Origin of the sequence: Streptomyces sp. NPDC096324 (assembly GCF_044763015.1) — a bacterium.
Taxonomy (GTDB): Bacteria; Actinomycetota; Actinomycetes; order Streptomycetales; family Streptomycetaceae; genus Streptomyces.
This window is the reverse complement of the sequence record NZ_JBIWFK010000006.1, coordinates 113,644-228,986: the sequence shown is the minus strand read 5'-3', so window position 1 is coordinate 228,986 and position 115,343 is coordinate 113,644. Positions and strand designations below refer to the sequence as shown.

Annotated in this window: 87 protein-coding genes, 1 pseudogene and 2 riboswitches (2 of these 90 only partly in view); of the genes and pseudogenes, 54 read left to right on the top strand and 34 right to left on the bottom strand. The window is 71.9% G+C overall.

All coding sequences use genetic code 11. The features are described from left to right. The 3 genes from ACIQ7M_RS18040 to ACIQ7M_RS18030 all read left to right on the top strand — a co-directional run. A protein-coding gene (locus ACIQ7M_RS18040; RefSeq protein WP_403645897.1) for a molybdopterin-dependent oxidoreductase crosses the window boundary here: on the top strand, nucleotides 1-3,149 show its 3' portion. 961 nt of this gene lie to the left of the window's left edge; the window shows 3,149 of its 4,110 coding nt (coding positions 962-4,110); the start codon falls outside the window, past its left edge; it ends in the stop codon at nucleotides 3,147-3,149. Nucleotides 3,150-3,242: 93 nt separating this feature from the next. Beyond that, a complete protein-coding gene (locus ACIQ7M_RS18035) occupies nucleotides 3,243-3,824 on the top strand; it encodes a dihydrofolate reductase family protein (RefSeq protein ID WP_355774206.1) in 582 nt (193 codons plus the stop codon). Between the two features lie 61 nt (nucleotides 3,825-3,885). Further along, complete coding sequence (locus ACIQ7M_RS18030; protein ID WP_403645017.1) at nucleotides 3,886-4,293, top strand: hypothetical protein; 408 nt, start codon at nucleotides 3,886-3,888, stop codon at nucleotides 4,291-4,293. 115 nt (nucleotides 4,294-4,408) lie between these two features. Here the strand turns inward: ACIQ7M_RS18030 and ACIQ7M_RS18025 are convergent, their stop codons facing one another. The 4 genes from ACIQ7M_RS18025 to ACIQ7M_RS18010 all read right to left on the bottom strand — a co-directional run bounded on the left by ACIQ7M_RS18025 (nucleotide 4,409) and on the right by ACIQ7M_RS18010 (nucleotide 28,933). Further along, nucleotides 4,409-4,639 carry a hypothetical protein gene (locus ACIQ7M_RS18025; RefSeq protein ID WP_403645014.1) on the bottom strand — a complete coding sequence of 77 codons (231 nt, stop codon included), beginning with the start codon at nucleotides 4,637-4,639 and terminating at the stop codon, nucleotides 4,409-4,411. Further along, the gene (locus ACIQ7M_RS18020; RefSeq protein ID WP_403645011.1) at nucleotides 4,636-6,210 is read right to left on the bottom strand and encodes an amidohydrolase; all 1,575 of its coding nucleotides are present in this window, start codon (nucleotides 6,208-6,210) and stop codon (nucleotides 4,636-4,638) included. The genes ACIQ7M_RS18025 and ACIQ7M_RS18020 overlap by 4 nt, the downstream gene beginning before the upstream one ends. Nucleotides 6,211-6,218: 8 nt before the next feature. Further along, nucleotides 6,219-6,434 carry an MbtH family protein gene (locus tag ACIQ7M_RS18015; protein ID WP_355776278.1) on the bottom strand — a complete coding sequence of 72 codons (216 nt, stop codon included), beginning with the start codon at nucleotides 6,432-6,434 and terminating at the stop codon, nucleotides 6,219-6,221. Between the two features lie 92 nt (nucleotides 6,435-6,526). Next, nucleotides 6,527-28,933, bottom strand: coding sequence for a non-ribosomal peptide synthase/polyketide synthase (locus ACIQ7M_RS18010; protein WP_403645008.1), 22,407 nt, complete (start codon nucleotides 28,931-28,933; stop codon nucleotides 6,527-6,529). 221 nt (nucleotides 28,934-29,154) lie between these two features. On the opposite strand from ACIQ7M_RS18010, the gene ACIQ7M_RS18005 reads away from it, so the two are divergent. The 3 genes from ACIQ7M_RS18005 (at nucleotide 29,155) to ACIQ7M_RS17995 (ending at nucleotide 32,162) form a co-directional block, all read left to right on the top strand. Further along, nucleotides 29,155-30,147, top strand: a complete 993-nt coding sequence (locus ACIQ7M_RS18005) for a FecCD family ABC transporter permease (protein ID WP_403645894.1) — start codon at nucleotides 29,155-29,157, stop codon at nucleotides 30,145-30,147. A gap of 85 nt (nucleotides 30,148-30,232) precedes the next feature. Next, nucleotides 30,233-31,279, top strand: coding sequence for a FecCD family ABC transporter permease (locus ACIQ7M_RS18000; RefSeq protein WP_403645891.1), 1,047 nt, complete (start codon nucleotides 30,233-30,235; stop codon nucleotides 31,277-31,279). 4 nt (nucleotides 31,280-31,283) lie between these two features. Next, the gene (locus tag ACIQ7M_RS17995; RefSeq protein WP_403645005.1) at nucleotides 31,284-32,162 is read left to right on the top strand and encodes an ABC transporter ATP-binding protein; all 879 of its coding nucleotides are present in this window, start codon (nucleotides 31,284-31,286) and stop codon (nucleotides 32,160-32,162) included. Nucleotides 32,163-32,276: 114 nt separating this feature from the next. Here ACIQ7M_RS17995 and argB read toward each other — a convergent pair whose 3' ends face one another. Then, entirely contained in the window at nucleotides 32,277-33,137 is an 861-nt protein-coding gene (argB, locus tag ACIQ7M_RS17990; RefSeq protein ID WP_403645002.1) for an acetylglutamate kinase, read from the bottom strand. Further along, nucleotides 33,134-34,081 carry a methionyl-tRNA formyltransferase gene (locus ACIQ7M_RS17985; RefSeq protein ID WP_355771136.1) on the bottom strand — a complete coding sequence of 316 codons (948 nt, stop codon included), beginning with the start codon at nucleotides 34,079-34,081 and terminating at the stop codon, nucleotides 33,134-33,136. The genes argB and ACIQ7M_RS17985 overlap by 4 nt, the downstream gene beginning before the upstream one ends. An 85-nt stretch (nucleotides 34,082-34,166) precedes the next feature. On the opposite strand from ACIQ7M_RS17985, the gene ACIQ7M_RS17980 reads away from it, so the two are divergent. The 7 genes from ACIQ7M_RS17980 to meaB all read left to right on the top strand — a co-directional run bounded on the left by ACIQ7M_RS17980 (nucleotide 34,167) and on the right by meaB (nucleotide 45,438). Continuing rightward, complete coding sequence (locus tag ACIQ7M_RS17980) at nucleotides 34,167-35,513, top strand: lysine N(6)-hydroxylase/L-ornithine N(5)-oxygenase family protein (RefSeq protein ID WP_403644999.1); 1,347 nt, start codon at nucleotides 34,167-34,169, stop codon at nucleotides 35,511-35,513. A gap of 168 nt (nucleotides 35,514-35,681) precedes the next feature. After that, a complete protein-coding gene (locus ACIQ7M_RS17975; protein ID WP_403644996.1) occupies nucleotides 35,682-37,376 on the top strand; it encodes an ABC transporter ATP-binding protein in 1,695 nt (564 codons plus the stop codon). Then, entirely contained in the window at nucleotides 37,373-39,274 is a 1,902-nt protein-coding gene (locus ACIQ7M_RS17970) for an ABC transporter ATP-binding protein (protein ID WP_403644993.1), read from the top strand. Before ACIQ7M_RS17975 ends, ACIQ7M_RS17970 begins: the two co-directional genes overlap by 4 nt. After that, nucleotides 39,274-40,347: an ABC transporter substrate-binding protein gene (locus ACIQ7M_RS17965; protein ID WP_403644990.1), complete on the top strand. Its 1,074-nt coding sequence runs from the start codon at nucleotides 39,274-39,276 to the stop codon at nucleotides 40,345-40,347. The genes ACIQ7M_RS17970 and ACIQ7M_RS17965 overlap by 1 nt, the downstream gene beginning before the upstream one ends. A 125-nt stretch (nucleotides 40,348-40,472) precedes the next feature. Then, a complete protein-coding gene (locus tag ACIQ7M_RS17960) occupies nucleotides 40,473-42,284 on the top strand; it encodes a methylmalonyl-CoA mutase family protein (protein WP_403644987.1) in 1,812 nt (603 codons plus the stop codon). Continuing rightward, entirely contained in the window at nucleotides 42,284-44,458 is a 2,175-nt protein-coding gene (gene scpA / locus ACIQ7M_RS17955) for a methylmalonyl-CoA mutase (RefSeq protein WP_403644984.1), read from the top strand. Before ACIQ7M_RS17960 ends, scpA begins: the two co-directional genes overlap by 1 nt. Beyond that, nucleotides 44,455-45,438, top strand: a complete 984-nt coding sequence (gene meaB, locus ACIQ7M_RS17950; protein ID WP_403644981.1) for a methylmalonyl Co-A mutase-associated GTPase MeaB — start codon at nucleotides 44,455-44,457, stop codon at nucleotides 45,436-45,438. The genes scpA and meaB overlap by 4 nt, the downstream gene beginning before the upstream one ends. Nucleotides 45,439-45,544: 106 nt before the next feature. Here the strand turns inward: meaB and ACIQ7M_RS17945 are convergent, their stop codons facing one another. From ACIQ7M_RS17945 to ACIQ7M_RS17935, 3 genes are all read right to left on the bottom strand, one after another. Next, the gene (locus ACIQ7M_RS17945) at nucleotides 45,545-46,303 is read right to left on the bottom strand and encodes a CbtA family protein (RefSeq protein WP_389842783.1); all 759 of its coding nucleotides are present in this window, start codon (nucleotides 46,301-46,303) and stop codon (nucleotides 45,545-45,547) included. Nucleotides 46,304-46,323: 20 nt separating this feature from the next. Then, nucleotides 46,324-46,545, bottom strand: coding sequence for a CbtB-domain containing protein (locus ACIQ7M_RS17940; RefSeq protein WP_355775546.1), 222 nt, complete (start codon nucleotides 46,543-46,545; stop codon nucleotides 46,324-46,326). Between the two features lie 40 nt (nucleotides 46,546-46,585). Beyond that, nucleotides 46,586-46,730, bottom strand: a riboswitch (cobalamin riboswitch). Between the two features lie 81 nt (nucleotides 46,731-46,811). After that, a complete protein-coding gene (locus ACIQ7M_RS17935; protein WP_403645888.1) occupies nucleotides 46,812-47,876 on the bottom strand; it encodes an enoyl-CoA hydratase/isomerase family protein in 1,065 nt (354 codons plus the stop codon). 234 nt (nucleotides 47,877-48,110) lie between these two features. On the opposite strand from ACIQ7M_RS17935, the gene ACIQ7M_RS17930 reads away from it, so the two are divergent. After that, on the top strand, nucleotides 48,111-48,584 hold the full coding sequence (locus tag ACIQ7M_RS17930; RefSeq protein WP_403644976.1) for a DUF6210 family protein: 474 nt from the start codon (nucleotides 48,111-48,113) through the stop codon (nucleotides 48,582-48,584). 92 nt (nucleotides 48,585-48,676) lie between these two features. Here the strand turns inward: ACIQ7M_RS17930 and ACIQ7M_RS17925 are convergent, their stop codons facing one another. Then, entirely contained in the window at nucleotides 48,677-49,300 is a 624-nt protein-coding gene (locus ACIQ7M_RS17925; protein ID WP_403644973.1) for a LysE family translocator, read from the bottom strand. A 27-nt stretch (nucleotides 49,301-49,327) separates the two neighbouring features. Beyond that, nucleotides 49,328-49,486 (bottom strand): annotated as a pseudogene (locus tag ACIQ7M_RS17920) (phosphodiesterase); the annotation flags it as partial. Between ACIQ7M_RS17920 and ACIQ7M_RS17915 the strand changes: the two are divergent. Next, nucleotides 49,437-50,075 carry an ABATE domain-containing protein gene (locus ACIQ7M_RS17915; RefSeq protein ID WP_403644970.1) on the top strand — a complete coding sequence of 213 codons (639 nt, stop codon included), beginning with the start codon at nucleotides 49,437-49,439 and terminating at the stop codon, nucleotides 50,073-50,075. The pseudogene ACIQ7M_RS17920 and the gene ACIQ7M_RS17915 sit on opposite strands and share 50 nt — an antisense overlap. Nucleotides 50,076-50,378: 303 nt before the next feature. On the opposite strand, the gene ACIQ7M_RS17910 is transcribed toward ACIQ7M_RS17915, so the two are convergent. Together ACIQ7M_RS17910 and ACIQ7M_RS17905 are read right to left on the bottom strand one after the other, a co-directional pair. Then, entirely contained in the window at nucleotides 50,379-50,729 is a 351-nt protein-coding gene (locus tag ACIQ7M_RS17910) for a beta/gamma crystallin domain-containing protein (RefSeq protein WP_403644966.1), read from the bottom strand. Between the two features lie 363 nt (nucleotides 50,730-51,092). Further along, nucleotides 51,093-51,602: a cupin domain-containing protein gene (locus ACIQ7M_RS17905; protein ID WP_355773993.1), complete on the bottom strand. Its 510-nt coding sequence runs from the start codon at nucleotides 51,600-51,602 to the stop codon at nucleotides 51,093-51,095. A gap of 139 nt (nucleotides 51,603-51,741) precedes the next feature. Here ACIQ7M_RS17905 and ACIQ7M_RS17900 point away from each other — a divergent pair, with 139 nt between their 5' ends. From ACIQ7M_RS17900 to ACIQ7M_RS17845, 12 genes are all read left to right on the top strand, one after another. Beyond that, nucleotides 51,742-52,176 (top strand): Rrf2 family transcriptional regulator, encoded by a 435-nt coding sequence (locus ACIQ7M_RS17900; protein WP_355773996.1) that lies wholly within the window; start codon nucleotides 51,742-51,744, stop codon nucleotides 52,174-52,176. Between the two features lie 50 nt (nucleotides 52,177-52,226). Continuing rightward, complete coding sequence (locus ACIQ7M_RS17895) at nucleotides 52,227-53,159, top strand: DsbA family protein (protein WP_403645885.1); 933 nt, start codon at nucleotides 52,227-52,229, stop codon at nucleotides 53,157-53,159. A gap of 594 nt (nucleotides 53,160-53,753) precedes the next feature. Next, nucleotides 53,754-55,328 (top strand): ABC transporter substrate-binding protein, encoded by a 1,575-nt coding sequence (locus tag ACIQ7M_RS17890; RefSeq protein WP_403644962.1) that lies wholly within the window; start codon nucleotides 53,754-53,756, stop codon nucleotides 55,326-55,328. 31 nt (nucleotides 55,329-55,359) lie between these two features. Then, nucleotides 55,360-56,388 carry an ABC transporter permease gene (locus ACIQ7M_RS17885; RefSeq protein ID WP_403644959.1) on the top strand — a complete coding sequence of 343 codons (1,029 nt, stop codon included), beginning with the start codon at nucleotides 55,360-55,362 and terminating at the stop codon, nucleotides 56,386-56,388. Nucleotides 56,389-56,390: 2 nt separating this feature from the next. Beyond that, complete coding sequence (locus ACIQ7M_RS17880; RefSeq protein ID WP_403644956.1) at nucleotides 56,391-57,281, top strand: ABC transporter permease; 891 nt, start codon at nucleotides 56,391-56,393, stop codon at nucleotides 57,279-57,281. Further along, entirely contained in the window at nucleotides 57,278-58,249 is a 972-nt protein-coding gene (locus ACIQ7M_RS17875) for an ABC transporter ATP-binding protein (protein WP_403644953.1), read from the top strand. The genes ACIQ7M_RS17880 and ACIQ7M_RS17875 overlap by 4 nt, the downstream gene beginning before the upstream one ends. Beyond that, complete coding sequence (locus ACIQ7M_RS17870) at nucleotides 58,246-59,073, top strand: ABC transporter ATP-binding protein (protein WP_403644950.1); 828 nt, start codon at nucleotides 58,246-58,248, stop codon at nucleotides 59,071-59,073. Before ACIQ7M_RS17875 ends, ACIQ7M_RS17870 begins: the two co-directional genes overlap by 4 nt. Before the next feature lie 29 nt (nucleotides 59,074-59,102). Further along, nucleotides 59,103-60,443 (top strand): LLM class flavin-dependent oxidoreductase, encoded by a 1,341-nt coding sequence (locus tag ACIQ7M_RS17865; protein WP_403644947.1) that lies wholly within the window; start codon nucleotides 59,103-59,105, stop codon nucleotides 60,441-60,443. Nucleotides 60,444-60,570: 127 nt separating this feature from the next. Continuing rightward, nucleotides 60,571-61,620, top strand: coding sequence for an LLM class flavin-dependent oxidoreductase (locus ACIQ7M_RS17860; protein ID WP_403644944.1), 1,050 nt, complete (start codon nucleotides 60,571-60,573; stop codon nucleotides 61,618-61,620). A gap of 1 nt (nucleotide 61,621) precedes the next feature. Next, entirely contained in the window at nucleotides 61,622-62,398 is a 777-nt protein-coding gene (locus ACIQ7M_RS17855; RefSeq protein WP_403644941.1) for an alpha/beta hydrolase, read from the top strand. Nucleotides 62,399-62,537: 139 nt separating this feature from the next. Then, the gene (ssuE, locus tag ACIQ7M_RS17850; RefSeq protein WP_403644938.1) at nucleotides 62,538-63,095 is read left to right on the top strand and encodes an NADPH-dependent FMN reductase; all 558 of its coding nucleotides are present in this window, start codon (nucleotides 62,538-62,540) and stop codon (nucleotides 63,093-63,095) included. A 62-nt stretch (nucleotides 63,096-63,157) separates the two neighbouring features. After that, nucleotides 63,158-63,523, top strand: coding sequence for a YciI family protein (locus tag ACIQ7M_RS17845; RefSeq protein ID WP_386986852.1), 366 nt, complete (start codon nucleotides 63,158-63,160; stop codon nucleotides 63,521-63,523). Between the two features lie 12 nt (nucleotides 63,524-63,535). On the opposite strand, the gene ACIQ7M_RS17840 is transcribed toward ACIQ7M_RS17845, so the two are convergent. The 9 genes from ACIQ7M_RS17840 to ACIQ7M_RS17800 form a co-directional block, all read right to left on the bottom strand. After that, complete coding sequence (locus ACIQ7M_RS17840) at nucleotides 63,536-63,673, bottom strand: hypothetical protein (protein ID WP_403644934.1); 138 nt, start codon at nucleotides 63,671-63,673, stop codon at nucleotides 63,536-63,538. A gap of 370 nt (nucleotides 63,674-64,043) precedes the next feature. Further along, a complete protein-coding gene (locus ACIQ7M_RS17835; protein ID WP_355773376.1) occupies nucleotides 64,044-65,171 on the bottom strand; it encodes an LLM class flavin-dependent oxidoreductase in 1,128 nt (375 codons plus the stop codon). Nucleotides 65,172-65,238: 67 nt separating this feature from the next. Continuing rightward, complete coding sequence (locus ACIQ7M_RS17830; protein ID WP_403644931.1) at nucleotides 65,239-66,615, bottom strand: NtaA/DmoA family FMN-dependent monooxygenase; 1,377 nt, start codon at nucleotides 66,613-66,615, stop codon at nucleotides 65,239-65,241. Nucleotides 66,616-66,634: 19 nt separating this feature from the next. Further along, entirely contained in the window at nucleotides 66,635-67,846 is a 1,212-nt protein-coding gene (locus tag ACIQ7M_RS17825) for an LLM class flavin-dependent oxidoreductase (RefSeq protein ID WP_403644928.1), read from the bottom strand. A gap of 73 nt (nucleotides 67,847-67,919) precedes the next feature. Beyond that, nucleotides 67,920-68,033: a putative leader peptide gene (locus ACIQ7M_RS17820; RefSeq protein WP_403644925.1), complete on the bottom strand. Its 114-nt coding sequence runs from the start codon at nucleotides 68,031-68,033 to the stop codon at nucleotides 67,920-67,922. Nucleotides 68,034-68,137: 104 nt separating this feature from the next. After that, complete coding sequence (locus tag ACIQ7M_RS17815; protein ID WP_403644922.1) at nucleotides 68,138-68,923, bottom strand: GNAT family N-acetyltransferase; 786 nt, start codon at nucleotides 68,921-68,923, stop codon at nucleotides 68,138-68,140. Between the two features lie 91 nt (nucleotides 68,924-69,014). Then, nucleotides 69,015-70,037 (bottom strand): ABC transporter substrate-binding protein, encoded by a 1,023-nt coding sequence (locus ACIQ7M_RS17810; RefSeq protein ID WP_403644919.1) that lies wholly within the window; start codon nucleotides 70,035-70,037, stop codon nucleotides 69,015-69,017. A 146-nt stretch (nucleotides 70,038-70,183) separates the two neighbouring features. Then, nucleotides 70,184-70,948, bottom strand: a complete 765-nt coding sequence (locus tag ACIQ7M_RS17805; RefSeq protein WP_355773385.1) for an amino acid ABC transporter ATP-binding protein — start codon at nucleotides 70,946-70,948, stop codon at nucleotides 70,184-70,186. Nucleotides 70,949-71,046: 98 nt separating this feature from the next. Continuing rightward, nucleotides 71,047-72,051 (bottom strand): amino acid ABC transporter permease, encoded by a 1,005-nt coding sequence (locus ACIQ7M_RS17800; protein ID WP_403644916.1) that lies wholly within the window; start codon nucleotides 72,049-72,051, stop codon nucleotides 71,047-71,049. Nucleotides 72,052-72,690: 639 nt separating this feature from the next. After that, nucleotides 72,691-72,835, top strand: a riboswitch (SAM riboswitch). Nucleotides 72,836-72,871: 36 nt separating this feature from the next. Here ACIQ7M_RS17800 and ACIQ7M_RS17795 point away from each other — a divergent pair. Both ACIQ7M_RS17795 and ACIQ7M_RS17790 read left to right on the top strand, forming a co-directional pair. Then, nucleotides 72,872-72,937, top strand: a complete 66-nt coding sequence (locus ACIQ7M_RS17795; RefSeq protein WP_355773383.1) for a putative leader peptide — start codon at nucleotides 72,872-72,874, stop codon at nucleotides 72,935-72,937. 112 nt (nucleotides 72,938-73,049) lie between these two features. Next, nucleotides 73,050-73,841: a cell envelope biogenesis protein OmpA gene (locus ACIQ7M_RS17790; protein ID WP_403644913.1), complete on the top strand. Its 792-nt coding sequence runs from the start codon at nucleotides 73,050-73,052 to the stop codon at nucleotides 73,839-73,841. A 180-nt stretch (nucleotides 73,842-74,021) separates the two neighbouring features. Here the strand turns inward: ACIQ7M_RS17790 and ACIQ7M_RS17785 are convergent, their stop codons facing one another. After that, nucleotides 74,022-74,312, bottom strand: a complete 291-nt coding sequence (locus ACIQ7M_RS17785; RefSeq protein WP_403644910.1) for a hypothetical protein — start codon at nucleotides 74,310-74,312, stop codon at nucleotides 74,022-74,024. A gap of 334 nt (nucleotides 74,313-74,646) precedes the next feature. Here ACIQ7M_RS17785 and ACIQ7M_RS17780 point away from each other — a divergent pair, with 334 nt between their 5' ends. Further along, nucleotides 74,647-75,903 (top strand): acyltransferase family protein, encoded by a 1,257-nt coding sequence (locus tag ACIQ7M_RS17780; protein ID WP_403644907.1) that lies wholly within the window; start codon nucleotides 74,647-74,649, stop codon nucleotides 75,901-75,903. A 32-nt stretch (nucleotides 75,904-75,935) separates the two neighbouring features. Beyond that, nucleotides 75,936-76,901, top strand: a complete 966-nt coding sequence (locus ACIQ7M_RS17775) for an expansin EXLX1 family cellulose-binding protein (RefSeq protein WP_403644904.1) — start codon at nucleotides 75,936-75,938, stop codon at nucleotides 76,899-76,901. A 171-nt stretch (nucleotides 76,902-77,072) separates the two neighbouring features. On the opposite strand, the gene ACIQ7M_RS17770 is transcribed toward ACIQ7M_RS17775, so the two are convergent. The 5 genes from ACIQ7M_RS17770 to ACIQ7M_RS17750 all read right to left on the bottom strand — a co-directional run bounded on the left by ACIQ7M_RS17770 (nucleotide 77,073) and on the right by ACIQ7M_RS17750 (nucleotide 81,077). Beyond that, complete coding sequence (locus tag ACIQ7M_RS17770) at nucleotides 77,073-78,311, bottom strand: PP2C family protein-serine/threonine phosphatase (RefSeq protein ID WP_403644901.1); 1,239 nt, start codon at nucleotides 78,309-78,311, stop codon at nucleotides 77,073-77,075. An 87-nt stretch (nucleotides 78,312-78,398) separates the two neighbouring features. Next, nucleotides 78,399-79,157: an IclR family transcriptional regulator gene (locus ACIQ7M_RS17765; RefSeq protein WP_386986819.1), complete on the bottom strand. Its 759-nt coding sequence runs from the start codon at nucleotides 79,155-79,157 to the stop codon at nucleotides 78,399-78,401. Between the two features lie 532 nt (nucleotides 79,158-79,689). After that, a complete protein-coding gene (locus tag ACIQ7M_RS17760) occupies nucleotides 79,690-80,148 on the bottom strand; it encodes a MarR family winged helix-turn-helix transcriptional regulator (RefSeq protein ID WP_403644897.1) in 459 nt (152 codons plus the stop codon). Nucleotides 80,149-80,231: 83 nt separating this feature from the next. Continuing rightward, nucleotides 80,232-80,591 (bottom strand): DUF6204 family protein, encoded by a 360-nt coding sequence (locus ACIQ7M_RS17755; RefSeq protein WP_355773431.1) that lies wholly within the window; start codon nucleotides 80,589-80,591, stop codon nucleotides 80,232-80,234. Nucleotides 80,592-80,720: 129 nt separating this feature from the next. Then, complete coding sequence (locus ACIQ7M_RS17750; RefSeq protein WP_355773434.1) at nucleotides 80,721-81,077, bottom strand: hypothetical protein; 357 nt, start codon at nucleotides 81,075-81,077, stop codon at nucleotides 80,721-80,723. Nucleotides 81,078-81,440: 363 nt separating this feature from the next. Between ACIQ7M_RS17750 and sigK the strand changes: the two genes are divergently transcribed. The 8 genes from sigK to ACIQ7M_RS17710 all read left to right on the top strand — a co-directional run bounded on the left by sigK (nucleotide 81,441) and on the right by ACIQ7M_RS17710 (nucleotide 89,451). Beyond that, nucleotides 81,441-82,043, top strand: a complete 603-nt coding sequence (gene sigK / locus ACIQ7M_RS17745; protein ID WP_355773436.1) for an ECF RNA polymerase sigma factor SigK — start codon at nucleotides 81,441-81,443, stop codon at nucleotides 82,041-82,043. Further along, nucleotides 82,040-82,774, top strand: a complete 735-nt coding sequence (locus ACIQ7M_RS17740; protein ID WP_403644892.1) for an anti-sigma factor domain-containing protein — start codon at nucleotides 82,040-82,042, stop codon at nucleotides 82,772-82,774. Before sigK ends, ACIQ7M_RS17740 begins: the two co-directional genes overlap by 4 nt. 212 nt (nucleotides 82,775-82,986) lie before the next feature. Beyond that, on the top strand, nucleotides 82,987-83,832 hold the full coding sequence (locus ACIQ7M_RS17735; RefSeq protein WP_355773441.1) for an MIP/aquaporin family protein: 846 nt from the start codon (nucleotides 82,987-82,989) through the stop codon (nucleotides 83,830-83,832). Nucleotides 83,833-83,856: 24 nt separating this feature from the next. Further along, on the top strand, nucleotides 83,857-85,374 hold the full coding sequence (gene glpK / locus ACIQ7M_RS17730) for a glycerol kinase GlpK (protein ID WP_403644889.1): 1,518 nt from the start codon (nucleotides 83,857-83,859) through the stop codon (nucleotides 85,372-85,374). A 290-nt stretch (nucleotides 85,375-85,664) separates the two neighbouring features. Beyond that, a complete protein-coding gene (locus tag ACIQ7M_RS17725) occupies nucleotides 85,665-86,156 on the top strand; it encodes a peptidylprolyl isomerase (protein ID WP_355773445.1) in 492 nt (163 codons plus the stop codon). 296 nt (nucleotides 86,157-86,452) lie between these two features. Continuing rightward, nucleotides 86,453-87,118 carry a hypothetical protein gene (locus ACIQ7M_RS17720; RefSeq protein ID WP_386987226.1) on the top strand — a complete coding sequence of 222 codons (666 nt, stop codon included), beginning with the start codon at nucleotides 86,453-86,455 and terminating at the stop codon, nucleotides 87,116-87,118. Between the two features lie 288 nt (nucleotides 87,119-87,406). Beyond that, nucleotides 87,407-87,844 (top strand): DUF485 domain-containing protein, encoded by a 438-nt coding sequence (locus ACIQ7M_RS17715; RefSeq protein ID WP_355773449.1) that lies wholly within the window; start codon nucleotides 87,407-87,409, stop codon nucleotides 87,842-87,844. Continuing rightward, complete coding sequence (locus ACIQ7M_RS17710; RefSeq protein WP_403644884.1) at nucleotides 87,841-89,451, top strand: cation acetate symporter; 1,611 nt, start codon at nucleotides 87,841-87,843, stop codon at nucleotides 89,449-89,451. Before ACIQ7M_RS17715 ends, ACIQ7M_RS17710 begins: the two co-directional genes overlap by 4 nt. Nucleotides 89,452-89,559: 108 nt before the next feature. Here ACIQ7M_RS17710 and ACIQ7M_RS17705 read toward each other — a convergent pair whose 3' ends face one another. Further along, the gene (locus ACIQ7M_RS17705; RefSeq protein ID WP_403644881.1) at nucleotides 89,560-91,053 is read right to left on the bottom strand and encodes a long-chain fatty acid--CoA ligase; all 1,494 of its coding nucleotides are present in this window, start codon (nucleotides 91,051-91,053) and stop codon (nucleotides 89,560-89,562) included. A gap of 364 nt (nucleotides 91,054-91,417) precedes the next feature. Between ACIQ7M_RS17705 and ACIQ7M_RS17700 the strand changes: the two genes are divergently transcribed. The 9 genes from ACIQ7M_RS17700 to ACIQ7M_RS17660 all read left to right on the top strand — a co-directional run bounded on the left by ACIQ7M_RS17700 (nucleotide 91,418) and on the right by ACIQ7M_RS17660 (nucleotide 101,198). Beyond that, entirely contained in the window at nucleotides 91,418-92,419 is a 1,002-nt protein-coding gene (locus ACIQ7M_RS17700; RefSeq protein ID WP_403645880.1) for an AraC family transcriptional regulator, read from the top strand. 379 nt (nucleotides 92,420-92,798) lie between these two features. Further along, the gene (locus ACIQ7M_RS17695; protein WP_355775651.1) at nucleotides 92,799-93,851 is read left to right on the top strand and encodes a 3-keto-5-aminohexanoate cleavage protein; all 1,053 of its coding nucleotides are present in this window, start codon (nucleotides 92,799-92,801) and stop codon (nucleotides 93,849-93,851) included. A gap of 248 nt (nucleotides 93,852-94,099) precedes the next feature. Next, nucleotides 94,100-95,074: a quinone oxidoreductase family protein gene (locus tag ACIQ7M_RS17690; RefSeq protein WP_403644877.1), complete on the top strand. Its 975-nt coding sequence runs from the start codon at nucleotides 94,100-94,102 to the stop codon at nucleotides 95,072-95,074. A gap of 50 nt (nucleotides 95,075-95,124) precedes the next feature. After that, nucleotides 95,125-96,033, top strand: a complete 909-nt coding sequence (locus tag ACIQ7M_RS17685) for a TauD/TfdA dioxygenase family protein (RefSeq protein ID WP_403644874.1) — start codon at nucleotides 95,125-95,127, stop codon at nucleotides 96,031-96,033. A gap of 100 nt (nucleotides 96,034-96,133) precedes the next feature. Beyond that, a complete protein-coding gene (locus ACIQ7M_RS17680; protein ID WP_403644871.1) occupies nucleotides 96,134-97,420 on the top strand; it encodes an MFS transporter in 1,287 nt (428 codons plus the stop codon). Further along, the gene (locus tag ACIQ7M_RS17675) at nucleotides 97,417-97,995 is read left to right on the top strand and encodes an RBBP9/YdeN family alpha/beta hydrolase (protein WP_403644868.1); all 579 of its coding nucleotides are present in this window, start codon (nucleotides 97,417-97,419) and stop codon (nucleotides 97,993-97,995) included. Before ACIQ7M_RS17680 ends, ACIQ7M_RS17675 begins: the two co-directional genes overlap by 4 nt. 30 nt (nucleotides 97,996-98,025) lie before the next feature. Then, nucleotides 98,026-100,026 (top strand): acetoacetate--CoA ligase, encoded by a 2,001-nt coding sequence (locus ACIQ7M_RS17670; protein WP_403644864.1) that lies wholly within the window; start codon nucleotides 98,026-98,028, stop codon nucleotides 100,024-100,026. A gap of 171 nt (nucleotides 100,027-100,197) precedes the next feature. Further along, the gene (locus tag ACIQ7M_RS17665) at nucleotides 100,198-100,572 is read left to right on the top strand and encodes a hypothetical protein (RefSeq protein ID WP_355775584.1); all 375 of its coding nucleotides are present in this window, start codon (nucleotides 100,198-100,200) and stop codon (nucleotides 100,570-100,572) included. 251 nt (nucleotides 100,573-100,823) lie between these two features. After that, nucleotides 100,824-101,198, top strand: a complete 375-nt coding sequence (locus ACIQ7M_RS17660) for an ArsR/SmtB family transcription factor (protein ID WP_386987263.1) — start codon at nucleotides 100,824-100,826, stop codon at nucleotides 101,196-101,198. Nucleotides 101,199-101,264: 66 nt separating this feature from the next. Here ACIQ7M_RS17660 and ACIQ7M_RS17655 read toward each other — a convergent pair whose 3' ends face one another. Beyond that, nucleotides 101,265-102,239: a helix-turn-helix domain-containing protein gene (locus tag ACIQ7M_RS17655; RefSeq protein ID WP_403644861.1), complete on the bottom strand. Its 975-nt coding sequence runs from the start codon at nucleotides 102,237-102,239 to the stop codon at nucleotides 101,265-101,267. A 201-nt stretch (nucleotides 102,240-102,440) separates the two neighbouring features. Here ACIQ7M_RS17655 and ligA point away from each other — a divergent pair, with 201 nt between their 5' ends. Next, the gene (ligA, locus tag ACIQ7M_RS17650; protein WP_403644858.1) at nucleotides 102,441-104,534 is read left to right on the top strand and encodes an NAD-dependent DNA ligase LigA; all 2,094 of its coding nucleotides are present in this window, start codon (nucleotides 102,441-102,443) and stop codon (nucleotides 104,532-104,534) included. On the opposite strand, the gene ACIQ7M_RS17645 is transcribed toward ligA, so the two are convergent. Further along, nucleotides 104,522-105,094: a GNAT family N-acetyltransferase gene (locus ACIQ7M_RS17645; RefSeq protein ID WP_403644855.1), complete on the bottom strand. Its 573-nt coding sequence runs from the start codon at nucleotides 105,092-105,094 to the stop codon at nucleotides 104,522-104,524. The two genes, ligA and ACIQ7M_RS17645, sit on opposite strands and share 13 nt — an antisense overlap. Before the next feature lie 61 nt (nucleotides 105,095-105,155). Beyond that, complete coding sequence (locus ACIQ7M_RS17640; RefSeq protein ID WP_403644852.1) at nucleotides 105,156-105,566, bottom strand: Fur family transcriptional regulator; 411 nt, start codon at nucleotides 105,564-105,566, stop codon at nucleotides 105,156-105,158. A 592-nt stretch (nucleotides 105,567-106,158) separates the two neighbouring features. Here ACIQ7M_RS17640 and katG point away from each other — a divergent pair. Further along, the gene (gene katG, locus ACIQ7M_RS17635; RefSeq protein ID WP_403644848.1) at nucleotides 106,159-108,381 is read left to right on the top strand and encodes a catalase/peroxidase HPI; all 2,223 of its coding nucleotides are present in this window, start codon (nucleotides 106,159-106,161) and stop codon (nucleotides 108,379-108,381) included. Between the two features lie 157 nt (nucleotides 108,382-108,538). Continuing rightward, nucleotides 108,539-109,939: a dihydrolipoyl dehydrogenase gene (gene lpdA, locus ACIQ7M_RS17630; RefSeq protein WP_403644845.1), complete on the top strand. Its 1,401-nt coding sequence runs from the start codon at nucleotides 108,539-108,541 to the stop codon at nucleotides 109,937-109,939. A 116-nt stretch (nucleotides 109,940-110,055) separates the two neighbouring features. On the opposite strand, the gene ACIQ7M_RS17625 is transcribed toward lpdA, so the two are convergent. Beyond that, nucleotides 110,056-110,817, bottom strand: coding sequence for a maleylpyruvate isomerase family mycothiol-dependent enzyme (locus tag ACIQ7M_RS17625; protein ID WP_403644842.1), 762 nt, complete (start codon nucleotides 110,815-110,817; stop codon nucleotides 110,056-110,058). 155 nt (nucleotides 110,818-110,972) lie between these two features. On the opposite strand from ACIQ7M_RS17625, the gene ACIQ7M_RS17620 reads away from it, so the two are divergent. Next, the gene (locus ACIQ7M_RS17620) at nucleotides 110,973-112,067 is read left to right on the top strand and encodes a barstar family protein (RefSeq protein ID WP_403644839.1); all 1,095 of its coding nucleotides are present in this window, start codon (nucleotides 110,973-110,975) and stop codon (nucleotides 112,065-112,067) included. 192 nt (nucleotides 112,068-112,259) lie between these two features. Here the strand turns inward: ACIQ7M_RS17620 and ACIQ7M_RS17615 are convergent, their stop codons facing one another. Then, nucleotides 112,260-113,000 carry an alpha/beta hydrolase gene (locus ACIQ7M_RS17615; RefSeq protein WP_403644836.1) on the bottom strand — a complete coding sequence of 247 codons (741 nt, stop codon included), beginning with the start codon at nucleotides 112,998-113,000 and terminating at the stop codon, nucleotides 112,260-112,262. Nucleotides 113,001-113,793: 793 nt separating this feature from the next. On the opposite strand from ACIQ7M_RS17615, the gene ACIQ7M_RS17610 reads away from it, so the two are divergent. Both ACIQ7M_RS17610 and ACIQ7M_RS17605 read left to right on the top strand, forming a co-directional pair. Beyond that, nucleotides 113,794-114,528: a hypothetical protein gene (locus tag ACIQ7M_RS17610; RefSeq protein WP_403644833.1), complete on the top strand. Its 735-nt coding sequence runs from the start codon at nucleotides 113,794-113,796 to the stop codon at nucleotides 114,526-114,528. Between the two features lie 142 nt (nucleotides 114,529-114,670). Further along, nucleotides 114,671-115,343 carry the 5' portion of an ABC transporter ATP-binding protein gene (locus tag ACIQ7M_RS17605; RefSeq protein ID WP_403644830.1) on the top strand. 161 nt of this gene lie beyond the right edge of the window, so 673 of the gene's 834 nt are visible here — the first part of the coding sequence; the start codon lies at nucleotides 114,671-114,673; the stop codon falls past the right edge of the window.

Here is a 115,343-nt window from a genome sequence, read left to right as displayed (position 1 = left end):
AGCCCAACGCCATGGGCGGCCGGGAGATGGGGTACATGGGTCCGGGACTGCCCGGCCAGCGGTCGGTCCTGGTCGCGGAGGACCGGGCCTTCGTCGAGGAGCTGTGGGAGCTGGCCCCCGGCACCATCCGCGCGGACGGGGCCGGCCAGGGCACCGTCGACATGTTCCGGCGGATGGCCGACGGGGACATCAAGGCCTGCTGGATCATCTGTACGAACCCCGTGGCCTCCGTGGCCAACCGCAGGACCGTGATCGAGGGTCTGGAGCGGGCGGAGTTCGTCGTCGCCCAGGACGTCTTCGCCGAGACGGAGACCAACGCGTACGCAGACGTCGTCCTGCCGGGAGCGCTGTGGACCGAGACCGAGGGCGTCCTCGTCAACAGCGAACGCAATGTGACCCTCGCCCGGCCCGCGGCGGATCCCCCGGGGGAGGCCACGGCGGACTGGCGGATCATCGCCGCCGTCGCCCGCGCGATGGGCTACGAGCGGGGTTTCACCTACGACAGCGCGGAAGAGGTCTTCGAGGAGATCAAGCGCGCCCACAACCCGGAGACCGGCTACGACCTGCGGGGCGTCAGCTACGAGCGGCTGCGTTCCACCCCGGTGCAGTGGCCCGCCGCGCGGGAGGACGGCCCCGACCGCAACCCCATCCGCTACGTGGACGGACACGGTGGGGGTCCGGTCTTCCCTACGGCGAGCGGCCGCGCGGTGTTCCACGCCCGACCGCATCTGCCTCCCGCCGAGATGCCGGACGACGACTACCCGTACGTCCTGAACACCGGCCGGGTGCAGCACCAGTGGCACACCCTCACCAAGACGGGCAGGGTCGCCAAGCTCAACAAGCTCAACCCCGGGCCCTTCGTGGAGCTGCACCCGGAGGACGCCGCCGCGCTCGGGGTCGCCGAGGGCGACTCGGTGGAGGTGGCCTCGCGGCGCGGCCGGGCGGTGCTGCCCGCGGTGGTGACCGACCGGGTCCGGCCGGGCTGCTGTTTCGCGCCCTTCCACTGGAACGACCTGTTCGGTGAGTACCTGAGTGTCAACGCCGTCACCAGCGACGCCGTGGACCCGCTGTCCTTCCAGCCGGAGTTCAAGGTGTGCGCGGTGTCCCTGACCAGGGTGGCGACGCCGGTGTCGGTGACGGCGCCGCACATGGCCGCGGTCGCGGCGACGGCGACGGCGACGATCACGGCGACAGCCGGGCCCGGGGCCGACGCGCTCCCGGCCGTCGCGGTGGCCGCCCTGTCCGGGGGGCCTGTCCCGCCCGCCGGCCCCGCCGGTGTCTTCGGACTCGCGTCCGCCCCACCGCCGGTCCTGGCCGAGCACGAGCGGCAGTACCTGATCGGCTTCCTCGCCGGTCTCGAATCGGGCGCTCCCGGCGTGCCGGTACTGCCTCCGGGCGCCCCGTTCCGCCCCGAGCACGCCCTGTGGGTGAACGGCGTGCTGGCCGGCATGTACTCCCGGGCCGCTCCGGGAACACCGGCACCGGCCCCGGCGCCCTCCGGACCCGTCCGGGAGGTCGTCGTCCTGTGGGCCTCGCAGACGGGCAATGCCGAGGAGTTCGCCACGGCCGCCGCCGACCGGCTCACCACCACGGGGCACAAGGCCACGCTGGTCGACATGGACGACGCCCACCCGGGAGAACTGCCCGCCGGCGCCGACGTCCTCCTGATCACCAGCACCTTCGGGGACGGTGACGCGCCCGACAACGGCTCGGGTTTCTGGGATGCCCTGGCCGCCCCCGACACACCTCGCCTGGACGGTCTGCGCTACGCCGTCCTCGCGTTCGGCGACTCCTCCTACGACGACTTCTGCGGACACGGCCGCCGCCTCGACCAGCGCCTCGACGAACTCGGGGCCGTACGCCTCGCCCCGCGCACGGACTGCGAACCCGACTACGGGCCCTCGGCCACGGCCTGGCTCGACCAGGTCCTCGCCTCCCTGACCGACGCCTCCGAACCGGCCACGCTGGGGACGCCGGCCACCCCGGTGGCGCCCGCTCCCCCGCGACCGCCGTCCGCCGCGGCACCGAAGAAGCCGGACCCCGTCACGGCCCGGCTCGTCGGGAACCAGCTCCTCAGCCTGCCCGGCGCGGGCAAGGAGGTCCGGCGCTTCACCTTCGACACCAGCGACAGCGAGACCCCGCTCCTCTACCAGGCCGGCGACGCCCTCGGCGTGCGCCCCGTCAACTCCCCCGATCTCGTGACGGAATGGCTGGCCACCACCGGACTCGCGCCCGACGCCTCCGTGCGCCTGGAAGGCGCCGGGGAGATCCCCTTCCACGACGCGCTGCACCGGCATCTGGACATCACACGGATCACTCCCGGGCTGCTGCGCTTCGTCGCCGAACGCACCCACGACCGGGTTCTGAAGAAGCTGCTGCGCCCCGACAACAAGGACGAACTGGCCCAGTGGTCCTGGGGCCGCCAGGCGGTCGACCTCATCGCCGAACACCCCGTACGGGCCGACGCCCAGGAGTGGGCCGACATGCTGAAGCCGCTCCAGCCCCGGCTGTACTCCATATCCTCCAGCCCGCTGACCGACCCCCACCTCGTGTCGCTCACGGTCTCCGTCGTCCGCTACGAGAACCCCGGCGGGCGACCGCGCCAGGGCGTCTGCTCGCCCTTTCTCGCCGACGCGCCCCCCGGCACACCGGTCCCGGTCTTCGTCCAGCCCTCCCCGAGGTTCAGGCCGCCGGCCGACCCCGGCACCCCCATGGTGATGGTCGGCCCCGGCACCGGGATCGCGCCCTTCATGGGCTTCCTGAACGAGCGGCGCGCGCTCGGCCACCGCGCGCCCAACTGGCTGTTCTTCGGCGAGCAGCACCGGGCCACCGACTTCTACTACGAGGACGAGCTGGACGCGTTCCTCGCCGACGGCACCCTCAGCCGCCTGGACACGGCCTTCTCCCGCGACCAGCGGGCGAAGGTCTACGTCCAGGACCGGATGCGCGAGCGCGGTCCCCAACTGTGGTCCTGGCTCCGCGACGGGGCGCACCTTTACGTGTGCGGGGACGCCTCCCGCATGGCCAAGGACGTCGACCAGGCCCTGCGGGACATCGCGGTCACCCACGGCGGCCACACCCAGGACGGCGCCGCCGCGTACGTCAAGCAGCTCACGGCCGAGAAGCGGTACGTGCGTGACGTGTACTGATACGGCCGACCGCTGCCGGCCGATCGCGTTCTTACCGGAGCGACAGCTCACGACACGCTAATTTGGGGCACCCCGACGCAGAGGAGAGCCCCCGTGGGCAAGGTGGTCATGTACAGCTCGGTGTCGGTGGACGGCTTCGTCGCGGACGAGAACGACCAGCCCGGACCGCTGTTCGACTGGTTGTCCAGCGGTGACGTCCCGTTGGACGAGAGCGGCGAGCTGAAGGTGTCGCAGACGTCCTACGACTACACCCGGCCGTACTGGGACCGGATCGGAGTCACGATCGTCGGCCGCCACGTCTTCGACCTGACGGACGGCTGGGGCGGGAAGCCGCCGGGCGGGATCGACCACGTGGTCGTCGTGACGCACCGGCCGGGGCCCGAGGGCTGGGACCCCGAGGCGCCGTTCCACTTCGTCGACGGCGTCGAGGCGGCCATGGCGAAGGCGCGGGAGCTCGCGGGTGACCGCGTGGTCGAGGTCGCCGCCGGCGACGTCGGTGGCCAGGTGCTTGCCGCGGGCCTGATCGACGAGGTGCGCATGGACGTCGTACCCGTCGTGTTCGGGTCCGGCAAGCGCTACTTCGGGTCGGTCCACGCGCAGCACCTGTTGGAGGATCCTGACGTGGTGATTCAGGGCGACCGGGTGCTTCACCTGCGTTATCGGGTGCGCCGCTGACCGAGGTGGTCCACGACCTGTTCTGCCGGCGCATGTCAGTGGCCGCTGCGATGCTGGCGGGATGATCCCTTGGAGCCTGCTGGACATCGACAGAGGTCTGCGCGCCAGTTGGGCCGCCGACACGTGTTCTCCGGACGACCTCGCTCGCCGCGGCTGGGGGCCGGGCAACCCGGCGTGGGGCCACTGTGACATCACGGCTCTGATCGTGAACGACATCTTCGGTGGCGACCTCATGGTCGGGGAGGTCCACCGCGGCGGGGAACGGCAAGGCTTCCACTGGTGGAATCGGCTGCCCAGTGGTGTGGAACTCGACCTGACGCGGGAGCAGTTCCAGGACGGCCAGACTGTCACCGCGGCCCGCGTCGTCGAGCGCCCGCCGGGGCCTCTGCCTCGACGCCGGAAGGAGTACCTCCTCCTGCGTGAGCGCGTTGCCAAGCACCTCGGTCACCTCCCCGAGCCTGCCGTCTGACCGCGCCGGGACCGTCCTTCAACTGCCGTTCCCGATCGCCGTGTTCCGCCGACCTCCTCGTTGTCGTACCGGAACATGAAAAGCGCGAACCGGCTGTCGATCGGGCCGGGCGGTGTCAGGAGCAGGGGTGCCCCGGATAGTCGTCGCTCTCCGGGACGCCCGCCTCCCGCATGCCGCTCAGCACCTCCTCCAGGGCCGTCTCGTCGTCCAGGAGCAGCGGGCCGTTGGTGTCCCGGTCGAACACCATCACCCCGGTGGGCGCGTTCCAGATCACCCACCGGAGCGGGTCCGGGGACTCCCATTCCGGCTCCGCAGGCGGATCGACGCCGTCCACCCGAGCGCTCACGGCCCGGCCTCCTCTGTGTCCCGGCCGCCGACGAACGTCGCGACCACGTCGATGTCGCCGATGCGCGAGGTCTCCACCGTCGTCGGGTCGTCCGAAAGCACCGCCAGGTCGGCGTACTTGCCCGGGGTGAGGCTTCCCAGACCGTTCTCCCAGCGGCAGGCGAAGGCCCCGCCCACGGTGTACGCGCGCAGCGCCTCCTCCACCGTGATTGCCTCGTCCGGCCCGATCGTCCGGCCGGACGAGGAGGCCCGCTCCACCATGAACTGGACGGCGCGCAGCGGCGATCCGTCCGTCACGGGGCGGTCCGAACTGCCGACGAGCGTGATGCCGTGCCGCAGGAAGCCCTTCCCCCGGTACAGCCAGGGTGCGCGCTCCGCTCCCATGATCGCCGCGTAGTCGTCCCCGAAGGAGCGCAGGAAGTTGGGCTGGACGACGGCGATCACGCCGAGCCGCGCGAAGCGGTCCAGTTGGTCCGGGCGGACCAGCCCCGCGTGCTCGATGCGGTGCCGCGCGTCGGGGCGTGGCCTGAGGCGCTGGGCCCGTTCGAGGGCGTCCAGGGCCACGTCGACCGCCCGGTCGCCGATCGCGTGGACGGCGAGCTGCCAGCCGGCGAGATGCCCGGCGACGACGGTGTCGGCGAGCGCCTCGGGGTCGTCCTGCAACTGGCCGGCGTGGTCGAGTCCTTCGTAGGGGCTGCTGAGGGCGGCCGTACGGGCCATCATGCCGCCGTCGGTGTAGATCTTGAGCGCTCCCACGGACAGCCGTTCGTCTCCGAACCCGGTGCGCAGGCCGAGGTCGAGGGCGCGGGGGATGCCGTCGGACGGGTGCGCGGTGACGGGTTTCAGCCGGTCGGCCGCCACCATGAGCTGCACCCGCAGCGGCAATCTGCCGCTCTCGCGGGCGAGTTGGTACGCGCCGAGTTCGACCGGGCTGTGGCCGAACAGGGCGCCCGCGATCCCCGCCTCCGCGCAGGCCGTCACGCCCTCCGCGAGGCATTCCCCGGCGGCGTGGGCGATGGCGTCCGCGAGACTCTCCTGGGCGTGCGGGAGCCGCAGCGCGCGGGCGACGCCCATCGCCCCCTCGGCCAGGAACCCCTCCTCGTGCGGAAGTCCGGTGGGCAGCAGGTCCAGGACGGCGGTGCTGACCACGCAGCCGTGTCCGGAGTCGTGCATCAGGAAGACCTTGCGTCCGCCGCTCGCCTTGTCCAGCTCGACGGCGGTCAGATGGCGCCCCAGTGGTCGCTGGTCGTATCCCGCGAGGTTCACCCAGCCGTCCTCCGGGACCGTGGCCGCGATGTCCGCCACGAGGGCGAGCACCTCGTCCACGGTCCGGCGCCCGGCGACGCTCGGCGTGGTCGCCTTCAACCCGGTCCAGGCCAGATGGACATGGGCGTCGATGAACCCGGGCAGCACGGTGGCGCCCTGGAGATCCACCACCCGGCGGGCGGGCAGGGCGGCCACCTCCTCGTCGAGGCCCACGATCCGGCCCCGCCACACGCCGAGTTCACGGGCGACGGGGCGGTCGGGGTCCATGGTGAGGAAGCGCGCGTTCGTCAGTCGCGTACAGAGCATCGTCCGGGTCAGCCCGTCCTCCGCATGCTCTCCACCAGGCTCTTGGGCCGCATGTCGGTCCAGTTGGTCTCGATGTGGTCCAGGCACTGCTGTCGCGGCGCGGGGCCGTGCACGACGGTCCAGCCCGCGGGCACGTCGACGAAGTCCGGCCAAAGGCTGTACTGGCCCTCGTCGTTGACGAGCACGCGGTAGACGCCGTCGGGGTTCTCGAACGGGTTGGTCATCTGTCGTTCCTCTCGGTCGGGCGGTGCGGTGGGGAGGTCGGGGTCAGGTGCGGTGGGGACGTCAGAGGTCAAGTGCGGCGGGGCGTCGGCGGTCAGGGGGTCCCGGTGCTCGTGCCGGAGCTCCGCCGCGGGCCCGCGTCCGGGGACCCGGCCCGGACGACCAGGGCCCGCAGCGCCCGGAACCAGGTGTCCGCCAGGTCCTGGACCGACTCCTCGGGCAGCACGCCGGGGGCGAAGGTCCAGTGGGCGGACAGTTCGGGGCCGGCGGGCAGGTCCTCGGTCAGGGCGTTGACGGTGAGGGCGTGGCTCAGCGGCATCCCCGGGTCTCCGTCGAGGTCGGCGGCGTCGTCCTCGGGAGCGTACGACCAGTCGGTGGCCTCGGGGACCCCGAAGCGGCCCATGTAGTTGAACTCGACCTGGGGGGAGCCGAGTCGGGCGAGCAGCGGTCCGGTGACAGGATTGAGGTGGCGCAGCAGGCCGTGGCCGACGCCGGCGGCCGGGAGGGCGGCCAGGTGGTCGCGGACCCGGGTCAGTGCCGTGTCCAGCGCGGGCCCGCCCGCGAAGGCGTCGGCCAGGTCGATCTCCCCGGGGTCGAGGCGTACGGGCACGACGCTGGTGAACCAGCCGACCGTACGCGACAGATCTGCGTCGCCGGCGAGTTCCTCCTCGCGGCCGTGGCCCTCCAGGTCGACCAGGACCCCGCCGCCGGCATCCCCTCCCTCGCTCCGTCGGCGGCGCCAGTCGGCGAAGGCCAGGGCGAGGCCGGTGAGGAGTACGTCGTTGACGGTGGCCCCGAGGACGCTGGGCACCCGGCCGAGCAGTGGCGCCGTGACATCGGGCGGCAGGGTGCGGGACAGACTCAGCGAGGTGGCCGTGACGTCGAGACGGCTGTCGAGCCCCCGGAGGGTGGGGAGAGCGGGCGCGTCGGCCAGGATGCGTGTCCACAGCGGGAGTTCGTCCTCGCGGACCGGGTCGGTGGCCCGTTCGGCGAGCCCGCGCGACCAGCGGCGGAACGACAGGTCGACCGGGGCGAGGCCCGGGGTCCGGCCGGCGCAGACGTCCTGCCAGGCGGCGGCGAGGTCGGGCAGCAGGACGCGCCAGGAGACCCCGTCGACGACGAGGTGGTGGACGAGCAGGAGCAGACGTCCGGGTGTCTCGCGGCCCGCGTCGAACCACACGGCCTGGACCATGCGTCCGGCGTCCGGGTCGAGGCGGTCCCGGGCCGCGCGGGCGTGCTCGCCGACGGCCGCGCGCAGGGCGGGCGCGTCCGCGCCCTTGACGTCGACGCGTCGCAGCCACGAGGCCACGTCCACGGTGCAGGGCGGCGGCACCTGGAGCGCCCATCGTTCCTCGCCCGCGGCGTCGGTCCGCTCCAGGCGCGCCCTGAGCAGGTCGTGCCGGTCGGCGACGGCCTGGAGCACGGCGCGCAGTGCGGCCGGGTCGAGGGCGGCGGGTGTCTGGACGAAGGCCACCTGGTGGTAGCCCGCGATCGGCCCGCCCAGTTCGCGCAGGGCGTGCATGATCGGGGTCGGCGGGACGGTGCCCGAGCCGTCATCGTGCGCCAAGTGCCGGGCATCCGAGCCGAGTTCGACGGCGACGGCGGCGAGCGCGGCGACCGTACGGTGCCGGAAGACCTGGCGCGGAGTGACCCGCAGCCCGGCGGCGCGCGCCCGGCTGACGAGCTGCATGGCGACGATGCTGTCGCCGCCGAGGGCGAAGAAGTCGTCGTCGGCGCCGATCCGGGGCAGTCCGAGCACGTCGGCGAACTGGGCGCACAGGGTGCGTTCCCGGTCGTTCGCGGGTTCCCGGCCACCCGTGGCGGGGGTGAACTCGGGGGCCGGGAGGGCCTTGCGGTCGAGCTTGCCGTTGGAGAGCAAGGGCAGTTCGTCCAGGACGGTCACGGCGGCCGGGACCATGTAGTCCGGCAGCACGGCGGCCACATGGGCGCGCAGCGCCTCGGGGTCGGGGGTGTCGGCGCCCTCGGCGGCGACGACGTAGGCGGCGAGTTGCCTGACCCTGGGCCGGTCCTCGCGGGCGACGACGACGACCTGGCCGACGTCCTCGTGGCGGTCCAGTACCGCCTCGATCTCGGCGAGTTCGACGCGGAAGCCGCGGATCTTGACCTGGTCGTCCGCCCGTCCGAGGTAGTCGATCCCGCCGTCCTCGGTCCAGCGGGCGAGGTCGCCGGTGCGGTACATGCGGGTGCCGGGACCGCCGTGGGGATCGGCGACGAACCGCTCGGCGGTCAGGTCGGGCCGGCCGAGGTAGCCCCGGGCCAGCCCCTCTCCCGCGAGGTACAACTCCCCTGTCACGCCCGGCGGTACGGGCCGCAGGGCCGCGTCGAGCACATAGGCGCGGGTGTTGCCGACCGGGCGGCCGACCAGGGGGCGCGCGCTCTCGCCGACGCGGGCGACGAGGGCGTCGACCGTGGCCTCGGTGGGTCCGTAGAGGTTGAAGGCGGCGGTGGACTCCAGCGCCGCCAGTTCGTTCCACAGCGCGTCCGGCACGGCCTCGCCGCCCACGCCGACCACGGCGAGCGGGCAGGCCCCGTCGCTGATCAGCCCGCTGTCGGCCATCTGGGCGAGGAAGGAGGGGGTGACCTCGATGAAGTCGAGTCCCTGGGTGCGGATCGCCTCGGCCGTGAGGTCCGGGTCACGGCGGGTCTCGTCGTCGAGGATGTGCAGCGCGTGCCCGTCGAGCAGCCACAACTGGGGCTGCCAGGACGCGTCGAAGGAGAACGACCAGGCGTGCCCGACGCGCAGGCGGCGCCGGCCGGTGGTGCGCTTGGCGAGGTCGTGGAGCATGGTCCGGTGGCTGTGGAAGAGGTTCACCACACTGCGGTGGCAGACCACGACTCCCTTGGGGCGGCCGGACGATCCGGAGGTGTGGATGACGTACGCCGGATGGCATGGGTCGGGTCCGGTCTCCGGGTTCTCGGACGGCTGGTCGGCCAGCCTTCGGGCAGTCTCCTCCGTATCCAGGATCAGCAGCGGTACGTCGCTTTCCGGGAGGCGGTCCGCCAGGGCCTCGGTGGTGAGCACGAGCCGGGGCCGGGCGTCGTCGAGGAGGGTGAGGACGCGCTCGGCGGGCAGGTCGGCGTCGATGGGGAGGTAGGCGGCGCCCGACTTCATCACCGCGAGAACGGCGGCCATGAAGTCGGCCGTGCGCGGGAGCGACAGGGCGACGATCCGCTCGGGTCCGGCGCCGTGCTCGGTCAGCAGGCCGGCCAGCCGGTTGGCGCGCCGGTTCAGTTCCGCGAACGTCCAGGTGACCGTGCCCGAGACGACGGCGACCTCGTCCGGACCCGCGGCGGCCTGCGCCTCGAAGAGCGCGGGCACGGTAGTCGGCGCGCCCGGGGCGACGGGCAGGGTGGTGTCGTTCCAGGTCTCCAGGACGGTGTGGCGGTCCTCGGGGCCGAGGATGTCGGTCCGGGCGAGCAGTTGTCCGGCGTCGGCGGTCATCGCCTCGAAGAGCCGGACCATCGCGGCCCGGATCCGCTCGACGGCCGTCCGCCCGAACAGGTCGGTGCGGTACTCGGCGGTGAGCGTCAGCCGTTCGCCGGGCTCGACGGCCCAGGCGAACGGGTAGTGCGTCGCGTCCTGGTGGTCGCGCACCTCGGCGCGCAGCCCGTCGTCGGCTCCGAGGCCGGGCCCCCCGGTGTCCGGGTAGGACTCGAAGACGACGAGGGTGTCGAACAACTCGCCCAGGCCCGCGCCGCGTTGGATGTCGGACAGTCCGACGTGCTGGTGCGCGATCAGCCGCGACTGCTCGTCCTGGAGGCGGTCGAGGAACGCGCCGAGGCTCTCCCGTTCGTCGATCCTGACGCGCACGGGCACGGTGTTGATGAACAGACCGATCATCGATTCGACATCGGCCAGCTCCGGCGGGCGGCCCGAGACGGTGGCGCCGAAGACGACGTCGGCGCGTCCGGTGAGCCGGGAGAGCAGGATGCTCCAAGCGCCCTGGACCAGCGTGTTGAGCGTCAGGCCGCGCGAGCGGGCGAGGCCGGTGAGGGCCGCGGTCAGCTCCGGAGTCAGTCGTGTGGTCAGGGTCGCGGGCACCGCCGGGGCGCGGCCGGGATCGGAGGCCACGAGGTGGGTGGGTTCCTCCAGGCCGTCCAGGGCGTTCGCCCAGGCCGCGGCCGAGGCCTCGGCGTCCTGGCGGCCGAGCCAGGCCAGGTGGTCGCGGTAGGGCGCCGGGGCGGGCAGCTCCCGGCCCGCGTACAGCTCGGTCAGCTCACCGAACAGGCGCGGGACGGACCAGCCGTCGAGGAGGAGGTGCTGGTGGGACAGGACCAGCCGGTGTGCCGTCGGCCCGACCTTGACGAGCATCAGCCGCAGCAACGGCGGCTCGGCCGGGTCGAACCGGCGGCGCTCCTGGTCGAGGCAGCGGGTCCACCGCTCCTCCCGGGCCCTGTCGTCCAGGTCCGACAGGTCGACGTGGCGCCAGGGCAGTACGGCGGTGCGGGGAACGACCGCGACGGGGCGGCCGGAGGACAGATAGCGGAACCCGGCCCGGAGGTTGCCGTGCCGGTCGAGCAGGGCCTGGCCCGCGCGGCGCAGCCGGTCGCCGTCCAGGGGTCCGTCGAGGTCGTAGGAGACCTGCACGGTGTAGACGTCGGGGCCGTCGTCGCCGGAGTCGAAGGAGGCGTGGAACAGCAGCCCCGCCTGGAGGGGTGACAGCGGCAGGGTCTCGACGGCACCGAGTCCCGGGAGTTCGGCGCGCTCGTCGTCGGTGAGCGCCGCGAACAGGTCGCCGTCGGGCACGGGGCCGGCGGTGTCCGCCAGGTCACCGGCGACGGCGGCCAGCGCTGCGGCCGTCTTGTGCCGGAAGACGTCGCGGGGGCTGATCGCGAGTCCGGCGGCGCGGGCCCGGGCGACGAGTTGCATCGCGACGATGCTGTCCCCGCCGAGGCTGAAGAAGTCGTCCTCGACGCCGACCCGTTCGAGGCCGAGGACGCCGGCGAAGAGACCGCACAGCTCGGCCTCGCGCGTGGTGCGCGGCAGGGTGCCGGTGGTGGCCGCCGCGAAGTCGGGTGCGGGCAGGGCCTTCCGGTCGAGCTTGCCGTTCGGGGTGAGCGGCAGGGCGTCGAGGGTGATGACGGCGGCCGGGACCATGTGGTCGGGGAGCAGGGCGGCGAGGTGGGTGCGCAGTCCGGCGGGGTCGGGGGTGTGACCGGGGGCGGGGACGACGTAGGCGACGAGCCGCTGTTCGCGGGCCACGACGGCGGCGTGGGTCACCGTCTCGTGCCGGGTGAGGACGGTCTCGATCTCTCCGGGTTCGACGCGGAAGCCGCGGATCTTGACCTGGTCGTCGGTGCGGCCGAGGTATTCGAGGACTCCGGCCCCGGTCAGGCGGGCGAGGTCGCCGGTGCGGTACATGCGGGTGCCGGGCGGGCCGTACGGGTCGGCGACGAAGCGTTCGGCCGTCAGGCCGGGCCGGTCGAGATAGCCCCGGGCGAGCTGGACGCCCGCGAGGTGGAGCTCGCCCGCGACACCCGGCGGCACCGGCCGCAGCGCCTCGTCCAGGACGTACAGGCGGGTGTTCCAGACCGGCCGGCCGATCGGGACGCGATCGGCACCCGGCGGGATCCGTGCGGCGGTGACGTCCACGGAGGCCTCGGTCGGCCCGTACAGATTGTGAAGTTCGGCCGGCAGGAGCGTGTGGAAACGTGCGGCGAGGTCGGCGGGCAGGGCCTCGCCGCTGCACAGGACGCGGCGCAGTCCGGTGCAGCGCGTGGCGGTGGGTTCGTCGAGGAAGGCGCGGAGCATCGAGGGCACGAAGTGGGCCGTGGTGACGGCCTGTTCCCGGATCAGTCCGGCGAGGTAGGCCGGGTCCCGGTGTCCGTCGGGGCGGGCGAGGACCAGGGTCGCTCCGCTGATCAGCGGCCAGAAGAACTCCCACACGGACACGTCGAATCCGGCGGGCGTCTTCTGCAGGACGCGGTCGCCGTCCGTCAGACCGTAGGTGTCCTGCATCCACAGGAGGCGGTTGACGATGCCCCGGTGCGGTACCTGCACCGCCTTCGGCCGGCCGGTGGAGCCGGAGGTGTAGATGACGTAGGCAGGGTTCGACGGGTCCACGGAGGCGGGCGGTTCGCCTTCGGGGCCGTCCGGCAGCGGACCGTCGATCACCAACACCGGACGTGCGTCCGCGAGCATGAACGCGCGGTGCTCCGGCGGGTGTTCGGCGTCGATCGGGAGATGGGCGGCTCCGGTGCGCTGCACCGCGAGCAGGGCGACGACGAGGTCGACCGAGCGCGGCAGCGCGACCGCGACCGTCCGCTCGGGTCCCGCGCCGAGTCCGGCCAGGACCCGTGCGGTCCGCTCGACCCTGGACTCCAACTCGCCGTAGCTGAGCCGCTGTTCACCGGCGATCAGGGCGGTCGCGCCGGGTGTCCGGGAGGCCTGGGCGCGGAACAGGTCCACGAGGGTCGTGGCCGGCACCTCGTGCGCGGTGTCGTTCCACCGCTCGACCACGTCGTGGCGCTCGTCCTCGTCGAGCACGTCGAGATCGCGTACGGGACGGGCGGGGTCGGCGGCGACCTGCTCCAGCAGGCGGACGAGGCGGTGTGCCATCCGCTGGACGGTGCTGTCGTCGAACAGGTCGGCGCTGTACTCGATCCAGCCCTGGATGCCCGCGCCCTCGCCCTGTTCGACGAAGTCGAAGCTCAGGTCGAACTTGGCGCTCGGCGGGCCGACCGGTTCACGTCGTGCCCTCAGGCCTGGAAGGTCGGGGACTCCGCCGGGCTCGCCCAGGTGGACGACCATCACCTGGAACAACGGGTGGCGGGCGAGGGAACGTTCCGGGTTGAGGGCCTCGACCAGCCGCTCGAAGGGCAGGTCCTGGTGGTCGTAGGCCGCGAGGTCGGTCTCGCGGACCCGGCGCAGGAGGTCGGTGAACCGGGGGGTGCCGGACAGATCCGTGCGCAGGACCAGGGAGTTGACGAAGAACCCGACCAGGTCCTCGAGCCCTTCGTCGCCGCGTCCGGAGACCGGCGCACCGAGGGGGATGTCGTCCCCGGCGCCGAGCCGGTGGAGCAGGGCGGCCACGGCGGCCTGCACGACCATGAACATGCTGGCGCCCTCGGCGCGGGCCAGTTCCCGCAGCCTCTGTTCGAGGGCCGGGGCGAGGGTGAAGCCGACGGTGCCGCCCGCGTGGCCGGACTCGCGGGGGCGCGGCCGGTCGGTGGGCAGGGTCAGTTCCTCGGGCAGGCCCGCCAGCCGCTCGGTCCAGTGGGCCAGCAGGGCGTCGCCGTCGGCGGAGAGCACCTCCTCCTGCCAGAGCGTGTAGTCGGCGTACGTCGCCGGGAGCGGGGCCCAGTCGGGGGCGTGGCCGGCGGCGCGGGCCGCGTAGGCGGTGCCGAGGTCGGCGAGCAGCGGGCGGTCCGACCACTCGTCCGTGGCGATGTGGTGGAGCAGCAGGAGCAGGATGTGCTCGTCGGGGCCGGTCTCGCACAGGGTGACGCGCAGCGGGGGCTCGGTGGCCAGGTCGAAGGGGTGCGCGGCGGCCTCGGCGAGCCGGTCCGCGGGTTCCGTGCGGAGGGTGATCCGCGTCTGGTCCGGTTCCAGGACGTGCTGGTGGGGCAGGCCGTCGGGGCCGGTGGGGAAGACCGTGCGCAGGGTGGCGTGCCGGGCGACGAGGTCGCCGAGCGCGGCTTCCAGGGCGGCGCGGTCCAGGGCCCCGGTGAGCCGCCAGGCGGCGGGGATGTTGTAGGCGGGCGTGGGGCCGTCCACCTGGTGGAGCAGCCACAGGCGGCGCTGGGCGGAGGAGAGGGGCAGCCGTTCGGGGTGGGCCCGGCCGGCGGTGAGGGCGGGGCGGGCGGTGGTGCGTGCCGCGTCCAGGTGGGCGGCGAGGCGGGCCACGGTGGGCGCGTCGAAGACCGTACGCAGGGACAGTTCGGCGTCCAGCGCGGCGCGTACCCGGCTGACCAGGCGCATGGCGAGGAGGGAGTGGCCGCCGAGCGCGAAGAAGTCGTCGTCGACGCCGACGCGGTCGACGCCGAGCACGGCGGCGAACTGCTCGCACAGCAGTTCCTCGCGGGCGGTGCGCGGCGGCCGTCCGCCGGGGGCCGCCGTCGTGTCGGGGGCGGGAAGGGCGGCGTGGTCCAGCTTGCCGCTGACCGTGCGGGGCAGGGTGGCGAGCGGGACGAAGGCGGCGGGGATCATGTGCTCGGGCAGGACGGCGGCGAGGTGGGCGCGCAGCGTCGCCGGGTCGGTGCCGTCGGGCGTGGTGGGGACGACGTAGGCGACGAGCCGGCGCGTTCCCGGGGTGTCCTCGCGGACGACGACGGCCGCCGCGGCGACGGACGGGTGGGCGGTCGTGGCGGTCTCGATCTCGCCGGGTTCGATACGGAAGCCGCGCAGTTTGACCTGCTCGTCGGCGCGGCCGAGGAATTCGAGGGTGCCGTCCGTGCGGCGTCGCACGAGGTCGCCGGTGCGGTACATGCGCTCGCCGGAAGGGCTGTGCGGGTCGGCGACGAAGCGTTCCGCGGTGAGGGCGGGCCGGCCCAGATAGCCACGGGCCAGGCCCTCCCCGGCGAGGTACAGCTCGCCGGGGACGCCGACGGGCGCGGGGCGGAGCCGGTCGTCGAGGACGTGGGCGCGGATGTTGTCGAGCGGGGCCGCCCAGGCGAGGCGGCCGGTGCCGCCGCCGTGCCATCCGTAGGCGTCGACGGCGCACTCGGTGGGCCCGTACAGGTCGTGAACGGCGACGCCCGGCAAGGCGTCCAGGCGCCGCCACAGCGCGGCGGGGGTGGCCTCGCCGCCGACCGCGACGACGGCCGGGATCCGGCTGCCGGGGGCGAGGAAGCCGTGGTGGAGGAGTTCGCGCAGATAGGTCGGGGTGAGGTCGACGAAGTCGACGGCCCGCTCGTCCAGGGTGGCGAGCAGTGCGGCCGGGTCGAGCAGGGTGGCCTCGTCGACGACGTGCAGTTCGTGTCCGGCCAGCAGCCACAGCAGGGGTTCCCAGGAGCCGTCGAAGCTGAACGAGGCCGCGTGCAGGGCCCGCAGGACGCTCCGGCCGGTGTCCTGGACCGCGGGTTCGATCAGGTCGCGCCGGTGGGAGGCGAACAGGTTGGACAGTCCGCGGTGGGTGCCGGTCACGCCCTTGGGGGTGCCGGTGGAGCCGGAGGTGTAGATCGTGTAGGCGGCGGACAGCGGGTGGTGGGTGCGCGGCGGGACCGGGTGGGCCGCCGGGAGCGGGGTGTCCAGGAACAGCCGCGGCAGTCCGGGCTGTTCGGGCAGCCGGGCGGCCTGCTCGGTGGTGGTGAGCACGCAGACCGGCGCCGCGTCGGTGAGCATGTGCTCCAGCCGGTGGGTCGGGTACGCGGGGTCGAGGGGCAGGTAGGCGGCGCCCGCGCGGAGCGCACCGAGCAGGGCGGGCACCATCGCGTCCCGGGGCAGGGCCAGGGCCACGACCGTGCCCTCGCCCGCTCCGTGGCGCAGGAGCAGTCCGGCGACGGCGTCGACGCGGGCGGACAGTTCGGCGAAGGTGAGGCTGCCGGTGGCGGTGACGAGGGCGGTCCGACCGGGGTGCGCGGCCGCTGCGGCGGCCAGGATCTCCGGGACGGACCGGGGCTCCACCGGGTGGGTGGTGTCGTTCCAGGTGTCCGCGGCGGCGGTCCGCTCGGCGTCCGTGAGCAGGTCGATCGCCGCGAGGGGCAGGTCCGGGGTGCCGCAGGCGTGGCGCAGCAGCAGGACGAGGCGTTCGGCGAGGAGTCCGGCGGTGGCCGGGTCGACGAGATCGGTGGCGTACTCCAGGAGCAGGGTGACGCGGCCGCCGGTGCCCTCGTCGACGACGGTGAGGTCGAGGTCGAACTTGGCGGTGCCGGTGTCCATGTCGTACCACTCGGTGGGCAGGCCCAGCAGGTCCGGGTCGCCGTCGGGGCGGTGGTGATAGCCGAGCATGACCTGGAACAGCGGGTTGCGGCCCGCCACGCGCCGCGGATTGAGGGCCTCGACGACCCGGTCGAAGGGGAGGTCCTGGTGCTCGAAGGCGGCGAGGTCCGACTCCTTGACCCTGGCCAGCAGTTGACGGAACGACAGGTCGGGTCCCGACAGGTCCGTGCGCAGCACCAGGGTGTTGACGAAGAAGCCGACCAGGTCGTCGAGCGCGCTGTCCGTGCGTCCGGCGATGGGCGCCCCGAGCGGGATGTCGTCGCCCGCGCCCAGGCGGTGCAGCAGGGCCGCGGTGGCGGCCTGGAACAGCATGAACATGCTGGTGCCGGTCGTGGCCGACAGCTCGCGCAGCGCCTCCCCCAGTTCGCGGGGCAGTTCGCGGCGCAGGGTGGCGCCGCGTCCGCTGGGCGCGGCCGGGCGCGGCCGGTCCAGGGGCAGCGTCAGTTCCTCGGGCAGGGCGCGCAAGGTCTCGGTCCAGTAGGCGAGTTGGCGCTCGCCCACCTGGGCCAGGAACTCCGTCTGCCAGAGCGTGTAGTCGGCGTACTGCACCGCCAGGGGCGCGAGGGCCGGGGCGGTGCCGGTGATCCGTGCCCGGTAGGCGGTGTCGAGGTCGGCGAGGAACGGCCGGTCGGACCATTCGTCGGTGACGATGTGGTGCAGCACGAGCGCGACGACACAGCCGTCGTTCCCGCCGTCCGGCGCGGGGCGGAACACCGTCGCCCGCAGGGGCGGTTCGGCGGCGAGGTCGAAGGGACGGCGCTGCTCCGCCTCGATCAGCGCGGGTAGTTCGGCCTCGGCGCAGTCGGTCACCGTGAACGGGACGGCGGCCTCGCGCGCGTCGAGGACGCGCTGGTACGGCTCGCCGTCGTGCTCCCCGATGAGCGTGCGCAGCGATTCGTGCCGCGCCACCACGTCGTGCAGGGCCTCGCGCAGGGCGTCCGGGTCGAGTGCGCCGCGCAGCCGGAAGACGAGCGGGAAGTTGTAGGCGGCGCCGCCCCCGGTGATCCGCTCGACCAGCCACAGCCGGCGCTGGGCCGCGGAGAGCGGGACGCGTTCGGGGCGCCCGGCCACGGCGGTGACGGGGGGACGGGCGGGCCGGCCGCCGTCGGCGCGGGCGGCGAGCAGTTCCGGGGTGGGTGCCTCGAACAGGTCGCGGATCGCCAGTTCGGCACCCAGTTCGGTACGGGCGCGGCTGATCAGCCGGGTGGCGAGCAGGGAGTGGCCGCCCAGGTCGAAGAACCCGTCCTCCGCGCCCACCTCCGGGAGTCCGAGCACCTCGGCGAAGAGGCGGCAGAGGACTTCCTCGCGGGGGGTGCGCGGGCCGCGGCCGGTGCCGGGCGCTGCGGCGGGTTCGGCCTCGGGCAGCGCGCGGACGTCGAGCTTGCCGTTGTCGTTCATGGGCAGCCGGTCGAGGACGACGAAGGCGGCGGGCACCATGTAGTCGGGCAGCCGTGTCTTCAGGTCCTCGCGCACCCGCCGGATCAGGGCGTCCCTGTCACGGGCGGCCGTCGGCGCGTTGGCGTACGGAGGTTCGCCGCCGCCGGGACGGTACAGCCCCGTGACGGGCCGGGGGGTCGGGCGCGCGGCCGCGGCACCTTGGTCCGGGCCCTTTCCGTCTGGGCCCTTTCCGTCCGCCCGCTCCTCCTCCGTCCGCTCCTCGTCCGCCCGCACGAACACGGCCTCGTAGCAACCGGGTTCGGCCGACCAGGTGGTGAGCACCCGGTAGCCGAGGGCGGCGCCGAGCGCGTGCAGGTCCTCCGGGTCCACTCCCCCGCCGACGGTGTCGGGTCCGACGACGCGGCCGTCCTCCAGGGCGCGCAGTGCCGCGCGTTCCCCCGCGGTGCGCGCGTCGGGCACCTCGGTGACGCGCAGCCGTCCGGGCCGCTGTTCGCCCAGCCGGGTGACGAGGTCGGCGGACCAGGGGACGGCGGGCACCTGGGACAGGTCGAGCGGGTCGGCGCCCTCGCGGTACAGGACGGCGTCGTAGCGGTGCCGGGAGAGTTCGTTGTGGTGATGGCCGCGCTTGGTGCGCAGGTCGACGTCGTGTCCGAGGGTGGTGAACCAGTCGGGGTCGACGAGGAGTTCCTTCTCCAGCCTCAGCCCGCGCCCGGCGGCCCTGCGGACGTCCTCGGGGTTCGCGTCGGTGGCCGCCCGGGTGAGCTGGACGGCGGTGTGGAAGACGGGGGCGAGGCGGGGGTTGCGCACGTCGCCGACGAACAGCGCCCCACCGGGCCTCAGCAGCCGCATCGCTCCTTGCACCACCTCGCTGAGGTAGTCGATGCCGGGGAAGTACTGGACGACGGAGTTGATGACGACGGTGTCGAACCAGCCCTCGGGCAGGCCCGTCAGATCGTGGGCGGGCCGGCAGCGCAGTTCGACCTTGGCGGCGAGCGCGAGGTCGCGCCCCAGTTCCTCGCCGAGCTTGCGGATCACGGGGGCGGCGAAGTCCGTCGCCCAGTAGGCCTCGGTGTCGGGGGCCAGCCGTGACATCAGCAGCCCGGAGCCGACGCCGATCTCCAGCACACGGCGCGGGTTCAGTTCCCGGATGCGCTCGACGGTCCGCTCGCGCCACTCGCTCATCTCGGCGAAGGGGATCGGCCGTCCGTCGTAACTGCTGTCCCAGCCCGCGTAGTCCTCGGTGAACAGGGCGGTGCCGATCCGCTCGTACTCGTCGGAGTAGACGTCCTGCCACTCACCGACGTGTTCGCGCGCCACGCCGTCCCGTTCCTCGCCACTGCGTTCGGCGGGGACCACATAGCCGATCAGGCGCCGCGTGCCGGGAGCGGTCGCGTCGTCGCGGCCGATGACGGCGGCCTGGGCGACGGCGGGGTGCTGGGTGAGCGCGGTCTCGATCTCGCCCGGTTCCACGCGGTAGCCGCGGATCTTGACCTGGTCGTCGGTGCGGCCGAGGAAGTCCAGGTTGCCGTCGGGGTTGCGGCGGACCAGGTCGCCGGTGCGGTACATGCGTTCGCCCGGTTCGCCGAACGGGTCGGCGACGAAACGCTCCGCGGTAAGGCCCGGCCGGTCGAGATAGCCGCGGGCCAGGCCGATCCCGGCGATGTACAGCTCACCGGGCACGCCCTCGGGCACCGGCCGCAGCCAGGCGTCCAGGATGTGCGCACGGGTGCCGCGGATGGGGCGGCCGACGGTCGGGGTGGCACTGTCGAGGGTGCCGCCGCCGAGCGTGTTGATCGTGTACTCGGTGGGGCCGTAGAGGTTGTAGCCGTACGTGCCCTCGGTGTCCCTGAGCCGGTTCCACACCGTCTCCGAGACGGCTTCGCCGCCGAGCAGGACGAGCGGGGGGCGGTGCCCCTCCAACAGGCCCTGTTCCATGAGGAGATGGGCGTAGGTGGGGGTCACGTTCACGACGTCGACGCGGTGCGTCTCGCAGTACGCGACCAGCGCCTCGGCGTCGCGCCGCAGCTCCTCGTCGCAGATGTGCACCTCGTGGCCCTCGACGAGCCAGAGCAGTTCCTCCCACGACATGTCGAAGGCGAACGACACGGTGTGCGCGATGCGCAGCCGCCGTCCGCCGGCCGAGGCGATGGCCGGGGTGAAGATCTCCTCCTGGTGGTTGAGCTGCATGTTCGTCAGACCGCGGTACGGGGTGACGACGCCCTTGGGCCGCCCCGTGGAGCCGGAGGTGTAGATGACGTACGCGGGGTGTTCCAGGCTGAACCGCCGCCGGGTGAAGTCCCCCGAAAAGGCGGCCAGTTCGGCCTCGACGGCCGGATCGTCGAGCAGGACGCGGGGTGTTCCGGCGGCCGCGCCCGGGAAACGGGCGGCGACGGGGGTCGTGGACAGGATCAGGGCGGGGCGGGCGTCGTCGAGCATGGCCGTCAACCGGTCGTCCGGGTGGTCCAGTTCGAGCGGCAGATAGGCGGCGCCCGTCCGCAGGACGGCGAACAGGGCGACGACCATGTCGGGCGAGCGCGACAGGCCGAGTGCCACGACCCGCTCGGGCCCGGCACCCCGGGCCAGCAGAAGCGCCGCCGTCCGGTTGATCCGGGCGTCCAGCTCGGCGTACGTGAGGGTGCTGTCGCCGAAGACGAGGGCGACGGCGTCGGGGGTCGCGGCGGCCTGTACGGCGAGCAGGTCGGCGATGGTGTCCTCGGGGGCCGGGACACGGCTGATGGCGTGTTCGGCGGCCAGGGCGGCGTGCTCGCTCGGCAGCAGCGGGTCGAGTCGGCCCACGGGAGCGTCCGGATCGGCGGCCAGGCGTTCCAGCAGCAGGGTGAAGCGGTCCAGGAGCGCCTGGGCCCTCGGGCGCGGCACGACGTCGGGGCGGTGGGTGAGCATGACCTGGATGCACCGCCCGGGGGTGACGACCAGGTTCACCGGGTAGTGGGTGGCGTCGACGTTGGCGACGGCGGTGGCCCCGTGCCGCTCCGCCAGCTCCGCGAGCCGCTCCTCGGTGTCGCTGTTGCGCAGCACGAAGAGGGTGTCGAAGAGCCTGCGGTGACCCGTCTCGGCCTGGAGGACGCCCAGGCCCAGGTACTCGTACGGCATCACGGCCAGCCGCTCGTCCTGCACCCGGCGCAGCAGGTCGAGGACGGACTCGGCCGGGTCGTACGCGATGCGCGCGGGGACGGTGTTGAGGAACATGCCGATGACGTGCTCGATGTCCGGCACCTCGCTGGGCCGGCCGGCGACGGTGGTGCCGAAGACGACGTCGGTGCGGCCGGTCGCGGCGGCCAGGGTCAGGCCCCAGGCGGCGGTGAGCACCGAGTTGAGGGTCAGACCGTGCCGGCGCGCCTGCCCGCGCAGTCGCTCGCCGAGTTCCGCCGTCAGGACGGCGTCGAGGCGGTCCGGGATGCCCGGTTCGAGGCCCTGGTCGGCGGCGGCGAGCAGGGTGGGTTCGTCGAGGCCGGTGAGCGCGGTCCGCCAGGCGCCGGTGGCGACGGCGTCGTCCTGCGTCTCCAGCCAGGTCAGGTAGTCGCGGTACGAACCGGGCGCGGGCAGCGATCCGGGCTCGCCGCCGGACTCGTACAGGGCGAAGAGCTGGTCGAGGAAGGTCCAGGCGGACCAGCCGTCCCACAGCAGCAGATGGCGGCCGATGATCAGCCGGTCGCAGCGTCCGGCGCCGAGCCGCACGAGGAGCACGCGGAAGAGCAGCGGGCGGGTCAGGTCGAAGCGCCGGGCGCGCTCGGCCTCGGTCAACTCGACGAGCCTGGCGTCCTGTTCGTCGGCCGCCAGTGCCGACAGGTCGACTTCTTCGAGCGGGACGGGCGGGTCCGCGACGATGAACTGCACCGGCCGGCGCAGTCCTTCGCTGGTGAATCCGGCGCGCAGGCCCGGGTTGCGCTCCAGCAGGACGGCGACGGCCCCGCGCAGCCGGTCCGTGTCGAGCGGGACGGCGAGGTCGAAGGACTCGTGGACCGTGTAGACGTCCAGGGCGCCGCTGTCGTACGTCGAGTGGAAGAACAGGCCTTCCTGGAGCGGGGCGAGTGGCCAGATGTCCTCCACCGGGCCGGGGCTGAGCCGGTGGACGCGCTCGGTCTCCTCGGGGGTGAGGGTGAAGGCGGAGCGCGCGGCGCGGGCGGGTCCGGTGCCGGGGACGGCGGCTGCCGCGAGGGCGGCCGGGGTGCGGTGCTCGAAGACGTCGCGGGGGTTCACCTCCAGACCGGCCCGGCGGGCGCGGCTGGAGACGCCGATCGAGGTGATGCTGTCGCCGCCGAGCATGAAGAAGTCGTCGTCGATCCCGACCTCGTCGAGTCTGAGCACCGCCGCGAAGATCTCGGTCAGGGTCCGCTCGCGGTCGCTGCGCGGGGCGCGCGGCTCGGCGCGGACCGTCGTCGGGGCGGGCAGGGCCGCCCGGTCGAGCTTGCCGCTCGGGGTCAGGGGCAGGGTGTCCAGGACCACGCAGGCGCCGGGGACCATGGGCGCGGGCAGCGACCGCGCGAGCCGGGCGAGCAGTTCGGCCGGCTCCGGGACCGCTCCGCGGGCGGGGACGGCGTAGGCGACGAGGGTGCCGTCCGCGACGGTGACGGCGGCCTGGACGACGGCGGGGTGCCGCGCCAACGCGGCCTCGATCTCGCCGAGTTCGATCCGGTTGCCGCGGATCTTGACCTGGCGGTCGGTGCGCCCGAGGTACTCGACGACGCCGTCGGCGCGGCGGCGCACCAGGTCGCCGGTCCGGTACATCCGTTCGCCGGGGCCGCCGTAGGGGTCGGCCACGAACCGCTCGGCGGTCAGGGAGGGCCGGGCGTGGTAGCCGCGGGCGAGCTGGACACCCGTCAGGTAGAGCTCTCCCGGGACGCCTTCGGGAACCGGGCGCAGGCAGGCGTCGAGGACGCGCAGACCGGTGTTCCAGACCGGGCGGCCGATGGGCACGGTCGTGCCGGGGGTGCCGTCGTAGGGGTGGTGGGTGACGTCGACGGCGGCCTCGGTGGGGCCGTAGAGGTTGTGCAGGGGTACGCCGGTGAGCTCGCGCCACTCGGACGCGGCCGAGCCGGGTAGGGCCTCGCCGCTGCTGAAGGCGCGGCGCAGGGAGCGGGACCAGGTGGGGTCGGCGGTGATCTCCTCGGACCGCAGGAAGGCCTCCAGCATGGAGGGCACGAAGTGCAGGGTGGTGACGCGTTGTTCGCGGACGAGCCCGGCGAGGTAGGCGGGGTCCCGGTGTCCGTCGGGGCGGGCGAGGACGACGCGGGCTCCCTCGCACAGCGCCCAGAAGAACTCCCAGACGCTGACGTCGAAGCTGGCGGGGGTCTTCTGGAGCACCCGGTCGTCGGCGGTCAGCCCGTACTGGTTCTGCATCCAGGCGAGCCGGTTGACGATCGCGCGATGGGTGACGACGACGCCCTTGGGGCGGCCGGTCGAGCCGGAGGTGTAGATCAGGTAGGCCGGATCGTCGGGGCCGGCCGGAGCGGGGAGCGGCACGCTCGCGTCCGCGGGCTCGGACGGGGCGTCCACCAGCAGGGTGGTCAGGCCCGGCACCGAGGGAAGCCGGGGCGCGGTCCCGGTGGTCGTGACGACGGTGGCGGTCCCGGAGTCTGCCAGCATGTGGGTCACCCGGTCGGCGGGGTAGTCCATGTCGACCGGGAGATAGGCGGCGCCTGACTTGAGCACGCCCAGCAGGGCGACGAGGAGGTCCGTCGAGCGCGGCACGGCGACCGCGACCACCGTGTTGGGACCGGCGCCGTGGGCGCGCAGCCGCCGCGCCACCCGGTCGGCCCGCAGGTCGAGTTCGCGGTAGCTGAGGGTCTCGCCCTCGTCGACCGCGGCGGCGGCCTCGGGGGTACGGGCCACCTGGGCCTCGAAGGCGGCGGCGAGCGTGGTGTCCGGGACGGGGACGGACTCCCCCGCCGGATGGGCACGGGCCCGCTCCGGCTCCGTGAGCAGGCCGATGTCGGCGGCGCGCTGTCCGGGGTCGTCGGCCAGGGCCCGCAGCACCAGGGTGAGCCGGTCCGCGAGGCGCCGTGCCTCCTCGGTGCCGATCCGCCGGGTGTGGTGCTTGAGCCGCAGGTCGAGCCGGCGGCCCGGCTTCACGACGAGGGCGAGCGGATAGTGGACGGTGTCGTGGAACGCGTGTCCTGTGACACGGACGGTGCCGGTGGGGTCGGCGAGGCCGCTCGCGGCCGGGTAGTTCTCGAAGACGACCAGGGTGTCGAAGAGTTCGCCGCCCCCTGCGTGTCCGGCGACGCGCTGGATCTCGGCGAGGCCGAGGTGCTGGTGGTCGAGGAGCCGGGTCTGTTCGTCCTGGAGGCGGCCGAGCAGCCCGGCGAGGGTGTCGGCGGGCTCCCAACGCAGCCGGGTGGGCAGGGTGTTGATGAAGAGACCGACCATCGACTCGATGCCCTCGACCTCGGCGTCCCGGCCGGAGACCGTGGTGCCGAACAGTACGTCCTGGCGGGCGGTCAGCCGGCCGACGAGCAGGCCCCAGGCGCCCTGCACGACCGTGCCGAGCGTGACGCCCAGTTCCCGGGCCCGGGCGGTCAGCCGTGTGGTGACCCGCTCGGACAGTTCGACGCGGACCTGTGCGGGCTCGATCGGGCCGCCGTCGGCGGGGGTGTCGACCAGCCGGGTCGCGTCCTCGGTCCCGGCCAGGGCCGCCCGCCAGGCGGTGCGGGCGGCGTCCCGGTCGGCGCCGGCCAGACTTCGCAGGTACGAGGCGTACGGGGTGACCTCGGGCAGCGGGGCGGGGGCGTCCCCGTAGCCCGCCATCAGCTCGCGGTGCAGCACGGGCAGCGACCAGCCGTCAGCGACGATGTGATGAAAGGTGAGCAGCAGGCGGCAGTTCTCCCCCGCCATGCGCACGAGGGTGCAGCGCATCAGGGGCGGGTGGGCGAGGTCGAAGCGGCGGCCCCGCTCGTCGGCGGCCACGGCGTCGGCGAGCGCGTCGGCGATGGTGCCGTCCTGGAAGGAGAGGTCCACCTCGCGCCACGGCAGTTCCACGCCGGAGGCCACGATCTGCACGGGCCGGCCGTCGGGGAGCGTGCGGAAGCAGGAGTGCAGCGGGGCGTGCCGGTCCAGGACCCGCTGGGCGGACCGGCGCAGCGCCTCGCCGTCGACCGGTCCGGCCAGCTCGAGGGCCTGCTGCACCACGTAGGCGTCGCGGGCCTCCCCGTCCACGACGGAGTGGAAGTAGAAGCCCTCCTGGAGCGGGCTCAGTGGCAGCAGGGCTTCGACGGGGAGGGGGTGTTCGCCCTGGAGTGCCGCGCGCTCGGCCTCGGTCAGGTCGAGCAGGGGCGCCTCGGACGGGCCGCCGGTGCGGTCGGCCCGGTCGGTGCGGTCGGTGCGGTCGGTGCGGTCGGTGCGGTCGGTGCGGTCGGTGCGGTCGAGGGCCACTTCGGCGAGTGCGGCCACGGTGCGGTGCCGGAACACGTCGCGGGAGCTGAGCCGCAGGCCCGCCCCGCGGGCGCGTACGAGGAGCTGGATGGCGGTGATGCTGTCGCCGCCGAGCGCGAAGAAGTCGTCGTCGACGGTGACGGTGTCCAGGCCGAGCACCTCGGCGTAGGCCGCGCAGAGCAGTTCCTCGCGCGCGTCCCGGGGGCGGCGTCCGGAGCTGAGGGCGGCGTAGTCGGGGGCCGGGAGCGCGGTCGCGTCGAGTTTGCCGCTCGGGGTGACCGGCAGGCGGTCCAGGGGGACGAGGGCGGCGGGGACCATGTACTCCGGGAGTTGTCCGGTCACGTACGAACGCAGCGTCTTCATCAGGGAGTTCACGTCCCTGAAGGGCGCCGGGCGGTTGGCGCGGGATACGGCGCCGTTCACCTCGTACGGTCCGGAGAGCGGTGTCCCGGAGGGGGCGAGGAGCACGTCGAGGCCGCCGTCGTCGGAGCCGCCGTTCCAGGTCACGGCCACGCGGAGGCCGTGCCGGGCGCCGAGGGCGTGGAAGGCCTCGGGGTCGGGGGCGTCGGCCGGCGCCGGGGTGTGGCTGCTGTCGTCGAGGGTCGCCAGCGCGGCCAGGTCGCGGGCGAGACGGGCGTTGGGCACGCCCGTGATCCGCAGCGGGGCACGGCCGTCGGCGAGCAGCGCGTCGACGGCGTCGAGTCCGTTCAGCCCGGACCACGCCGTGGTGTGCGGGGCGGCGGTCGTGGCGGCGGCCTCGGTCCGCTTGCGCAGGACGACGTCGTACCGGTATCGGGTCAGTTCGTTGTGGTGGCTGCCCCGCTTGACGCGGATGTCGGCGTCGAAGCCGTCCAGGGTGGCGAAGAAGTCGGGGTCGAGGAGCAGTTCGCCCTCCCAGGCGACCGATCGCTCGACGGCGGCGCGCAGGGCCTGCTTGTCCTCGGGGTCGGCGGCGCGCCGGGTCTCCACCGCGGCGCGCAGGCAACGGAGCAGGCGGGCGTTGCGGACGTCGCCCACGAACAGGCTGCCGCCCGGGGCCAGCAGTTCTCCGGCGGCCCTCAGCACGTCGGTGAGATAGCCGGCTCCGGGGAAGTACTGGGCTACGGAGTTGAGGACGACGGTGTCGAAGTGGCCGCGTGGCAGACCGGTGGTGTCGTGGGCGGGGCGGGCGTCGAGCCGGACGCGTCCGGCGACTTCCGTGGCGGACTCGACCTGGGTACGCAGGGCCCGCACGGCCTCCTCGGAGAGGTCGGTGCCCCAGTACTCCTCGCAGGCGGGCGCCAGGCGCGAGAGGAGGAGGCCGCTGCCGACGCCGATCTCCAGGATCCGGCGCGGCCGGAGTTCCCGGACGCGGGCGACGGTCGCGTCGCGCCACTCCCGCAGCTCCCGGACCGGGATGGGCAGGCCGTCGTACATGCTGTTCCAGCCCGCGAAGTTCTCGCGCGGTCCCCCGGTGCCCGGGTCGTGGGCCGTGGTCTCCTCGCGGCCCTCGGCTCCCGCGGCGGAGTACAGCAGTTCGTGCAGGTCCTTCCACTCGCGGACCCGCTCGTCGGCGCCGGCGCCCGCTCCCGCGTCGAGGGAGGGGACGACGTAGGCGGCGAGCCTGCGGTCGCCGGGCCTGTCCTCGCGGATGACGACCGCGGCCTGGTCGACGGCGGGATGGGCGCGCAGGACCGACTCGATCTCGCCCGGCTCGATGCGGAAGCCGCGGATCTTCACCTGGTCGTCCGCGCGCCCCAGGAACTCCAGACGTCCGTCGGCCTTCCAGCGCACGAGGTCGCCGGTGCGGTACAGCCGCTCCCCGGGGTCGCCGAAGGGGTCGGCGACGAAGCGTTCGGCGGTCAGGCCGGGCCGTCCGAGGTAGCCGCGGGCCAGCCCGGCGCCACCGAGGTAGAGCTCGCCCGTGACACCGGCGGGGACGGGCCGCAGCCGGGCGTCGAGGACGTAGGCGCGGGTGCCCGGGTCGGGGACCCCGATGGGCACGACGGTGCCGGCGGGGGTGTCGGGGTCGCACAGGCCGAGCGTGGAGTTGGTGGTGGCCTCGGTGGGGCCGTAGGCGTTGAACATCATCCGGCCGCGGGCGTAGCGGCCGACGAGCTCGGGCGAGACCCGCTCGGTGCCGGCGAGCAGGGTGGCCGGCGGCAGTTCGACGTCCTCGGGCAGGGCGGCGAGGAGGGTCGGCGGGAGGATCATGAAGGTGATGCCGTGGGCGTGGGCGTAGTCGGCGAGCGGAGCGCCCGGGACGCGCAGTTCGGTGGGCACGACCACGAGGCGGCCGCCGGAGAGCAGGCCGAGGCACAGGTCCCAGAACGCGACGTCGAAGCTCGGTGAGGCGAACTGGAGGACGCGGCTGTGCGGTCCGATCCCGAACCGCTCGGTCTGGGTGGCGACGAGCTTGGCGACACCGGCGTGGGACAGCACCACGCCCTTGGGGCGGCCGGTGGAACCTGAGGTGTAGATGACGTAGGCGGCACCCGCGACGGCCAGCGGACCGCGGTCGGGCTCCCCCGGGTCGTGGACCGGGCTCGCCGCCAGCTCGCTCCTCGTCCCGGGCGCGTCGAGGACCAGGACGTCCGTGCCCGGGCACGGCGGGATGTCGCCAGCCAGCTCCGCCGTCGTGACCAGGCAGACGGGTGAGGCGTCGGCCAGCATGTACGAGACGCGGTCGGCCGGGTAGTCGGTGTCGACGGGGAGATAGGCCGCGCCCGCCTTGAGCACCGCGACCTCGGCGACGATCAGCTCGGCGGAGCGGGGGACGGCGAGGGCCACGACCCGTTCGGGTCCGGCGCCGCGCGCGATGAGCGTGTGGGCCAGCCGGTTGGCGCGTTCGTCGAGTTCGGCGTAGGTCAGCCGGACGTCCTCGAAGACGAGCGCGACGGCGTCCGGCCGCTGGCGCACCTGTTCGGCGAACATCTCCGGCCAGGTGCGGGAGGCGACGTCGTGTCCGGTGTCGTTCCACTCCCGGAGGACGCGGTCGCGTTCCTCGGCCCCGAGCAGTTCCAACTCCCCGACGAGGGCGTCGGGGCGGGCCAGCGCGTCGGCCAGCAGGGTGACGTAGTGGTCCGCCACGCGGTGGGCCGTGGCGTCCGTGAACAGGTCCTGACGGTAGGTCAGTCGCAGTTCGTCGGGGCCGAGTTCGAGGGTGAGGTCCAGCGGGGGGCGGGCAGTGTCCGAAGCGGGGGTCGGCGCGGGGTCACCGGTTCCGGTCGCGCCCTCTGACGCCTCGCCGGCCTCAACGGCACCCGTCGCCGGGGACCTTGACGCCCCTCCGACCTCAATGACTGTTGCCACCGCACCCTCTGACGCTTCACCGGCCCCAAGGACTTCCGCCGCCGGGACCTCCGGCTCTCCGCCGGTCTCAACACCTGCCGCCTCCGCGTCCCTTGGCGCCTCACGGCTCGCGGCCCGGAACGCCGTGTTGAACAGCAGGCCCCCGCCACGGGTCGGCTCCGGGAGCAACTGTGCTATCAGCAGGCCGAGTTCGACCCGGTGGTCGCGGGCCTGCGCGAGCGCCCGGGCCACCCGGTCCACCAGTTCCGCGAACGGGGTGCCGCCGTCGACCGCGACCCTGACCGGCAACTCTTCGACCCCGACGGTGATGTCGCGCGTGTCGCCGTAGCGGTGCAGCAGGGCCACGTACGCCGCCAGCAGGGTCGACTCGTCGGCCGCGTGGGCGAGCGCGCGGCGCAGGGTCCGCCGGTCTCCGCCCGACCGCGCCGGATACGGGAAGTCGACGGCCAGCGAGGCCTCTTGAGGGAGCGGATCCAGCCGCCGGCGCCAGTACGCCGCGACGCCGTCGTCGACACCCGACACACGATCTTCGATAGCGGACACAGGTGACCGTGCCTCCCGAATGCGCGGAACCGGCTCAGCCGGAGGACCGCGGCCATACTAAGGTAAGGATTACCTAACCAAAAGGCCATGGCCTCGGAGATTGCCGAGTCGCCCACTACGCTTAAGGCCTGCCTAACCTAAGGGAGTTGGCTGTTGGAGACCGCAAGGTGACCGGGGGCAAGCGTGTCCGCCCCGTCGTTATGGTGACGCTGCTGAGCACGGTCCTGGCCGGGCTCTGTCTGGCGTCCATCGCCGTCGGCGCGGCCGGAATACCGCTCGACGACGTGGTGCGGGCCCTGTCCGGCCACCCGCCGAGCCGGCTCGTCGACAACATCGTCTGGACCGCGCGGGTCCCCCGCACCACGCTCGGCCTCACCGCCGGCGCGGCACTGGGCCTGGCCGGGGCGCTCATGCAGGCGCTGACGCGCAATCCGCTCGCCGACCCGGGAGTCCTCGGGGTCAGCGCGGGGGCGTCGTTCGCCATCGTGGTGGCCGTGGGGGTGTTCGGGTTCGGCTCGTTCTACGGCTACGTCTGGTTCGCCTTCGCCGGCGCCCTCGCGGCGAGCGTGCTGGTCTACTTCCTCGGCGGGCTCGGCCGTTCCGGGCTGACGCCGGTCAAACTGGCGCTCGCCGGCATCGCGGTGACCTCGATGCTGTCCTCCCTGACGAGCGCGATCGCGCTCACCGACCCGGACGCCCTGGACCGCTACCGCTTCTGGTCCGCGGGCTCGATGGCCGACCAGGACTCGACCACCGTGCTGCGCATCCTGCCGTTCCTCGCCGTGGGCGCGGTGCTGGCGCTGGCCTGCGCGCCCGCCCTCAACAGCCTGGCCCTGGGCGACGACGTGGCCGCCTCGCTCGGGCGCCGACTGGGTCTGGTCCGCCTCCAGGGCGTCGCCGCGATCACCCTGCTCACCGGCGCCGCGGTCGCGGTGATCGGCCCCGTCGTCTTCGTCGGACTGGTCGTGCCGCACATCGCCCGGGTGCTGGCCCGGTCGGCGGGCCTCGGCCCGGACCACCGCTGGCTGCTGCCGCTCTCCGCCGTCCTCGCCCCGTGTCTGCTGCTCACCGCCGACATCCTCGGCCGGGTCGTGGCCCGGCCGACCGAGGTCCAGGCGGGCGTGATCGTCGCCTTCATCGGCGGCCCGTTCTTCATCGCCCTGGTCCGCCGCCGGCGCCTGGCGGAGGTGTAGCGTGCCCGATCCCGTGATCACCGGACCGACCGTGAACTCCACTCCCAACCCGAAGGCGGGCGGCGCCGGTTCGGGCCGGCCGCCGCTGTCGTCCTCCTTCCGCGCCTACCGTCTCGCCGTGCCCCCCGTCTCGGGAATCCTGCGGCCCCGGCTCGTCGCGCTGTGCTCGGTGCTGGGCGTCGGCACCTTCCTGCTGTTCTGCTGGGGCCTGACGATCGGCGACTATCCGATCGGCTTCGCGGACGTCGTACGCGCCCTGGGCTCCTCCGGGGACCCCGGCACCGTGCTGGTCGTCCAGGACCTCCGGCTGCCGCGCGCGCTGGTCGGGCTCCTCGCCGGAACGGCGTTCGGCGTCTCGGGCGCGCTGTTCCAGACGATGACCCGCAATCCCCTGGCCAGCCCGGACATGATCGGTCTCACGCAGGGCGCCGGCACCGCCGTGGTCGCCGGCCTCGTGCTCGGCTGGGACGCGGGCCTCGGGACCCAGTCGCTCGGTCTGCTCGGCGCGCTGGCCACCGCCTTCCTCGTGTATCTCCTCGCCTGGCGGCGCGGCACCACCGGATACCGGATCATCCTGGTCGGCATCGGCGTCTCCTGGATGTGCGCGAGCGCCACCGACTACCTGATGGCCAAGGGCGGACGCTTCGAGGCGCAGGCCGCCCTGGGCTGGCTGGTGGGCAACCTCAACGGCCGCACCTGGGAGGAGACCCGGCCGCTGGCCGTCGCGCTGGCGGTGCTGCTGCCGGCGGCGCTGCTGCTCGGCCGGCTGCTGCGCACCCTCCAGCTCGGGGACGAGGTCGCCACCGGCCTCGGCACCCGGGTACAGCTCGTCCGGCTGTCCATCCTGCTCACCGGGGTCGGCCTCATCGCCTTCGCCACCGCGGCGGCCGGCCCCGTCGCCTTCGTCGCGCTGGCCGCCCCGCAGATCGCCCAGCGTCTGGCCCGTACCGCCTGGCCCCCGACCGTCGCCTCCGGGCTCACCGGAGCCTTGGTGGTCCTGGGCAGCGACCTCATCGCCCGCACCCTCGTCTCCGGCACGGAACTCCCGGTCGGCATCGTCACCGGCGTCCTCGGCGCGCCGATCCTGCTCTGGCTGCTCGTCCGCGCCAACCGCGCGGGTTCAGGAGGTTGATCCCATGTCGGCGAATCCCCTGTCGGCGGACGCCCCGCCGGCCGACCGCGTGCCGGGAGCGGGCCCGGACCTGCGGGCCACCGGTCTGCGCCTGGCCTACGACAACCGGACCGTGGTGGACGGCCTGGACCTCGTCGTCCCGCCGGGCCGGATCACCGCGATCGTCGGCGCCAACGCGTGCGGCAAGTCCACGCTGCTGCGCGCCCTCGCCCGGCTGATGACACCCCGGACCGGCACCGTCCAACTGGACGGCAGGGCGCTGCACTCCATGCCGTCACGGGAGCTCGCGCAACGGCTCGGCATCCTGCCGCAGAGTCCCGTCGCGCCGGAGGGGCTGACCGTCGTCGACCTGGTCAACCGCGGCCGCTCGCCGCATCAGACCTGGTGGCGGCAGTGGTCGAGGGCGGACGAGGAGGCCGTGCGGGCGGCGCTGGCCGCCACCGGCATGACGGAGCTCGCGGACCGGCCCGTCGACGAACTGTCCGGCGGACAGCGCCAGCGCGCCTGGATCGCCATGGCGGTGGCGCAGGGCACCGAGGTCCTGCTCCTCGACGAACCGACGACCTATCTGGACCTGGCGCACCAGATCGACGTACTGGACCTCATCACCGATCTCAACCGGCGGGAGCACCGGACCGTCGTGATGGTGCTGCACGACCTCAACCAGGCGTGCCGGTACGCCGATCACGTCGTCGCCATGAAAGCCGGGCGGATCGTGGCCGAGGGCCCCCCGGCCGAGGTCATCACCGTCGCGACCGTCGAGGACGTCTTCGATCTGAACTGCGCGATCACCACGGACCCGGTGAGCGACACCCCGCTGGTCATTCCGATGGGACGGCACCACGGCGCGCCCACCCTGGAGACCGCGGCCCGGGCCGACTGAGCGGTCCCCGCTCCGGGTCCGGGCCCCTTCGAGTCCGGCCGGCCGCGCGGGACCGTCCCGTGCGGCCGGGTGGAACCGGCGATCGCCCGCCGGGGGTGAGGGACCACCGCCCGGCTACCCCCCGGCGTCCGGCACGATCGTGGTGCCGCGGCTCCCGGCGAGCCCGTGGAGGAGTGCGTGCGGCGCGCGGCCGTCGAGGACCCGGGCCGTCGCCACGCCCTCCCGGACGGCCCGCAGGCACGCCTCCATCTTCGGCGCCATGCCGCCGTCCAGCCGGGGCAGCAGCGACTCCAGCTCGGCGGCGCTGACGCGATCGACGACGTGGTCGCTGTCCGGCCAGTTCGCGTACAGGCCCGGCACATCGGTCAGGACGACCAGCGCGTGTGCTCCGAGTGCGGCGGCCACCGCCCCCGCCGCGGTGTCCGCGTTGACGTTGTAGACCTGGCCGTCCTCACCACGGCCCACGGAGGACACCACGGGAATGTGACGATGCCTCAGTAATAGTGCGAGAACGGCCGTGTTGACGCGGACCACGTCTCCGACCAGTCCGATGTCCACCCGCTCGCCGCCCACTTCGGCGAACCGTTTCACGGCGGTGAGCGTGCGCGCGTCCTCGCCGCTGAGCCCGACGGCGTACGCGCCCCGCTCGTTGAGCAGCCCGACCAGTTCCTTCTGGACCTGTCCGGAGAGCACCATCCGCACCACGTCCATCGTCTCGGGCGTGGTGATCCGGAGCCCGCCCAGGAAGGCGGACTCGATGCCCAGCCGGTCCAGGTGGGCGCCGATCTGCGGGCCGCCGCCGTGCACCACGACCACCCTGACCCCGCCCCGGCGCAGGGCGAGGACGTCCTGGGCGAAGGCCCGCCGCAGCGGCGGGTCCGCCATCGCGTGGCCGCCGTACTTGACGACGACCGTGCGGCCGCGCAGCCGCTCGACCGGGGCGATCGGGTCGGCGAGGCCGAGCGGAGCGCTCACGGACGGGCCGTGAGGTAGCCGCCCATGGTCCGGAAGTAGTCGGTGGCCGCGTGCTCGGCCCCGTCCTCGGTGCGCACCCGCCGGACCAGGAGCCCGGGCAGCCGGCCGTTCCTGGCCTCCGCTCCCGCCACAATGACGATCCCGTCGTCCTCGCGGATGAAGATCCGCCCCGGCGTACCGCCGTAGCGTCCGCGGGACACGGCGGCGTCGACGACGCGGAGCCGCTCGCCGCGATGGTGGGTGAAGGCGTTCGGGTACGGGTCCGACTGGGCGCGCACCAGGCGTTCCAGGTCCTCGGCCGGCCAGGTCCAGTCGATACGGCTGTCCTCGGCGGAGCGCTTGTGGAAGAAGCTCGCCCTGCCGCGGTCCTGCGGTATCCAGCGGGCCCGGCCGGAGGCGATCAGGCCGAGGGACTCGGTCACGACCGGCGTGATCAGGTCCACGGTGCGGTGGAAGAGGTCGGTCACCGTGTCGGTCGCCCCGACCGGGACCGCGCGCTGCAACAGGATGTCCCCGGCGTCCAGTTCGGCGTTCATGCGGTGCGCCGTGACACCGACCTCGCGCTCGCCGTTGATCAGCGCCCAGATGAGGGGCGAGAAGCCCGCGTAGGCCGGCAGCAGCGAATCGTGGATGTTGAGCGTGCCGTGCGGGGGAAGGTCGAAGACCTCCGGGGGAAGCACGGTGCGCCAGTTGTTGGCGACGATGATGTCCGGCGCCGCGTCCCGCAGCGCGGCGAGGAGTTCGGGGTCGTCGGGCCGGTTGCGCAGCAGCACCGGGATGCCGTGCTTGTCGGCGAGGTCGGCCACGGAGTCGTCCCAGATCTTTTCGTAGGCGTGCTCGCTCTTGGGATGGGTGACCGCCAGCACCACCTGGTGGCCGGACTCCAGCAGGGCCTGGAGCGTGCGATGCCCCCAGGTCTGGTAGCCGAACATGACGACCCGCATAGTCGATCCTCTCCTGGAGACCACCATTGCAAGGTAAGGCTAACCTTATTTACCATCAGGGGCGCCCAAGGGAAGGGAAGTTGCGGTGAACGCACTGGACGACGAACCGGACGCCATACACGACGTACTCGGGATCGGTTTCGGCCCGTCAAATCTCGCACTGGCCATCGCCATCGAGGAACACAACGCCCAGGCATCGACCGAGGACCGGATCCGCGCGGAGTTCCTGGAGCGTCAGCCCTCCTTCGGCTGGCACCGCGGCATGCTGATCGACGACGCCACGATGCAGGTCTCCTTCCTCAAGGACCTGGCCACGATGCGCAACCCCACCAGCGACTTCACCTTCCTCTGCTTCCTGCGGGAACGGGGCAGGCTGGTCGACTTCCTCAACGCGAAGACGCTCTTCCCGCTGCGGATCGAGTTCCACGAGTACTTCGTGTGGGCCGCGTCCCGGCTCTCGCATCTCGTCCGCTACGACTCGGAGGTCGTCGCCGTCGAACCGGTGACCGGCGAGGACGGCGAGGTCCGCTGGTTCGACGTGACCAGCCGGGTGCCCGGTGACCTCGAGCGCACCATCACCCGGCGGGCCCGCAACCTGTCGGTGGCGGTCGGCCTGGAACCGCATCTGCCGCCGGACACGACGCTCTCCGACCGTGTCTGGCACAACAGCGAACTGGTCCCCCGGGTCACCGAGTTGGCCGTCTCCGGCACTCCTGTCGAGCGGATCCTGGTCCTCGGCGCGGGCCAGAGCGGGGCCGAGGCGGTCGACTATCTGCACCGGTCGTTCCCCGCGGCGGAGATCTGCGCGGTCTTCGCGAAGTACGGCTACACACCGGCCGACGACAGTCCCTTCGCCAACCGGATCTTCGACCCCGAGGCGGTGGACGTGTACTTCCGGTCCACGCCCGAGGTGAAACAGTCCCTGGTGGACTACCACCGCGGCACCAACTACTCCGTGGTGGACATGGACCTCATCGAATCGCTGTACGCCACCATGTACCGCGAGAAGGTGCTGGGCAAGGAACGTCTGCGCCTGCGCAACGTCTCGCGCATCCGTGACGTGCGGGCCCAGGACGACCTGCTCGACGTCACGGTGGAATACCTCCCCACCGGCGAAAGGGAGACCATCTCCTGCGATCTGCTCGTCCACGCGACCGGCTACCGCCCCCGGGACCTGGACACGCTGCTGGGCCGGGCCGGGAAACTGTGTCTGCGCGACGACAAGGACTCGCTGCTCGTCGGCCGCGACCACCGGGTGGAGTTCTCGCCCGAGGTGACGGCGGGCGTCTACGTGCAGGGCGCGACCGAGCACACGCACGGCCTCACCTCGACCCTGCTGTCCACCACCGCCGTCCGCTCCGGGGAGATCCTCGATTCCCTGCTCACCCACCGCGCGGCCCAGACGGTTCCGGCGACCGACTGCTCCGCCTGAACTCAGCTGTGCCGTACGACAGTTGACCCCGGACAGGCCGACGCACCCCGGTACGCCGACCTGTCCGGCGCCACCGAGAAACCATCCGTGTCTCCACGGCATATCGCGCCGCAACTTAAGGTAGCCTCACCTAAGTTTCCGTCGTCCGTCCTTCCCGGAGGGGTATGGATGAGTGCCGCACACCCGTCGGGGCGCAGCGTCCTGAGAGGCTCGGTCGAGGGACAACGCGCACGCGTGGCGCTCGGCACGCTCCTCGCCTCCGGGCACCAGATCGGCGAGGCCCTCGTCCCCACCCTCATCGGCGTCGTCATAGACCGGGCCGTCACGGGATCCGACTCCGGCGCCCTCGTGCTGTGGCTCGCTGCCCTCGGCGCCGTCTACGCCGGCCTCGCCCTCAGCTTCCGGATCGGCGCCCGGTCCGGTGAACTGGCCGCCGTCCGGGCCGAACACACCCTGCGGGTCACCCTCGTACGACGGGTCCTGAGCCCGGGGGGCGGGACCGAGGAGGGCAGGCTGCCCGGCGCTCTGGCCAGCATCGCGACCGAGGACGCCAAACGCGTCGGCGCGGTCAACCTGGCGCTGACACTGGGCTTCTCCTCGCTCGTCGGCATCACCACCTGCGCGGTCGTCCTGCTGAGCACCTCGGTCGCCCTGGGACTGGTCGTCCTGGTGGGCACCCCGGTCCTGCTGTGGCTCGGGCACCTGCTGAGCAAGCCGCTGGAATCACGCAGCGAGGCCGAGCAGGACCGGGCCGCGCACGCCTCGGCCATCGCCGCGGACCTGGTCACCGGACTGCGGATCCTCAAGGGCATCGGGGGCGAGCCCGCCGCCATCGAGCGCTACCGCGCCACCAGCCGCGACTCGCTGCGCGCCACCCTGCGCGCGGCCCGGGCACAGGCCTTCCAGAGCGGCATGGTGCTCGCGCTGACCGGCTGCCTCATCGCCGCGGTCGCCCTGGTCGGCGGCCGGCTGGCCGCCCAAGGAAGCATCAGCCTGGGCCAGTTGGTGTCGGCGGTCGGGCTCGCCCTCTTCCTCGTCGGCCCCCTTGAGGTCCTCGCCTGGGTCAACGCCGAACTCGCCCAGGGCCGGGCCTCGGCCACCCGGATCGCGGAGGTGCTGGCCACCGCGCCCGCCGTCACCTCGGGCGGCAGCCCCCTGCCCCAGCCGGTACGGGGCGCCGTACGGCTGGCCGGCCTCCGCCACGGCGGACTGCGCGACATCGACCTCGACGTCGCCCCCGGCGAACTGGTCGGCGTGGTGACCACCGACCCGGCGCACGCCGCCGACCTGCTGCGCTGTCTGAGCCGGCGCGGCGACCCCGACGCGGGATCGGTCGAGCTGGACGGGGTGCCCCTGCGCGACCTGGACCCGGCCGAGATCCGTACGGCGATCCTCGTGGCCGAGCACGACGCGGACCTCTTCGAGGGCACGATCCTCGGCAACGTCACGGCCGCCGCTCCCGGGACGAGCGCTCCCGAGGCCGCGATGACGGCGGCCGGGGTGACCCAGGTGTCCGAGACCCTGACCGACGGCGAACACACGGCGGTCAGCGAACGGGGCCGGTCGCTGTCCGGCGGACAGCGCCAACGGGTCGCCCTGGCCCGCGCGTTGGCGGCCGACCGGCCCGTCCTCGTGGTCCACGAACCGACCACGGCGGTCGACACCGTCACCGAGGCCCGCATCGCCTCGGGCATCCGTGAACTCCGCAAGGGCCGCACCACGTTGCTCGTCACGACCAGCCCCGCGCTGCTCTCCGTCACCGACCGGGTGCTGCTCATCCACGACGGCCGGGTCACCGACACGGCCCCGCACGCCGACCTGGTGCGCCGCCACGAGATCTACCGTTCGGCGGTGCTGGCATGAGCGCGGACGCGGCGGACGTGACCGGCGAGATCACGACCGCTCGCGAACTCCTGCCCACGGCGACCCCGGCCAGGACGCGGGCCGCCCTGCGCGAACTGGTCCGCCCCCACCGCCGTACGGCTCTCGCCTGCTTCGCGACGATGGTCGCCGCCACCGCCGTGGGACTCCTCGTCCAGCCACTGCTGGGGCACATGGTGGACCTCGTCGCCGGCCACCGGCCGCCCGGCGATCTCACGCTGCCCGCCGTCCTGCTGGTCGTGGTGGCGCTGGTCCAGGGCGGCGCGACGGCGCTCGGGCTGTCGCTCGTGTCGCAACTCGGCGAGAGCGTCCTCGCGCGGCTGCGCGAGCTGTTCGTGGACCGGGCGCTGCGCCTGCCGCTGGAGCAGGTCGAGAAGGCGGGCACCGGGGACCTCAGCGCTCGCGTCACCCGGGATGTCGCACGGGTCGGCGAGGCCGTCCGTTCGGCCCTGCCCGAGCTGGTCCGCTCGGTCCTCGCCATCGTGCTCACGCTCGTCGCGATGGCGGCGCTGGACTGGCGTTTCCTGCTCGCCGCCCTGATCGCCGTCCCCGTACAGGCGCACACCGCGCGCTGGTACGTCCGCAACGCCGTGCCCCTGTACGCCCGCGAACGGATCGCCACCGGGGCCCAGCAGCAGCAGTTGCTGGACACCATCGCGGGGGCCGGCACCGTACGCGCGTACCGCCTGGAGGAGGAGCACACCGCGCACGTCACCGAACGCTCCTCCGCGGCCGTGGGGATGACGATGCGCGGGGTCGAGCTGGTGCTGCGGTTCTACAACCGGCTGCACGTAGCCGAGTACACCGGCCTCGCCGCCGTGCTGGTCACCGGGTTCTTCCTGGTGCGCGCCGGATCGGTGAGCATCGGCACGGCCACCGCGGCCGCCCTCTACTTCCACAGCCTCTTCTCGCCGGTCAACTCGGCCCTCGTCCTCCTCGACGACGCCCAGACGGCGACGGCGGCGCTCAACCGGCTGGTCGGCGTCACGGACGGCCCCGCCGACGGACCGGCACCGGCCGCCGCCGACACCGGTTCCGCCGACCCCACCGACCCCGGTTCCGCCGACAGGAACACCGGTGGCGAACCGTCCACCCAGGGCACCGAACCGTCGCCCGGCGCGGTCACCGTCGTCGGTGTCGACCACGCCTACGAGCCGGGCCGGCCGGTGCTGCGGGACGTGCACCTCACGCTGCGGCCCGGGGAGCGGGTGGCCCTGGTCGGCCCGAGCGGCGCGGGGAAGACCACCCTGGCCAAGCTCATCGCCGGTGTGCACCGGCCTGCCTCCGGCTCCGTCCGTCTGCCCGGCGCGAGGGCGGCGGGCGGGCTGTCCGTCGCCCTGGTCACCCAGGAGACGCACGTCTTCGCCGGGCCGCTCGCCGCGGACCTGCGGCTGGCCCGGGACACGGCCGGCGACGACGAACTGCGGGCCGCGCTCGCCACCGTCGACGCGCTCGACTGGGTCGAGGCCCTGCCCGACGGACTCGCCACCGTCGTGGGCGAGGGCGGCCACCGGCTCACCCCCGCCCAGGTCCAGCAACTCGCCCTGGCCCGCCTGGTGCTGGCCGATCCGCCGGTGGCCGTCCTCGACGAGGCGACGGCCGAGGCCGGCAGTACCGGCGCCCGGCTTCTGGAGAGGGCCGCGGCCCGGGCGATCGAGGGGCGCACGGCCCTCGTCGTCGCCCACCGCCTCACCCAGGCCGCCGCCGCGGACCGGATCGTCGTCATGGAGGACGGCCGGATCGTGGAGAGCGGCCACCACGACGAACTGTGCGCGGCGGACGGGACCTACGCCTCCCTCTGGCAGGCCTGGTCCGGCACGCGCGCGCACGCCGACCACCCCCCGCACACCGACACCGCTCCGACCCCGAAGGACCACTGATGCTCGGCTCTTTGAGAGGCACACGGCTCGCCGCGGCCCTCGCCTCCGTCCTCATGCTCTTCAGCACCGTCGCGGCCTGCGGCTCCCCGGGGAGCACCGACGACGCCGGTTCCGCGAAGCCCGCGGCCCCGGGCAAGGCGTGGCCCGTCACGATCGCGCACAAGTACGGCAGCACGACCATCACGTCCGAACCCCGGCGGATCGTCACGGTGGGCCTCACCGACCAGGACGCCGTGCTCGCGCTGGGCAAGGTGCCCGTCGGTACCACCGAATGGCTCGGCGGCTACAAGGGAGCCATCGGCCCCTGGGCCGCCGGCAAGGCGGCCGGCAAGGCGGCCGGCGCCACGACGCCGACCGTCCTGAAGGACACCGGCACCGGCCCGCGGACGGAGAAGATCGCGGCACTGCGCCCCGACCTGATCCTCGCCGTCTACGGCGGCCTCACCAAGGCGCAGTACACGACCCTGTCCAAGTTCGCCCCCGTGGTGGCCCAGCCGAAGGAGTACAACGACTTCGGCGTGCCGTGGCAGAAGCAGACCGAGATCATCGGAAAGGCGCTCGGCCAGGAGTCCAAGGCCGAGTCGCTGGTCTCCGGCGTCGAGGCCGACATCAAGGCCGCCGCCGCGAAGAACCCCGCGTTCGCCAAGTCCACCGCCGTCATGGCCACCCCGTACGAGGGCATCTTCGTCTTCGGCAGCCAGGACCCCCGTTCCCGACTGCTCACCGGCCTCGGCTTCACCCTTCCGGCCGACCTGGACAAGGTCATCGGTGACGAGTTCGGCGCCAACATCAGCAAGGAGCGCACCGACCTGCTGGACACCGACGCGATCGTGTGGATCGTCTCGGACACCGCCGAGGACGAGGCCAAACTGCACAAGGACGCCCTGTACGCGGACCTGAAGGTCGCGCGGCAGAACCGCGAGGTCTACATCAAGGAGACCAGCGACTACGGCAACGCGGTGTCCTTCGTCAGCGTGCTGAGCCTGCCGTACATGCTCGACCGGCTGGTGCCGCAACTCGCCGCCGCCGTCGACGGCGACCCCGCGACGAAGGTGCCCGCGCCGGCGGACTGACGACCGTCTCCGGCGGGCCGCGCACCCCCGCCGGACGGCTGAGATCTGGATCACCGACAGCAAGAGGTCAAGGTCACAGCCTGGGCCTCTGCTGTCTCCCTAGTCCTCTGACCTAGCATCCGAGCATGACAGTCCTGCCCAACGACGGGCTCGCGCTGGCCGCCGAGTTCCCTTCCGCGACCCATGACCAGTGGCAGCTCCTGGTAGAAGGTGTGCTGCGCAAATCGGGCAAGGAGGTCTCGGGCGCGGCCGCCGAGGACGCGCTGTCCACCTCGCTCGAGGACGGTCTCGCCACCAAGCCCCTGTACACCGCGCGCGACACGGCCGCCGACGCCGGCTTCCCCGGCTTCGCCCCCTTCGTCCGGGGCGGCAGGCCCGAGGGCAACACCGTGGGCGGCTGGGACGTACGGCAGCGCCACACGGCGGCGGACAACGCCCTGGTCCTCGGCGACCTGGAGAACGGCGTCACCTCGCTGTGGCTCACGGTCGGCGAGGGCGGCGTTCCGGTCTCCTCGCTCGAAGCGGTCCTGGACGGCGTCTACCTCGATCTGGCGCCCGTCGTCCTCGACGCGGGTCGTGACGTCGAGGCGGCGGCCCAGGAGTTGCTGCGGCTGTACGCGGCGCGAGGCGTCGCACCGGGTGCCGCGCGCGGCAACCTCGGCGCGGACCCGCTCGGCCACGAGGCCCGTACGGGCACGGCGATGGACTTCGCCCCGGTCGTCCCGCTCGCCCTGCGGTGCGCGGACGCGTACCCCGGACTGCGGGCCCTGACCGTCGACGCGCTCCCGTACCACGAGGCGGGCGGCTCGGCCGCGCAGGAACTGGGCGCCTCGCTGGCGACCGGCGTCGCCTATCTGCGCGAGCTGACCGAGGCGGGCCTGTCCGTCGAACAGGCCTGTGCGCAACTGGAGTTCCGGTACGCGGCGACCGCCGACCAGTTCCTGACGATCGCCAAGCTGCGGGCGGCGCGCAGGCTGTGGGCACGGGTCGCCGAGGTGTGCGGGGCGCCGGCCGCGGGTGCGCAGACGCAGCACGCCGTGACCTCGCCGGTGATGATGTCGCGCCGCGATCCGTGGGTGAACATGCTGCGCGCGACCATCGCGACGCTCGCGGCCGGTGTCGGCGGCGCCGAGTCCGTCACCGTCCTGCCCTTCGACCACGCGCTCGGTCTGCCGGACGCGTTCGCGCGGCGCATCGCCCGCAACACCTCGACGATCCTCATCGAGGAGTCGCACCTGTCCCGGGTGATCGACCCGGCGGGCGGCTCCTGGTACGTGGAGAAGCTGACCGACGAACTCGCCCACGCGGGCTGGGAGTTCTTCCAGGGGATCGAGCGGGACGGCGGCCAGGCCGCGGTCCTGCGCTCGGGCCGGCTGGCGCGCGACCTGGCGGACACCTGGGCGGCCCGCTCGGTGAAGCTCGCCAAGCGGCGCGAACCGATCACCGGAGTCAGCGAGTTCCCGCACCTGGCGGAGCGGCCGGTGGAGCGCGAGCCCGCTCCCGAGGCACCCTCCGGGGGCCTGCCGCGGGTACGCCGCGACGAGGCGTACGAGGCGCTGCGGGCCCGCTCCGACGCGCATCTCGCCGCCACCGGGTCCCGCCCCCGGATCTATCTCGCCACGATCGGCCCGGCCGCCGCGCACACCGCGCGCAGCACCTTCGTCGCCAACCTGTTCCAGGCCGGCGGCATCGAGCCCGTCACGGACGGCTCGTTCGAGCACAGCGGGGCCACCGAGGCCGTCCTGTGCTCCAGCGACGCGCTGTACGAGGAGCGGGCCGCGAGCACGGCCGAGGCCCTCGCCGCGGCCGGGGCCCGGCACGTCTTCCTGGCCGGCCGCCCCGCGGACCACGCCGGTGTCGACTCCTACGTCTTCGCGGGCTGCGACGCCGTCGCCGTCCTCTCCGCCACCCTCGACCGCATGGGAGTGTCCTCCTGATGGGAATCCCCGACTTCTCCGGGATCGACCTGGGGACGCCCACCGCCGATGGCGGCGCCGACGAGTGGAAGGCCGCCGCCGGCAAGGCCACGGGCGCCGGTGACGCTTTCTGGGAGACGCCGGAGGGCATCGCGGTCAAGCCGCTGTACACCGGCCGTGACGTGGAGGGCCTCGACTTCCTGGACACGTACCCGGGCATGGCACCGTATCTGCGCGGCCCGTACCCGACGATGTACGTCAACCAGCCGTGGACGATCCGCCAGTACGCGGGCTTCTCCACCGCCGAGGAGTCCAACGCCTTCTACCGCCGCAACCTCGCCGCGGGCCAGAAGGGCCTGTCGATCGCCTTCGACCTGCCCACGCACCGCGGTTACGACAGCGACCACCCCCGGGTGACGGGCGACGTCGGCATGGCGGGCGTGGCCATCGACTCCATCTACGACATGCGTCAGCTCTTCGACGGCATCCCGCTGGACAGGATGACCGTGTCGATGACGATGAACGGCGCCGTGCTGCCGGTGCTGGCGCTCTACATCGTGGCGGCGGAGGAGCAGGGCGTACCGCCCGAGAAGCTGGCCGGAACCATTCAGAACGACATTCTGAAGGAGTTCATGGTCCGCAACACCTACATCTATCCGCCGAAGCCGTCGATGCGGATCATCTCCGACATCTTCGCGTACACCTCGCAGCGGATGCCGCGCTACAACTCCATCTCCATCTCCGGGTACCACATCCAGGAGGCGGGCGCGACGGCCGACCTGGAGCTGGCGTACACCCTCGCGGACGGTGTGGAGTACATCCGGGCGGGCCGCGAGGCGGGCCTGGACGTGGACGCGTTCGCGCCGCGGCTCTCGTTCTTCTGGGCGATCGGCATGAACTTCTTCATGGAGATCGCCAAGATGCGGGCGGCGCGCCTGCTGTGGGCCAAGATGGTCCGGCAGTTCGACCCGAAGAACGCCAAGTCCCTCTCCCTGCGCACCCATTCACAGACGTCCGGCTGGTCGCTGACCGCTCAGGACGTGTTCAACAACGTGACGCGTACGTGCGTGGAGGCCATGGCGGCCACCCAGGGCCACACCCAGTCGCTGCACACCAACGCGCTGGACGAGGCACTCGCCCTGCCCACCGACTTCTCCGCTCGGATCGCCCGCAACACCCAGCTCCTGATCCAGCAGGAGTCCGGTACGACCCGGGCCATCGACCCGTGGGGCGGCAGCGCCTACGTGGAGAAGCTGACGTACGACCTCGCCCGCCGGGCCTGGCAGCACATCGAGGAGGTCGAGGCGGCGGGCGGCATGGCACAGGCCATCGACGCCGGCATCCCGAAGCTCCGGATCGAGGAGGCGGCGGCCCGCACCCAGGCCCGCATCGACTCCGGCCGCCAGCCGGTCATCGGCGTGAACAAGTACCGCGTGGAGACCGACGAGCAGATCGACGTCCTCAAGGTCGACAACTCCTCCGTCCGCACGCAGCAGATCGAGAAGCTGCGCCGGCTGCGCGCCGAGCGCGACGACCGGGAGGTCCAGGGCGCGCTCGAGGATCTGACACGGGCGGCGGCCGGCGAGGGCAACCTGCTGGAGCTGGCGGTGCGCGCGGCCCGCGCGAAGGCCACAGTCGGTGAGATCTCCGACGCCCTGGAGAAGGTGTACGGGCGGCACGCGGGCCAGATCCGTACGATCTCCGGGGTGTACCGCAACGAGGCAGGGGAGTCCCCGTCCGTGGACCGTACCCGCACGCTGGTGGACGCGTTCGAGGAGGCCGAGGGCCGGCGCCCGCGCATCCTGGTCGCCAAGATGGGCCAGGACGGTCACGACCGCGGCCAGAAGGTGATCGCGACCGCTTTCGCCGACCTGGGCTTCGACGTCGACGTCGGCCCGCTGTTCCAGACGCCGGGTGAGGTCGCCCGTCAGGCGGTGGAGGCGGACGTGCACATCGTGGGCGTCTCGTCGCTGGCCGCCGGGCACCTCACCCTCGTACCGGCGCTGCGCGAGGAACTCGCGGCGGAGGGCCGGGAGGACATCATGATCGTGGTCGGCGGGGTCATCCCGCCGCAGGACGTGCCGACGCTGCTGGAGATGGGCGCCGCTGCGGTCTTCCCGCCCGGGACGGTGATCCCGGACGCGGCGTACGACCTCGTCCAGCGGCTCTCTGCCGACCTCGGGCACGACCTGTGATCCCACTCGACACCTATGTCAAGGGTGTGCTCGACGGGAAGCGGGCGCTGGTCGCCCGCGCCATCACGCTCGTCGAGTCCACCCGGCCCCAGCACCGGGCGCTGGCACAGGAGTTGCTGACCGAGCTGCTCCCGTACAGCGGGAAGGCCCGGCGGATCGGCGTCAGCGGGGTGCCGGGCGTGGGCAAGTCGACGTTCATCGACGCATTCGGCACGATGCTGACCTCGCTCGGGTTCCGGGTAGCGGTGCTCGCCGTCGACCCGTCCTCCACCCGTACGGGCGGCTCGATCCTCGGTGACAAGACGCGTATGGAGCGTCTGGCCGTGGACCCGGCCGCGTTCATCCGCCCCTCCCCCACCGCCGGCACGCTCGGCGGGGTGGCGAAGGCGACCCGCGAGTCGATCGTGGTGATGGAGGCGGCCGGCTACGACGTGGTGCTGGTGGAGACCGTCGGCGTCGGCCAGTCCGAGACGGCGGTCGCGAACATGGTCGACTCCTTCCTGCTGCTGACGCTGGCGCGTACCGGGGACCAGTTGCAGGGCATCAAGAAGGGTGTCCTGGAGCTGGCCGACGTGATCGCCGTCAACAAGGCGGACGGCCCGCACGAGCGTGACGCGCAGTCGGCAGCGCGTGAACTGGCGGGCGCGCTGCGGCTGATGCACGGCAAGGACGCCGCCTGGACGCCGCCGGTGCTGAGTTGCAGCGCCCGTGAGTCGGCGGGTCTGGACACGCTCTGGGACCGTCTGGAGCAGCACCGGGTGCTGCTCGACTCGACCGGCCGTCTCGCCGAGAAGCGCCGTGACCAGCAGGTGGACTGGACCTGGACGATGGTCCGGGACGAGCTGCTCGGCCGTCTGCACGCCGATCGGGCCGTACGGGCCGTCGCCCCCGACCTCGAACGGCAGGTCCGCGAGGGCGGGTTGACGGCGACGCTCGCGGCGGAGCGGATTCTGAAGGTCTTCGGCGGCGAGGGCCGCTGACGCGAACGGCGGTGGCGGGGCAGGTCGGAGCCCGGCCACCGCTCGGACCCACAACACGACAGGCCCCCGGAGAGATCCGGGGGCCTGTCGTGTGTGTGCCGGTGGTTCAGTTCGCGGCGGGAACGGATCGGCCCGAAGGAGCTGTCGCGGGCCTGGGGTTGAGCATGCGCTCGGCCAACTCGCCGAAGACCAGGCCGAATCCGGCCCACAGGACGGTCTGGATGGCGAGGGCGGAGAGCCTGAACCGCCAGAGCAGGGTGGCCGGGAAGTCCTTGGGCACCTCGTTGATGACGGGCAGGAACTCGTAGGCGAGTCCGATCACGACGGCGAAGGCGGCCACCGCGACCACGGTGGCGTACCAGGTGCCGAGGCTGGGCGCGAGGCGCTTGCCGAGGATGGTGGCTCCCACCGCGAGAAGCACGCTGAGGACCATCATCAGGAAGTACAGGGTGGTCCGCTTGCCGATGGTGTCGGGGTCGCCGACCGACGGCGGGTTGGCCGGGTACTTCAGGAACGGCACGACGTACACGGCCAGGAGCGCGGTCCCGGACAGCAGGAGCGCGGTCGCGCGCGGGCCGAAGCGGCCCACTCGGCCGAGGGCGAAGCAGTAGGCGAGCGCGGCGATTCCGCCGAAGGAGACGCCGTAGACCAGGACGCCGGTGGCGAGGCCCGCGGTGGACTGGAGGCTGCGGGAGACGAGTTCGACCTCGTGCCCGTGTGCGTGGGAGTGGGCCTCCTCGAAGCCGATCGCGCTGTCGACGCTCGGTTCACCGAGCAAGTAGGCGACGACCAGGGCCAGTACACCGGCCGCGAGGCCGGCGAGCATGCCGCGTACGAGGAGGTTTCTTACCGTTGCGGAGTTCATGATGAGCGCTCTCCCTCGCGTCAGTGGCAGGGGAAGCCGAGCAGGTGGCGGGCGTCGTGCACCCACTCGTGGACGTCCTCGCCGGAGACGACGGAGGTGGCGCCCTGTTCGGCGCCGACGAAGTACAGCAGGACCAGCATCAGGATGCCGAAGAAGGCCGCCCAGGGGACGATCGCACCGATCGGCAGCTTGGCGGGGAGAGCGGGGGTGGTGGCTGTCGGCGGAGCGACGGTCTGCGCCATGGCAGGACCTCCTCGGGAGTTCGCGTCCCATCTCGGTGGTGCACAGGATGACGCCTACGGGTCTGACTCACGAGGCCCAGCGTGGCTGGGACGTCTCGTTCACAGTGGCGCGACCGTGCCGGATTTCCGCCGGCTTCCGTCTTGACGTCATCGATATCGGACCGACCGTACCGCGTGGCGCGTTTCTGGCCAAGACCGCGCCGACCGGGGTGATCTTCCTCTCGTCCCAGGTGACGCGCCGGTCCTCAGTGCCGCCCCGGGTCCGTTCAGGTGCCGGACTCGCCGTCGGACAGGCCGAGTTCGCGTTCGCCCAGGGGTGTGAAGAAGCGCTCGACGTCGGCGTCGGTGACCTCGGCGAGTGTGGCCGGGGACCAGCGCGGCTCGCCGTCCTTGTCGATGATCTGGGCCCGGACGCCTTCCACCAGGTCGGGTGCGGACAGGGCGGCGCAGGAGACGCGGTACTCCTGGTCGAGCACCCGCTCCAGCGATCCGAGCCGCCGGGCCCGGCGCAGGGAGGCCAGCGTGACCTTCAGGGCGGTGGGCGAGTTGCCGAGCAGGATCTCCGCCGTCTCCTTGGCGGCCGGGTCGTCGGCCGCGAGGAGCCGCCGGATGATCTCCTCGACGGTGTCGGCGCCGTAGCAGGCGTCGATCCACTCGCGCCGCTCGGCGAGTTCGGCCGGCGGGGCGGGCCGCGCGTGAGTGGCCAGGGCCTCGGCCACGGACCCTTCCGCGAGGTCGGACAGGAACCGTCGGAGCGAGGAGGACGGCAGACAGTGGTCGGCGAGGCCGCACAGCAGCGCGTCCCCGGCGCCGATCGAGGCGCCTGTCAGGGCGAGATGGGTGCCGAGTTCGCCCGGGGCGAGGGCGAGCAGACGGGTGCCGCCGACGTCGGGGACGAAACCGATGCCGGTCTCGGGCATGGCGACGCGTGAGCGCTCGGTGACGATCCGGACGCTGCCGTGCGCCGAGACACCGACTCCGCCGCCCATCACGATGCCGTCCATCACCGCCACGTACGGCTTGGGGTAGCGGGCGATACGGGCGTTGAGGTGGTATTCGTCGCGCCAGAACGCGGCCGACGCGGTGCCGTCCCCGTCGCGCGCGTCGTCGTGGACGACCCGGATGTCGCCGCCCGCGCACAGGCCGCGTTCCCCGGCGCCGGTGATGACGACGGTCTCGACGGCGGGGTCGTGTTCCCAGGCGGTGAGCGCCCGGTCGATCCGGCGCACCATCGCGTGGTTCAGGGCGTTCAGCGCCCTGGGCCGGTTGAGGACGATGTGGCCGGCCCGTCCTTCGGTGCGCAGCAGGACGGATTCCTCCGCTCCGGGCATCGGGGTGCCGTTCATCCGGACACCCCGCTCGGGCGGCGGGTCACGATGGCGCACATGATCTCGGTGGTTCCTTCCACGCTCCGGCCGGCCCGCGGGTCACGACGGCCTCCGCGCCACCGTACCCACCGCAACCACCTGTGATCGAACGACCGCGCGCCCAGCCCTCTCCGGCCTCGCCCAGCATCGGCGGGCCGGGCAGGCCGGCCGCGCACCTGCCCGTGCGAGGGTGCTCCCATGACTGATGCCGATGGAGCGACGCACAGGAAGGGCAGGGCTGTGGCCGACGGCAAGAGACGCGTCTTCCTCGACAACGACGAAACCGGATCCGGGTGGATGTTCGTCGTGGTGGCCGCACCGACTGGCGTCATCTACCGGACTCAAGGCGGAGGTTACGGCTGTATTCCCTACGAGCAGGAGGGCTATCTGCTGCCCTTCTACGTCCCCGGTGCGGACGCCGGCTTGAGCGATCTGTTCGTCGGTGAGCTCAAGGGCTGCGGATCAAGACAGTTCAACTGGCCGCAGAATCTGCTCGACCGGCTACGCCGGGAGGTCGCCGACCTGTGCATCTGGGGGTCGGCCAACCAGGAGGACGTACTGCCCACTCCGCTGGTTCTCGACGAGTCCCGACTTGCGGAGGCCGACGAAGCCTGGATTCCCGTTCTGACTCCGGACGGGCAGGGGTTTCTCGTCTGGCAGAACTCCGACTGACGTTCGCCCAGGACCGACCTGACCGGATGGGTGACACCGATCGCCGGAGGCTCGGCCGGACCACCGTGTCGTTTGCCGACACGGCTCTCGGCCTACGTCATGGCGCTCCGGACGCCGATGGCGACGAGGACCGCTGACGTGGCCTTGGCGGCGGTTCGCTTGAAGCGGGGTTTGTGCAGGGCCTGTGAGGCACGCAGGACGAGGAGGGTCCAGGCGGCGAGCCAGAGTGTGATCAGCAGCGCGTGGGCGGTGGCCAAGGTGAGGATCTGGCCGCCGAAGGGCTGGTCGGGTGCGATGAACTGGGGGACCAGGGTCAAGTAGATGGCCGCCGCCTTCGGGTTGAGGACGTTGGCGAGCAATGCCTGGGCGTAGACCGAGCCCGACTCCTTCGGTAGAGGTTGGCGGTGAGGGACGGGTGCCGCGTTCGGTGTGGCGGAACGCCATGTCCAGATGCCCAGGCCGATGAGGTAGACGGCACCGATGAGCTTGACGCCGGAGAAGGCCAGGCTGGAGTGCATGACCAGGGCCGACAGGCCGGCAATGGCGAGGGTGGCATGGATGTACAGGCCGGTGACCGTGCCGAGGATGACGGGAAGAGCCCGACGGGCGCCACTGCCGGTGACATGCCGGATCAGCAGGGCCAGGCTGGCTCCGGGGGTGGCGATCAGGGGAAGGAGCGCCACCAGGAACCCGGCGACGGCGTAGGGATGGACCACGATGCCTCCGGACCGTGCGGGCGGGGATCAGAGCACGACGCGGTAGTGGGTGGTCAGGCGCCGGTCGTCGGACAGGATGTGGAACGCGAGACCGGGCGGCTGGTCGAGGTCCGCGGCCTTGTCGCCCTCCCACGGCATGCGCAGGGTCCAGGTGACGGCCGGTCCGACGATCAACGGACGGGCGGCGGGCACGATTCACCACGACGGACACGGCGGCGTCGCCGACGATCTCGCCACGGTCCAGGGAACGACGCACTGGATCCAAGAGCAGGGGGACCTGCCGGCCGGCCACATTCCGGCCGGAGAACTCGCGGCGGACGAAGACCTCAGGCTCGCGATCATCGAGCTTCGGCAGGCAGTCCGGGCCCTGTTCGCCCGAGTGGTCGCCCCCGCACCCCCCAGCCCGGCGGACGCCCATCGCCTGATGACCGCCGACCAGGCGATGGCCCACCTCAACACGGCCGCCGCGCGGGAACCGGTCGCTCCACAGATCGACTGGCCCCTCGAAGGAGTCCCTACCACCCGCCTGCTGTCCGCGGAAAGCGATCCGCACGTTCGGCTTGTCGCGGCCCTGGCCCGAGCCGCCATCGACTTTCTCAGCGGCCCGCAGCGCACGCAGTTGCGGTCCTGCACCGCGCCCCGCTGCGTGCGCTACTTCGTCAAGAGCCACGGGCGGCAGGAGTGGTGCAAGCCGTCATGCGGAAACCGAGCCCGCGCAGCTCGCCACTACAGGCGTCAGCGCACGGCGGTCGACGGCGGCTCCGCCCCGTCCTGATCGCGCAGGAGACACGCCATGGTCCTCCGCCCAGCCGTGCGCGGCCGGACCCTGCTCCGGATACGCGGCCCGTTCACACCACGAGATACGGCCAACATTCCTGACCCAACATGTGCTTTGCGAAGATGCACCCCGCCGGGCCGCAGCCCGTAGCAGATACCTTTTCCTACTTCTCCGTCGACAGGCCGATCATCAGGCGGTGGACCGAGGTTGAGGCGGGGCGTCCGGGAGAGGAATCGCCCCGCCACATCCCGGTGCTATCCGCGAGGTTTCCGAATCACGCGAACACGACCCGTGGGGTCGTCACCGGATTTGAATTGCATTGACGTGCACCGCGTTTCGCGGCTGAAAAATGGTCCACCGGTTGATCTCCACCGTGGCCCCGTTGACGTCGTAGTAGATAATGTCATTGTTTCCGGTGGAGATCCTGTCCACCCAGATGCCGCCCGGGTACTCGTCCCTGCCCGCGTTCGCGTAGCAGATCTCGAGCGACCCTCCCCATGAGTGCCCCTCGACCTTCAGGAGGTCCGTCCTGCCTTGGCAGGGAACCTCGTCGATGGCGTAGGCGCTGCCGACCGGTACGGCGACGACGAGAGCGGCGGCCGCGGCGATCGCCATGGCCGAGGAACGCACCATCTGCTTGGTCCGTGACATTGCAATTCCCCCAGTGAGCTAATGCCGAATTGTGCGGTCACGTCACGGGGGAAGGTGAACTCGACGGAATGGCCGTACAGCCATTCCGTCACTTGCCCCGCGTCTCCACCGAGGATCGCCCAGGAGTCTCCCGTGCGGCAACCCTGCCCTTTGCCCCGGACCGAAACCAATCACCGGATGTCCTGAAGCGATCCCTGAATGTCCCGGTCCGGGTCGATTCAGGTTCTCTTGGCAGCCCGTATCACAGCGCAAATGACGGCCCGTCCGGACCGGAAGCCGCTCGGGCGGGTGCATTTCACGCAGGTTCGCCATGCCACCAGCCCGGCCAGGGCAGTCGCAGATGGGATCGAACGGCCCGCGCGGTCAGCCCTCTTCGATGTCCTTCAGCACGTACAAGCCGGGCAGGTTGACCACGATCGCCTCCTGGGTGGAGCGGGCGATGACGACGACGGCCTCCTCCGCGGGGTCCGGGTTCTCCTCGCGGTGCGGGACGAACGGCGGCACGAAGATGTAGTCACCGGGCGAGGTACGCAGCCGTACTTCCTCGGGCGTCTCCCCCGCGTCGTCGAGGAAGACGAACTCGGGGTGCCCGCTGACCACGTAGATGGCCGTCTCGGAGGCTCCGTGGTGGTGGTCCGAGGAGGAGGTGGAGGGGGCGACGTGGGTCTGGCCCATCCACAGCTTCTCGGAGCCGACGGTGGTGCCGCTGACGGCTGCGAACCTGCGCATGCCTCCGGTCTGCGCCGTGTCCCCGTCGAGGGCGTCGGCGCGGATGTGGTGCAGGCGGCTGCGCAGGGAACGTACGGACCGCCCTTCGGCGTCCGGGAGATGGGGGTGGAAACCTTCGCCGGGGGTCGTCAACGGCTCGCTCATGATGGGGGACGCTAGAGCGGCCCGGAAAAGGATGTCAAGAGGTATCCATTGCGCTTCACCTGCGGCAATGTTCCCGCAATGTACGTGGGGAACCGGTGGAGACCCGCCCGGCGGACACCGTGTCGGGCATCATGGGCCCATGCATATCTCCGCGAAGGCGGACTACGCCACGCGGGCTCTCCTGGAGCTCGCCCGCGAACCGGCCCGCCCGCTCACCTGTGAGGCGATAGCGTCCTCGCAGCAGGTCCCGTTCCGGTTCCTCAAGTCCGTGGTGGGCGAGTTGCGCAGGGCCGGACTCGTGCGCAGTCAGCGTGGCTGCGAGGGCGGGTACTGGCTCGGCCGGCCCGCCGACGAGATCACCCTGCTGGACGTCGTACGCGCCGTGGACGGCGAGCTGATCACCCTGCGGGGCGAGCCGCTGGCCGGGCTCGACTATCCGGGCCCCGCGTCCGGGCTTCCCTCGGTGTGGCGCCGTATCGAGGCGGACGCCGCGGCGGTGCTGGGCGGGACGACCCTGGCCGCGCTCCTGCCCGCCGGGACGGCAGGGCGGATGGACCACAAGGGAGCCGCGTGACCCGCGCGCCGCATCGGCCGGCGCCGGACGCGGTGCGGACGGGCGACACGGTGGACCCGGCACCGGCGGTGAAACCGGCGGACAGGGTGGAGGTCGTGGAGTACACCGACCCGCTGTGTCCCTGGGCCTGGGGATCGGAGCCGGTGTTCCGCGGGCTGCGCGCCGCGCTGGCGGGCCGGGTCCGTTGGCGACGCGCGTACTGCGTCCTGTTCGATGACGACGACGACCCGCCGCCCGATCCCGCCGCGGAGACCGCCTGGTACGCGCGGTACATCGAGGACATCGGCGCCCACACGGGGGCCCCGCGGGCGCGGCGGCTGAGCCGCGTCGCGGCGAGTTCCTGGCCGTCCTCACTGGCCGCCAAGGCCGCCGAGCGGCAGGGCGACGAGGTGGCCGAGCGCGTCCTGCGGCGGCTGCGGGAGAGCGTGTTCGTGCTGGGCGAACCGGCGGACACGGCGGCGCGGGCGTTGTCCGCGGTACGGGGCGTACCCGGCCTCGACCAGGAACGACTGGCGACCGACGCGGCGTCGGCGACCGTACGGGAAGCGGTACTTGCCGACCGGGCCGAGGCGCGCCGGCCGGTCGCCGAGGTGCTGTCGGTGCGCGGCGGCTCGCCGCATCCCGGTGCCGCGAAGGAGACCGCCGAGGGCGGGTACCGCTACGCGCTGCCGACGCTGCTGGTCCGCGCTCCCGCGGGGCGGCGCGTCGTCCCCGGCTGGCGGTCGTACGAGGAGTACGCGGCGGCGTTCGACGAGCTGAGCCCCGGGCTGCTGACGGAGCCCGCGAGGCCGGCGCCCTCGGAGGGGCTCGCGCGGTACCGGAGCCTGACCGGCCCGGAGGCGGCGGTGCTGAGCGACGGACCATGGCCTCCCCGGGACGCCGTGCGCGTCGAGACCGGCAACGGCCCGCTCTGGCTGCACCCGGACGAGGCCGCCGAACACCCGGCCCGCACCCACGCCCCCGGCACTCCTGCCGCGCCCTGATGTGGTCCCGCGGTCGGCGGTCGGCGGTCGGCGGTCGGACCGTGGTGACCGGCCTGCGCTCGGACCGTAGTGACCGGCCGGCGGCACATCCGCCCGCCCCCGCGGCCTTCTGATCAGCGATCAGAACCCGTCCCGCCCAATGAGACACCAATTGGTGTCCATTGACAGTGGCCGAGAACCGGCCCCAGGATGTGCACCATGCTTACGACGCACCCCGCCGTGGAGTGCCGCTACGTGGACCTGCGGCGCACCTGCAGCGCTCTCTGTCGCTGACCGCCCGCCGGCCGCGGCCCCCAGGCGCCTGACGCCCGTCCCGCCGACTCCGGCACCGGCCCCGAGCCGACTCGCCGTCCGGCCCCCGTCATCGCGCGCCGTCCTCCCAGCGTTTCGTCGTTTCCGCTCCACCGGCCCCTTGGCCCTCTCCGCGATCCGTCGACGCCTCCTGCCCTGAACGCGGCATGCCCCCGTGCGCACCGAAGCGCACACCGGCATGCGCGTCTCCGGCATGCGTGGCGTCCGTCCGCGGGGTGAGCCGCCCTCGCTCCGCGCTGCGCCGCCCCGGCGTGGGCGGGAGCCCTCGCAGAAAGAACTCCGATGCCCGGACGCCTCACGCCCCGCACCCCCGTCACGGCCTTCCGCTCCGCCCCGCGACCCGGCCGGCTGCGCACCGCCGCCCTCGGCACCGCCCTCGCCACCGTGCTCGTCCCCGCCCTCGGCGCCTGCGGCGGCGAGACCACCGGGTCCGCCGGCTCCGCCGCACTGAAGTGGACCTCCTCCTACTTTCCCGCCCACTGGGACCCGGTCGTCAGCGGCAGCGGCGCGCAGTTCCGTGAACTCGCCCTGGTCTACTCCTCGTTGACGCGAACGGACGAGAACGGGAAGGCCGTCCCGGACCTGGCCAAGAGCTGGGAGTACAACGCCGGGGGTGATGTGATCACCTTCCATCTGCGGCCGAACCTGAAGTTCAGTGACGGCGCGCCGGTCGACGCCGCCGCCGTGAAGGCGGCGATCGAGCGGGCCAAGAAGCAGAAGAACTCCGCCCTGTTCGGCGACCTGACCTCGATCACGTCGGTGGACGCCAAGGGTCTCGACGCGGTGATCCACCTCAGCCAGGTCGACTACCAGATCCCCCAACTGCTGGGCGAGCGCGTCCTGCAGATCGCCAGCCCCAAGGCCGCCGCCTCACCCGACAAGCTGGACCAGAAGCCCGTCGGCGCCGGCCCGTTCATCGTCACCCAGCTCGTCCCGGGCACCAAGGCCGTCCTGAAGAAGAACCCGGACTACTGGGACGCCGAGAACATCCACATCGACAACGTCGAGCTCAGCTCCGCCCCCGACGCCTCCACCGTCGTCTCCGGACTCCAGACCGGCGTCTACAACTTCGCCGACATAGCCCCGAGTCAGGCCGAGGCGGCCAAGAAGGCCGGACTCGACGTCTTCGTGCAGCCCGGCTTCAACGCCTCCAACATCAGCCTCAACACCAACAAGGCACCGTTCGACAACGACAAGGTCGTCGACGCGGTCCGCTACGCGGTCAACCGTCAGGAGTTCGTCGACAAGCTGACCTTCGGCTACGGCTCGGTGACCAACCAGCCGTTCCCCAAGGGCTACGTCGCCTACGACCCCGAGTCCGAGAACGCCTACGCCTACGACCCCGCGAAGGCCAAGAAGCTGCTGAGCGAGGCCGGTTACAAGGCGGGCGCCCTCAAGCTGAACCTGGTCATCCCGGCCGAGGACCCGCAGGCCGAGATCGTGCAGGCGCAGTTGGCGAAGGTCGGCATCACCGTCACGATCAAGATCGACAAGAACTGGGCCACCCCGTTCTTCGCCAAGAACCTGACGTTCTCGCTGTACGGCACCACCGGCCGTGACTCCGCGGCGCAGACACTCACCGCGCACTTCGGCCCGAACGGCCCGCTCAACCTCAGCTCGCCGTACGAGCCGTCCGGCTTCGAGGCCGCCATCGCCAAGGTCCGCCGGACCCCGCTGGACTCGCCCGACTACGCGAAGGTGCTCCAGGCGGCGACGCGGGCCGGCCTCAAGAGCAAGGCGCTGGTCTTCACGTACTCCTCGCCCAATCTCATCGCCAAGAGCAAGTCCATCTCCGGGCTGCCGAAGAACCCTGCCCACATCGACTGGACCGGCGTGACCATCGCCGGCGGCAACTGACACCCCGTCCACGACAGAGAGGGGGCAACCCATGACGACGACGGTGGCAACGGCACCGCCCGGCGTCCGTCTCCCGGCCGCCGCGGCCAGAACCCGGCACACCCTGGGCCGCGTCGTGGCCACCCTCGCCCGGTCGGTCGCGATCTTCGTGCCCGTCTTCCTGGTCGCGACGTTCGTGACGTTCGCGCTGCGGTCGCTGAGCGGGCTCAGCCCGGCACGCATCCAACTGGGCGAGGAGGCCACTCCCGAGGCGGTCGCCCGCGTCGAGGCGCAGTGGGGTCTCGACCGGCCCTTCCTCGTCCAGTACGGGGACTGGTTCGGCGACGTCCTGCACGGCCGGCTCGGGACGAGCTGGACCAACGGCGCCGACATCTCCACCCTCATCGGCCTCGGCCTGGGCGTGAGCCTGTCGGTGGCGACCTTCGCCCTGATCATCGGAGTCGTCGCGGGGTTCGGCCTCGGCACCCTCGCGGCACTGCGCCGCACCACCTGGATCGACCGTGCGATCACCGGCTTCGTGACGGTGATCTCGGTGATGCCGGCCTTCGTCGTGGGCATCGTGCTGGTCGCGGTCTTCTCGGTGGGGCTGCATCTCTTCCCGTCCGCCGGATACATCCCGGCGGAGCAGGGGTTCGGGCCGTGGCTCGCCCACATCACGCTGCCCGCCGTCGCGCTGAGCTTCGACGTCGTCGCCGACGTCGCCCGCCAACTGCGCGGGGGCCTCGTCGGGGCGTACGGCGAGAACTACGTGACGGGCGCGGTGGTCCGCGGGCTCAGCCCGCGCCGGATCTTCTTCGGCCATGTGCTGCGCAACGGGATCGGGCCCGCGCTCGCCACCCTCGGTCTGAAGTTCCCCGCCCTGGTCGGCGCCTCCGTCGTCACGGAGTGGATCTTCGGACTCCAGGGCTTCGGACGCTTCGCCAACGACTCCGCGCAGGCCGGGGACGTACCGGCCGTGCAGGGCGTCCTCGTAGTGTCGATCGTCCTGGTCGTCGCCTTCAACCTGCTCGTCAACCTGGTGCTGGCCCGCGTCACGCCGGCCTCGCGGCGGGGGGTGTGACCATGCTGCGCCGCGTTCTCGCCCTCCCCTCCGGCCGCATAGCCCTGGCCGTCCTCGCGGTCATCGCCGTGCTCGCCGTGTTCGGGCCGCTGCTCGCCCCGCACAACCCGCTGGCCACCGGTGACCAACCGCTCGCGGACGCTTCCGGCGCCCACTGGCTGGGGACCGACTACCTCGGCCGTGACGTGCTGAGCCGGCTCCTCGACGGCTCCCGCGTCAGCGTCCTCGGCTCGCTGGAGGTCGCGTTCACGGCCCTGGCCATCGGCGCCCTGCCCGGCATCCTGTCGGTCCACCTCGGCCGGGCCTTCGAATGGGTCACCCTCCGGCTCGCCGACACGCTGGTCGCCCTGCCGTTCCTGCTGTTCGCCGTCGCCGTCGTCGCGCTGCTCGGCAACGGTCTCACCCAGGCGATGCTGGTCACGGGGGCGCTGGTGTCGCCGTTGTTCTACCGCGTGGCCCGCGCCGCCACCCTGTCCGTCGCCCGCTCACCGTACGTCGAGGCGGCGGTCATCGCGGGCGCCTCGACCGGCTGGATCGTTCGCCGTCACATCTGGGCAAAGGTGCTTCCGCCCATCGCGGTCGCGCTCGCCCAGACGGTCGGCGTCGGGTTCGTCATCGTGTCGAGCCTGACCTTCCTCGGGATCGGGGTCCAGCCTCCCGCGCCCACCTGGGGCGGCCTGCTCGCCTCGGACCTGGGCTATCTGACCCAACAGCCGTGGGCTCCGCTCGCACCCGCCCTGCTGATCATGGTCACGGTCTGGGCCTGCAACCTCCTCGCCGACGCCATCCGTGACGTCTCCGGCGAGGCGGGCCACCCGCCGGCCGGCGGCCGTGACACAAGCGCCGACCAGCGCACCGAGGCCGAACACGCTCCCGCTGGAGGTGCGCGATGACCGCCCTGTCCGAGAAGCTCCTGGCCGAAGCCGAGGAGACCACCGAGACCACCGAGACCACCGAGGGCACGGAGACAAGGGAGACCGCGGAGGCCGCCGGGCCCGGTACCGAGGAGGCCGCCGGGCGCGGTACGGAAGAACCGCCGGGTTCGCCGACCCCGGTGCTCGCCGTACGCGATGTACGCATCGGCGACCCGGCCGCCGACCGGGACATCGTCCACGGCGTGAGCTTCACGCTCACGCCCGGCCGGGCCCTCGGCATCGTCGGCGAGTCCGGCAGCGGAAAGACCCTCACCTGCCGTGCCGCGCTGGGAATCCTGCCCGCGCCCTTCGAGATCACCGGCGGCTCGGTGGAGATCGACGGCGCCGACATCGCCGGCCTGTCCCCCGCGCGGTGGACCGACCTGCGGGGCACGACGATCAGCGCGGTCTTCCAGGACCCGGCCTCCTATCTCAATCCCTCGATCAAGGTCGGGGCCCAGATCGCCGAGGTCCTCCGGGTCAAGAAGGGTCTGAAGCGGCGCGCCGCGCGTCGGAGGGCGGTCGACCTGCTGCGGTCGGTGCACCTGCGCGACCCGGAGCTCGTCGTCGCCCAGTACCCCCACGAACTGTCCGGCGGGATGCTTCAACGGGTCCTCATCGCCGTGGCGATCGCCGCGGGACCGCGGATCCTCGTCGCCGACGAGGCCACCACCGCGCTCGACGTCACCGTCCAGGCCGAGATCCTCGACCTGCTCGCCGATCTGCGCGAGCGGACCGGGCTGGCGCTCGTCGTGGTCTCCCACGACCTGGCCGTCGTCGCCCAGCTCTGCGACGAGGTCCTCGTCATGCGCCACGGCGAGGTGGTCGAGCAGGGCCCGACCGAGGACGTGCTCCACCGTCCGCGCCATGAGTACACCCGGCTGCTGATCGCCGAACACCAGCAGTACGGCCTGGAGAAGTTCCTCGCGCCCGGGGAGGACGCATGAGTACCGAGCCCGTCCTGGAGGTCAACGACCTCGAAGTGCGCTACGGAACGCGCCGACGGCGCCGGCACGTGCTGCGCGGTGTCTCGCTCAGCGTCTCACCGGGCGAGACCGTCGGGATCATCGGCGAGACGGGATCGGGCAAGACCACCCTGGCGCGGGCCGTGCTCGGCCTGGTACGCGCCTCCGCCGGGTCCGTCGTCCTGGACGGCGAGGACGTCACGGCGTACGGCGGACGCCGGTGGCGGGCGCTGCGCCGCCGCGGTGTCGTCCAGTACGTCTTCCAGGACCCGCTGCGCAGCCTCGACCCGGACCTCACCGTCGAAGCCTCCCTGGCCGAACCGCTGCTCGTCCGCGGTGTGTCCCGCGAGGAGGCGGCACGCCGGGTCCGCGCGTTCCTCCCCCGCGTCCATCTGTCCGAGGACCTCCTCGACCGGCTGCCCGGCCGGCTCTCCGGCGGACAGCGCCAACGCGTCGCCGTGGCAAGGGCGTTGATCACCGAACCCCGCCTGATCATCCTCGACGAACCGGTCAGCGCCCTGGACTCCGCCAACCGCGTCCAGATCCTGCGCATCCTCCAGGAGCTCCGCGACGACGGAGTGGCCCTCGTCTTCATCTCCCACGACCTCGGTTCCGTCGCCGGGATCGCCGACCGGATCGCCGTGCTGTACCAGGGCGAGCTGGTCGAGACCGGCGCCGCCCGCGATGTCATCGGCCGGCCCCGACACCCCTACACACGCCTGCTGGTCCGCTCCGCGCCCACGCTGCACTCGGCCCCGGCCGACCGCGCCGAACGCGCGGCCCTGCGGGCCCTGCTGAACGTCTGAACCCCTCGAAGAGACAGGAAGAACACGCCATGCCCCGCACCATCCATCTCGCCCTGCACCCCTACGGCGTCGGCGGTCCCGGCCAGCACGGTCTGTGGAAGGACCCGCGCGTGGCGAACAACGCCAGCATCGACATCGACTACTACATCCGGCTGGCGAAGGCGGCCGAACACGCCCTCTTCGACGCGCTGTTCATCGTCGACAGCCAGTTCATCAACGCCACCTACCCGGCGCACTACCTCAACCGCCTCGAACCGCTGACCCTGTTGTCCGCGGTGGCCACCCACACCCGGCACATCGGCCTGGTGGGCACGGCGAGTTCGACGTACAACTCGCCCTTCAACCTGGCCCGGCGCTTCGCCTCCCTCGACCACATCAGCGGTGGCCGGGCCGGCTGGAACGTCGTCACCAGCTTCGACACCGGTACGTCCCGGAACTTCGGGCTCGACGAACACCTCGACTACAGCACCCGCTACGGCCGCGCCCTGGAGTTCGTCCGGGTCGCCCGCGGCCTGTGGGACTCCTACGAGGACGACGCCTTCCCTGCGGACGTGGCCCGGGGCGTCTTCCTCGACCCGGCCAAGCTGCACGCGCTCGACCACGAGGGCGAGCACTTCAAGGTGGCGGGACCGCTCAACCTCTCCCGCTCCGCGCAGGGCCAGCCGGTCATCTTCCAGGCCGGTGTCTCCGAGGAGGGCCGCGACCTGGCCGCCCAGGTCGCCGAGGGCATCTACGCGCCGGGCGGCACGCTCCAGCAGGCGCAGGAGTACTACGCCGACATCAAGCAGCGCACCGCCTCCTACGGCCGCGACCCCGACCACATCAAGATCTTCATCCACGGGAGCCCGGTCGTCGCCACCACCGACGAGGCGGCCCGGCGCCGCGAACGGGAGATCTTCGAGGAGGACAACGACTTCGACCGCAATCTCGCCCTGCTCGGCCGCTCCTTCGGCGCGTACGACTTCAGCGCGCACGACCTCGACGCGCCGTTCCCCGACGTCGCGCACCTCGCGGAGAAGGGCGGCCGCACGGGCGCGTCGGCCCTCATCGAGCGGGCCCGGACGGAGAACCTGACGCTGCGACAGGTCGCCGAGTCGGTCAACCAGTTCAGGAGTTCGCCGTTCGTCGGGGCTCCGGAGACCGTCGCCGACACCATCGAGAAGTGGTTCGACGCCGGCACCTTCGACGGCATCAACCTCGCCTTCCGCACCGAGGACGAACTGAACCTCTTCGTCGACGGCGTCGTCCCGATCCTCCAGAAGCGCGGACTGTTCCGTACCGAGTACGCGGCCGACACCCTGCGCGGCAACCTCGGCCTGCCCGTCCCGGCCAACCGTCACACCCGCGAGCCGCAGCTCGCGAACGACTGAGATCCCGCCGCGACCGGCCGGTGGAGCAGGACGGCCTCCACCGGCCGCGCCCGGCGGCTCCCTCGCCCGGGAACCGTGCGGCACGGCGACCCGAAGAGACGACCCGCCACCGAAAGGCCGACATCCCATGACGAGCGAGCGACCACGCTTCCGGCTCGGCTTCCTCACCCACGTCCGGGGACGCGATCAGGACATCGCCCGTACCTACCGCAACGCGCAGGACCTGTTCGCCGTCGCGGACGAGCTCGGCTTCGACGTCGGCTGGGTGGCCCAGCACCACGTCGCCCCCGGCGGCGGCGGACTGTCCTCACCGTGGACCTTCCTCGCCCACGCGGCCGCGCGGACCACCCGGATCCGCCTGGGCACGGCCGTCACCGTCCTCCCGCTGGAGGACCCGGTGCGCCTCGCCGAGGACATCGCCACCGTCGACGCCCTCAGCGGCGGCCGCGTCGAGGTCGGCGTGGGCAGCGGATCGAGCGGCCAGGAGTACGCCGCGTTCGGCAAGGACGCCGACCGCAAACGCGAACTGACCAGCGAGAACCTCGACGTCCTGCGGCGGGCCCTGGCCCACGACGAGGTGGGCACACCCGGCTTCCGCATCCAGCCCCGCCCCGGCGACTTCGGCCGCCGCGTCTGGCAGGGCGTGTTCAGCGCGCGGGGGGCCGAGTACGCGGCGCGCCGCGGCTCGAACCTGCTGCTCAACCGGGCGGCCTACGGATTCGACTCCCCCACCGACGAGGTGCAGCGGCCCTGGGCCGACGCGTTCCTCGCCGCCTGGGACCAGCCGCACCGCCCGCGCGTCGGCCTGTCCCGCTTCATCTTCCCGGCCAAGGACCGGCGTACGGCGCTCCACGCGATCGGCGACGACGTGCACCGGGCGGCGCTGCGCATGGCGGAGAGCGGCGCGTTCCCCAGGGGCCTCGACCGGGACGAGGCGCTGCGCCGCTTCCACTCGTTCTACGGCCATCCCGACGACGTCGTCGAAGCCCTGGGCCGGGAGAAGGTCCTGCCCGTGGCGACCGACCTGATCGCCCAGTTCAACCCCGCCGTGCCCGACCACGACACCGCCGTCCGTGCCCTCGAACTCATCGCGACCGAGGTGGCACCCGCGCTGGGCTGGAAGCCCGCACGGACGGCCGAGCCCGCATCCGTCGCACCCGTATCCGCAGGAGCCTGAGATGACCCAGTACACCGACCACCACGGGCCCGACGGACTCCTCGTCCGCGGCACGATCCTCGTGGTTCCCGGCCGCGGCGAGACCCGGGCGACGTACGCCCGCTTCGGCGCGCGGCTCGCCGCCGACGCCTACCGCGTCAGGGTGATCGACCCCCTGGCACTCGACGCCGAGGACACGGCCGCCTCCCTGACCGAGCTGGAGACCCGGCTCGCCAAGGCGGTCGAGGACACCGCCTCGCAGGACGGTGTCGTACGGCCGGTCGTCCTCGTCGGGGCGGACTCGGGGGCCGTCGCGCTCGCCGCGCTCCTCGGCGGGGCGCGGTCTCCGGCCGCCTGGTGGCCGAACGCCCTGGTCCTCGCCGGTCTTCCGGGCCCGTCCGCCAAGACCGGCGCCGCCGGCGGGACGTGGGACGCCGAGCTCGACGTCCGCACCTCGTGCCCCACCCATCGGGGCCGCCTCACCCAGGACCCGGAGGTACGGCGCGGGTCGCTCGACGACGCACTGCCGGACTCCCTGGTCGGCGCGGCCTACGACAGTGAGGCGCCCCTGCCCACCCTGCTGCTCGTCGGTGACTCCGATCCGCTCGCCGACGAAGAGGCGCTCGCCCGCCTGGCCAAGTCGCTTCCCCTGGCCCGCCTTTCGGTGGTGCACGGCGCTCACCACGACGTCCTCAACGACCTCCAGCACCGTTCGGTGGCGGCCGAGGTCATCAGCTTCCTGGAAGCACTGCGGGGTGACCTGCGGCCGCTGGTCAGCGTGCGGTCGAGCGCCTGGTGAGGGCTCGGCGGACGGGGGCGTCGGCGGACGTCCGCCGACGCCCCCGTCCGCCGGGAATTCCCCGCCGACCGGCGCACACCCACCGCCGTTCGCGGCACATCCGCTTCACACAGCCGAATCCCGACCCGGAAGGTCTCCCATGGCCACCATCGTCTCCGTCTCCGGAAGCCCCTCTCCCACCTCCCGAACCACACGGCTCCTACGTCACCTGGACGACCGGCTCCGTCTCCAGGGCCATGAGGTGATTCCGCTGGAGGTACGCACGCTGCCCGCCCACGCTTTGCTCGGGGCCGACTTCCAGCACCCCGCGATCGTCGAGGCCGCCGCCCTGTTCGAGGGGGCGGACGGGGTGGTGATCGGTACGCCCGTGTACAAGGCGGCCTACTCCGGCCTGCTGAAGTCGTTCCTGGATCTGCTCCCGCAGTACGCGCTGGCCGGCAAGACCGTGCTGCCCCTCGCCACGGGTGGCAGTACGGCCCATGTGCTGGCCATCGACTACGCCTTGCGTCCCGTGCTCACTTCCATGGGCGCGTCGCACATCGTGCCCGGCTGGTTCACCCTCGACAAGGACATCGTCGGTGGCGAGGACGGCACAGCCGTGATCGCACCCGCCGCAGCCGATGCACTGGCACAGGTGACGGACCAGTTCTCCGCCGCGCTGGGAGGCCGTACGACCGCACTCGCGTCGACCGGCTGAACCGGACCGCCGGCACCGGCCCGCGCATCGTGGATGTCAGTCCCCGGTGCCAGGGTGGAGCCATGAAATACATGGTGCTGATGTACGCCGATCCGGCGGCGACCGAAGCGATGACGGCGGAGCAGCGGGCCGAGGTGTTCGGCCGGCACGAAGCGCTCCACAAGGATCTGGAGGGCTCGGGGGAACTGCTGAACGGAGCGGGCCTGGCCTATCCGCGGGACACCACGACCCTGCGCTGGAGCGCGGAGGGACCGGCCGCGGCCGACGGTCCGTTCGTCGAAGCCGCCGAACATCTCACCGCGTACTACGTGATCGAGTGCGCGACGCCCGAGCGGGCGCGCGCCATCGCCGAGCGCGTGCTCGACTTCCACGTGGTGGCGGTCGAAGTGCGGCCGATCCACGACGTGTTCGGCATGGGAGACGCCTGATCGAGCACGCCATCACCCGCATGTCAGCCGGTAGGCCTCCTGGACCCAGGACTCCTTGGTGCGGGGGGTCACGCCGCAGGCCAGGGACGCGCCCCCACCGCCGAACCAGGTGCTCACGCTGCCGTGGACGTCATGGCCGGGGCAGGTCATGGTGAAGCTCGCGTCGACCGCCTGGACTGCCTCGGCCTCGGCCTCGGCCTCGGCGATACGCCCCGCGTGCCCGAGGAAGTCGGCCTTGACGGGAGAACGCGGACGACCGGCGGACTCCTCCCCGGGAGCGGCCAGTTGCTCGACGTCCCACCCCCTGGGGCGCTTGGCGAGCGCGGCGAGGACCTGGCGCTCCGATACGCGGTCGTCGCTCGTGTCTGCGAATAAAGGCTCTCTGACCAGCGAAAACGGAGTTCGTGATGCAGTCGTGACACCTCGGCGAGGTGTCCGTGCCGACCTGGCGGACGCGGTGGGACGGGCGAGCCGTTGGCGGCTCGCCCGTCCCGACCGTCCCGCGGAGGCCGCCGCCGGCTCACGTCGTGCGCCACTCCTCGGCCAGCAGCTCGTACGACCGCACCCGGTCGGCGTGCCCGTGGGTGATCGTGGTGATGAGCAACTCGTCGGCCCCGGTCGCCTCCTGGAGCTGGGCCAACTGACCGGCGACCCGTTTCGGGGAGCCGACGAACTGGGTGTCGAGGCGGTCCTGGACGAGTGTCCGGTCGGCGTCCGACCAGACATGGGCGCGCGCCTCGTCCGGAGTGGGGAACTGGATGGCCCCCTCTGCCGTACGGATGCTGCGGACCCACAGGCCGTATCCCGTGGCGAGTTCGCGGGCCTTCTCGTCGTCCTCGGCGACCACGACGTCCGCGGACACGGTGACGTACGGCTTGTCGAGGACGTCGGAGGGCTGGAACGCCGCCCGGTAGCCGTCCACCGCCTCCAGCACGGTCGCCGGACTGACGTGGTAGTTCGCCCCGAACCGCAGCCCGTTGCGACCCGCGACGTCGGCGCTCTGCCCGCCGCTGCTGCCGAGGATCCAGAGTTCCAGATCGGCGCCCTCGCCCGGGACGGCATGCGCCTCGACCCCGTCCGCGGAGCGGTAGGTGCCCGCGAGCAGGGCGAGGATGTCGTCGATCTGGTCACCGTAGTCCTGCGACTCGGCGTGGGGCTGCTGGAGGAGGGTGCGCTGCAGGGCGACCCGTGGTGAGCCGAGAAGGTGTTCGAAGGAGAAGCGGGCCGGTATGCGGAGCCCGTTCGGGGCGTGGCCGTCGACCACAGGGGTCGCGGTCGCCGGCGGGGCGGCGGACTTGCCGGGCGGCCGTCCGCCGGAACGTCCGAGGCCCAGGTCGAAGCGCCCGGGATGCAGCGCGTCGATCAGGCCGAACTCCTCGACCGTGGACAGGGCGGTGCGGTGCCCGAGTTGGACGGCACCCGCGCCGAGCCGGATGGTCGAGGTCGCGGACGCCGTCAGGGCGAGGACGACCGCGGGCGAGGTTCCCGCCACACCCGGGTTGAGATGGTGTTCGGCGAACCAGTAGCGGGTGTACCCGAGGCTCTCGGCCCGCTGGGCCAGGTCGATGGAGTTGCGCAGGGCGTCCGCGGCGGTGGAACCCGAGGAGATCGGGATCAGATCGAGGACGCCGAGAGGGATGTCGGACATGTGCGGAGGCCTCCTCAGCGCTCGGCGGACATACGGATGGGGTCGAGAACGGGCGGCACCGTGGACATCACGACGCCGCCCGGCCGGCGTACGCCTCGGCGTCGGGGTGGGCGAGGCCGAGGTGGTCGCGCAGGGTGGTTCCCTCGTACTCGGTGCGGTGGACACCGCGTTCCTGGAGGAGCGGAACGACCTTGTCGGCGAAGGCGTCGAGGCCGCCCGGGGTGATGTGCGGGACGAGGATGAAGCCGTCGGAGGCGTCGGCCTGGACGAAGTCATTGATGGTCCGGGCGACCGTGGTCGGGCTGCCGACGAAGGCCTGCCTGCTGCCGGTCTCGATGACGAGGTCGCGGATGGACCACTTGTTGGCGGCGGCCCGCTCGCGCCACTCACGGGCGGTGGCCAGCGGGTCGCGGTACATGCGGACCTGGGCGCGGCCCCGGGCGACGGTGTGTTCGCCGAGGTCCGGGTCGATGTCGGGAAGCGGGCCGTCCGGGTCGTACGCGGACAGGTCGCGGTTCCAGACGAACTCCAGGTGCTTGATGGCGGTCGCGCCGCTGACCTGGAGGCGCCGCACCTCGCGGGCGTGCTCCTCGGCCTCGGCGTCGGTGTCCCCGAGCACGAAGGTCGCGGCGGGCAGGATCAGCAACTGGTCGGAGCGGCGGCCGTACCGGGCGAGCCGCCCCTTGACGTCCGTGTAGAAGGCCTGACCCTCCTTGAGGGTGGAGTAGCGGCTGAAGATGGCGTCGGCGCTCGACGCGGCGAACTCGCGGCCCTCCTCGGAGTCGCCCGCCTGGAAGATCACCGGGCGACCCTGCGGGGAGCGCGGGACGTTGAACTGCCCCTCGATGTCGAAGTGCTGTCCGTGGTGGACGAAGGCCCCGGCCTTGGCGTCGTTCAGGAAGGTGCCGTCCGCCCGGTCGGCGACGATCTCGTCCCCGTGCCAGGAGTCGAAGAGTTCGTTGGCCGTGGCCAGGAACTCCTTGGCCCGCGAGTAGCGCTCCTCCTGCGGCAGGAAGCCGCCGCGGCGGAAGTTCTCGCCGGTGAAGGCGTCCCAGGAGGTGACGACGTTCCAGGCGGCGCGCCCGCCGGAGAGGTGGTCGAGGCTCGCGAACTGGCGGGCCACCTCGTAGGGCTCGTTGAAGGTGGAGTTGATGGTGCCGGTCAGTCCGAGGTGTTCGGTGACGGCGGCCAGCGCGGCGAGCACGGTGAAGGTGTCGGGCCGTCCGACGACGTCCAAGTCGTATACGTGTCCGCCCTGTTCGCGCAGTCGGAGGCCTTCGGCGAGGAACAGGAAGTCGAACTTGGCGCGCTCGGCGGTGCGGGCGAAGTGCGCGAAGGAGCTGAACTCGATGTGGCTGCCGGCCTCGGGGTCGCTCCACACGGTGGTGTTGTTGACGCCGGGGAAGTGCGCTGCGAGGTGGATCTGCTTGAGCGGCTTGCTCATGGTCGGGGGTCCTTCCGGCTCAGGCGGTGGCGGCGGCGTAGCGGTTCGCGGGGCGGGCGAGCCCGAGCAGTCCGCGCAGGGTGTCGGCCTCGTAGGCCCGCCGGAACACGCCCCGGCGCTGGAGTTCGGGCACCAGTGCCCGGGTGATCGCGGGGAGGTCGTGCCCGGCGACGGCGGGCCTCAGCCGGAATCCGGACAGTCCCGCCTCACCCAACTCCTGGAGGAGATCGGCGAGTTCGATGGGCGTTCCGGTGAAGATCCGGGCGTCGCTCGTGTACGGGTGGCCCGCGAGGGCGTCCAGTCGCTCGCGACGGGCCGCGGCGGCACCGGGATCGTCGTCCAGGAAGACCACGAGGTCGCCGAAGACGTGCACGGTCTCGTCCCCCCGGCCGGCCGCGGTCTGTTCCGCGCGGATCTCCTCGACGACGGCACGCGCCTGGTTCGCGTCGTGCGGGGTGACGTAGCCGACGTCGGCGGCCCTGGCCACCAGTCGGTACGGGACGGTGGCATGGGCCAGGGCGCTGACGATCGGCTGGCCCTGCGGCGGCCGGGGCGTGATCGAGGGGCCCTTGACGCTGAAGCGGCGGCCCTCGAAGTCGATGTAGTGGAGCTTGTCGCGGTCGATGAAGCGCCCGGTGGCGACGTCGCGTATCTCCGCGTCGTCCTCCCAGCTGTCCCAGAGCCTGCGGACCGCCTCGACGTAGTCGGCCGCCTCGTCGAAGAGGTCGGTGACGAGTTCCTGCCCGGCGGGCGTGCCGTAGTCCTCGACGCGGAACGGCGGGAGCGTACGGCGTCCGAAGTGCGCGGCCTCGTTCTGGCGTGCCGAGACCTGGACGCGCACACCGGCACGGCCGGTGCTCACATAGTCGAGGGTGGCGATCGCCTTGGAGATGTGGAACGGCTCCGTGTGGGTGGTGACGACGGTCGGCACCACGCCGATGTGACGGGTCAGCGGCGCGATCCGCGCGGCGATGAGGACGGCGTCCAGGCGGCCGCGGACCTGGTCGGTGCGGCCGTCGGGTTCCGTGGGCGAGGAGGACTGGAGGCCGAGGGCGTCCTCGATGGTCACGAAGTCGACCAGACCGTGCTCGGCCTCGGTGACCAGATCGGCCCAGTAGGCGGCGGTGAGCAGTTCACCGGGACGGGCGACGGGTTCGCGCCAGGCGGCCGGGTGCCATCCGGCGCCGTCGAGGGCGACGGCGAGGTGCAGAGGAGAGGGTGACGAGGACACGGGAGGTGCCTTCCTGATCGGCCGTACGAGGAATCGCGCCCCGGCGAGCGGGGCGGGGCTGCGTGGGAACGGGTCAGGGGCGACAGAGCGCGCCGGCGACCCGCAGCAGATCGATGTGCGGCCGGCCGTACGGGTGCAGGGTCGGGGGCGCGAGCGGTCGCGGCGCACGGCGGGACACACGACGCATGTGTCTCACCTCCGCCCCCTCGGCCCGGTACTCCCGGGACCCTCGTCCGCCCGGCCCGTGCGGGTCCCCGCCGGGGTGCCGCACGGTCCTTGACAGGACCAACCTCACTGGTGCGCCGTTTCTTCCGGCTGCCCGGCCTCTTCCCGCCCCGCGGACACGGTCCGCTGTCCGCCGGGGGTGCGGACGAGCACGAACCGTGTGCGGCGGCGCAGGGTGAAGCCGATCGACTCGTAGAGCCGTATCGCGTTCGTGTTGTCGGCGGCGGCGTGCAGGAAGGGGGTTTCTCCCCGCTCCCGGATCTCCGCCGCGACAGCGCGGACGAGGCGGGTGGCCAGGCCTTTGCCCCGGTGCTCGGGATGGGTGCACACGGCGCTGATCTCGGTCCAGCCCGGCGGGTGCAGGCGCTCGCCGGCCAGGGCGAGCAGCCGCCCGCCTTCCCGGATGCCGAGATAGGTGCCGAGTTCGACGGTACGGGGCAGGAAGGGACCCAGCCTGGTGAGGGCGATCAGGTCGAGGATCTCGGGCACGTCGGCGGAGCCGAGTCGCACCGCTTCGGGCGCCGGCTCGGAGTGCAGCGCGGTGGCGGTCAACTGGACGCCGTCACCGCTGTGTTCGATCGTCCAGCCGTCGGGCACGGACTGGACCGCGGTGACCGGGGTGACCGTGCCCGGACCGACCAGCTCGGCCAGGTCGTCCCACGAACGCGGGTCGGTGGGGTCCGCGAGGGCGGTGAACGGGGACACGTCCGCGGGATAGCGGGCGGCCCGTCCCACGCGTTCGGCGAGGTGGGCGTGCGGACCGGTCAGCGCGGCCCACGCGGCGTTGTCGAGGACGTGCGGTGGGGTCGGACGCGGGGAAGGGGCGGGTGCGGGGTGGACGCTGGTGGACATGGCGGTGCGGGTTCTCCGTATCTGGAACGCGGCCGGACGCGCCCCGGGACTCCGCCGCGACGCGGCGGAGTCCCTTGAGGCGGAGGATGGTTCAGGAGTTGTCGAGGGGCAGGCCGGGCGGGTTGACCTGGGAGGTCTCCACTGCCTCGTTCGAGAGGTTCCAGGCGGCCAGCCACTTGGCGTACTGACCGTTCTTGATCAGGTAGTTGACGGCGTCGGCGACCGGCTTGGCGAGGCCGCTGTCCTTCTTCGCGGTGGCCGCGATCAGCCCCTGGATCGTCGCGCCCGCGCCGGAGAACTGGCCGGCGTTGCGGGTCGGGTGGGGGGACTTGGCGTTCTGGGTGACGTGGTAGGCGACGGCCGGGTTGGGGCCGAAGGAGGCGTCGATCTTCCCGCTGTTCAGCGCCAGGGCCGTGGCGTTGTTGTCCTGGTAGTACTTGACCGTGAGCTTCTTGCCCGACTTGGCCAGCTTGTCCCTCCACTCCAGGAGGATCTTCTCCTGGTTGGTGCCGGCGCCCACCGCGACGGTCTGGCCGACGAGGTTGCGGTAGTCGCCGTCGAAGTTCCACGTGCTCTTCTTCGGCACCTCGAACGCGAGGTTGTCCTGGCGGTACGAGGCGAACTCGTACTTCTTCTTGCGCTCCTCGGTATCGGTGACGTTGGAGAAGGCGACGTCGACCTTGCCGCTGTCGACCCCGACGAACAGGTTCTCCCAGGTCGAGTTCTTCACCACCGGCTTCAGTCCGAGGACCGCCGCGACCAGCTTGCCGAGGTCGGGTTCGCTGCCGGTGAGCGTCTTCTGGTCCTGTCCGACGAAGTTCAGCGGCGGCGACCCGGCGGGCAGTGCTCCGATGCCCACCACCAACGTGCCTCTCTCCGCCACGGACTTGGGCAGCTCGGCGCTGATGGACTTCACCTCGGAGACCTTCAACGTGGCCTCCTTCGCGGCCCCGTTGGAGAGCGCGCCCACGGTCACGGTTCCGGCCGCGTCGGTCTTCGTCCGGGTGGCGGCGTCGCTGTCTCCGCCGCAGACGGTGAGGGAGACGGCGAGGGAGGCGACGGCGGCGGTGGCGACGCCGCGGAGGGCTGTGCGGTTCAGGCTGAGGGTGCGCATGGCTGTCCTTGTCGAGTGTGCGATGAGAGATGTGGGGGAACGGTCCCGGCGGGCCGCCGAATCGGGGGTCCGCCCCGGCATGGGTCGGGGCGGCAGGGCAGGGAACACCTCGTCGGGCGGTGTCCCGCTGCGTGTCGGGCAGAAGCTCAGAGCACCTTGCTCAGGAACTCTCGGGTGCGCGCTTCTCGCGGATGGTCCAGCACCTGCTCGGGCGGGCCCTGTTCGACGATGCGTCCGCCGTCCATGAAGACCACACGGTCGGCGATCTCGCGGGCGAAGCCGATCTCGTGCGTGACGATGACGAGTGTGGTGCCGCTGTGGGCCAGATCCTTGATGACGGCGAGGACTTCGCCGACGAGTTCGGGGTCGAGCGCGGACGTGGGTTCGTCGAAGAGGATGACTCCCGGACGCAGGGCGAGGGCACGGGCGATGGCCACGCGCTGCTGCTGGCCGCCGGACAACTGCCGGGGGTAGGCGGCGGCCTTGTCGGCCAGGCCCACCCGGGCGAGCAGATCGCGTGCGAGTTCCTGTGCCGCGGCCTTGGACAGCCTGCCGGTCGCCACCGGAGCCGCGGCCACGTTGTCGAGCACGGTCAGGTGCGGGAAGAGGTTGAAGTTCTGGAACACGAACCCGATCCGGCTGCGCTGGACGAGGATGGCCCGCTCGCTCAGCTCGCGCAGACGGTCGCCGTGCCTGCGTACGCCGATGAGCTCGCCGTTCAGGCTGACATGGCCGGCCTCGGGCTTCTCCAGGTGGTTGATCACCCGGAGGAGCGTGGACTTGCCGGAGCCCGACGGACCGAGGACGACCGTCACCTCGCCGGGGCGCACGGTCAACTCCACGCCGTCCAGGACCTGTTGGGGTCCGTACCACTTGTGCACGTCGTGCACCTCGACGGCGGCGGGCTCCACCCGCAGCGCGTCGGCGATCTCCGCGGCCGGAGCCGCGTCCGCCACCTCGGCGGCCGGGGCCGTCCGCGTCCTCACGGTCGTCACATTCGTCTCGCCGCTCATGTCGCCGTCTCCCTCCGGAACCGGGCCCGCACGTCGCGCAGACCGTTCCGCGCCTTCTGCAACGGAGTCGGCGGCAGCGTGCGCAGGGCGCCCCGCGAGTAGTGCCGCTCGACGTAGAACTGGATGACGGACACGACGCTGGTGAGGATCAGGTACCAGGCGGTGGCGACGAGGAGCAGCGGTACGATGTCGCCGGGGTAGGTGCTGCCCATGCTCTGCACGGAGCCGAAGAGGTCCAGCAGGGACACGTAGAAGACCAGCGAGGTGCCCTTGATCAGGCCGATCAACTGGTTCACGTAGTTGGGGGTGATGGAACGCAGCGCCTGCGGGAAGACGATCTTCGCGAACTGGTAGCGCTTCGGCAGACCGAGGGCGGAAGCCGCCTCGTGCTGGCCCTGGTCGACGGAGAGGATGCCGCCGCGCACCACTTCGGAGGCGTAGGCCGCCTCGTTCAGGCTCAGTCCGATGACGGCGACGGCCATGTCGGTCGCCAGACGGGACTCGTCGAAGGTGAAGAAGGCCGGCCCGAACGGCACTCCGACGCTCAACGTCTGGTACAGCGCGCTGAAGTTGTAGAGGAAGAGCAGGACCACGATCAGCGGCACCGAGCGGAACAGCCAGGTGTAGACCCAGCTCACCGCGCGCAGCACCGGGCTCCTGGAGAGCCTGGCCAGGGCCAGCAGGACGCCGCCGAGCAGGCCCAGGATCGCACTGCAGAAGGCGACTTCGAGGGTGATGAGCAGGCCGTCGAGAATGGTCGGGCGCAGGAACCAGTACTGGAAGCGGTCCCACTGGTAGACGGGGTTGGTCACCAGTCCGTGGGCGATCTGGGCGACGAGCACGAGCACGACGGCCGTGACGATCCAGCGCCCGGGCCGCCGGAGCGGAATGACCCGCTGGGCCGCCGGACGTTCGGACGCGGCGGAGAAGTCGTTGCGAGGGATCGCCTCGGCGGGCGGTGCTGATCCGAAAGACACAGCGGCGCCGGGAGGTTGACTCATGGAGAACTCCAGCGGATTCGGACACCCCGGACCACGGAGCGGCGGCGCACCGCCGAGCGGGACGGCTCGGTACACGGCGATGCGCGGGCCCTGTGGGACGAGGGCTGGACGGGGAAGGGGCGTTTCGCGACAGCGGTGATCGCCGAGGGCCCGGTGGAGCCGGTCGGCGCGTGGTCGTCAAAGACCTGGCGGAACCCTCAACTCGCGATCGCCGCAGGCTCGGAGGAACCGTCGGTTCGTGATCGCGAAGAATGCGGACGAGCCGTCGGTTCGTGAGCGCCGACGAGGAGAACGCCGACGGCTCGGATGAGCCGCGCGTTCATGGTCGTCGAGGACTCGGAGAGGCTGTCAGCCTTGGCTGAGGGAGCGACAGCTGCCCTTACACAGGGCGCTGTTGACACGCAGCAGGTCCACGGCACGGTCGGCGCAGAGCACATTGCGGCCGAGGCGCCGCCATGCGGCCGTCCCGTCAGCTCCGTGCATCGCCGTCACCATTTCTTCTCCGGCCGAAAGGCATCCTGTGGTGCGCCGCAGGTTAGGCCTGTCCGGAAAACAAAGTCAATGCGGGTGACCACCAGGTGAGACCGCGCTTACGGCCTTCTTGACGGCGCAACTTGGCGAATCGAGACTGGCATGGACGGTCACGATTGTCAGCGCCACGGTACGGGTAGACCCCGCTCCAGTGGTCATCGGCCCCGGCCCGCTGACAGGCAACCCTTCCACCGCGACGGGGTGCCCCGGGTGACGACCGGGTCCCGCCGGCGCGGCGGGGCAAGCGTGGTCTCGCGTCTCGCGAGCCCTGAGCCAGGACCGGTGGGAATTGCCCAAGAGCGGTTTGACGAGGCGCTTGCACATCGACCTCCTGCGCGTCTCCAGCGCTTACTGATCCGCGGCCGGTCCGTTCGATCCGGACCGGCGCGACAAGCGCAATCAATCCGCATCCCGGCCGCCGATGCCCACAAAGCGGCGGTGGCTTCCGTCGTCCCCCAGGGAGAGTCATGCCCGAGACAGCTTCGCGCACGTCCAGCACAGCCAACTCACGCCCCTGTGACCAGATTCCGCTCCCCTCGGCCCTTCGGCTCAAGCCGACGACGACCTCGTCCGCACTCCCCCACCGCGTCGACAGCCGCATCGGCGTCGGTCTCGCCGGCGGCTTCTACCCGGCTCCGCACCGCTACGAGCTGTATCTGTCGCACAGTTGTCCGTTCTCGCTGCGTATCGCCATCACGCTCGGACTGCTCGGTCTGCGGGACTCGGTCGCCACCACACTCCTGGCGGACCCCGCGCGGACACCCGACGCCTTCGCCTCACTGCGCCGCGCCTACGAGGCCACCGAGCATCACTTCGACGGGCCGCTCACGGCGCCCGCCCTGTGCGACCGGTGGAGCGGACGCATCGTCAGCAACCACCCGCCCGCCATCCTCCGCGATCTCGCCGGGCTGCTCTCCGGTCACACCACGACGTGCCCGTCCACGCTCCGTCCTCCGTCCCTGACCGTAGAGATCGATGCCCTCCGCGATCTGCTGGACCGCGATGTCACCGCGTCCGCCGCGCCGTCGGAGCTCGGGGCGGCCCTGGACCTGCTGGACTGCCAACTCAGGGGAAGCGCCTACGTGTTGGGCGACTTCCTCACGGCGGCGGACGTGGACGTGTGGACGGCGCTCACCGGTCTCGGCCGGTCCCGCGCCCTCGGCTCACGCCCCCGGCTCCTGGACTACGTACGCCGTCTCGGTGATCACCCGGCCTTCCGGCACGCGCACGACGTGTTGCCGCTCGCGACGGAGGTCTGACGCTTCCGGCGGAAGCGTGCGCGCCGGGCAGGTGGGTGGTTCTCGTACGAACGGCAAGCGCCGTTCCACGGCCACCGGCCCGGCCCTCGGAACAGTCCCACACGCGGAACAGTCCCTCACACGGACCGGTCACCCGCCCTGACCGGTCACTCGCGCGCACCGGTCCCGCGCCCGGACCGGTCACTCGCGCGGAACCAGCAGGATGCTGACACCGTTCACCGTGGAGGTCCACCGGCGGCCCTGCTCCAGGGCCTCGCGCCCCGGACCGAGAATCCGCTCCTGGAGCACCACCGCCGAGTCGCGGAGTTCCTCCCACGGCTCAGTCGTCTCGAAGGCACGCCGGGACCGCTCCACGGAGCCGACCAGAGAGCGGCAGGCCGCTTCCACGTCGGGGACGTTCTGGCCGGCCGATCCGACGCCCTCGAGCGACCACGTCATCCACAGGTGGCCCATGCCATCACTCTGTCCCATCACCGGAACCGACGCATTCCCAGCGCGCGGAGCTCGCGCCGAGCGGGTCCACCGCTCCGGTACCGCAGGGTGCGTCAGCCCGTTGCACGGCCGCATCCGAACCGGCCGTCACCGGCATCGCCCCCGGCCCTTGTCACACTGTCCGCACCACCACCCAGGAACGGGTCGACGGGCCGTGAGGCGCCGACCCGCGCGCAGGCGACCCCGACGGAAGTGAGCAATCCTGGCGAAAGCCGCCTCATCAGGGCGTGCCTCGAAGGACCCGGTCCAGGCAGGCGTCTCCATGAAACCCGCACCGCCCCTTCTCCGGCCGCTTCCGCGGCGGCCTTCACCGGTGTCGGGTCCGCCCGCGTCCGGTGGATCCGCCGGGTCCCCGCGGCTGGGCCGGCTGGACGCCCTGCGGGGGATCGCCGCGCTGCTCGTGGCGGTGGACCATTCCTCGTACTCCTTCTTGGCGGAGTTCCGGGCGCAGGTGATGCCCCAGATCGACATCGGCCGGTACGGCGTCATGCTGTTCTTCCTGGTGAGCGGTTACGTCATTCCCGCCTCGCTCGAGCGACGGGGCTGTGTCAGGAGCTTCTGGATCGGGCGGGCGCACCGCATCTATCCGCTGTGGGCCGTGGTGGTGGGCTCGGCCCTGGCGCTGAACCTGGTCGGCGTCGCGCATCTCGGCACTCGCTTCGAGGGGCGGAATCCCGTCACGGTCGCCGTCGCGCACACCACCCTGCTCCAGGAACTGCTGGGCACGCCGAGTGTCGTCCTCGTCCTGTGGACCCTGTCGTACGAGCTGGCTTTCTACCTACTGGTCGTCGCCCTGTTCACGGTCCGGCTCCACCGGCGCTCGGCGACCGTCTCGGTGGCGCTGGGAGCGCTGGCCGCCGTGAGCGCGACCGCGGCGTTCGTGCCACCGGCGTCCGCGCTGACCTCCGCGGTCGGCGCGGGGCCGCTCGTCGCGCTCGCCGCCACGGCGCTGGTGTTCGCCGTCCTCTGCGGGAGTTCCGGGAGGTCCGGGCTGCGGCTGCCGGGGGCCGTGGCGGGAGGCGTGCTCGCGCTGGTGCTGGTCTCCTTCAACGGCACCGTTCCGCTCTGGGAAGGCCTCGTGATCCTGGCCGTGATGTTCCTCGGCACCGCGATCCAGCGGGCGGAGAGCGGGGAGAGCACCTGGCCGCGCGCGGCCCGCACCGCCGTCGCGGTGGTGATCTGCGCCGTGGGGAGCGCGTACGCGTACGGCGACACCGCTCCGTTCGCACGGCGCGGCTGGATCACGGCCTTCGTGCTGGCCGTGCTCACCTTCGGCGCGGCCCTGGCGCTGCGCCGCCGAAGGATTCCCCGCGCGCTGACCTGGCTGGGGACGGTCAGCTACTCGGTGTACCTGGTGCATCCGGTCGTGCTGGCGATGAGCGACGGCGTGATCGGCCGGTCCCGGCGCGACAGCCCCGTACTCGAAGCGGTGTTCTTCGCCGTGCTGCTGCCGTTGTGCGCGATGACCCATCGCTTCGTCGAGGTGCCGGGTCTGGCCCGCGGCCGGGAGCGGATCCGTCGCATCGGCCGAGGATCGGACGGCAACCTTTTCGCTTCCGGCGGCGACTGACGGGTACACCACCGGCTCGATCCTCCGAACGGATGCGCATGAAGGAAACGAGGCAGCCCGCGCGACGGCGACGCGGACGTCGGCCGACGCCGCGGGCCGTCACCCCGGTCGCCCTGGTCGCGGTCGGTGCCCTGGTCTGTCTGGTCGTGGCGTTCCGGCCCGACCACCGGGCCGCCACGGGAGACAGCGCGGGCTCGCCGGCCGCCGGTTCCCGCGGGACGGCCACTCCCGACCGGGAATCTTCGACCGGATCGACGTCACCCCGGGCGCCCCGGTCGCACAGCCCTGCCGCCTCACCGACCGCGACGGCCCGCCCCTCCACCGCGTCGGCGCGGCCATCGGCCTCGAACACCTCCCGCACCACGCCGACGACCGCCTCGCTGTCGGGACGGATCCGTCCAGGTGTCGACCACCGGGGTGTGGCGACCATGTACGACGCGGGGAACGGCGACGGCGCATGCTCCTACGGTCCGACCGACGACGTCATGACCGCGGCGATGAACCACACCGACTACGAGACGTCCAAGGCGTGCGGGGCCTACGTGCGGGTGCGCGCCGGCGGTGGCGCGAGCATCACGGTCCGGATCACCAACGAATGCCCGACGGGCTGCACCCCCGGCCAGCTCGATCTCAGCGCCCAGGCGTTCGCCCGGCTCGCGAACCCGGTGGCCGGCCGGATCCCGATCACGTGGAAACTGCTCAGCCCCGGCGACGCCGGCACGGTCGCCCTGCGCTACAAGACCGGGTCGAGCCGCTACTGGTGCGCGCTCCAGGTGATCGGTCACCGGAATCCGCTGGCCCGGCTCGAACTCCGCTCCGGCGGCGCATGGCGGCCACTTCCTCGCACCGACTACAACTACTTCCTCGCCGAGGACGGCGGCGGCTGCGGCGGCGCGATCCGGATCACCGACATCTACGGTGAACGGCTGACCGTCGACGGCATCGCGCTGCGACCCGACGCCGTGCAGACGACCCGGCTCCAGTTCGCGCGCCACTGACCCGTCCCGCCCCACCCCGTTCCGTCGCGTTCCAGCGAGCGCGTCCCCTCGCGCCCCCTCGCACCCCGGCTCGCGCCGGAGCGCACCCGGGCGCTCGGACGCACTCGGACGCACTCGGAGCGTGCCCTGGGCGAAGACTCCTTCTCCGGAACGGTCGCCCTGCCGGACCGGCTACTCCGCGCGCCTGCCGCAGGCCACGCCCTCGGCGGGCGGTCCCGGCGGGGAGGGAACGGTGACCGAGCCACCGCCCGCGACGACAGCGGTCGCCGGCTCGGCGGGTGCCGGTTTGCGGAGCAGCAGCAGGGCCGCGTCGTCGTGCAGTCTGCCGCCCACATGGGCCTGGAGCTCGGCGTCGAGCGCGGCGAGCGTGGAGGCCGGCTCGTCGGACACGTGCCGGGCGAGTCCCTCGGCGAGGGCGTAGAACTCCCGGCCGTGGTCACGCGCCTCGGTGACCCCGTCCGTGTACAGCAGGAGCTGATCGCCGTCCGCCAGGGGCAGCACCTGGAGACTCGGGGTCTCCCCCGTCAGGGCCCGCAGCCCGAGCGGCGGAGCGGGATTCACGGGGTCGAACGACACGACGCTCCCGGACGCCCTGACGTGCAGCGGAGGCGCGTGTCCGCAGTTCACGACCTCCAGCCGGCCCGGTTCCGGGTATCCGGCGACCACGGCCGTCACGAAGTCGTCGTAGCCCAGGTTGCGCGCGAGACTCCGTTCGATCCGGGCCACGACGGTGAGGAGGTCGGGCTCGTCGTAGGCCGCTTCGCGGAAGACTCCGAGCACGAGCGCGGCGGTACCCACGGCCGGCAGGCCCTTGCCCCGGACATCACCGATGATCATGCGGACTCCGTACGGCGTCGGCACCAGCGCGTAGAGATCCCCGCCGATCCGGGCCTCGGCCGCGGCGGCGCTGTAGCGGACGGCCACCTGGAAGGGTCCGACACTCGACGGTATGGGGGCGAGCAGCGCGTGCTGGGCGGCCTCCGCGACGGAGCGGACGGCCGCGAGGACCCGTTCCCGGCGCCAGCGCAGCGCGCTGGCCAAGGCGCTCGCCCCGGTGACGGCCCCGAGGGCGGACAGGACGGCGAGAAGCTCGGCACCGGGAACACCGTCCCGGGCACCCAGCAGCGCGCTCAGCACCGCGGCCAGGACTCCGACGCACAGCACGCCGAGCGGCCGGCTGGTGGTGGCCGCCAACGCGGGTCCGGCTGCCAGCAGCGGCAGCCAGATCACCCCCGCTCCACCGGCCAGGTCGATGAGCACGACGGCTCCGACGACCAGTAAAGGCAGCACCGAGGTGCCGAAGGCGAGGTGGGCGGCGCGCTTGCGGGCCGCCGCTCCGGAACCGACGCCCCGGCTCCAGAACATCCTTTTCGGCCAGTGCTCGCTACCGTGCTCTCGGGCCTGACTCATCCTCGCCGCAGTCCTCACCTGGGTTCACTGAAATGTCCGGTTGGTCTAGGAAAGACGTTCGAGACCTGATCCACAAGCGCGGGGATTTCAAATAGTGAGCGACAGGCTCCTGGTCACCCGGTTCGCGGTCGGAATCAGTCGCGTGAGGACGTCGTCGAGCCGGGACAGTCGCTCGGCGGGGAGCGAGACACCCAGCGAGCCCAACGTGCCCCCGCTGTACACGGGTACGGCGACACAGACCGTTCCCAGAGCGTACTCCTCCAGGTCCGTGACGGCCGGAGCCACCGGCGACGAGGCCAGATGGCGCAGCAGTTCCCGCCGGCTCGTGATGGTCCGAGGAGTGAGATCGGGGAGCGCGTGGCGGGCGAGGTAGTCGTTGCGGGACTCCTCGTCCATCTCGCGCAGGACGGACTTCCCCAGCGCGGTGGCGTGTCCGGCGTCCTCGAATCCGACCCACAGGTCGACCCGGGGTGCGCGCGGCCCGTCGACGATCTCGGCGACCCTGATCTCGCCGTCCTCGTAGAAGGTGAGGTACGCGGCCGAGGCGAGTTCGTCACGCAGAGCGGCGAGCACGGGACGCACCCGGCTGAGCAGCGCCTGCCCGCGGCCCTGGGTGCGCAGCGTCTGCATCTTGTCGCCGAGGATGAATCCACCGTCGTCGAGTTTGCGGATGTAACCGTCGTGGACGAGGGTCCGGAGCAGGTGGTACGCGGTGGCGAGGGGCAGCTCGGTCTCACGTGCGAGCTGTTTGGCGGGCGCGCCGTTCTCGTGCGCGCTCACCGCCTCCAGAAGGCGGAAGGCCCGCTGGACCGAGGTGATGAGCGTGGGCCCGTCGCGAGCTCCCATGCCACCAGCGTGCGCCGAGCCCACGAGACAGGCAAGGCGTCACCGGCCCCCGTCCGATCCGGACCCCATCGCGTGACGGACGCGACACGCCCGATCACACCCGGCCACGACGGCACGTGCCGTGTCGCCACCCGGCGGCCCGCCGCCGATCCGAGCGACGCGCCCGGTGTGCCGTAGCCCCCCACCGGAACACGACCCGGCGCGAGGCACGCGCCGACGCCAGCCCCTGGCGAGGCATGCACCTGAGGCATGGGCGCCCAGCGGGCCGCCGACCCCGGCGAGGTAGCCCGGCGCACCGCACCCACCGAAACCGGCCCCGGCCAACGGCCCGGGGCGTCGGCACCTCGCGAGCCCGCCGCCCCCCAGGCGACGCGCCCGAGGCGTCGCCGCCCCAGCGGAACACGATCCCGCGCGAGGCACACGGCCTGCCGCCCGACACCAGCCCCTGGCGAGGCCCCCAGAACGTCGGATCCCAGCGGCACGCCGGTCCCGGGTGGAGCACCCTGGGGCGTCCCGCCCGGGACCGGCGGGCTCAGGAGTGGTCGGACCCGCGCCGGGTGAAACCGGTGCCGCCGAAGCGGCCGAGGAGACCGGCGAGCCGTGCCGTCTCCTCCTTGGTCCACGCCGGCTCGGCGAAGACCTCCTCGGCGACCCGTTCGGCGGTCACGAGCATCTCCGCCAGGCGCTCCCGGCCGGTCTCGGTCAGGGCGGCGTAGGCCACCCGCGCGTCACGCGCGTCCGGGTCCCGTCTGACCAGGCCGATCCGCTCCAGCGGTACGAGTCCGCGGGTGACACCGGACGCGGTCAGCCCCAGCGCCTCCGCCAGGTCCACCCGGCGCATACGGTCGCCCGGGGCCTCGGACAGGCGCAGGAGCATCGCGAAGTCGGCCAGGCTCACCCCGTGCAGTCCGCCGAGGCTCGCGTCGAACCGCTTCACCAGGGCGGCCTGCGCCCGCACCAGACGCAGTACCGCGTCCAGCCCTCCACTCATCGACATCTCCTTGCCATCTCCTTGATATCTCTTTGACTACTCAAGCATCTGTGAAACACAGGTCCCCCTCGGCCTTCCGGGCATCAGGGGGTGTTCTGCGCGATGGCCCGGCGCTGTCGTTTGCCGAGGGGCGCCTGGGAGAGATCCTCGGACTGGGACTTGAGCCGCTTGAAGCCGTAGCCGCGCTCGGTGAGCCAGGCCGTCGCGGCGGCCTCGGCCCGTTCGACGGCCTCCAGGATGTCCTCCTCCGCCTCTCCCGAGTCCAGGTAGCGGAAGGTGAAGGCGGGCCGGGCGGCCACGTCGTAACTGAGGTGCCCTTCGGGGGTGAAGGCCGCCCGCAGAACGTCGTGTTCCGGGGCCTGTGCCAGAAGTTCGGCACGCTGGTCGGCGCTGAGTCCGTCGAAGACACCGCGAACGGTGATACGGAAGGTGCGTGTGGTCATCGGACGAGCGTAACGAACGGGATCGGCCCTGTTCCACCGCGTTTCCGGTGAGCTCACCGTCGGCGCGCAGTGCGGGGACGGACCGGGGCGGGACAGCCGCACCCGGTCCTCACGCCGCGGCCCGGGCGCTCAGTGGCCGTGGTGCCGGCAGTCCCAGTGGGCCTTGACCCACACCTTGTCCCAGTGACCGGGAACGTAGACCCACTTCTGCACCCAGCCGTGGTGGTGGTGACCGTGGTGCCAGGAGTCCTGGTGGACCCACTTCTTGACCCAGTGTCCGGGCACCCACTTCTTCTCCCAGTGGCCCTTCTTCCACTCGCAGCGGTCGTGGTGACCGTGGTGGTCGGGGGCCGTCACCGACGGTGTGGGCGGCGGCGCCGGGCTCGCTGCGGCGGCACTGGACGTTCCCAGGGCGGCCCCTCCGGCCAGTAGCGCTGTCGCGGCCGCACCGGCGAGCAGTCGCCGGGGGCTGATGCGTGTGGTCATCGGACTCACCTCCCTCGCAATGTGATGGACGTGCGCAACGTGGGCCGGTGTCCATGAAGTTCGCGCCGAAGCTGACGGTGCGTTTCCAGGCCCTCGATGCGCGGGACATAGGGTATTCGGAGCGACAAAAGGTACGTATGAGGATAGACCTAGGTGTGTTTTCGGTACGAGTTTTCGAGAGGGGGCGACCACGGCCGGCGCCGGGAACGCGCAGGGCCCCGGTTCATCCACGGGCCGGGTGGCCACGAATACACGGTGACGCGGTCCCTCCCCCGTCGCGGAACCGGTCGCCGACCGCACCGGCTCCGCGCTCGCCGAACACGACGGAGGAGCCGGGCGAGAAGGAAGCAATGGACGGATTCTGTGAGCGATGCCAAGACCGGCCGGGACGGAGAGGGTTCGCGACCGCGCCCCTCGGCGGAGACGTGGCTGGACGCTCGGCTCGAACGCGCCGCGCAGGGTGACCAGGACGCGTTCGCCGATGTGTACGACACCCTCGCGCGGCCGGTCAAAGGCCTGATCTGCCGCGTACTGCGGGACGAGGCCCAGGCCGAGGAGGTGGCGCAGGACGTGATGGTGGAGATCTGGCGGACCGCGGACCGCTACCGCCCCGAACTCGGCACCGCCCGGGGATGGGTCCTGACCCTCGCGCACCGGCGGGCCGTCGACCGGGTCCGGCACGTCCAGGCCAGTACGGAACGGGAGCGGCGCAGTGCCCTGCTCGCGGAGGACCGCCCGTTCGACGAGGTGGCCGAGGCCGTGGAGCGGCACGAGGAGCACGACCGTGTGCAGCGCTGCCTCGCCGACCTGGAACGTCATCAGCGTGTGCCCCTGGTGCTCGCCTACTACGAGGGCATGACCTATCTGGAGGTGGCCGCCTGCCTGGCGACCCCGGCGGGCACCGTGAAGTCCAGGATGCGCACCGGGCTGCGGCTGCTGCGCAGATGTCTGGAGGCCGGCCGATGACGCCCGCCGCCGACCCGCATCAGCTCGTCGGCGCGTACGTCCTGCACGCCCTGCCGGCGGCCGAGGAGGCCTCCTTCGAGAACCATCTCGCCGGCTGCGCCGCGTGCCGGGACGAGGTGGCGGAGCTGTCCGAGGTCACCGTGCGGCTCGCCTCGGCGCAGGACGCGACCCCGTCCCCCGAACTGCGCCGGAGTGTCCTCGAACAGATCGCCCACACGCGCCAGGAGCGTCGGCCCCGCGCCCTCCCGGTTCACCGGCGGGCCCTGCGGATGGCGCTGGCCGCATGTCTGGCCCTCGCGGCCGCGCTCGGCGGGATCGCCGTCTGGCAGCACACCCGGGCCGAGGACGCGCAGGCCGAAGTCGCCGCCACGATGGCACAGGCGTCCGCCCTCTCCGACCTCCTGACGGCCCGGGACGTGAAGATCAGCACGCAGAAGCTGGACAACGGGGCCGACATCAGCGTCGTCGCCTCCCGTTCCCAGGGCCGGGCGGCCTTCATCGCCTCCGACCTGCCCCGCCTCGGAAACGACCAGGTCTACGAGCTCTGGTACGCCGCCGACTCCGGCGCCCTCCGCCCGGCGGGCCTGCTCACCGGCTCCGGCGGCGGACAGGCCCGGCTGCTCCACGGCCCCCTGCACGACGTCAGCGCCGTGGGCATCACCGCCGAACCGGCGGGTGGATCACGGCAGCCCACGAGTGAGCCGCTCGGCATCGTCACGGTGCCCGCCTGAGGTCCCCGGGCCCACCGATGGGCACCCGCGTGGGAGACCGCGGTCACCCATCGTCACGAACCGCAGCAAAGTTGTGGGTTACCTGATTTGACGCCCCAAAACGGGATAGTTAACTTTTGATGCAATTCATTCTTGATCATCCTATGCTGATGTGAGGGAGGGCTCGGGCGGCGGTCAACAGCCGGTCCTGGACCGGCGGGAAGCGGGCTTCCATGGCTGAGCGGTTCAAAAACTCGGGGCTGATCGGCGAGTTGTCCGGTGAGTTCCTCGGCACGATGATTCTCATCCTGTTCGGGTGCGGCGTGGTGGCCCAAGTGGTCGCCGGCGGAGCACTCACGACGCCGCCGGGCGGTCTCGGCAACCACGACAGCATCGCGTGGGCCTGGGGCATCGGCGTCACCATGGGCATCTACGTCGCGGCACGGCTGAGCGGCGCCCACCTCAACCCCGCGGTCACCGTCGCGCTGGCCACGTTCAAGGATTTCCCGTGGCGCAAGGTGGCCCCCTACGTGATGGCCCAGATCGTCGGCGCCTTCGTCGCGGCGATGATCGTGCGCTGGAACTACACGGAGGCCCTGGCGAAGGTCGACCCCGGCCACACCATCAAGACCCAGGGCGTGTTCTCCACACTGCCCGCCAACGGCAACCCGAACCTGCCGGTCCACGAATGGGGCGCGTTCCGCGACCAGATCATCGGCACGGCCATCCTGCTCCTGGTGATCTTCGCGGTCACCGACCTCCTCAACACCCCGCCCGGCGCGAACCTCGGCCCGTTCATCATCGGTCTGCTCGTCGTGGGCATCGGCATGGCATGGGGCACCCTCGCCGGCTACGCGATCAACCCGGCACGAGACTTCGGACCGCGTCTGGCCAGCTTCCTCACGGGATACGGAGGGGCCTGGCGAGATCAGTACGGCAACCTCTACTTCTGGGTGCCGATCATCGGTCCGCTGATCGGCGGTGTCCTCGGCGCCGCCATCTACAAGCTCTTCATCGGCCGGTTCCTGCCGATGGCCGAGCCCGAGCCGCCGGGACAAATCCCGGCCCCCCAGGACTGACACCCGCAGCAGAGGCGGCGACCCATGGCTGACTTCGTGGGCGCGGTGGACCAGGGGACCACCAGCACCCGATTCATGATCTTCGACCACGCGGGCAACGAGGTGGCGAAGCACCAACTGGAACACGCCCAGATCCTTCCGCGCTCCGGATGGGTCGAGCACGACCCCGTGGAGATCTGGGAACGCACCAACTCGGTGATCCAGAACGCGTTGCGGCACAAGAACCTGGGCGCCGAGGACCTGGCGGCGATCGGCATCACCAACCAGCGGGAGACCACGGTCGTGTGGGACCCGCGCAACGGCCGTCCGTACTACAACGCCATCGTCTGGCAGGACACCCGGACCGATTCCATCGCCGCGGCCCTGGAGCGTTCCGGCCGGGGCGACGTCATCCGCCGCAAGGCGGGGCTGCCGCCGGCGACATACTTCTCCGGCGGCAAGATCCAGTGGATCCTGGAGAACGTCGACGGGGTCCGTGAGGCGGCGGAGCGAGGGCACGCCCTGTTCGGCAACACCGACGCCTGGGTCCTGTGGAACCTGACCGGCGGCCCGGACGGCGGCGTCCACGCCACCGACGTGACCAACGCCAGCCGCACCATGCTCATGGACCTGGAGACCCTCGACTGGGACGACGAACTGCTGGGCTTCTTCGGGGTGCCGAGGGCCATGCTGCCCAGCATCAACCCCTCGTCCGACCCCGAGGCGTACGGCACGGCACGCACCTCCAGGCCACTGCGCGCCGCCATCCCCATCACCGGGGTGCTCGGCGACCAGCAGGCGGCCACGGTCGGGCAGGTCTGCTACGCGCCCGGCGAGGCCAAGAACACGTACGGCACCGGCAACTTCCTGGTCCTCAACACCGGTACGGAGCCGGTTCGTTCGCGGCACGGCCTGCTGACCACCGTGGCCTACCGGTTCGGGGGCGAACCCGCCGTCTACGCGCTGGAGGGCTCCATCGCGGTCACCGGCTCCGCGGTGCAGTGGCTCCGCGACCAGATGAAGATCATCACGGACGCGGCCGAGAGCGAGACACTGGCGCGCACGGTGGAGGACAACGGCGGGATGTACTTCGTCCCGGCGTTCTCCGGCCTGTTCGCCCCGTACTGGCGATCCGACGCCCGCGGCGCGATCGTGGGACTCGCCCGGTACAACAGCAACGCCCACCTGGCCCGGGCGACGCTGGAGGCCATCTGCTACCAGAGCCGCGATGTCGTCGAGGCGATGGAGCAGGACTCCGGAGTCCATCTCGACGTCCTCAAGGTCGACGGCGGTGTGACCGCCAACGACCTGTGCATGCAGATCCAGGCCGATGTCCTCGGCGTACCCGTCAGCCGTCCCGTCGTCGCCGAGACCACCGCGCTCGGCGCCTCGTACGCGGCCGGTCTGGCCACCGGTTTCTGGCGGGACACCGACGAACTGCGCACCCACTGGCAGGAGTCCAGGCGCTGGGAGCCCCAGTGGTCGGAGGACAGGCGGCAACAGGGGTACGCGGACTGGAAGAGGGCGGTGGAGCGCACGCTGGACTGGGCGAAGGTGGAATAGCCGGGCGCACCGGGCGTCCCGGTGACCGGCAGTGCCGCGTTCGGCTCCCGACCCGTGTCGCGTCGGGGGCCGAACGCCGCCGAGAGCGCGTTCCCGGTGTGCGGTCGCGAACCCTCGCGATCGCGCGCGAGGCCGCCGCGTCCCGGGTGCGTTCCGGGGCGTATGCCACCGGCGGCCCATCATTCCACCTCCCGGGGCCACACGCCGAATGATCACCCCCGGTCACGCGTCCACCACCTCGGCTTCTCTATGCTCGGGGGCGAACCTTCGCATCCATGAGGAGCAGAGCAATGAGCGAAAACGTCTTCTTCGAGGTCACGGCCGACGGCAAGCCGCTGGGCCGCATCGAGTTCAAGCTCTACGACGACGTCGTCCCGGAGACCGCGCGGAACTTCCGTGAGCTCGCCACCGGCCAAAACGGTTTCGGTTACGAGGGCTCGCCGTTCCATCGCGTGATCCCGGACTTCATGCTCCAGGGCGGCGACTTCACGCGGCAGAACGGCACGGGCGGCAAGAGCATCTACGGCGAGAAGTTCGCCGATGAGAACTTCAAGCTCAAGCACACCAAGCCGGGTCTGCTGTCGATGGCCAACGCGGGCCCGAACACCAACGGCTCGCAGTTCTTCATCACCACCATCGTCACCGGCTGGCTGGACGGCAAGCACGTCGTCTTCGGCGAGGTCGTCGAGGGCATGGACGTCGTGAAGGCGATCGAGGCGCTCGGCAGCGGTTCCGGCACCACCTCCAAGAAGATCGTCATCTCCAAGAGCGGCACCGTCTGAGCGGTCCGGCAACTGCCGGATCCCTCCCACGGACGCGTGCCGGCGGGGGCGGCGGGTGACGCACCCGCCGCCCCCGCCGGGCGGTCCGCCGCACGGGACCCCGCGGCCACCGGAACCGATCGTGCCCCACGGGTCGCGGCGCCTCGAAAGAGTTCAGCCGGATTCGTGGCCGGAACCCGTAGTCCAGGGGACCGGCCCGCCCGCGAGGGGTAGCCCTCCCCGAACACGCCGAAGCGTGCTGGGGTTGGGGGGAGCTGGCCCGAGTGAGTTGGTGGGGGCGGACACCGGGTAGACGCTTGTCAGCACGCGCGCAGCGGCGCCGAGCCGTCCGTCGACTGCGTGCGGAAGGGGCCTACGGGCCCGTACTGCGTGACGTGCTGCCCGCTCTCGCGGGGGTCGTCATCACCTTGTGCGCGGTCGTCGCCGGACTCGCCGTCGGCTACCGCGTGGCCGGTATCGGCGTACCCGTCGCCGCTCTGGCCGTCCTGGCCGTCGTCACCCCCGCCGCGGTGCGGCGGCACCGGCCGACGGCCCGTCGGCGCCTCGGCTTCTACACGCCGGAGGAACTCTCGGAGCTGGACACCCAGGGACTGGCCCTGGCCGTCTCCCGGATGCTGCGCCGGGACGGCTGGCGCGTGCAACAGGCCCGCGCGACCGAGGGCCGCGTCCGCGTCCGCGCGCGGAACGGTCAGGGTCACCGTCTGGAGGTCGCCTTCCGGCCCGTGGCCGAGCCGCTGCCGGACGAGGACACGCCCTCGCACTCGGGACGTCCGGGCGGTCCCGCCCCGCCGCTGCGCATCGTGGTGCACCGCGGGGCCTTCACCCGGCGTGACGTCCAGTGGGCGCGACGCCAGGGCGGTGTCCGACTCATCGACGGTTCGTGCCTGCGGCACTGGGCGCACGGAACCCCGCTGAACGAACTCGGCGACTCCTCCTGGAGCCCGTACGAACCCACGTCCTAGCGCGTACGGACCCCTCCCTCCCGAGCCGGTACGCACCCGTTTCCCGAGCCCGCCCGGACCGGCCCACGGCCGCATCACCCCCACCACAGTCCTCACTCCGGCCTCCGGCGCAACAGCGGTTTCTTCGGCAACAGACAAGGTCAGCGGCATATACGCGTTCCCACCAGGTAGTTGAAGGAAAGCCCTTCGCACGGGCCGACGGGCCGCATAGCGTGCGAGGACCCGAGCCGTTCCCCCACTGTCCCGCGGCCCGTGCACGCCGGGCCCGCACCCCACCAGGAGGCCGGCATGTCGTACGACAGCTCCGCCCCACGGCCCGCGCGACCGCCGCGGGGACACCACAACTCCTTCGCCCCGCACGTCCCGGACCCGGCCGCGGCGGAACCCTTACGCGGCGGGGCATCCCCCCACGCCTGGACCGGGCACCACCGCGATCTGCGCGTCCTGCGGCGCGCCTACCGCCGCCAGCGGCGCGTGACCACCTTCGCGGTGCTCGGCTGCTTCACCCTCTTCCTCGGCCTCTGCGCCGGCTCTCCCGGTCTGATGGACCGTCCCGTCGCCGGCGGTCTCTCGGCCGGCCTGGTCATCGCCCTCGGCCAGATCCCCGCCACCTGGCTCGCCGTACTCGTCTACGAACGCACCGCCCGCCGCTACGTCGACCCACTCGCGCGCCGTGTGAACCGGAGCGTGCCGTGGGCCAGCGGCGAGCAGGAGCGGAAGCGGTGAGCGGCCTCGCCGGCTCCACGCAGTCCTGGTCCCTGGTCGCCTTCTCGATCGCCGTCACGGTCACGCTGCTGCTCTGCGTTCTCACCGGCCCCGACAGCGACGACCTCGCCGAGTTCTACACCGGCTACCGCTCGCTCTCCCCGCTGCGCAACGGGCTCGCCATCGCCGGCGACTACATCTCCGCGGCGACCGTCCTGACCATCGGCGGTGTGATCGCCCTGTGTGGTTTCGACGGGGTCGTCCTGGCCCTCAGCACCCTGCTCTCGCTGCTCGTGCTGATGTTCCTGCTGGCCGAACCCCTGCGGAACACGGGCACGTTCACCATGGGTGACGTGCTGGCCCGCAGGATGCCGAGCCGGGCCGTCAGGATCACGGGGTGCGCGGTCACGATCGCGGCTCTCGTACCGATGATGCTCGTCCAACTCGCCAGTACCGGGCAGTTGTTGGCGTTCATCCTCGGCTTCACGGACAGTTCCATGAAGACGGGCTGCATCGTGGGCGTCGGCACTCTGATGATCATCTACGCGGCCATCGGCGGCATGCGGGGCACCGCGTTGATCCAGCTTCTGAAGATGGTCGTGCTCCTCGGTTCCGGAATCACCGTCGCCGTGCTGATCCTCGGCCAATTCCACTGGAACCCGGGGGCGTTGTTCACCGCGGCCGCGCACCGCAGCGGCTCACCGGACGCCTTCCTGCACGGCGGACTCCAGTTCGCCGGAGGCCCGCATCCTCGCCTCGACATGATCAGCACCCAGTTCGCCATCGTCCTGGGCGGCGCCTGTCTGCCGCATGTGACCATGCGGATGTTCACCGCGAACAGCGCACGCCAGGTACGGCGTTCGATGTCCTGGGCGGTGTCCTCGGTGGCGTTGTTCATGCTCGTGGCGGGCGTCATCGCCATCGGCGCGACGGCGATGATCGGCCGGTCCGGCGTCACCGCCGCCGACCCGCGCGGGCACACCGCCTATCTGCTGGGCGCACGTGCCGCGTTCGGCCCCGTGGTGTCCCGGGCCGAGACCCTGGTGTTGACCACGGTCACCACGGCCATCTTCCTCACCCTGCTCGCCTCGGTCGCCGGCATGACCCTCGCCTGCGCCAACTCGCTCGCCCACGACGTCTTCGCGGGCCGGCGCACCGCCATGTCGCCCCAGCGCGAGACGGGCTTCGCGCGCGGCTCCGCCCTGGTCGTCGGCGCGCCCGTGATCGCCCTCGCGGTCCTCGTCCAGGATCGGAGCCTTCAGCCGCTGGCCACGATGTCCTTCTGCGTGGGCGCCTCGGCGATCGCCCCGGCCCTGGTCTACAGCCTCTTCTGGCGCCGCTACACCCGCGCCGGCCTGCTGAGCACGCTCATCGGCGGCACGCTCGCCGTCCTGGTGCTGATGCCGGGCACCAGACTGGTGTCCGGCTCCCCGACGTCCGCCTTTCCCGCCGCCGACTTCAACTGGTTCCCGTTCACCACCACGGGGCTGGTGTCCATCCCGCTCGGCTTCGCGTTCGGCTGGCTCGGCAGCATGCTGTCCGGACGCCGCGCGGCGGACCGGGAACGCGGGGTGTACGAGAGTGTCGAGAGCCTGATCCTCGCGGGGCCGCGGCCCAGGGACCGGTGAGGGTCGCGGGCCGCGGCCCAGGGAGCTGTGCGCGGCGGGAGCGGTGGGAGCAGCGGGATCGCCGCCACTCTCACCGGGGCCGTCCATCCGGCCTCTGCCGTCCTCGCCTCAGGAGCCGTCGACCACGATCTCGCGCTTGAGGATCTTGCCGGTGGGTCCCTTGGGCAGTTCGGCCGCGATCGTGACGAGGCGGGGGTACTTGTACGCCGCGACCCGTTCCTTGGCGTGCGCCCGGATCTCCTCGCACGTGGCCTCGGCGCCGGGCCTGAGCGTGACCACGGCCGCGACCTCCTCGCCGTGCAGGGGGTGCGGCACGCCCACGACGGCGGCCTCGGCGACGGCGGGGTGCTCGTACAGCACCTCCTCGATCTCGCGCGGGTAGACGTTGTAGCCGCCGCGGATGATCATGTCCTTCTTGCGGTCGACGATGAAGTAGAAACCGTCCTCGTCGACGCGGGCCAGGTCACCGCTGTGGAACCAGCCGTCGCGGACCGCGTCCGCGGTGGCGTCCGGGCGGTTCCAGTACCCGGTCATGACGTTCTCGCCGCGGATGACGATCTCGCCCACCTCTCCGGGCGCGGCCGTGCCGCCGTCCTCGGCGACGAGCCGCATCTCGACACCGCGGATCGGCAGGCCGATCGAGCCCGCCTTGCGCGGACGGTCCGGGTGGTTGAACGCGGCCACCGGTGATGTCTCGGACAGCCCGTAGCCCTCCAGGACGGCCGCGCCGAAGCGCCTCTCGAATCCGTGCAGGACCTCGACCGGAAGCGCGGCCCCACCGGAGACGGCCAGGCGCACCAGCCCGGCGTCGAAGCCGTCGGGGAGTTCGGCGTGCAGCAGCGCCGCGTACATGGTCGGCACGCCGAGGAAGACGGTGACCTCGTCCCGGGCGATGATCTCCAGCGCGCCGCGCGGGTCGAACCGGGGCAGCAGGGTCAGCGTGGCCCCGGTCGCGACGGCCACGTTGAGCGCGCAGGTCTGGCCGAAGGCGTGGAAGAGGGGCAGGCCGCCGAAGAGCACGTCGTCCGGTCCGACCTGGAGGAGGGTCTCAGCCGTGGTGAGGGTGTTGCTCGCCAGGTTCCGGTGGGAGAGTTCGGCGCCCTTGGGCGTTCCGGTGGTACCGGAGGTGTAGAGGATGAGGGCGGGGTCCTCGTCGGCCCGGTCCGGGGTGTCGCGCAGGGGCTCGTGGCCGCGCAGCAGGGCGTCGAAGGTCCGGGGGTCGGTCACCAGGCAGTCGGTGCCCGTCTCGGCGGCGGCCTTCGTCACCTCGTCGGCGAACAGCGGGAAGACCAGCGCGACGCGCGCTCCGCAGTCGCGCAGGGTGAAGGCGACCTCGCGGGCCTTGAGCAGCGGGTTCATCGGGACGACGACACCGCCGGCCCGCAGGATGCCGTAGTAGAGGACCGGGAACAGCGGGACGTTGGGCATGGTCAGCGCGACACGGTCGCCCGGCTGGACGCCGCGGTCCCGCAGCAGCGTGGCCACGCGCGCGCTCGCGTCGTCGAGTTCGGCGTAGGTGAGCGTGTGGTCGTCGTGGCGGACGGCGACGTTCTCGCCGTGGGCCGAGACGGTGGCGGCCAGAAGGGTGACGAGGTTGGTCATGCCGTGGATCTCCTTGCGTTCGTCGCGCGGGTCGCGGCGGTGCCGCGCGGTCGGATCACATCGCGAAGCGTGACCCAGCGGTGTGCGTCCTGGCTACCGGATCCCGGCGGGAAGGCCGGCCGGATCCGCGGCGGGTGGCGTTGGTGTTCCGGCGGCCCATGATCCTCGAAAGCCGTAGGGGCGTGCACCACCCGGCGCCCTGTCATGTTCGCCTCCATTCCGTCGCGCGTTCACCTGCCGGTGAGCGGCCCCCCATGAGCGGCCCGGCAGGTGAACGGCGTCATGCTAGGTTCCTCGACCACCGCCGCGCTTGTCGTGGCGGGACAGGAGACTTGGCTTTTCGGGACACCATTGGAGCGTGCCCATGAGACCGCTGGTCCGCACCGCCGCACTGAGCGGCTATGTCGAGCTGTGCCGCTCCCTGGACATCGATCCGCAGGCGCTGCTGAAGCGGGTGGGTCTGGACACCGCGGCCCTCACCGTCCAGGACCGGTGGATCTCCGGTACGGCGGCCGTCCAGGTGCTGGAGCTGTCGGCGGCCGAGTCGGGCCACGAGGACTTCGGGGTGCGGCTGGCGGAGTTCCGCCGCTTCTCCACCCTCGGCCCCATCAGCCTCGTGGTCCGCGAGGAACCGGACGTGCGCAGCGCGCTGGAACTCCTGATCCGCCATCAGTACATGTACAACGAGGTGCTGCACACCCGGCTGTCCGAGGGCGACGGACTGGCGACGCTGAAGGTGGATCTGCGGCTCGGCGAGGCGATGGAGTCCCGGCAGGCGACGGAGCTGGCCGTCGCCGCGTACCACCGCATCCTGAGCGACTTCCTGCACGCTCGCTGGCAGCCGCTGTCGGTGTGGTTCCGGCACTCCGCGCCGGCCGACACCTCGGCGCACCGGCACGCGTTCGGGCCCATCGTCCAGTTCGACCGCGAGATCGACGGGATCGTCTTCTACGCCGATGACCTGGACGCCCCCAACGCCATGGCCGACCCGCTGATGCGCGAGTACGCCCGTCAGTACTTCGACGCGATCGCCGTACCGAAGGACACCACGGCCGCGGACCGGGTGCGTGAACTGATCGAGGTCCTGCTGCCGACCGGGCGCTGCTCGATCGAGCAGGTCGCGCGCAGCCTCGGCGTCGACCGGCGCACGGTGCACCGTCATCTGGCCGCGTCGGGCGAGACGTTCTCCTCGATCCTCAACGTCACCCGGCGCCATCTCGCGGAGCAGTTCGTGGCGAACCCCCGGCGGTCGCTGACGGAGATCTCCGACCTGCTGGGGTTCTCGTCGCTGAGCGGGTTCTCCCGGTGGTTCCGCGAGCAGTTCGGGTGCAGCCCGCGAGCGTGGCGCGGGAGCCGGACTCCGTAGCGGCCCCCACCCCGCGTGCGGCCCAACTCCCCTGCTGGTACTGCCGTGACGGGCGGGACGGCTGTACGGGCCACACGTCGGCCCCTTCGCGTGCCGCCTCACCCGATGTCCCCAAATGACAAATCATCCGTCCCCTGACGGCAAGCACGTCCCTGGACTCGGCCCTACCTTTGCACCACCGCACAGCACAACGCGGTCGGCCGTCGGAGGGAGCCGAACCACTCCCCCGGACTCCCTCCGGACCGGCCGATCGCAGCGGGCCGCCTCGCGCCCGCTGTCACCGGTGCCCCGCATCGATCCCCGCCGGACGTCCCAGGCCCGCGCAGCACGCGGCGATGCCCCCGGCGAGTGATCACCGATCCGACGAAGGAGACGGACCGTGCATTTCCACGACGACTCGCTGTTCCCCGAGAACCAGGAAAAGCTCGTCATCCAGGCCGCCCCCTACGGGCCCGAATGGCTTCCCGGCGACGCCGACGACCTCCCCCTGACGATGGACGAACACGTACAGGCGGCCGTCGACTGCTACAACGCCGGTGCCACCGTTCTCCACATCCACGTCCGCGAGCTCGACGGCAAGGGCTCCAAGCGCCTGTCCATGTTCAACGAGCTGATAGGACGACTGCGCGAGGCCGTGCCGGACATGGTCCTGCAGATCGGCGGCTCGATCTCCTTCGCCCCGGAGGGCGAGGGCTCCGATGCCAAGTGGCTCGATTTCGACAGCCGTCACATGCTCGCCGACCTGGACCCGAAGCCGGACCAGGTCACCATCGCGATCAACACCAGCCAGATGAACATCGTCGAGATCATGACCGACGACGATCTGGAGGGCACCTCGATCGCCAAGCCCGACTACTACAAGGCCTACCGGGACATGTACCTGGAAGCCGGCCCGGACTTCTATCTTGAGCACCTCAGGCGGCTGGGCGAGAACGGAATCCAGCCGCACTTCCAGCTCGCCACCCTGGCCCAGCTCGAAACCGTGGAGCGGCTCATCCGGTCCGGCGTCCACACCGGCCCGCTGGTCCTCAACTACGTCGCGATCGGCGGCGGTTTCGCCGGCCGTCACCCCGCGGACCTCATCGAGTTCGTCCGTCGCGTCCCCGACGGCGCCGTCCTCACCATCGAGAGCTCCATGCGGGCCGTGGCACCCATGAACGCGATCGGCATCGCGCTCGGCGTGCACGTCCGCGTGGGCAACGAGGACAACCTGTGGCGGCGCAAGGGCGAGCGCATGTCCAGCGTCGAGCAGGTCGAGCAGATGGTGCAGATCTCCCAGGCGCTCGGCCGTGACATCGCGACCGGTGCCGAGGCCAGGAAGATCTACAAGATCGGCGAGACCTACGCGAGCACCGACGAGACCCTCGCCCAGCTCGGGATGGTGCCCAACCGCCGTCCGGGCCGGCGCGGCTTCATGCTGCGCGACGCCTGACCCCACCACTCCCCGCCTCGCCGGTCCGCACCCGCGGACACGGGACGGACTCAGGGCGCCCGCTCGGCCGTCCCACGGACACGGACCAAGGGCGCCTCGTCCGGCCGCCGCACCGGCCGGCCCGGCGACCCGTCCTCGGCGACGATCCGCCGCGGCCGCCACGCCAGGGGCCGCCGGGGCCAGACCCCCCGGTTCCGGCGGCCCCTTCCTCCCCGACCACCACCCGACACGAACAACGGAGCGCCCCCGTGGCCCACGCCATTCGATTCAAGGAGACCGGCGGTCCCGAGGTCCTGCGCCGGGAGGAGGTCGTCGTCGGCGACCCCGGCCCCGGCGAGGTCCGAATCCGCCACCACGCCGTCGGACTCAACTTCGCCGACACCTACTTCCGCACCGGCCTCTACCCCGCGCCGCTGCCCGCCGGGCTCGGTGTCGAGGCGGCGGGCGTGATCGAGGCGGTCGGCGCGGGCGTCACCGGGTTCACGGAGGGCGACCGGGTCACGTACACCGGGAGTCCGCTCGGCGCCTACAGCACCGAACGCGTCATGCCCGTCGACTCCTTGATCCCGCTGCCGGACGGCATCGGCTTCGAGACCGCCGCGGCGATGACGATGCGCGGTCTGACCTCCGCGTACCTGCTCCGCAGGATCCACCCCCTCGCGGCGGGCGACTCGATCCTGCTCACGGCCGCGGCGGGCGGCGTCGGCCTCATCGTCTGCCAGTGGGCCAAGCTGCTCGGGCTCAATGTCATCGGCACCGTGTCCACCGAGGAGAAGGCCGAACTGGCCCGGGCGCACGGCTGCGACCACGTCATCCACCACCAGCGCGAGAACGTGGCCGAGCGGGTGCGCGAACTCACCGACGGCGCCGGGGTCCCGGTGGTCTTCGACAGCGTCGGCAGGACCTCGTACGCCTCCTCGCTCGCCTCGCTGCGACGCCGCGGCCTGCTCGTCTGCTTCGGCACCGCCTCCGGCCCCGTCCCGCCCATCGACGCCATGCAACTCGCCGTCCAGGGCTCCCTGTTCGTCACCCGGCCCGCCCTCGCCGACTACATCGCGGACCCCGCGGAGCGGGCTGAGCTCGCCGGCGAACTCTTCGACCACGTCGGCTCCGGCCGCATCGACATCAAGATCAACCAGCGCTACGCCCTCGAGGACGCCGCCCAGGCGCACCGCGACCTGGAGGCGGGACGGACCACCGGATCGTCCGTCTTCGTCCTCTGATCCCCAGCTCTCCCCGCGGTTCAACTCCACTCTCTCCAGGAGGAAGCACCATGGAACACACGCTCGCTCCGCCCGAGGGCGCGCCGGTCCGCGCCCACCACCGCGGCTCTATCCGCGTCGAGCCGCTGACCTGCTCGATCGGCGCGGAACTGTCCGGTGTGAACCTCGGCGAGGCCGCGCGCGACGACGACCTCTTCGCCGAGATCAAGTCCCTGCTGCTCCAGTACAAGGTGCTGTTCCTGCGCGACCAGGACATCACGCGCGCCGAACACGTCGCCTTCGCCGAACGCTTCGGCGCGCTGGAGGACCACCCGGTGGCCGGCAGCGACCCCGAACACCCCGGCCTGGTACGGATCTACAAGGACCTGGACAGTCCGGCCGAGCACTACGAGAACGCCCTGCACACCGACGGTACTTGGCGCGAGAACCCGGCGATGGGCGCCGTACTGCGCTGTGTCGAGGGACCGCCCGTCGGCGGGGACACGATCTGGGTCAACATGGCCGAGGCGTACCGCCGGCTGCCCGAGGACATCCGCACCAAGATCCGTGGTCTGCGGGCCAAACACAGTATCGAGGCCACCTTCGGCGCCGTGATGCCCCAGGAGAAGCGGCACGCCCTCAAGGCTCAGTTCCCGGACGCGGAGCACCCGGTGGTGCGCGTCCACCCGGAGACCGGTGAGGAAGTCCTCTTCGTCAACGCGTTCACCACCCACTTCGTCAACTACCACACGCCCGAGAACGTCCGGTTCGGACAGGACTTCGCCCCCGGCGCCGGCCTCCTGCTCAACTACCTGATCGCCCAGGCCGCGATCCCGGAGTACCAGGTGCGCTGGCGCTGGACCCCGAACAGTGTCGCCATCTGGGACAACCGCTCCACCCAGCACTACGCCGTACAGGACTACTGGCCCGCCGTCCGCCGCATGGAGCGCGCGGGAATCGTCGGCGACAGACCGTTCTAACCTCCTTCCTCCAACAGCGCGTGAGGTGATGACAATGGAGTTGCACACCACTGCTGGGCCCCTCTCCGAGACGGACACGACCGCCTCGTCCGGATGGCCCGTGTCCCGACGTTATGCCTGGGTGGTCTTCGCGCTCAGTTTCGGCCTGCTGCTGTCCGACTACATGTCCCGGCAGGTCCTCAATGCCGTCTTCCCGGACCTCAAGAGCGAGTGGCTGCTCTCGGACGCCAGGCTCGGCACCCTCAGCAGCGTCGTCGCCCTCATGGTCGGCCTGCTCACCTTCCCCATGTCCCTGATCGCCGACCGCTGGGGCCGGGTGAAGAGCCTGCTCCTCGCCGCGGTGATGTGGAGCGTGGCGACCCTCGGCTGCGCCCTCTCCGCGAACTACGACCAGATGTTCGTCGGCCGCCTCTTCGTGGGCGTCGGCGAGGCGGCGTACGGAAGCGTCGGCATCGCCGTCGTCCTGAGCATCTTCCCGATCGGGCTGCGCGCCACCCTCTCCGGTGCCTTCATCGCGGGCGGGGCCTTCGGTTCGGTCCTCGGCGTCTCGATCGGCGGCGCCGTCGCCGAACACCTGGGCTGGCGCTGGGCGTTCGGCGTCATGGGCGTCTTCGGCCTGGTGCTGGCCGCGGTCTACGGTCTCGTCGTCACCGAGACGAGGCTGAGGCCGGAGGCCGGTTCCACCGGGGCCGGGCCCGATCCGGGGCCGCGCGGCCGGCTGCGCCTGCTGCTGCCCCGGCTGTTCTCCTCCGTCTCGGTGATCAGCGCCTACGTGGGCAGCGGTCTCCAACTGTTCATCGCCGCTTCCCTGATGGCCTGGCTGCCCAGCTACTTCAACCGCTACTACGACATGCCCACCGCGAAGGCGGGCGCGACGGCCGGCGTCTTCATCCTCGTGATCGGTATCGGCATGATCGGCGGCGGCATCGTCTCCGACCGCATCAGCCGGGCGTTCCCCATCCGTAAGTGGGCGGTCGCCATCGGGTGCAGCCTCGGCTCGCTCGCCCTGCTCATGACCGCGTTCCGGCTGCCGACCGGGCCGCTCCAGCTCGTGGTGCTGGCGGCCGGAGCCCTGCTGTCGGCCGGCACGGCCGGTCCCGCGACCGCCATGGTGGCCAACCTGACCCCCGCGGCCATCTCCGCGACGGCGTTCGCCACCCTGACCTTCGCCAACAGCCTGCTCGGGCTGGCCCCCGGACCCGCCGTCACGGGCGCGCTCGCCGACCACATGGGGCTGCTCGGCGCCCTGCGGATCGTCCCGCTCGGGGCGCTCGCCGCCACCGCCGCGTTCCTGATCGGGCGTCACTTCTACGAGCGTGATCTGCGCCGTCTGACGAGCGGTCCCGCCCCGGCGTCGGAACCGGAGGAGGCGGTGGTGACCGCGTGAGCGCCGGAACCGACTCGGTGATCGTGATCGTCCCAGGGCTGCGCGAGCATGTCGCGGACCACTGGCAGACCCTGCTGGCGGACCGGCTGACCGAGGCGGGACGCACCGTACGCACCGTCCCGCCGCTCACCGAGGACGGTCTGAGCCGCGAGGCCCGTGTCGCGGCGCTCGACAAGGTGATCTCGGAGACCGAGGGTCCCGTCGTGCTCGTCGCGCACAGCGCCGGCGTGATCACCACGGTCCACTGGGCCCAGGGAGACACGACCCGGGTGCGCGGAGCCCTGCTCGCGACACCGCCGGACTTCGGAACCCCGCTGCCCGCGGGCTATCCGACCCCGGACGTCCTCCACGAGAACGGCTGGACGCCGGTGCCCCGGACCCCGCTGCCCTTTCCCAGCGTCGTCGCGGCCAGCGCGAACGACCCCCTCGGCACGGCCGAGCGGATCGCCGCACTGGCCCGCGACTGGGGCGGCACCCTGGTCGAACTCGGCGAGGTCGGCCATCTCAACCCCGCGTCCGGCCACGGCCCGTGGCCGCGCGCGGAGGAACTGCTCCGCGACCTCGAAACCGGCTGAACGGCCGCGTCCAGCCCAGAAAGGCACCCGATGAACACCGACACCGACCTGCTGTGGTCCCCCGGTCGTGGCGAGTTGGAGGACTCCGGCGTCGCGCGCTTCATGGCCCGGGTGGGCGAGGTACGGGGGCTCCCCTTCTCCGACTACGCCGCACTGTGGCGGTGGAGCTCCACCGACCTCGCGGGATTCTGGTCGGCGGTGTGGGAGTTCTACGGGCTGGACGCGGTCTCCGGCTACGACGAGGTCCTGGCCGACGCGGCGATGCCGGGAGCCGACTGGTTCCCCGGCGCCCGGCTGAACTTCGCCGAACGCTGCTTCGCCCGGGCCACCGACGCCCGCCCGGCGCTCGTGAGCCTGACCGAGGACGGCACACCCGAGGAGACCTCCTGGCACGAACTGCGCCGGCAGGTCGCCGATGTCGCGGCGGCGCTGCGCGGCATGGGCGTCGAGTCCGGCGACTGTGTGGCCGGATATCTCCCCAACCTCCGCCAGACCGTGGTGGCGCTGCTCGCGACGGCCGCCGTCGGCGCCGTGTGGACGGCCTGCTCACCGGACTTCGGCACACCCGCCGTGCTCGCCCGGTTCCGCCAGGCACGGCCGAAGGTCCTGGTCGCGGCCGACGGATACCGCTACGGCGGCAGGACGTACGACAGGCGCCCGGAGGTCGCCGAGCTCGTGGACGGACTGCCCACCGTCCGCCATGTCCTCGCCGTCGAGGGCCTGTTCACCGTTCCGACCGACCCGTGGTCCGGGCGGCCCGGCGTCCAGCAGCACGCCTGGTCGGCGCTGCCCTCGACGGACGGTGAGCCGGAGTTCGCCGAAGTGCCCTTCGACCACCCGCTGTGGATCCTCTGGTCGTCCGGAACGACCGGAATACCGAAGGGGATCGTCCAGGGGCACGGCGGCATCGTGCTCGAACTGCTCAAGGCACTGGGCCTGGGCATCGACCTGCGCGCCGACGACCGCTATCTCTTCATCACCTCCACGAGCTGGATGGTGTGGAACTTCCTGGTCGGCGGGCTGCTGCACGGCACCACCGTCGTCCTGTACGACGGCAGCCCGACGTACCCCGGTATCGACGGCGTCTGGGAGATCGCCGAACGGACCGGCGCGACGGTGCTCGGCCTGGGTGCCGCGTATCTCACCGCGGCGGAGAAGGCGGACACGCGTCCCGCGGACACGTTCGGGCTCGGGAAGCTGCGGACCGTCCTGCAAACCGGATCGGCCCTGCCGCCCGGCACCTGGCGGTGGGTCCATGACCGGCTGACGTCCGGAGTGCGGCTCCAGTCCATCTGCGGCGGTACGGACGTCTGCTCGGTCCTCGCCGGAAGCACCCCGCTGCTGCCCGTCCGCGTCGGCCGCATCCAGGCGCCCGCCCTCGGCGTCGCCCTGGCCTCCTGGGACCCCGAGGGTCGCCCGCTGACCGGTGAACAGGGCGAGCTGGTGGTGACCGCGCCAATGCCCTCCATGCCGCTCCGCTTCGTCGGCGACCCGGACGGCGCCCGCTACCGGGCGGGCTACTTCGACACCTACCCCGGAGTCTGGCGGCACGGCGACTGGGTCACCATCGACACCGATCTGTCGGTCGTCGTCGCGGGCCGCTCCGACTCCACCCTGAACCGTTCCGGCGTACGCATGGGTTCCGCCGACATCTACGCCGTGGTCGACCAGCTCCCCGAGATCGCCGACAGTCTCGTCATCGGTGTCGAACAGCCCGACGGCGCCTACTTCATGCCGCTGTTCGTCGTGCCCGCCGAGGGCGCCGCGCTCGACGACGGTCTGCGCCGGCACGTCGCCGCGGCCATCAGGAGCCGGCTGTCCCCGCGCCATGTGCCCGACGTGATCGTGCAGGTCCCCGCCGTCCCGCGCACCCTCACCGGCAAGAAGCTCGAAGTCCCGGTCAAACGCGTCCTCCAGGGCGCCCGTCCCGGCGAGGTCAGCAGCGAAGGGTCCATCACCCACCCGGAGATGCTGGCGTGGTTCGCGGACTTCGCCGTCACCCGGGCACCGGGCCCAGGACGCCAATCGTGATCAACGACCGGCAAATGACGATCAATTAGCTGTCCCCCGATGCGCCTTTCGGCGCTCCTTCCGTCAGTCCCGAAACAACCCGGCTGACCCCGGCGGACGGTCCGTAGGGTCCGGGACACCGGCCGGTCGGGAACTCCTCCGTCCGCGCGGTGACCCGAAGGAGACATCGGTATGGCAAATGTGGAGATCTCCCTCAAGGAGACGATGACGTCGATCGAGGGCGCGCTGGGCGTGGCCCTCGTCGACTACACGAGCGGCATGGCGCTGGGCACACTGGGGGGCGGCAAGGACCTCGACCTGAACGTCGCCGCGGCCGGCAACACCGACGTGGTCCGGGCCAAGGTACGCACGATGGAGCACCTCGGGCTCAAGAGCAAGATCGAGGACGTGCTCATCACGCTCGAGAACCAGTACCACGTGATCCGGCCCCTCACGGGCCGCAACGGCAACGGACTGTTCCTGTACCTCGTGCTCAACAAGGGGACGTCGAACCTGGCCATGGCCCGCCACCAGCTCGCACGCATCGAAGCCGAACTAGAGGTGTAGACAGCCACGTTCTCCGCGCCTTCGCATGCCCACGACTTGAAGACTTCTTCATTTAGGTACATCCAGATGGAGTCAATCCCGTGGGTGTGCGGAGGCGGAGCCGCCAGGATCGGTCCTTCGGGCACCGTTCGCGGCGGGACGCGGACAGCCACCGCACCAGCCGGAGAAACAGCCCGTCCCCAGGCGGCAGGGAGCGAACGATTTTGAACAGGCAGGTTCCCCTCTACCAGGCCAAGGCCGAGTTCTTCCGCATGCTCGGACACCCTGTGCGCATCCGCGTCCTGGAGCTGCTGCAGAGCGGCCCCGTCTCGGTGCGCGACCTGCTCAGCGAGATCGAGGTCGAACCGTCCAACCTCTCGCAGCAACTGGCCGTGCTGCGCCGCTCGGGCATCGTCGTGTCCATCCGCGAGGGCTCGACCGTGAGTTACGCGCTCGCCGGCGGCGACGTCGCCGAACTGCTGCGCGCCGCCCGCCGCATCCTCACCGAACTGCTCGCCGGACAGACCGAGTTGCTGGCCGAGCTCCGCCAGGCCGACGTCGGGACGGGCCTGCCTCCCGGTCCCCGCGAACCGGACCTCGTCGTCACCCGGTCCGCACGGCCCTCACCCGCGGGTCACGGACACTGACGCACCCGCACCGCGTGACGCCCCGACGCGCCACCCGACGCGCCCGGAACGGCTACGGGGCGCACCTCAGGCCCAGCCCCGGCGCGCGGCGTGCCAGCCGAGCTGGATTCGGCTCTCGGCACCGGCCCGCGCCATGAGCTCACCGATGCGCCGCTGCACGGTGCGCCGGGAGACGCCGAGGCGGGCTCCGACCGCCTGGTCGGTGAGTCCGGCGAGGACGAGAGCCAGCATCCGGGCGTCGAACTCGTCTGTCCCGTCCGGACGTTGCTCCACGATTCCGTCGCCCGCCGTGTGCGGCGACAGCGGATACGCGTGCTCCCACGCCAGCTCGAAATAGGCGACGAGGGCGTCCAGCAGGCCCCCGGCGTGCACGAGCACCGAGGCCGCGGCGGTGTTGCGGCCGCTGTACAGGGGGAGCATAGCCAGGTCGTGATCCGCGATCATGAGTTTCACCGGGACGGCGTCCGCGACCCTCACCTGCTGTCCCGCCCCCAGTACGGCGAGGGCCTGCGTGACCATGCCGGGCTCGGTCAGCGCGTCCCGGTGCAGGATCGTCCGGTAGAGCACGCCACGGTCGATCCGGCCCTCCTCCGCGGTGTTGTCGTCGCGCGACACGACCGTCTGTTCGGGCACCATCATCGACCGCACCTCGTACCGGGCGGACTCCTGGAGCTGCCGGAACCGGTGCCGGACCGCGTCGATGTCGCCGATCACCTCCACCGCGCCGCCCTCGGCCCCCGAGCGATGCTGCTCGGCGAGCGTGAGCACCGCGTGCTCCGCCGCGCTCAACTCGTCACGACGACGCCGCAGTTCCCCGCCGAGCGCGACCGCGGGAGGCGCCGCCACGAAGACGGTGGCCGCGCCCTCGGCCGTCCGCGGGACGACGAGACCACGCCCGGCCAGCGCGGTGAGGATGTCACGCGTCGCGGACTCCGGGTGGCCGCTGCGGACCGCCAGTTCCTGGACGGCCGCCCGTCCACGCGCCACCAGGAGACGGTAGATCTCCTCCTCGGCCGGACCGAGACCGAGCGCGGCGAGCATGGGCACTCCTTGAGGTCCGCCGGCGGGGCCGGGGCGGGAACCTGCCGGTGCGGCCCGGGCCCCGTCCGGACCCACGGTTGTCCAAGGTCTACTTCACCCCCCGGCCCCCTGTCACCTCCGGGTGACGCAGTTGCCCGCATCGCCCCAAGTGCCCGCCCCGGGGAAGCCGCCGGGAGGGCATTGTCAGTGGTGGCAGGCAGGATGACGGGTATGACAACACCTGTTGCAGTGATCGTGGACGCCGTCGCCTACGCGCAGGCGGTCGAGGACGCGTTGAAGGCGTCGGCCGCCTACTACGAGGGCGGCACGTCCGTGCTGGACGACGACGCGTACGACCGGCTCGTGCGTGGCATCGCCGCGTGGGAGGCCGCCCATCCCGAGCAGGTGCTGCCCGACTCGCCGACCGGGAAGGTCGCGGGCGGCGCCGTCGAGGGCGACGTCCCGCACACGGTGCCGATGCTGAGCCTGGACAACGTCTTCTCCTCCGAGGAGTTCACCGCCTGGACGGCGTCGCTGGCACGGCGGACCGGTCACGAGGTGGAGCGGTACAGCGTCGAGCCGAAGCTCGACGGCCTGGCCATCGCGGCGCGGTATCAGGAGGGCCGGCTCACCCGGCTCATCACCCGCGGGGACGGCACCGCCGGTGAGGACGTGTCGCACGCGATCGGGACGATCGAGGGCCTGCCCGGCGAGCTCACCGAGCCGCTCACGCTGGAGGTGCGCGGCGAAGTCCTCATGACGACAGCGCAGTTCGAGCACGCCAACGAGGTACGCACGGAGCACGGCGGACAGCCGTTCGCGAACCCGCGCAACGCCGCGGCGGGCACGCTGCGCGCCAAGGACCGCGCCTACACCGTTCCGATGACCTTCTTCGGCTACGGCCTGCTGCCGGTGCCCGGCACCGAGTCCGCCGAGGCCGCCCGGCTCGACGAGCTCGCGCACAGCGGGCTGATGGCGCGGGCGACCGAGCTGGGCGTGAACACCACCGCGAGCACGGCCGTGCCCGGCATCACCGCCGCGACCGCCGAGCAGGTCCTGGCGCGCGTCCAGGAGATCGGGGCACTGCGCCCCGAGCTGCCGTTCGGGATCGACGGGATCGTCGTCAAGGCGGACCTGGCGGCCGACCAGCGGGCCGCGGGGTCCGGTTCACGCGCACCGCGCTGGGCGATCGCGTACAAGCTCCCGGCCGTCGAGAAGATCACCCGGCTGCTGGCGGTCGAGTGGAACGTGGGCCGCACCGGCATCATCGCCCCGCGCGCAGTGCTGGAGCCGGTCGAGATCGACGGCTCGACCATCACGTACGCCACCCTGCACAACCCGGCGGACATCACGCGTCGCGATCTGCGGCTGGGCGACCACGTGATGGTCCACCGCGCCGGGGACGTCATCCCCCGCATCGAGGCTCCGGTCGCCCATCTGCGCACCGGCGAGGAACAGCCCATCCTCTTCCCCGAGACGTGCCCGAACTGCGGGTCCGCCATCGACACCAGCGAGCAGCGGTGGCGCTGCGAGCAGGGCCGCAACTGCCATCTGGTCGCGGCGCTCTCGTACGCGGCGGGCCGCGACCAGCTCGACATCGAGGGCCTCGGTCACACACGGGTCGTCCAGCTCGTCGAGAGCGGTCTGGTCACCGATCTCGCCGGTCTGTTCGACCTGACCCGCGAGCAGCTCCTCGGCCTGGACCGGATGGGTGAGACCAGCACCGACAACCTCCTCGCGGCGCTCGGGACGGCCAAGGGCAGACCGCTGTCCCGGGTGCTGTGCGCGCTCGGCGTCCGCGGCACCGGCCGTTCCATGTCCCGGCGCATCGCCCGGTACTTCGCGACCATGGAGCACATACGCGCGGCGGACGCGGAGGCGATGCAGCGGGTGGAGGGCATCGGCACGGAGAAGGCTCCCTCGATCGTCGCGGAGCTGGCCGAACTGTCCCCGCTGATCGACAAGCTCGCCGCCGCCGGGGTCAACATGACCGAGCCCGGCGCCACCCCGCCCGCCGAGCCCGGCGAGGACGGCCCGGACGCGGAGGAGGGCGGGACGGCCGGCGGGCCGCTGGCGGGGATGACGGTGGTGGTCACCGGCGCGATGACCGGGGCCCTGGAGCAGCTCAGCCGCAACCAGATGAACGAGCTCATCGAGCGCGCCGGCGGCCGTTCCTCCTCCAGCGTGTCGAAGAAGACGACCCTGGTCGTCGCCGGTGAGGGTGCCGGATCCAAGCGCGCCAAGGCCGAGAGCCTCGGGGTCAGGCTCGCGGCGCCGGAGGAGTTCGCCGAGCTCGTCGCCGACTACCTCGCCTGATCGCTCCGCGCGCGCGGTACGCCGATCCGCCGGGCCAGCACCTGGCCCGGCCAGGTCCCGGACAGGAATGGCTCGGTGGGGGTGAATCCCTGGCGCTCGTAGAACGCGACCAGTTCGCCCCCGCCGCCCGCCCAGCAGTCGACCCGCAGCAGCTCGACGCCCGACCGTCGTGTCTCCTCGGCGGCGTGGGCGAGGAGGGCCGCCCCGATGCCGCCGCCGGCGTGCCGTCGGTCGGACACCAGCAGCCGGACGTACCGCTCGGGTTCCCCGGCGGGCTCGATCGGCATCTGCGGGCTGGGCCCGGTGTCGAGGACCATGGCGCCGACGGGTGTTCCGTCGGCTTCCGCGACGAAGGGCGCGTTCTCGGTCAGGTACCGCCGGACGCGCTCCGCCCCGCCCGCTGTCGCCGAGTACGGGATCGTGCCCCACTGCTCGGTGTTGCCCCGGGCGTTCATCCAGACCACCGCTCCGTCGAGCATGTCCAGAACGGCCTGCGCGTCGGCCGGTCCGCCGGGCCTGATCCGTATCGCCGGTGAGAGATCCCGCTCGGTCTCGATCATGACCGAAGCCTAGGGCGTGTCCGCGAGGTCCCGCCCGGGGCGTGCCCGGCGACGCCAGGCCTTAGGCGCACGAAGGACACAGCCCCCGGTAGGTGACCTCGACGGCGGCCACGGTGAAACCGAATCGTTCCGTCGTGGGAAGGTCGGCCAGCGGGTTGCCGGTGGGGTGGACGTCACGGACGGTGCCGCAGGCGGAACACACCAGATGCTGGTGCGGGCGGTGCGCGTTGGGGTCGTAGCGCTTGGCACGGCCGTCGGTGGTGACCTCGATCACCTCGCCGAGCGAGACCAGCTCCCCCAGGGCGTTGTAGACGGTCGCCCGGGAGATCTCGGGCAGCCGTTCGGCCGCGCGGGCATGCACCTCGTCGGCCGTGAGATGCACATGATCGCCGTCGAGGACCTCCGCAACGACGCGTCGCTGGGAAGTCATCCGCCAGCCACGCCCTCGCAGTCGCTCCAGCAGGTCACTCATATCGGTTCACCTTTTCAGGATCGGTGGGAACCCGCAGTTTATCCGTGTGCATCCTGGGTCCGATCGAATATGGGTCTGGTGTCCTTCTTGACTTGGACTCTGTCCATCGTAGGATCGGTTTTGGCACTGGCCAAGGGACAAGAACACTTCGGCACGAGCAGGAGAGACACAGATGTCGGGACCACCGCCGTGGAACCACGCGGCGCCGGCCTGCGCGTGACGGCCGCCGTGACACGCAGCCCGGGAAGCTCCCGGAGCCCGGGACCGCCCCGGCGACGACGCGATCGCCGCCACGGCGGGCGACCCGACGCCGCACCTCCCCGCACGTGGCACACAGCCCTCCGTCCGCTCACCGTGGCGGGATGCGTACCCCGTATCGGACCGGTCCAGCCGGTCCGGCGCGAGCCGCGTACGACACCCCCGCGCACGTCCGCGCGACGGAACGCCCCCTTTGCTCGTTATCGTCCGAAAAGAACGGCCTCTCCGTCGGCTCCGCCGAAGGTTCCGGGGCCGGCCGCCGGGGCCCCGCCCCGGCTGTTCCCCCCACCCGTAGTCGCTGAGCACCGAGATCGGCCCATCCGGAAGGATTCCCATGTCTGAGAACCACGACGCGATCGTCACCGACGCGAAATCGGAGGGGACGGGCGGCTGCCCGGTCGCACACGGCCGCGCTCCGCACCCGACCCAGGGCGGCGGAAACCGCCAGTGGTGGCCGGAGCGCCTCAACCTGAAGATCCTTGCCAAGAACCCCGCCGTGGCCAACCCGCTCGGCGAGGACTTCGACTACGCCGCGGCCTTCGAGGCGCTCGACCTCGCCGCGGTGAAGCAGGACATCGCCGAGGTCCTCACGACCTCGCAGGACTGGTGGCCGGCCGACTACGGCAACTACGGCCCCTTCATGATCCGTATGGCCTGGCACAGCGCGGGCACCTACCGCATCAGCGACGGCCGCGGCGGCGCGGGTGCCGGTCAGCAGCGCTTCGCCCCCCTCAACAGCTGGCCGGACAACGTCAACCTGGACAAGGCCCGCCGTCTGCTGTGGCCCGTCAAGAAGAAGTACGGCCAGAGCCTCTCCTGGGCCGACCTCATGGTCCTCACCGGCAACGTGGCCCTGGAGCAGATGGGCTTCGACACCTTCGGCTTCGCCGGCGGTCGCGTGGACGTGTGGGAGTCCGAGGAGGACGTGTACTGGGGCCCGGAGACCACCTGGCTCGACGACGAGCGCTACACGGGCGACCGTGAACTGGAGAACCCGCTCGGCGCCGTCCAGATGGGTCTCATCTACGTCAACCCCGAGGGGCCGAACGGCAACCCGGACCCGATCGCCGCGGCCCGCGACATCCGTGAGACGTTCCGCCGGATGGCGATGAACGACGAGGAGACGGTCGCCCTGATCGCGGGCGGTCACACCTTCGGCAAGACCCACGGCGCCGGTCCGTCGGAGAGCGTCGGCGACGACCCCGAGGCCGCCCCGATCGAGGCGCAGGGCCTGGGCTGGAAGAGCACGTACGGCACCGGCAAGGGCGGCGACGCGATCACCTCCGGCCTGGAGGTCACCTGGACCACCGCACCCACCCAGTGGGACAACGGCTTCTTCGACGTCCTCTTCGGCTACGAGTGGGAGCTGACCCAGAGCCCCGCGGGCGCCAACCAGTGGAAGCCGAAGGACGGCGCGGGCGAGGGCACCGTCCCGGCCGCGCACGACCCGGCGAAGAGGATCGCCCCCTCGATGCTCACGACCGACCTGTCGCTGCGCTTCGACCCGGTCTACGAGCCGATCTCCCGCCGCTTCCACGAGAACCCCGCCGAGTTCGCCGACGCCTTCGCGCGGGCCTGGTACAAGCTGACCCACCGCGACATGGGCCCGAAGTCCCTCTACCTCGGCCCCGAGGTCCCGGAGGAGACGCTGCTGTGGCAGGACCCGCTGCCGGAGGCGGAGGGCGAGGTCATCGGCGCCGAGGACATCAGCGCCCTCAAGACGAAGATCCTCGGCTCGGACCTGACGGTCGCGCAGCTCGTCTTCACCGCCTGGGCGTCGGCCTCGACGTTCCGCGGCAGCGACAAGCGCGGCGGCGCCAACGGCGGCCGCATCCGTCTGGAGCCGCAGCGCGGCTGGGAGGCCAACGACCCCGACACGCTGGCCGCGGTGCTGCGCACGCTGGAGAGCGTCCAGCGTGACTTCAACTCCGGTGACAAGCACGTCTCGCTGGCCGACCTGATCGTCCTCGGTGGCGTCGCCGCGGTCGAGAAGGCCGCCCAGGACGCCGGTCACGACATCCAGGTGCCCTTCGCCCCGGGCCGCGTCGACGCGACGGACGAGCACACCGACGCGGAGTCCTTCGCCGCGCTGGAGCCCACCTCGGACGGCTTCCGCAACTACCTCGGCAAGGGCAACCGGCTTCCGGCCGAGTACCTGCTGCTCGACCGCGCCAACCTGCTGACCCTGAGCGCGCCCGAGCTCACCGTCCTCGTCGGCGGTCTGCGTGCCCTGGGCGCCAACCACGGCCAGTCCTCGCGCGGTGTCCTCACCGCGACCCCCGGACAGCTCACGAACGACTTCTTCGTCAACCTGCTCGACCTGGGCACGACGTGGAAGGCGACCTCCGAGGACGCGACCACCTTCGAGGCGCGTGACGACGCCACGGGCGAGGTCAAGTGGACCGGCACGCGTGCCGACCTCGTCTTCGGCTCGAACTCCGAGCTGCGCGCGCTGGCCGAGGTCTACGCGAGCGACGACGCCGGCGCGAAGTTCGTGAAGGACTTCGTCGCCGCCTGGGACAAGGTCATGAACCTGGACCGGTTCGACCTCGCCTGAGGTCGGGGGCGCCTGACGGCGCCTGACACGGCCTGACGTTCGGGCCGGCCCCCGGCGGGGGCCGGCCCGAACGCGTTCCACGGCCCGCGTCCCCCGCGGCCTCCACGGCCGCGCGCCCGCTCCTCGCCGGGGGCCGTGGCGTTCTAGGCTGAACGCCATGAGCGCACACTTTGACGTGGTGGTCCTGGGCGCCGGCCCGGGAGGATATGTCGCGGCGATCCGGGCCGCCCAGCTCGGACTCAGCACGGCGATCATCGAGGAGAAGTACTGGGGCGGTGTGTGCCTCAACGTGGGGTGCATCCCGTCGAAGGCCCTGCTGCGCAACGCGGAGCTCGCCCACATCTTCACCCAGGAGGCCAAGACCTTCGGTATCCAGGTGAACGGCGAGGTGAGCTTCGACTACGGCGCCGCCTTCACCCGCAGCCGCAAGGTGGCGGACGGACGCGTCAAGGGCGTCCACTACCTGATGAAGAAGAACAAGATCACCCAGTACACCGGCCGCGGCACCTTCCGCGACGACCGCACGCTCGATGTGGCCCTGTCCGACGGCGGCTCGGAGACCGTCACCTTCGGCAACTGCGTCATCGCCGCCGGGGCCACCACCAGGCTGCTCCCCGGAACCTCGCTGAGCGAGCGTGTGGTGACGTACGAGGAGCAGATCCTGTCGGACACCCTCCCGGACAGCATCGTCATCGCGGGCGCCGGTGCCATCGGCGTGGAGTTCGCCTACGTGCTCCACAACTACGGCGTCCAGGTCACCCTCGTCGAATTCCTCGACCGGATCGTCCCGTTGGAGGACGAGGAGGTCTCCGCCGAACTGGCCCGCCGCTACAAGCGGCTCGGCATCAACGTGCTGACGTCCACCCGCGTCGAGGCGATCGACGACTCGGGGGGCTCGGTGAAGGTCATGGTGACCACGGGCGGACAGCGCCAGACGCTCGAGGCCGGCAAGGTGCTCCAGGCGATCGGGTTCCAGCCGCGCGTACAGGGCTACGGCCTGGAGAACACCGGTGTGAAGCTCACCGACCGCGGCGCGATCGACATCGACGGCCGCTGCCGTACGAGCGTGCCACACATCTACGCCATCGGGGACGTGACGGCGAAGCTCATGCTCGCCCACGCGGCGGAGTCGATGGGCATCGTGGCCGCCGAGACGATCGGCGACGCGGAGACGATGGAGCTCGACTACGTCATGATCCCGCGGGCGACCTACTGCCAGCCCCAGATCGCCAGTTTCGGCTGGACCGAGGCACAGGCGCGCGAGCGGGGCTTCGACGTCAGGGTGGCGAAGTTCCCGTTCACGGCGAACGGCAAGGCGCACGGCCTCGGCGAGACGGCGGGATTCGTCAAGCTCCTCAGCGACGCCACCCACGGCGAACTCCTCGGCGCCCACCTGATCGGCCCCGAAGTCACCGAACTCCTCCCGGAGTTGACGCTCGCCCAGCAGTGGGACCTGACGGTCCACGAGGTCGCCCGCAACGTGCACGGCCACCCGACGCTCGGCGAGGCGGTCAAGGAGGCCGTTCACGGGCTGGCCGGGCACATGATCAACATGTGACGAGTGGCTGCCACCGCACCCCTCCTGAACTGGAGCGTAGCGAACCAGAAGGGGGGTACGGCGGCACCTCGGAAACGTACGAGGCCGTACTGGCCGTCCGCCGCGGTGGTGACCGGCTACTCCTCGGGCTCCCAGGCGATCAGGCGCTCGAACACCTGTGGGTCGCCCTCGGTCTTCAGGTCGCTCATCGTGAGGCGGCCCCAGACGAAGAGGAGCAGTTGCTCGGCCGTGCCCGTGGCCGAAGCGGAGGCGGGCGCGGCCTCGTCGGTGAGGGGTGCGGGCCAGGCGCCGGTGCCGTCCAGCGTGAGGAGCCAGGAGCGGCCCTCGGTGGCGTGGTAGTGGATGGTGGCCGCCTCGTGCGGCCAGGCCGCCGGGGTGGAGTTGCAGGTGTCGAGAAACTCGGCCACGCCGTCGATCGCGACGTCCGCCGGCATCGGCTGCACGGCGCCCGCGGCGAGCTGGGCGTCGTAGGTGTGCACCAGCACCTCGTGCACCCGGCGCCGGGCAACGCCCCAGGCGTTCGCCGGCGACACGCCGGCGCTCCACCACGTCCAGCACGCACGCTCCGGCCCTGCCTCGCGCAGCGCACTCAGCAGCAGCTCGTTGGACTCGGCGTACCAGGCCAGCAGCGCCTCGAGTTCGCGCGGCGCCTCCGCGGCATCCTTGGCCGGCGGAGCCTCGGCCGGGCCCGCGGCGACGATCGCGGCCCACCAGCGCTGGCCCGTACCCAGGTGCTGCACCAGATCGAACAACGTCCACTCGGGGCAGGACGGCACCGGCTCGTCGAGGCCGGGCGCGGCGGCAACCGCACTCCGGAACGCGGCCGACCGCTCGTCGATCAGCCGCAGCAGGACGGAAAACTCAAGACTCTCTGTCACATCACTTGCCTATCACCCCAGCTCAGCCGACCGCACCCTATTTTCCATGCCGTCAACTGTGGGAGTCGGAGCACCTGCTGGAAAGCCCGGTCGAGGTCATGTCCCCTTCCTGACCGGCCAGGAAAAGAGCTTCACGGGCTACGTCTGGACTGGGCATGATTCCCACCGTGCGTGTGGACAGGGAACATCGCGGGCAGGGACGGTACGCGCTGACGGACACGGAAGGCGGCCGTGTCTGGGGCGTCTGCGCCGAGGTGGAGGGACTGTTCAGGGAACCCCGGCGCGGGACGTACGAACTGTTCGGCTGGGTTCCGGACGAAGCCGAGGTGCGCGGCTGGGTCGGCAGCCGGGTGTGGCTGGTACCGGAAGACAGGACACTCGGTCCCTGGCCGCTGGAGGACGCGGAGAGCCTCGGACAGTACCCAGGGGCGGACGGCCTCGTGCTCACGGGTACGGACGACTACGAGGGACCCCCCGAGGGCCACCGCGCTCCTGTCCGGCTGCACGACGGATACCGCTGGCTGGGCTCCTGCCGGGAGTTCACCCGCGTCCTGCCGCCCGAGGACGCATCGCCCCCGCTCGTCCTGCGGGGGCTCGCCCCGGAGGATCGGCTACAACGGGCACTGACGAGGGGCACCCGTCGTGCGCTGGATCTGGAGGAGACCTGGCTGGAGATACGGGACGACAAGGGCGAGCCGTTCACCGACCGGTTGCTGCGGCCCAAAGTCCGCGCGTGGCGCCCGTCCTCCCGCGGGGCGGACCTCATTGATCTGGAACTCGACACAGAGCTCGCACCCGTACCGGGATATGCCCGGCCCGTCTGGGAAAGCTGGTTTGCCGGCCCGCCGGACACCCCTGGCGCCTGGGCCGAGCTCGACACCCGCCGGCGCGGGGCATGGCTCGATCTCGTCCGGGAGCGCGGCTGCCGGATCAAGCACCAGGACCGGGCCGCCGGACGCGCGTACGAGCTGGACGGCCGGCACATCACCGACGCACCGGGCCTCTACCTGGCGCTCGGCGAGGCCGTCAACGGGCCGGGCGGCTACTTCGGCTGCTGCCTGGACGCCCTCGTGGACTGTCTGCGAGGCAACTTCGGCTACACCGCCCCCTCGACTCTGATCTGGCGGGACGCCGCGACCGCGCGCGAGCACCTGTCCCGCCTCCTGGCACCGGAGGGCGAGCAGTACGACCTGGTCGCCCTGGTGCTGGAAGTCCTGGCCAAGGGCGGGATGCAGGTGACCTTCACGTGAGTCGGTCGCGCCGCCCGCGGCATTGGCTCGTCAGTGCAGAAATCGAACTGGTCATGGCCGGGGGCGGTGTGGCCCCTGCCGAGTCGACAGGGGCCCACGGGACGAGCGGTAGGGGAACGCCGGGACCTTGCGCGGCGAGCGGCATCCTGGTCAGCGCGGCTCACCGTCTGCTGGTGGCCCGGCGGCCCGGTCTCACGTCAGGTGTCGGGTGAAGAACTGGGCCGCGGCGTCCCCCGCGAACTGCGGGACGCCGGTGTGCCCGCCCATGTTGGCGTGCAGGGACTTTTCCTCGGAGCCGAAGGCGTCGAACAGGTCCAGGGCCGCCTGTCGGTTGTTGCCTTCATCGTCCCACTGGAGCAGGACGTGCAGCGGAATGGTGACCTGGCGGGCCTCCTCGAGGATGGCGCGGGGCACGAAACTGCCGGCGAAGAGAGCGGCGGCCACGATGCGCGGCTCGACCAGGGCGAGGCGGACGCCGATGGAGATCACTCCTCCCGAGTACCCGACGGGGCCGCCGATCTCGGGGAGGGGCAGGAGGGCGTCCAGGGCGGCCTGCCATTCCGGGACCGCCTTGTCGACGAGCGGGAGGACGAGGGCGTCGATGATGTCGTCGCCGACCGGCTCGCCGGCCTCCATGGCTCGGCGCAGGTCGGCACGGGCCTGATCGAGCGCGGCCCAGCGGGGCCGTTCACCGCTGCCGGGAAGTTCGATGGTGGCAGCGGCGAAGCCGTCCGCCGCGGCCTGCCGGGCTCGTCCCGCCAGCCGGGGGTGCATCTTGCGCAGGCCGAGCGGGGGGTGGCCGAGCAGGATCAGCGGTACCGGTGCGGAGGCAGAGGCGGATACGGGCGTCCACAGGATGCCGGGGATCTCACCGAGGGTGAATTCGCGCTCGATGACACCGCCGTCGAGACGCGGCTCAGAAGTGAAATGCATGGTCGTGCCTTTCGGGAGTGCACTGAACGGCGCTCCCGGACGACGACCTATCGCCCGACCGTGACCCCGGAGGGGAGCACCCATGTCGATACTGCGTTCACGGGTACCACCTCCTCGATCTCTCGCACGGCTTGCGGAAACGTAGCAGGAGTCCGGGTGGTCCGCCAAACGGATTCGTGTACGAGGTCCGCACTGTCCGTCTCATCGGGTGGCCCCGGCGCGAACCGCCGTGCCGCAGGGCGGTCGGCCACTGGGTTCGTCGGCGGATCAAGACCTGGCCGACACTCTGACGCAAAGGACGAAGCCCATCATGGGTGCATACACGACGCGGGTCCTCCGGCTCTTCGACCGCCTCGACACCGACAGGTCCGGCTCCATCGACGTGGGCGACCAGCGGCAGGAACAGACGGAGGCGGAGCGGGCGGTCACCGCGGACCTCGTCCGGAACCTCGTCACGGCCGCCGACGCCAACAAGGACGGCAGGGTGGCCACGGAGGAGGGCTCGCCTACGTCGAACGCGCTCTGGTCGGGAAGAGCGTCGACGAGATCCCCGTCTACCCCACCGCGACCGCGGACGCGGTCTTTCGCCTCATGGACACCGACAAGAGCGGGAAGGCCCTTTTGGCGTGCGCCCCTTCACGTCCGGCTGGGGCGATCGCAGGTCCCCCGAGGCTCCGGACGGCAGCAGCCGGGAGGCCGTTCACGCAGGTCACGGCGGCCGGCCACCAACCGGGACAGGGCACCGCGCGGACAGGACCCTTGATCAACAGGTGAACGCGCGACAATCCCCCGTATGAACGACGGATCGAACGACACCGAGAGCCGGCTGGTCGGGATCGAGCGGCTCCTGGAGTCCGGTGAGCGTGAAGTGGCTCCCGCCTGGCGGAGGGTGACGCACGGCGAGCCACGCTGGGCGGTGACCGCCGCGATCCTGGCGGCGGTCATCCTCCAGCTCAAACTGCCGGAGCGGCTGACCCTGCTGCCCTTCGGCGTGCTGCCGGCCCTCGAAGTGGTCCTGTTGATGGGCCTCGTCGCCGCCAACCCCCGCCGGGTCGAGCCTCGGAACAAGCGGCTGCGGTCGCTGGGGCTGGCCCTCATCGGGCTCATCAGCCTGGCCAACGGCTGGGCCGCGGCCGAACTGGTGCGGGGCCTCGTGCACGGCGACGAGGGGGCGAACGCCGCGAGGCTGCTGCTGACCGGCGGCAACATCTGGCTCACGAACGTCATCGTGTTCGCCCTGTGGTACTGGGAGTTGGACCGCGGCGGACCGGCGAACCGGATGATGGGCCACCGGCAGTACGCGGACTTCCTCTTCGTCCAGATGCAGAGCCCCGAATCCGCGCCGCCGGACTGGGAACCGGCGTTCCTGGACTACCTGTATCTCTCCTTCACCAACTCCGCCGCCTTCAGCCCGACCGACGTGATGCCGCTGTCCCGCTGGGCCAAGATGCTGATGATGCTCCAGTCCACCGTCTCCCTGGTGACGGTGGTGCTGGTGGTGGCCCGCGCCGTCAACATCCTGAAGTGATCGTGATCCGCGGGGAAGGGGAGGCCGCCCCGCCCGGCCGATCCACGCGACCCGACACCGTCCGCCAGGCGGACGTACGGGCAACAAGATGCCCGCTGCATCTACTGTGTGGGGCGCGACGACGATCGAGGGGAGACCGGACATGGCCGAGGTGCGGACCGAGCCGGACGCGAACGGCCCGGGGGCGGTGGTCGCGCTCCGCGACGTGAGCGTCCACCGCCACACGAACCGTCAGGTGATCCTCTCGGAGATCGACTGGACGGTACGGGCCGGTGAGCACTGGGCCCTGCTCGGCGCCAACGGCGCGGGCAAGACGACGCTGCTGCGCCTCCTCGGCGCGCTGATGCATCCGACGACCGGGAGCGTCGAGGTGCTCGGCTGCCGGCTCGGCCGGGTCGACGTGCGCGAACTGCGGGCCCGTATCGGCCATGTGAGCACGGCACAGCGCGTACCGCAGGACCTCGACGCCCACGGCGTCGTCCTGACGGGCCACACCGGGACCGTGCAGCCCCTGTGGCGGAAGTACGACGCCGAGGTGCGCCGGCGTGGTCACGAACTGCTCGCCGAACTGGACATCAAGGAGCTCGCCGACCGGCCGTACGGGGTCTGCTCGGGCGGGCAGCGGGCCCGCGTCCTGATCGCCAGGGCGCTGATGGCCGAGCCGGCCCTGCTGTTGCTCGACGAGCCGTTCAACGCCCTGGACCTGCCCTCCCGCGAGGACCTTGTCGAGGCCATGCAGCGGCTGGCCGAGAGCCGCCCGGAACTGGCCACCGTGACGGTCACCCACCACCTGGAGGAGCTGTCCCCGGCCGTCG

Coding starts and splice junctions, on each gene's coding strand:
- ACIQ7M_RS17935 (WP_403645888.1), bottom strand. CDS start 47,876: ATGCCCGGAGCGGAGGAATCCGTCCTGCTGCGCACCGAAGGACGGGCC.
- ACIQ7M_RS17740 (WP_403644892.1), top strand. CDS start 82,040: ATGACGCCCGCCGCCGACCCGCATCAGCTCGTCGGCGCGTACGTCCTG.
- ACIQ7M_RS17735 (WP_355773441.1), top strand. CDS start 82,987: ATGGCTGAGCGGTTCAAAAACTCGGGGCTGATCGGCGAGTTGTCCGGT.
- ACIQ7M_RS17770 (WP_403644901.1), bottom strand. CDS start 78,311: ATGAGTCAGGCCCGAGAGCACGGTAGCGAGCACTGGCCGAAAAGGATG.
- ACIQ7M_RS17685 (WP_403644874.1), top strand. CDS start 95,125: ATGGAACACACGCTCGCTCCGCCCGAGGGCGCGCCGGTCCGCGCCCAC.
- ACIQ7M_RS17945 (WP_389842783.1), bottom strand. CDS start 46,303: ATGAACTCCGCAACGGTAAGAAACCTCCTCGTACGCGGCATGCTCGCC.
- ACIQ7M_RS17665 (WP_355775584.1), top strand. CDS start 100,198: ATGGCAAATGTGGAGATCTCCCTCAAGGAGACGATGACGTCGATCGAG.
- ACIQ7M_RS17905 (WP_355773993.1), bottom strand. CDS start 51,602: ATGAGCGAGCCGTTGACGACCCCCGGCGAAGGTTTCCACCCCCATCTC.
- ACIQ7M_RS17995 (WP_403645005.1), top strand. CDS start 31,284: ATGTCGGCGAATCCCCTGTCGGCGGACGCCCCGCCGGCCGACCGCGTG.
- ACIQ7M_RS17655 (WP_403644861.1), bottom strand. CDS start 102,239: ATGCTCGCCGCGCTCGGTCTCGGTCCGGCCGAGGAGGAGATCTACCGT.
- ACIQ7M_RS17660 (WP_386987263.1), top strand. CDS start 100,824: ATGCTCGGACACCCTGTGCGCATCCGCGTCCTGGAGCTGCTGCAGAGC.
- ACIQ7M_RS17900 (WP_355773996.1), top strand. CDS start 51,742: ATGCATATCTCCGCGAAGGCGGACTACGCCACGCGGGCTCTCCTGGAG.
- ACIQ7M_RS17975 (WP_403644996.1), top strand. CDS start 35,682: ATGAGTGCCGCACACCCGTCGGGGCGCAGCGTCCTGAGAGGCTCGGTC.
- ACIQ7M_RS17785 (WP_403644910.1), bottom strand. CDS start 74,312: ATGGGACAGAGTGATGGCATGGGCCACCTGTGGATGACGTGGTCGCTC.
- ACIQ7M_RS17885 (WP_403644959.1), top strand. CDS start 55,360: ATGACGACGACGGTGGCAACGGCACCGCCCGGCGTCCGTCTCCCGGCC.
- ACIQ7M_RS17820 (WP_403644925.1), bottom strand. CDS start 68,033: ATGCGTCGTGTGTCCCGCCGTGCGCCGCGACCGCTCGCGCCCCCGACC.
- ACIQ7M_RS17840 (WP_403644934.1), bottom strand. CDS start 63,673: ATGACCTGCCCCGGCCATGACGTCCACGGCAGCGTGAGCACCTGGTTC.
- ACIQ7M_RS18005 (WP_403645894.1), top strand. CDS start 29,155: ATGGTGACGCTGCTGAGCACGGTCCTGGCCGGGCTCTGTCTGGCGTCC.
- ACIQ7M_RS17760 (WP_403644897.1), bottom strand. CDS start 80,148: ATGAGTGGAGGGCTGGACGCGGTACTGCGTCTGGTGCGGGCGCAGGCC.
- ACIQ7M_RS17860 (WP_403644944.1), top strand. CDS start 60,571: ATGACGAGCGAGCGACCACGCTTCCGGCTCGGCTTCCTCACCCACGTC.
- ACIQ7M_RS17670 (WP_403644864.1), top strand. CDS start 98,026: ATGAACACCGACACCGACCTGCTGTGGTCCCCCGGTCGTGGCGAGTTG.
- ACIQ7M_RS18020 (WP_403645011.1), bottom strand. CDS start 6,210: ATGCTCTGTACGCGACTGACGAACGCGCGCTTCCTCACCATGGACCCC.
- ACIQ7M_RS17725 (WP_355773445.1), top strand. CDS start 85,665: ATGAGCGAAAACGTCTTCTTCGAGGTCACGGCCGACGGCAAGCCGCTG.
- ACIQ7M_RS17815 (WP_403644922.1), bottom strand. CDS start 68,923: ATGTCCACCAGCGTCCACCCCGCACCCGCCCCTTCCCCGCGTCCGACC.
- ACIQ7M_RS17965 (WP_403644990.1), top strand. CDS start 39,274: ATGCTCGGCTCTTTGAGAGGCACACGGCTCGCCGCGGCCCTCGCCTCC.
- ACIQ7M_RS18015 (WP_355776278.1), bottom strand. CDS start 6,434: ATGACCAACCCGTTCGAGAACCCCGACGGCGTCTACCGCGTGCTCGTC.
- katG (WP_403644848.1), top strand. CDS start 106,159: ATGTCTGAGAACCACGACGCGATCGTCACCGACGCGAAATCGGAGGGG.
- ACIQ7M_RS17775 (WP_403644904.1), top strand. CDS start 75,936: ATGCGCATGAAGGAAACGAGGCAGCCCGCGCGACGGCGACGCGGACGT.
- ACIQ7M_RS17610 (WP_403644833.1), top strand. CDS start 113,794: ATGAACGACGGATCGAACGACACCGAGAGCCGGCTGGTCGGGATCGAG.
- ACIQ7M_RS17970 (WP_403644993.1), top strand. CDS start 37,373: ATGAGCGCGGACGCGGCGGACGTGACCGGCGAGATCACGACCGCTCGC.
- ACIQ7M_RS17845 (WP_386986852.1), top strand. CDS start 63,158: ATGAAATACATGGTGCTGATGTACGCCGATCCGGCGGCGACCGAAGCG.
- ACIQ7M_RS17810 (WP_403644919.1), bottom strand. CDS start 70,037: ATGCGCACCCTCAGCCTGAACCGCACAGCCCTCCGCGGCGTCGCCACC.
- ACIQ7M_RS17835 (WP_355773376.1), bottom strand. CDS start 65,171: ATGTCCGACATCCCTCTCGGCGTCCTCGATCTGATCCCGATCTCCTCG.
- ACIQ7M_RS17645 (WP_403644855.1), bottom strand. CDS start 105,094: ATGATCGAGACCGAGCGGGATCTCTCACCGGCGATACGGATCAGGCCC.
- ACIQ7M_RS17615 (WP_403644836.1), bottom strand. CDS start 113,000: ATGCATTTCACTTCTGAGCCGCGTCTCGACGGCGGTGTCATCGAGCGC.
- ACIQ7M_RS18030 (WP_403645017.1), top strand. CDS start 3,886: ATGATCCCTTGGAGCCTGCTGGACATCGACAGAGGTCTGCGCGCCAGT.
- ACIQ7M_RS17910 (WP_403644966.1), bottom strand. CDS start 50,729: ATGTCACGGACCAAGCAGATGGTGCGTTCCTCGGCCATGGCGATCGCC.
- glpK (WP_403644889.1), top strand. CDS start 83,857: ATGGCTGACTTCGTGGGCGCGGTGGACCAGGGGACCACCAGCACCCGA.
- ACIQ7M_RS17705 (WP_403644881.1), bottom strand. CDS start 91,053: ATGACCAACCTCGTCACCCTTCTGGCCGCCACCGTCTCGGCCCACGGC.
- ACIQ7M_RS17915 (WP_403644970.1), top strand. CDS start 49,437: ATGCGCAGGGTCCAGGTGACGGCCGGTCCGACGATCAACGGACGGGCG.
- ACIQ7M_RS17985 (WP_355771136.1), bottom strand. CDS start 34,081: ATGCGGGTCGTCATGTTCGGCTACCAGACCTGGGGGCATCGCACGCTC.
- ACIQ7M_RS17790 (WP_403644913.1), top strand. CDS start 73,050: ATGCCCGAGACAGCTTCGCGCACGTCCAGCACAGCCAACTCACGCCCC.
- scpA (WP_403644984.1), top strand. CDS start 42,284: ATGGGAATCCCCGACTTCTCCGGGATCGACCTGGGGACGCCCACCGCC.
- ACIQ7M_RS17750 (WP_355773434.1), bottom strand. CDS start 81,077: ATGACCACACGCATCAGCCCCCGGCGACTGCTCGCCGGTGCGGCCGCG.
- ACIQ7M_RS17870 (WP_403644950.1), top strand. CDS start 58,246: ATGAGTACCGAGCCCGTCCTGGAGGTCAACGACCTCGAAGTGCGCTAC.
- ACIQ7M_RS17755 (WP_355773431.1), bottom strand. CDS start 80,591: ATGACCACACGCACCTTCCGTATCACCGTTCGCGGTGTCTTCGACGGA.
- ACIQ7M_RS17620 (WP_403644839.1), top strand. CDS start 110,973: ATGATTCCCACCGTGCGTGTGGACAGGGAACATCGCGGGCAGGGACGG.
- ACIQ7M_RS17830 (WP_403644931.1), bottom strand. CDS start 66,615: ATGAGCAAGCCGCTCAAGCAGATCCACCTCGCAGCGCACTTCCCCGGC.
- ACIQ7M_RS17715 (WP_355773449.1), top strand. CDS start 87,407: ATGTCGTACGACAGCTCCGCCCCACGGCCCGCGCGACCGCCGCGGGGA.
- ACIQ7M_RS17700 (WP_403645880.1), top strand. CDS start 91,418: ATGAGACCGCTGGTCCGCACCGCCGCACTGAGCGGCTATGTCGAGCTG.
- ACIQ7M_RS17765 (WP_386986819.1), bottom strand. CDS start 79,157: ATGGGAGCTCGCGACGGGCCCACGCTCATCACCTCGGTCCAGCGGGCC.
- ACIQ7M_RS17640 (WP_403644852.1), bottom strand. CDS start 105,566: ATGAGTGACCTGCTGGAGCGACTGCGAGGGCGTGGCTGGCGGATGACT.
- ACIQ7M_RS17890 (WP_403644962.1), top strand. CDS start 53,754: ATGCCCGGACGCCTCACGCCCCGCACCCCCGTCACGGCCTTCCGCTCC.
- ACIQ7M_RS17930 (WP_403644976.1), top strand. CDS start 48,111: ATGACTGATGCCGATGGAGCGACGCACAGGAAGGGCAGGGCTGTGGCC.
- ACIQ7M_RS17960 (WP_403644987.1), top strand. CDS start 40,473: ATGACAGTCCTGCCCAACGACGGGCTCGCGCTGGCCGCCGAGTTCCCT.
- ACIQ7M_RS17800 (WP_403644916.1), bottom strand. CDS start 72,051: ATGAGTCAACCTCCCGGCGCCGCTGTGTCTTTCGGATCAGCACCGCCC.
- ACIQ7M_RS17855 (WP_403644941.1), top strand. CDS start 61,622: ATGACCCAGTACACCGACCACCACGGGCCCGACGGACTCCTCGTCCGC.
- ligA (WP_403644858.1), top strand. CDS start 102,441: ATGACGGGTATGACAACACCTGTTGCAGTGATCGTGGACGCCGTCGCC.
- ACIQ7M_RS17875 (WP_403644953.1), top strand. CDS start 57,278: ATGACCGCCCTGTCCGAGAAGCTCCTGGCCGAAGCCGAGGAGACCACC.
- ACIQ7M_RS17880 (WP_403644956.1), top strand. CDS start 56,391: ATGCTGCGCCGCGTTCTCGCCCTCCCCTCCGGCCGCATAGCCCTGGCC.
- lpdA (WP_403644845.1), top strand. CDS start 108,539: ATGAGCGCACACTTTGACGTGGTGGTCCTGGGCGCCGGCCCGGGAGGA.
- ACIQ7M_RS17940 (WP_355775546.1), bottom strand. CDS start 46,545: ATGGCGCAGACCGTCGCTCCGCCGACAGCCACCACCCCCGCTCTCCCC.
- ssuE (WP_403644938.1), top strand. CDS start 62,538: ATGGCCACCATCGTCTCCGTCTCCGGAAGCCCCTCTCCCACCTCCCGA.
- ACIQ7M_RS17865 (WP_403644947.1), top strand. CDS start 59,103: ATGCCCCGCACCATCCATCTCGCCCTGCACCCCTACGGCGTCGGCGGT.